The following is a 115,343-nucleotide window of genomic DNA, read 5'->3' as shown; positions in this document are numbered from 1 at the left end:
CACCAGACTGTCGAGCGGCCCGATCCACGTGACCGCGACCCCGGCGACCGTGACCAACTGCCCCGGTGTGATCTGCCCGGTGAAGGCCGGTACGGCGGCGGCGAGCACCACCACTGCGGCAAAGACGTGTGCGGTGGCCGTACTCACACCGTCGAAGCCGGCCTGCGCAGCGCGCGCCGACAAGGTGGCCCGCAGCGCCCCACGGCTCACACTCCGGTAGCGGTCCGCTGCCGAATGCTGGGCGTGCAGACCCCGGATCACCCGGTATCCCGCCACCAGGTCGGCCGCTGCCGATGCGGCATCGGCCAGACCGGCCTGCTCGGCACCGCTCCTTCTACGCAGCGGCCGGGCGACCAGATGCATGAGCAGCAGTACCAAGGGCAGTGCGATGACCACCCCGATGCCCAGGGCGGGGTGCACCCAGAACAGGATGCCGGCCGCGACCATCAGCCCGACGATCTCGCCGGGCGGGTACACGGTGACGTAGAGGACGAGGCAGGCACGGTGCACATCGGCGGTGGCCAGCGACAACAGCCCGCCCGGAGCTCGTGCGGCCCCGGCTGTGCCGCGTTCGTCGAGGATGCGCCCGAGCACGCTCTGGGACAGCTCGAACTGTGCCCGCTGAACCCCGAACCAGCCCAGCCGTCCGCCGAAGCGGTAGCCGAGGTTGATCACGACGTAGAGCCCCACCAGGGCGGCGAGCCAGCCTGCCAGTGCCGAGCGGATCGAACCGAAACCCGCTCCTGCCGCTGCGGGCGTGATCACCGTGTCGACGAACTGCCCGATGACGACCGGCAACAGCATGGTCGCGATGTTGAAGACCACCAGGAGCAGCGCTCCGGGAAACACCCATGCCCATGAGGAGCGGATGATCGCCCTGCTCAACCGAGCCGATGACCAGGCGGGATCGATACGCAGCCGGGGCTCCCGGGGAGCCGAGCCGGCTTCGAAGAGACCCCAGCGCCTTTCGTCCACCGTTGGTTCCGGTACGCGCATCCGGGTCAGCCCTGCGGGGCGAGCGTGTGAAGGGTGTAGCCCCATCCGACCGTGGTGCGCGCCACGGGCCGCAGACCCGCCGCGGCGAACAGCGCCTGGTGCTCGTCGTGGTCCCGTGCGCCCCCGCCGTGCAGGGCGAAGCCGATCAGATCCTCCTCGTAGTCGTGGTCATCCGCCACCTCCGGATTGAGGACGTCACCGAAGACCAGCACCCGGCCGCCGGGCTTCAGACTGGCCGCTGCCTGGCGCAGCACATGGGCCGCGTCCGTATCGGTGAGAGTGGGCAACACATCGGCAAGGAGCACCGCGTCGACGGGTACGGGACGGGCCCCGAGGAGACTGCCCGCCTCGTAGCCGATGCGGGCGTGCGCCGGGTACAGCCGTTGCAGGGCGTCGATCTCCGAAGGAGCGGCGACGATCGTGGTGTGCAGGTCGGGGTGCGTCTTGGTGAGGGCGGCGGCGAAACTGCCGGGCGCCGGCCCTGCGACTGCGATCGTTGCCAGCCCGGCGAACGCGGTGGCGCCGGCGACGGCACCGGCCACGTACACGGCTTCCCTGGCCTCGTGTTCGGTGCGGGCGGTGAGCAGAGCGGGGTCGTCCGCGATGTACTGGGCGTAGTCGGCGCCGAACCACCGGCTGTGGTCGCCCCGTCCGGTGCGCACGGCGGACAGCAGCGACAGGGCGCCGCCGAGTTCGCGTTGCGCGTACAGCCCATCGAGGTGGAACGCGTCGGCGATGTGGTCGCTCTCCAGTTCCCGGCCGAGACCGGTGAGCCGGTAGCGGCCGTCGTCGAGTCGTTCGGCGATGTCGACGGAGGCGAGGAAGCGCAACAGTTTGCCGAGTCCGGCAGGGGCGGCACCGGTCGCTGCGGCGAGTTCGGCCACGGTACGCGGTCGATCGTCGAACGCGGCTGCCAGCCCGATCGTCGCCGCGACCCTGAGGGCGAAGCCGGGGATGATCTCCGCGATCTCGTGGAACCGCTTCGCCTCGTCCTCGCCCGCATCGAGGTTGGACGGTACGGAGTCCCCGTCATGGACCGCGACCTGGCGGCGCCAGTACCCGGTGACGTCGATCTGCTCCCTGGTCAGGCCCTTCTCGCTCTTCAGCCACCTTCTGATCGGGGTGAGGGTGAGTGATTCGCCGGCCACCCAGGCGAGTACGGTCCCCTCCCACCAGGGGGCCTTCCGGATCGCGTCGAACAACAGGGTCGTGGTGCCCGGTGCGGCGCCGTCGCGGCTCAGCCAGGTCAGGGTCACCCCGTCAGGGACGGGGAGGTCCTGCCGGTGCTCGGGCCGACCGACCTCGATGAACACCTGGCCACGGGCGCCGGCGGGCCACTCCTCCAGCCAGCGGCCGATCGCCGGCAGCGCCGTTTCATCGCCGGCCACCAACGTCCAGTCCACCCCATCGGGGTGGAGCGAGGAGGACTTCGGGCCGGCTATCTGCACCCGCTCGCCCGGCCGTACCCGATACGCCCAACTGGATGCGGGACCGACACCGTGCTTCACGAAGTCGACGTCCAGTTCCCCGGCCACGGGGTCCCAACGACGGACCGTGTACGTGCGGGACAGCATGTGGGGGTCGTCGCGCGGCCAGTTCAGCAGTCCGTCCGCCTGCGTCGGTCCCACGGTGGTCTCGGCGTCGGGATGTTTGAGGATGAGCTTGAACTCGTCGTCGAACCCGTCCGAGCGGAATGCCGCTACCGGGAATCCGTTGGCCGCGGTGTGAGCGGCGAGTTCGGGCCCGCCCAGGGTGACCCGACGCATTCCGGGCGTCACGTCCGTCACCCGGAGAACGTCCAGCGTACGGGTGGTGATGGGGAAGACCTCGATGGATCTCAGACTCTGTGCCATGGGTATCTCACTTCTCCGGGTGGGTATCGGCTGCCAGGGCGCCGACGGACGGCACCGGGCCGTGCGCCGCGGCGGGCGTCTTGGGCGTGCCGGGCTGGGCGGGCGCCTCGGGCGCCCTGGCGGCATCTGCTGTTTCGGTTGCATCCGTCCGTACGGGTGCCGTTCGCGGATCCAACGGCACCACGGTCGGGGTGCCGGTCACAGGGTCGGGAACGACGAGGGAACGCAAACAGAAGACCTCCTCGATCAGTTCCGCGGTGATGACCTGCTGGGGACTGCCGGTGGTGACGACGCCACCGTCGCGCATGACGATGAGGTGGTCGGCGTACCGTGCTGCCTGGTTCAGATCGTGGAGCACGGCCACGATCGTCTTGCCCTGGTCGTGGAAGGTACGGAACAGCTCCATCAACTCGTACTGGTGGCCGATGTCCAAGAAGGTGGTGGGCTCGTCGAGCAGCACCATGGGCGTCTGTTGCGCCAGCAGCATCGCCACCCACACCCGCTGCCGCTGACCGCCCGACAGTTCGTCCACCAGACGTCCGGACAGTTCGGTCACGCGCGTCACGCGCATCGCCGCCGCCACTGCCTCCTCGTCCTCGGGGCGCCACTGGTGGAACAGACTCTGATACGGGGCGCGCCCGCGGGCCACGAGGTCCGCAACCCGGATTCCGTCGGGCGCCAGAGAAGTCTGCGGGAGCAAGCCCATCCGGCGGGCGATCTCCTTGGACCGGTAGGTGCTGATCGCCTTCCCGTCCAACAGCACTTGCCCCGCCGTCGGCGTCAGCACGCGGGCGAGGGCACGCAGCAGGGTGGACTTGCCGCAGCCGTTGGGGCCGATGATCGCCGTGAACGACCCGTCCGGTATCCGTACCGAGAGGCGCTCGGAGATGACGGCCCGGTCGTAGCCGATCGTCGCCGCATCGACGACGAGCCGCGACGGGGCGGCCGGCTTAGTGGCGGGATCATCGGTTCGTCGCTCATCGGACATCAGGGTCATGTGATCGTTCTCTTCGTCGGTTGTCTCGGTGGTCTTGGATGCCCCGGTGGTCTCGGCCATCTCGGTTATCCATGAGGTAGGCCGTACTGGCGCCGGGACTCATGGATCAGCAGCCAGATCAGATACAGCCCGCCCAGGCACACCGTGAGCAGCCCCACTGGGATCGGACGGTAGAACTCCGCGACGAGCAGCGCCAGGAAATGCGCCGTAGCCAGCAGCACCGCCCCCATCGCTGCTGCGGGGAGCATGGTCACCCCGGGCGAGCGGGTCAACCGCCGGGCCAGTTGCGGGGCGATGAGGGCGATGAAACCGATCGGCCCCGCCGCGGCGGTCACCAGCGCCGCCGTCGCAACTCCGACCACCATCAGTGCCAGTCGAACCGGATGGATCCTGGTGCCCTGAGTGATGGCCGCGTCATCGCCGAGCTCCAGCCGCCGCAACGAAGGCGCCAGGAACATCGCAGCCAAAACGATCACTGCTGCGATGAGCAGCGAGGGAACCATGCTGCTCCACGACACGCGGGTGATGGACCCCGCGCCCCAGAATCCGACGGTCATCGCATCACTGAGGTCGGCCCGAGTGATCAGATAGGCGTTGATGGAACCGAGCATCGCCGATACACCGATGCCCACGATGATCAAGCGAAACCCCTGCACACCGCGCCGGTAGGCCAGCATGTACACGAGGAAGGCCGTCCCCAGCCCGCCGACGATCGCCGCACCGGCGACGGACCAGTAGCCGCCCTTGCCGAAGACCAGGATGGACAGCACCACGGCCGTGTAGGAACCCGCGTCGAAACCGATCACGTCCGGCGAGCCCAGGGGGTTGCGGGTGAGCGACTGGAAGATCGCACCGCCGATGCCCAACAGCGCACCGAACACGATCGCGGCCATGGCCACCGGTAGGCGCCATTGCACCACGATCATCCGATGGAAGTCCGCGCCGGACCCGGTGAGCGCCGCGACGACGTCGCCGATTGTCAACGTGTAGTCGCCGAACCGGATCGCCACCACTGACAGCACCAGCGCCGTGCCGAACAGGACCGCAGTCACCGTCGCCTGGCGGATGTCCACCCGCACGGAGAACCAGCGGCTGCGCACGCTCCGGACCGCGTAGCCGAATTCGACTGCCCTCACGCCGTGCGCACCGGCCAACTGCACACCGGTTGACTCTCCATCGGCCGACTCTCCATCGGCCGACCGGACCCTGCCGGACGGTTCCCCCGAGATGTCTCCCTTCACAACCCGCTCGCCTTTCGACGTCGTACGAGTGCGATCAGCGCGGGTGCGCCGATCACGGCGGTCAGGATCCCGACCTCGATCTCTCCGGGGCGGGCGATCACCCTCCCGAGCACGTCTGACGCGAGTATCAGTACGGGGCCGGCCAGCGCGGAGTAGACGATGATCCACCGTTGGTCGGGTCCCACGAACCAGCGCACAATGTGCGGCACCATCAGACCGATGAACGCGATCCCACCGGTGAGAGCCGTTGCACCGCCGGCCAGCAGGGTCACAGCGATGACCCCCAGGATCCTCGTACGCAGCACCTTCGTCCCGAGCGAGACGGCGAGGTCGTCGCCGAGGGCGATCGAGTTCAAGGACCCCGAGACCACAACCGCGATCAACAGTCCGACGGCGAGAAGCGGAGCGACTACGACCGTGTCATCGAGGCTCGTCCGGGCGACGGACCCGAGCCCCCAGTTGCGGATCGAGCGGAAGGTCTCCGGGTTGATGAGGGTCAGGAAGGTGCTGAATCCGTTGAGCACCGCGCCCAGGGCCACGCCGGCGAGTACGAGTGTCACCGGTGAGGCCGTGCCGCGCGTGGCCGAACCGATGAGGTAGACCAGCACCGTCGCGATCGCCGCCCCCGCGAACGCGAACCAGATGTAGCCGGTGATCCCGGACAGACCGAAGAACCCCACTCCGAGCGTGACGGCGAACCCTGCGCCGGCGTTGACCCCGAGGATGCCAGGGTCGGCGAGCGGATTGCGGGTCAGTGCCTGGATCGAGGCGCCCGCCACCCCCAACGCCGCACCCACGGCGATGCCGACGACCGTGCGCGGGACCCTGAGGGTCCAGACGATGACCGATGCCTCCGACTTGTCCGGGTGCCAGAACCCCTGCCACACCTGGGAGAGGGGTACGTGGTTGGCCCCGACGGCCAGGCTCGCCAGCACGCTCGCCGTCAGTACGAACAGCAGCAGCGCCAGCCCGAGGAGGCGACGCGGTGCGCTGATGTCCCGACCGAGGCGGGGGACGGACGAGTGGCCGGCGACCTCACGAACGATCGTCATACGCGGACGACCGTCCCACCCGGGCCGTTGTGTCCCCTTCCGGGACGGGCCGGGAGGCCGACCGTGCCGGGTCGGCCTCGCATCGTGATGTGGTTCAACGGATCGCCTTCACACCGAATTCGGCGAGCTGCTCGATCAGCCAGGGCACGCTCAGCACGCTCTGGACGTTCAGTCCCCACGCGAAGTGGTTGGTCGATGTCTTCTTGTCCTCCGGATTGATGACCGCGCGTCCGTCCGCCACTGCCGGGACGGCCTTGACCAGCGGGGCATCGACGAAGTAGCCGGGGTTGCCGGAGGTGCTGAGCAGCAGGAAATCGGCGTCGATCAGCCCGACGAGTTCATCGCTGATGGTGCCGTCCTTGGTGAACTTCGCGGCGGCCTTCGGCAATGCGAACCCCAACTGTCGCAGCAGGAGTGCGGTGTCGGAGCCAGGGGCGCTGGCATAGTACGGGCCGTACTTCTCGTCGTACACGATGACGTGCGTCGCGGTCTTTCCCCTGAACTCGGGATGGGCGGCGCGCGTCTGCGCCACGTGCTTCTCCGCCGCTGCGACGGCCTTCCCGGCAGTGGCCGTGAGGTCGAGCGTGCTGCCCAGCTTCTGGGTGAGCTCCTGCCAGCTCAGCTCGCCCTGAGCCGCGTAGAGCACGGGAGCGATGGCACTGAGCTTGTCGAAACGAGCCTGGTCGAACGTCTCGTAGGCGGCCAGGGCGACGATGAGGTCGGGGGAGGCGGCAGCCACCGACTCGGCGGACACCTCGGTTCCCGCTTCCGCGTCCCAGAGCGTGTTGATGCCCGCGGTGTCGGCGTCGTCGAGCCAGGGGTTGCGGTCGACCGTCGAGGGCGCGAACACCGGTGTACCGCCGAGGGCGATCAATGCATCGGTGTCGAGGGTGTTGGCGGTGACGATCGCGATGCGCTGCGGGCGCTTGTTGAGCTTGGTGTCGCCGAACGGCGTCTTCAGGGTGAGCGGGTACTTCGTGGTGCCCTCGGCAGCGGGGAGGGAAGCGGAGGCACCGGCCGAGGTCTTCTGTGCGGCGGGTTCACCGGAAGTCCCACATGCTGTGATCAGTGCCAGGCCGGCTAGGACGGCGCCGACCAGGCGGCTGACGCGTTGGCGGGGAGTGTGCATGGCGTGCGTGGGCCTTCCGGTTGGTGGTGCTCTGTGCCAGCCCTGCGCGATGACCGAATGAACGGGGCGACACGGGCTGCCAACTATGGTTAGCCTTACCTATGTGATGTCTCCAGTGCGAAAAGCGACAACTTCGATGCAGATCATGACAACCGGAGTGAGCGGATGACCCCGCGCGGCAGGGAGACGAGATCGCACGCGCATCTCTCCTCGCTCGATTTCCCGCTCCACATCCCGAGCGTCGACATCCCCGAACGGGTCCATGACGATGAACACATGGCCCTCTGGCAGATCAGGGGCAGCACCCTGGTGCAGTGTGGCGAGACGGCTGTGGAGATCAACGAAGGGGAGGTCATCTGGTTGCCAGCGGGGACCAGGCACGCACTGGAGGTCCGTGCGAACTCCGTACTGTTCCCGCTCTCGATCTCGGTGGACGAGATCGCAACGGTGCTCACCGACATCACGGTCGTGTCCATCCGTAACGATGAGAAGATCTACTTCCTCGCCCTCCACCAGAGCCAGAGCACGATCATCCGACCGTCGGCGAACATCCAGCGACAGGTGTTGTCGATCCTTGAACGCCGTGTGTTGGCTCCCGACGATCTACCGCTGCCGACGAGCCCCGGTGCGGCAGCGGTGGCGGGTGCCCTCCTGTTCAACCCGGGTGATGACCGGCGCATCCTCGACTGGGCACTCGAAGTGCGAACCAGCGGTCGGAGCCTGGAGCGGGCATTCGTCGCGGAGACCGGATTGACGTTCGGGCAGTGGCGCACCAGAAGTCGTATGCATGCCGCAGCCCGGCTTCTGCGCGCGGGTTCGTCGGTGGTCTCGGTGACCCAACGAGTGGGCTACGAGGATCCCAGCAGCTTCGCCCGTGCCTTCCGTGACTTCTACGGAATGAGCCCCACTGAGTATGCGACGCCGGATCGACAGCTCTGATGGATCGTCAAAGGGCTCTACCCGTGCGGTATTTGCTTCAGTCGGTGCGATCGCTGGGTAGCACGGATCACTGAGCGCCGCCATGCCGGATGGCTCGTCACCGAAGGGGCAACACGCTTTTCGGTGACGGCCGTTGTGGCGGGAGATGAACCCTGCCCGGGTTTGTTGTCACAACAGATGACATGGCGGCGAAAGGCTGCTCGGAATCCGGTGATTAACACTCCACGACACCGCCTGCTCGCGTTCAATGGGCTCCGGCCGAAGCTCGCACGGACGTGCGAGAGGACCCGGCCTCGCGTGGAAGGGGCAGGGAATGGACCGGCAAGCGGGGGTCGGAGCACCACTCCCGAGACGGCGCGCACTGAGTGAATCCGCGTTCGAGCCTTCCCGGAACCGTCTCGTCCACGACGACTCGTCGATCGAGAGGACAATCGGAATGAAAATGCGAGGCAGGTCGCGGATATGGCTCGGCGCCGCCCTGGCGACGCTGATGTCGACGTTCGCGTTGGCGCCGGGAGCCGCACAGGCACAGTCACCTTCCGACTCCGGGAACCGTTGCTCCGGGGGCTATGTGGCACTCACGTTCGACGACGGCCCAACGGCCAGCACGCCCGCATATCTGAAGGCGTTGCGCGATGCGGGACGGGTCAGGGCCACCTGGTTCGTGACCGGCGCGTTGGCCTCTGCCGACCCGAACGGAACTCGTCGGATCGCTGCTGACGGCCACCGCATCGGCAACCACTCGTACACCCATGCAAACCTTGTGGCACTCGACGCAGCCACCGCGTTCGCGGAGTTGCGTGACACCAGCCGCGTCGTCCGGGAACAGACGGGCCGTGCGCCGACGCTCTTCCGGCCGCCGTTCGGGAGTACCGATGCCCGAACTCGACAGGACGCGGCGAGACTTGGGATGACCGAGGTGATCTGGACGGCCGACACGGTCGACTGGAGCGGTATTCCCACCGAGACCATCGTGGCGAACGCGCTCACGGTGCAGGCCGGCGGCATCGTCTTGCTCCACGACGGTATCCCGGCAACGCTCGCGGCCATCCCGAAGATCGTCGAGGGTCTGGCCGAACGCAATCTGTGCGCGGGTCGGATCGTGTACTCGGCCCAGCCGGTCCAGGCATGGCCCGGGCTGACCTTCCACGCCAAGGCCGCGCGCTGGTGATACGGGCGATCACAACGGTGAAGCCCGTGCCGACCGACGGGATTCGCCGTATCGTCCGCTGATCTCGCACTACGTCGTCGACCGTCCGCGGCCCAGAGACCCAGAGGCCGGGAACGCCGGACGGTCGACGATGCTCGCGGCGGCCACATCGCTGGCGTCCCGTCCCACGGGCGACTCGGCACCGGCACCTCGGCCGGTGTGAATCGGTGCCGTACCGGTTGTGCCAGCTACGACAAGACCCGGCAGCCCGATTCTGCCCGCAGGCGCTGAACGACAGCCTCAGACCGTCCCCCCGAGAGCGAATCGGCTGAGGAAATCCTGCACGTGCGGGGCCACTTCCCGGGCGAGGTCCTCCGTGGTGTGCAGGGACTGGGAGACGCTCACCGGTGCGAGGTGGCCGCGCGGGAGCATGCGAGCGACCTCTTCGGCCAGGGCAGTGGGGTGTCGTACGTCCGTGCCGGGGATGACGAGGACGGGGGAGCGCACCTCGCGTAGCTCCGTCACATCGCGGAAGGAGCGGTCGCGGCCGATGGCGGCGGCAGCGGCGATGCTCGCCGGGTCGGACCGGGGTATCGCATCTCGTACCGCCGCACCGACGATCGGCGGGAACATTTCCAGGATCGGGGCCCAGGCGGCCTCCAAGCCCTCGGTGGAGGCACGTTCGGCGAAGGCATCCAGGAAGGCGGTCTCCGCCTCCTTGGCGGCATCGTCCTCGATGTCCTCGACACCGATCAGGATGCCCGCGCGGACCCGTTCCGGGTGGGCGAGCGCGGCGCGCAGGGTGATCGTCGACCCCAGCCCGGTGCCGCCGACCACCGCCCTTTCGGTGCCCAGATGGTCGAGCAGGGCAATGACGTCCGACGTGTACTGGTCCCAGGTGTGGCGCAACGGGTCGGCACACCTGGAGCGGCCGTATCCGCGCAGGTCCGGGAGTACGACCGTATGCCGGTCAAGGAGTCGTTCGGCGAGGGGCAGCAGGCTGTGGTGGTCCGGACCGCCGCCATGCAGCAGCACGACGGTGCTTTCGCCGGTACCGCGAGCCACGGCGTACAAGGGGGTTCCATCGGCAGCGGTGTAGGTCAACTCTGTCATGGCGAGAAGCCTCGCCCAAGTCCCGCTGATTTGCCTACCTCCTACGCCGCGCACCCACGGGATCAAGACGCTGGTTGCGAGGGAAAACCGACCTCGAAACCCCGCGACCCTTCGCCGACGAGGCCATTCCTGCGGTCCGAGCCGCGGTCACAGCGCACTGAACCCAGGGTGGTGATGTCGTTGTCGTCTGACGAGGAGTACACCTGCCGAGGCTCGCGCCGGCCGTTTCCTTCGCTCGGCCTCGTTCTCCCTCAGTTGAGGATTCTGCGTATCAGCTCGATCATCTGGTCCGGATTGCCGATCCAGTCCATGTGGCCTTGTCCCTCGATCTCCGTCAGGGTGCTGCCGGGAATTCCGGCGTGCAATTGTCGCGAGCCCTCGATGGGAACCATCTCGTCCTGTGCGAAACCGATGACGGAAGTGGGTGCGGTGATCTTCGGAAGGATTTCTCGGATGTCGCTCCGGAGGGCCACTTCGATCTGCCGGGAGATTCCCGGCTCGGGCCAGGCGTGATTGTCGAGCGAGGCGTTCAAGCCTTCGTGGCCCCAACTGTTCACCGCGGGAGGGCTGAATCCGGTCCCGATTGGCCGGGACGATGGTCCTAGTCCCATGTGCCGAGTCGAATACGGCCTGCGGTGTACGGGAAATCTTCCGCGATAGGAGTACCGTTTTCGGCCTTGTGCGCCCCCAAGCCGTGGCGACCCAATCGGAGCGGCCGGATACGCGTCGGCGCATGCACTGTCCCGGGCGCGATGCCGTGGACGAACCGTGGGGAAGCCGTTGTGATCACGCCCGCCTCACGTTGTGCAGTGGGTCCGGTGACGGTGTTCTCGTCTGTCGATCCCCGACCACCGGGGCGTGCGGATGTCGCGCGTGTGTCGACTCACCTCTTGAGGAACGGTGCAGCGACACACGCGCGATCTTCGCCATGCGGTCTTGCCGTGTCTTGGGGAGAGGGCCGTACGGGACCCGAAGTCGGTGGGACGGTGCGGGGCGCTGGGTTCTTGCCGGCACCGGCTGCAGTCGGCCGGGGTCTGGCCGAGGAGGCGGCTACGCCCCCGCGCGGTTGCCGCACCACGCGGAGATTATTCCCTGAGTGTCCTTGCGCACGCTGTTGTCACCAGCCGGGGCGGGGCTCCCTTGACTGCTGGGGTGCGGTCCGGACGGCCTGTCAGTAGGCCCGGAGGAAGTACTTGGTGCGGAAACCGCTGACAGAGCAGTCGAGTGTGCTCTGTGTGTTCGTGTAGGTGAAGCCGGACGGAATGGTGCATGCCCACAGGCCCGTGCTGGGCGCCCGCAGGAAGTACTTGGCGCGGAAGCCGCTGACAGAGCAGTCGAGGGAGTTCTGCACACTGCTGTAGGTGTAGCCCGAGGGGATCGTGCACGCCCAGAGGCTGTCCGAGGGCGGCTGGACGAAGTACTGGGTCTGGAAGCCGGTGCCTCCACAGCTCAGTGTGCTCTGCGTGTCGCTGTAGGTGTAGCCGGGCGGGATGGAGCAGGACCAGAATCCGGCGAGGGCCCCGCTCTCCGCCTGGGTGATGGATCCGCGGCTGTCAGCGGCGGATCGCTCGGTGGGGGCTGTCGAGGCCGACGCGGTCGTCGGGACCAGCGCGGCGGCCAGCATCACAGCCGCGGAACCGCTACCGAGCAGAAGCGTACGAAGTCTCGATCTGATCATAGGGAAAGCACTCCTAGTTGGTCGTTCGTCGGACTGAACCAACGGGTGGGCCGACCGGATCTGTCCCTCGTGTCGGCCGCCGCAGTGCGTGCGTTCGAATGGTCACAGTTGCATAGGCCCCCGACAAGAGCGGTTCAGTGGGTTCAGTTTGATTCCGGTCGTTCTGAGTAATCGTCCACCTGCGTGTTCGCAGGTGGGACCCACTCCTGGCGCGCAACACCTCGGCCGAAACAACACCGCCCGCCCAAACGGCCCGGTGACAACTCGACCCAACAGTGCATTCACATCTGTCGGTCGACCGAACGGGCAGCCCTCGGTCCTGCGGAAACAGCTGGTGGCCAGGCACGATGAGTGCCGCCGGCGCCGAACTCCATTCGGGCGGCGTGGTGATGACACAACGGGCGTGTGTTGTGCGAGAGAAGTGGAGCCGGCCACTCCTGGTGCGGGGTACGGAACGGTCCTACCGTCCGGGCCGGGTCTTGTGCGCGATGAGGACGAGCGCGTCACCGCGAGTTGGTCGAAGTACTCGTCGCTGCTGAACGGAAGCAGCTCTGCTGCTGCCCGAGCGTTCGGTAGGTCCCACTCGGGATGGGCGTCGAGCAGCGGCGCGGGAACGGGTTGGCGGATGAATAAGCGTTCGGTCTCGTCACTGCCCGGCGTGACGCGTTCGTCGAGGGAGATGAGGGTGGCCCGGGGTGCGGCGCGGTACTGCTCTCGTGCTCCCTGGTAGACCCGGCGCATGGTTGCCCGCCAGTCGCCGGGGTGTGTCATGCCCGGCGATGCTCGGGGCGTGGGGGCGGTCCGTAGGCCAGGGCGAGGGCGTTCCGTACCGCGACGCGTCCGACCGCGCGAAAGGCTCCCGGGTGGGAGTCCACTTCGTGGACACGCATCGCGCGCAGCACGACCGCGACCGCCGCGGTGGTTCCCGAGGCCAAATCCGCCAACTCTTCGCGGATACCGGTGTCAAGTGCAGTGTGATAGGCGGATCGATCCTCCGTGCTGACGAATCCCCGGGTGTCCAGATGTGCGGATACCTCGAAGACGACGCCTTCCTCCCATGGCTCGAAGTCCACGGTGACCTCGGCGAAATCCGAGGGACAGCTCCGCTGGCGCGCGTACACAGCCCGGACCGATCGGATGGGGCAGGGCGGGAACACTCGGGCCTCTGAGTCCATGCGGTCACCGTAGTCCGACGGGGGTGGAAGACTGTCGGCCGGCGCCGGATCGTCGCCGCGCAGGGCCCAAGGGGAACGATTCGCCGTTCCTTCGCCGTGGGCGCCGCGGGGTGACTCACCGCCGATGCCCGATTCCCGATGGCCATGGCCAACCTGCGGCGACACGGAAGGCGTCGGGCACGCACGCGGTCGATATGTGTTCGACAGTTGAGTATGTGTGCGGATGTCGTTGAGCCCTTGCGGTGGAAGGGTGAAGGGCGCGGAGGGGTACCCCACCGCGGACAGTTCGAGTACTACGTAACGGAGGCAGATCATGCGACAGTTAGGAACGGTTGGCACGGTCCTCGTGCTGGCGGGTGCCGCACTCATGGGGACGACCGGAACGGCGGGTGCTGTGACGGGTCAGGCGGACAAGGCCCCCTCGGCGACGGTGTGTTCCACGCCTTGGGGAAGCGGCACCGAATCAGCGACCTCCTCGGTCGTCGAGACGCTGAAGAACATCCGGACGGGTCAGCACACGTGCTACGACCGCATGGTCTTCGACATAACCGGCGCCACCGGCAAGGTCGGCTACCACGTCAGCTACGTGAACGCCTTCCACCAGGACGGCACCGGCAACCAGATCCCGGTCAAGGGTGGCGCCATCCTCCAGATCTATGTGAACGCCCCGAGCTACGACCCGGAGACCGGCAGTGTCGTCTACCCGGGTAGGGGCGGGCAGCCGTTGCCCGGGGTGAACATCACCGGCTACCGGACCTTCAAGGACACCAAGTTCGGTGCGAGCTTCGAAGGGCAGACCCAGGTGGGCCTGGGCGTGCGCGCCAAACTTCCGTTCCGCGTCCTCCAGTCCGGCGACAAGCTGATCGTGGACGTCGCGCACACCTGGTAGGCGAACGAACACCAGGCCGCCCGGCCGCACTCTGGATGCCCCGGGCGGCCTGGCTCCGTCGAGCGGGCGTCTCGGGGCACCCGCCGGGCAGACTTCAGGCGATCATCTGTCCGATCGAGGCTGCGGCGCGGCGCAGGGTCTGAGCCAGAGGGGAGACGGAGTCCATCTGGTCACCGAGGTCGACCCCGGACACACTGATGGCCGCGACCGGCGCCTGGCGGCGGGAGAGGATCACCGCGGCGACTGCCTCGACACCGGGCACGGCCTCCCCCCGGGACAGGCCGACGCCGCCTGCCGCACGAACGCTGGCGAAGGTGTCGGCCAACTCGGCGGCCCGCTCCGCGCCGACCGTGTCGATAAGTCGGTCCGGCTCGTAGTAGGCCAGAATACTGCGGCCGGTCGCCGTGCTGTCGATGGGGAATGTGTCCCCCACGCTGAGTACGAGATCGAGGGGCGTACTGGGAGTCCAGATCCGCTCGATCACTGCGGACACATCGCCGACGGCGACGGACAGGTTCGCCGTCCAGGGCTGATCGGCGATGTCGTTCGCCTGGAGTTCGACCATGTACGGCAGGGCCAGTCTGCGCACCAGGAGATCGTCCAGGTAGCGGTTCGCCAGCAGGATGGACGCCGGGCCGACCCCGAAGAGGCCGCGCTCTTCGACCACCATGCCTTGGGGGAGCAGGGACCGCAGCAGCCGGTGGACCACGGTGCGGTCCAGGCCGGCGCTGCGGGCGATCTCCTGTACGGACATCGGCGCCGTGCTGTCCCGCAGGAGGTTGAGCAGGTCGAAGGCCCGGGTCACCGACTGGACCACTGACCGCCTGGCCACCGGTGCCTCGGGGACCTCGGGGGCCTGGGTCTGCTTCGTTGTCACGGGGCCTCCACGGCAAGGTGATGTCCGGGTCGGAGCAATGTGCGGAATGTGATGGCTCTGTGCGCAATACGTCAACACTATGCGTATTGCGCTGTCAATCTTGTCATGTCTGGTCCACCGGTTTCCAGCCGGTGGATTTGAGGGCCTCCTCCGCGAACCGCATGTCGAGGACTTCGTCGTAGGCGAACGCCTTGCCGTCGGTGTCGGCGACGAGCCGGTTGTCGAACCAGGCGGCCAGCGAGTCGCGGGGGACGATCGGGGACCGCCAGGAGAGCTGGACGAGTTTCCACGCGTACTCCCAGATGGGTTGTTCCAACTGGCTGAAGCGCGTCTTGCGGAGCAGCTTGCCCGCTTCCTCGGGGTTGTCTATGAGGGCACGCATGGCCTTGACGTCGGCACGGACCAGCGCGCGGTACAGATCGGGGTTGGCTTCGACGTCCTCGGTGCGCGCCTGGAGGGTCATGCCCTGGACACGTTCGGCGCCCTCGATCTCACCGGTCTGGTTGACCAGCAACTGCACGGCGCCGAATTCGAGGACGGCCTTCTCCGCGGCGGGCGGGACCCCGACGAAGCCGTCGATCTGCCCGTTCGCCAGTGCGGCCAGGGAGTTGGCGGCGGTCTGGAGGGGGACGATCCTGGCGTCCTTCGCCGGGTCGAGACCGGCTTGTCTGAGTGCGAGTCTGGTGAAGCCGTCGGTGATGCTGCCGGGTGCGGTGATGCCGAAGCGTCCGTTGCGGACCTTGCCGATGGCCGCCCGGCGCTCGGCGAGCGGGCTGTCCGCGGTGACGCCGACGCGATCGGCGAACTTCTTGCTGAGCACGAGGATCGACGGCATCGTGTTGGTGTGGGCGAGGAGGACCTTGAGCCGCCGTCCCTTGGCGACCGCGGACAGGAGTTCACCCGGTGCCGAGAGATTGGCGTGGCCTTCTCCCGAGAGCAGTCCCGTCATCGCGGCCGGGCCGCCACCGAGGGGTACCCGCTTCACGGTGAGCCCCTCCTTCTTGTAGTACCCGTCGTCCTCGGCGAGGTAGCTCACCGACCACAGCAACAGGGAGTCCTTGGCGGCGTGTACGAGTTCCACCGTGCCGGAGCCGGCACCGGCGGGAGCCGGTGGCTTTGAGCACGAGGCAAGGAGCGGCACGGTGGCTGCTCCGGCCGCCCAGCTGAGGACCTTGCGGCGGGAGGGGCTGGGGAGTGAGGGGCGTATGTCGGTGCGTCTGGGCAGCATGAGATGACCTTTCGTACACGAGGGGGTGCGATTTCGGCCGTCGTCGGCGCGGGGCGCCGGGGGTTCCGGTGGCGCCCCGGAAGCAAGGGGCAGCCGTCGGGTGGTGGCGGTTCGGAAGCGAGCGGTGGTGCTCAGGCGGTGGCGGGGCGCCAGCGCAAGGTGCGGCGTTCCAGCAGCCCCACCGCCCCGGTGAGGGCGAGGCCGAGCACGGTGGTCACCAGCAGCGCGGCGAACGAGCCCGCGGTGTCGTACTGGTTGGCGGTGACCGAGATGAGGTAGCCGAGACCCTCGTTGGAGGTGAACATTTCGGCGACCACGGCGCCGATGAGGGCGAACGGCACCGACATCCGCAGTCCGGCGAAGACCCAGACGAGGGCCGATGGGATGAGGACCTGTCGTACTGCGTCGAACCGGGAGGCGCCCATCACCCGGATCACGTCGATCAGATCACGGTCGACGTCACGCGCTCCGGCGAAGGTGTTCATGAAGACCGGGAAGAACACCAGGGTGGCCGCGAAGAGCACCTTGGTCTCCAGGCCGATGCCGAACCAGAGAATGAACAGCGGGATGAGCGCGACACGCGGGATGGAGTTGAACGCCACCAGGAAGGGATCGAGGGTCCGGGCCACCAGCGAGCTGACGCCGAAGAGCAGCCCGACGGCGATTCCGGCGGCGGCTCCGGCGACGAAGCCGAGTGCGGTCTCCACCAGCGTGGCCCAGACGGCGGGCAGGAGTTGTCCCTCCCCGGCGAAGTCGACCAGCGCCGACCATACGGCGCCAGGACTGCTGATCCAGAACTCCGACACCAACCGACCCGATGCCAACTCCCAGGAGCCGAGGGCCAGCAGGGTGAGCGCCACCCGGGCGACGGTGACGACGAGGGTCCTCCTGCGCCGCTCACGGATGCTGGGGTCGACGAGGAAGACCTCGTCGACCGGGTCCGCAGTGCCGATGCGCTTGCCGCCGGTGGAACTGAGGGTCGTTTCGGTCATGGCCTATGCCTCGCTTCCCTGATGGATGTCCTCGCGGAGCGCCGCCCACAGACGGTCGAAGTACTCCCCGAAGCCGGGTTCGAATCGAATGCTGAAGGGGTCGCGCGGTCGGGGCAGGTCGATGCGTTCGACGGCTTTGATCCGGCCGGGTCGGGCGGACATCACGATCACCCGGTCGGCGAGCGATATCGCCTCGGTGAGGTCGTGGGTGACGAACACGAGCGTCTTGCCGGTGCCTTCCCAGGTACGCAGCAACTCCGCTTGCAGCACCAACTTGAGCTGGGCGTCGAGTGCTCCGAACGGCTCGTCCATGAGGAGGACGTCGGGCTCGTAGACCAGGGAGCGGGCCAGTTGGGCCCGCTTGCGCATGCCGCCGGAGAGTTCGCTGGGGTAGTGCTTCTCGAATCCGGTCAGTCCGACCAGCTCGATCTGGCGAGCGATGCGTTCCTGCCGCTCCTGCTTGGTGAGGCGGGCTCGTCCACCGAGGCTGAGGGGGAGGGCGATGTTGTCCTCGACCGTGCGCCAGGGGAGCAGATTGTCCTTCTGGGTGATGTAGGCGACCTCGGTGTTGACTCCCGTGAGGGGGTTGCCGCGGTACAGCAGCCGTCCGGTGCCGGGTTTCATCAGTCCTGCGGCGAGGTTGAGGAGGGTGGATTTGCCGCAGCCGCTGGGGCCGACGATGGCGAGCAGCTCCCCGTCGCCCACTTCCGCGGTGACCTGGGACAGCGCGTGTACCTGCTGGCTGCCCTTGAAGAAGACCTTGGATACGTCGTGGAATTCCAGGATCGGGTTCATATGCACCGTCCGTATAGTTTTGCGAAGCGGATCAGGGTGGAATCAATAACTCCTTGAGCGCATTGCGCCTACCGCGTGCGTAAAAGTGCCTCAGTATCAGTACTAACGCAGGGGGTGTCAACGCTTCCCCGCAGCCGCCCGCTCGATCTCGTCGAGCAGTTCATGCAGGTCGACAGCGGCCCCGAAGTCCGGGAGCAGGGGGTCACGCCGTCCGTCGCGTACCGCTGCGCCCAGTGCCGCGTACGCGGAGGCGACGTTGTGGCCGGGGTGCGAGGCGGGCAGCGGTGACGGATGCGCCAGTGCGGCGTGCGGTGCGATCTCCGCACTCGGAGACCCACCGAGCGGGGTCACGGTGAGGGACAGTCCGCCGAACTGCGGCTGACTCGTCCCCGTGAGGGCCAACGAGCCCTCCGTGCCCAGGATCTCCACGGCGAAGGTCTCGCGCGGTCCGGTCTGCGAGACATGGGCCACGGTGATGACACCCGCATGGTCGAGGACCGTGACGAGGGTGTCCGGCGCGTCCCGGGGCAGCCGTTCCCCCGTGTCCACGAGGAACTCAGGCACCGCCGACCAGAGCCGCGCACTGTCCACCCGAGGCCGTCCGAGGACCACCCCGAGCATGTCGAGTGCGTGCCCGGCAGGGATGGTGAGCACGTTGGCGCCTACCGACTGGTGACGCAGATGCGCCCGGTGCGCGGGCCGCGGCAGCAGACCGTGCGGCAGGTACAGTCGCAGATTCGCCGACAGCGGTCTGCCGATGCGCCCGGACGCCAGCAGCGCGGCGGCCGTCCTCAGCTGTGGTGAGTAGCGCCCCTGGAGGCCGGTGACATGGACTTGCTCCGGGTGGGCGGCCGAGAGCTCCGCCAGTTCACGGGCCTGGTCCGAACCGGTGGCGAGCGGCCACTCGCAGTAGATGTGCTTGCCCGCGGCGATGGCGGCCCTGACGATCTCCGCGTGCCGGGGCACCCGGACGGTGACGACCACGATGTCCACCGCATCGTCGACCAGGACATGATCGAGTTCGTGTGTCGCCGGTACGCCCCACCGTTCGGCGGCGGCCGATGCGGACTCGGGCGAGGACGTCACCAACCGCTCCAGTCGCAGGTCGTCCAGTGCGGCGATCGCGGGGAGGTGTGCGGCGCTGCTCCAGTGGTCGGCGCCGGCGCCGACCACCGCGACGCCCAGGGTGTCAGTTTTCACGAGGGTCTCCGATTTAGGTGTAGTGGTGTGGGGAACGGCGCAGTGTCGACTGCTGTGCGTGGTCGTGCTGCACCCAGAGGACGGCGTCCTCTTCGTCGAGCACCTCGGCGGCGCGATCCATGCTGCGCAGGGATTCGTCGACATCCGCGTTGAAGGTGGGGACCACGCGCCGCGTCCAGTTCTCCAGACTGTGCGCGAGGTCGCCCGAGATGAGCACGGGCCCGGTGTCCGGCAGCCGCACCAGCAGTGACTGGCTGCCGACGGTGTGTCCGGGCAGGCGCAGGATCACGACCGATCCGTCGCCGAACACATCGTGGTCGCCGTCCAGAGGGGTCACGGCCCGTTCCCGCAGCGAGGCGTAGGTGCCGGGATCGAAGCCGTGGTCACCGGGCGAGGCACCGAAAGCGGCTGTGTACTCGTCGCGTTGGACCAGCAGGGTCGCGCGGGAGAACAGTGTCGCGTTGCCGACGTGGTCGGGGTGGAAGTGCGACAGCGCCAGGAAATCGACGGTGTCGGCCGGGCACCCGGCCTCGGCGAGTTGGCGTTCCAACGAACCGTTCACATGAAACACCGCGATGTCCCCGACTCGGTGCCCGTCCGGTTCCTCGGCCAAGGCGTCGGGCAGCCCCGCGTCCCACACCAGGGTGCCGCGCGTCGGATGGACGACGAGGTAGCAGGAGTCGGCGAGGGTGCGCCGAACCCCCTGCCCCGCGTCCGGCTGGAACAGAGCCCAGTCCAGGATCTCGATGGTGCCTCCGTCGAGGACGTGCAGTCTCATCCCTCACTCATCCCTTCCGTACGCCGGCGACCTGGTCGTACGCCAGTCGGTTCAACGACTCTCGATCGTCGGGGTGTGCGATCCGGATCATGCGCCGCACCCGTTCGCTGATGGACATTCCGCGTAGTTCAGCGACGCCGTACTCGGTCACGATCGCGTCTGCGTCCGCGCGACCGGTGGTCACGATTCCGGAGGAGAGCCGTGGAACGATTCTGGTCTTTCCGGACCTGGTGCGGGAGGGGAGGGCGATGATCGAACGGCCCCCGGGGGAGGCGAGGGCGCCTCGTACGAAGTCCACCTGACCGCCGATCGTGCCCACGTAGGTCGAGCCGGCGACCTCGGCGGATACCTGCCCGCTGAGATCCACTTCGAGCGCGGAGTTGATCGCGGTGAAACGGGGCAGCCGGCGCAGGACATCCGGTGCATGGGTGTGATCGACCGGGTCCACCCGCAGTCCTTCGTTGCGGTGTGCGAAGTCGAAGAGTCGCCGGGTGCCCAGCAGGCCACCGGTCACGCTCACCCCGCGGTCCACGGGTTTGGCGGTGTTGGTGACGGCCCCGGATTCGATGAGATCCACCACCGCATCGCCGATCACCCCGCTGTGCAGCCCCAGGTCCCGGTGGCCGGTGAGCAGACCGGCAACAGCTGCCGGCACCGCGCCGATCCCCAGTTGCAGGGTGGCGCCGTCGGGGACGAGGCCCGCCACCTGGGCGGCGATCGCCGAATCCACTGCGGAAGGGGGGCGACCGGGAATCTCCACCAGAGGGCGGGAGGTGCGCACCGCGAGGTCGATGAGTCCCGCGTCGAAGGTGTGCCGGGAGAAGGTCCACGGTGCCTGTTCATTGACCTCGGCGATCACCGTACGCGCCGCGGAGACCGCCGCCGCCGCGCAGCCACCGGCCGCCGAGAGGCTCAGCTCACCCCCCGGACCCTCGCTGACCTGGGCGAGTACGACATCGATCCGGAGCGTACGCGAGGTGATGAGCCGAGACAGCTCCGACAGATGGATGGGCAGCACCTCCATCACCCCGGCACGGCACAGCGCCCGCTGGCAACCCACCGCACCCAGACCGGTGAAGGAGATCGCATCGGCGTGTTCGGGGCGGACCACATCCGTGAACCCCGCCCCGCCGAACACGACGTCGAACCCACCGATCGCATGGCGCTGGGCGAGCAGCCTTTCGATGAGCGGCAGCGGCTCACCGGCGCCCTGCGTCCAGAGCACGGTGTCTCCGGGCCGCACGATCCTGGTGAAGTCGATGTCGTCGAGCGCGGTGATGCGTGCGGGCTCCAACCGGGCGGTGCTACGGGTACGGTCCGACGACGTCATGATGTGCCCACCACCCGGCCGTGCACGGGCACACCACCCGCGAGTACCGCGCGTACGTTCTCGAAGATCTGCGCCACCTCGTCGAGCACTCCCAGCCGGGATCCGCCGGCTATGTGAGGGGTCAGCACGACACTGTCGAGCGCGCACAGCGGGTCGGTGCGCGGACGGGGCTCCACCCGGTGGACATCCAGGCCCGCCCCGCCGAGCCGTCCTTCGACCAGTGCCTCGTAGAGGGCGTGTTCATCGACGAGCCGACCGCGACCGGTGTTGACGAGCAGCGAGCCCGGACGCATCGCAGCGAACTCGGCCGGTCCCAGCAGCGGCGCCCCGCGACCGGCCCCGGGCACATGGAGGGAGACGACATGGGATTCGGCGAGGAGATCGGGCAGCGAGCGGTAGTCGACGCCGAGCTCCCGTTCCTGGGCCGGGGAGCGTCGGGTGCGCCCCGTGTAGAGCAGTCGCATCCCGAAGGCGCGGGCCCGTTCGGCGACGAGCGAACCGACCTCGCCCAGACCGACGATGCCCAGGGTGCGGCCCTCCAATCCCCCGAGCCCGGTCAGTCCGGCCCAGTTGTAGGTGACGTCCCGGCCCGGACACCCGCTGCCCGCCCGTACGGAGCGATCTGCGGCCGGGAGCCGTTTGACCAGGGCGAGCATCAGCAGCAGGGCGTGCTCGGCCGTGCGCACCAGGCTCGGCCTGGGCAGACACGACACCTCGATTCCGCGCTCGCGGGCTGCTTCGAGATCGATCGCGGTGGGGCGTGCGCCCAACCGTTGCACCAACCGCAGCCGGGGAGCCGCTTCGATGACGCCGCGGTCCGCTGTTCCGCGGCGCAGTACGAGGACGGTGGCCTCGTCGGGACGGGAGGTGAGGGCGACACCACCGTGCGGGCTGAGCTCCGAGCGCAACGTCCGTACGGCGGCCAGATCGGGGAGGTCCGGTGCGAAGAAGTCGGCCACCGCCTGCCAGTCGGGCGCGGTACGCGCGGTGAGCAGCCTTTGGACCAGGGTCAGGACGTGGTCGTCGTCGAGGAACGCGATGCGTACGGGATCCGCCGTGTTGTGTTGGGCCGACCTCCGCCGTGGGCCGGGCCGGGCCGGGGCCGCGGCGGGATCCCCTCGGCGGGGTGGTGTGAGGGCAGTCATCCCATTGCCCCGCGGAAGTCGGGGGTGCGCTTGGCGCGCAACGCCTCGCCACCCTCCTTGGACTCGTCCGTAGCGAAGTACAGGGCGAGGGCCTGGAAACCGAGGTGACCGATGCCCCTGATGCTCTCGCTGTCGGCGTTGAAGGAGCGTTTGGCGATGGCGAGGGCCGTGGGGCTGAGCGCATTGATCTCGCGGCACCACCGGTCGACTTCGTCGTCGAGTTCAGCATCGGGCACGACCTGGTTGATGAGCCCCATCCGCAGCGCCTCGGCCGCCGGATACTTGCGGCAGGTGAACCACATCTCGCGGGCCTTCTTCTCCCCGATGGTCCTGGCCAACAATGCGGTTCCGAAGCCCGGGTCGACCGAGCCCATCTTCGGCCCAGCCTGCCCGAACACGGCGTTCTCGGCGGCTATCGCCAGGTCGCACAGGGTGACGAGCACATTGCCGCTGCCGATCGCATAGCCGCGCACCTTGGCGATGACGGGCTTGGGCACGTCCCTGATCGCGCTCTGCACCTCCTCCACCGGGACCCCGAGGATGCCTCGCCCCCGTCCCACCCGGTCGGACTTCTTCTCCGTGGAGTCCCCGCCGACGGCGAAGGCACGGTCCCCCGCGCCGGTGAGCACGATGACGCCGATGTCGCGGTTCCAACCTGCGCGTTGGAGGGCGTCCGCCACCTCGGTATAGGTGTGTCCGCGGAAGGCGTTCAGCTTCGCCGGGCGGTTGAAGGTGATCGTTGCGACATGGTCCTTCTCCTCGTAGAGGATGTCCTCGTAGCCGGGGTCACCAGGGTCGTTGGGAGTGTTGGGGTCATCGTGCGGGTTCTGGGGCATGGCCTTCTCCGGTGTCGGTGTGATGCGGGGTGGGAGGGGGTCACGGCGCTGTGGCGGTCGTGTGCAGCGCCTTCTTGTCGACCTTGCCGTAGGCGTTTTTGGGCAGTTCGGGGACCAGGTGATAGCGGCGGGGGCGCTTGAACCGGGCGATCAGGCCGCGGCAGTGCGCGTCCAGGGCTGTCGTGTCGGTGTGTTCAGGATCGGTCGGTACGACGAACGCGACGACGAGTTCGCCCCACTCGGGGTCCGCGACGCCGACGACGGCGGCCTCGGCGACGCCGGGATGGCTGACCAGCGCTTCCTCGACCTCGCGAGGGTGGATGTTGGTGCCACCGGAGACGATCAGTTCCTTGGACCGGCCGGCCAGGGTGAGATAGCCGTCCTCGTCGAAGACTCCGAGGTCGCCGGTGCGCAGCCAGCCGTCGCGCAGCGCCGCCGCCGTGGCCTCGGGATCGCGCCAGTAGCCGGCCATGACCGTGGCGCCCATGACCTCGATCTCACCGATGCGGCCGGGTGGCAGCGGTCTGCCCTCGCGGTCGCAGACCCGTACGCGGACGGCGCTGTGCGCGGTGCCCACACCGGCCAGCCGCGCTGTGTGTCGGGGGTGTTCGGTGTTTCGGTGGTCGGCCCTGGACAGGGTCGTGATGGTCATGGGCGATTCGCCCTGGCCGTAGATCTGGACGAAGCGCTGCCCGAGGACCGAGACCGCGTCCTGGATGTCGGCCAGGTACATGGGCCCACCGCCGTAGATCACGGTCTTGATCCCGTTGCCGTCCGTGCCCCGCTGGCGGGCGGCTTTGACCAGCCGTCGCACCATGGTGGGCGCGGCGAAGAGGGACATCTGGCCCACCCGCTCGGCCAGTGTGAGCACCTCGTCCGCGTCGAACCGTCCGGTGGACGGGAAGACATGACGTGAGCCCGCACGGACGTGGACCAGCCCGGACAGGCCGGCGCCGTGGGACAGCGGGGCCGCGTACAGCACTGCCTCGCCCGGCCCGATTGGATCGACATCCGCGATCTGACACAGGGCCATGGCCAACAGATTGCCGTGGGTGAGCATGACGCCCTTGGGGCGACCGGTGGTGCCCGAGGTGTAGAACAGCCAGGCGAGATCTCCGGGACTCCGCTCGGCCGGTTCGCGCGCTCCTCGTACCTCGCGCCAGGGGGCATCGTCCACCGGGACGTGGGTCGCGCGGTTCATCGCCTCGGACGTGTCCGTTCCACCACCCGTGGCCTTGGCGTCGATGAAGACGACGGTGGCGCCCGCGTCCTCGATGACGGCCGCTCTCTCCCCGGGCGTGAGTTTGCGGTTCACGGGTACGGCTACCGCGCCGCACCACCAGATGCCGTACAGGCACTCCAGGTACCGGGCCGAGTTGGTGAGGTGGAGCGCTACCCGGTCACCGGGAGTGACACCGTGCTCGGCGGCCAGCCAGGCCCCCACCGATGCCGAGGAGGCCGCGAAGGCCGCGTAGTCGGAATCCACGTGTTCGCCGGTGAGCAGGGCCGGAGCTCCGGGGCTGCGCAGGGCAGTGGTGGCGAGCCAGTGTGCGATGTTCATCTGCGTACCCTCCTCACCGCAGCAGGATCTGGACGGTCTTGAGCTCCTGGAACTCCTCCAGACCGATGTGTCCGAACTCGCGGCCGGTGCCGCTGTCCTTGTAGCCCCCGTGCGGCATGTCGTCGATGCCCGCCGTGTTGTAGCTGTTCACGAAGACCTTGCCGGTGCGGATGCCCTTCGCCACCCGGATCGCCGTGTCCAAGGAGCGCGTCCAGACGCCTCCGGCGAGTCCGTAGGCGCTGTCGTTGGCGAGCGCGACGGCTTCTTCCTCGGTCTCGAACGGGATCACCGCGAGGACCGGTCCGAAGACCTCCTCCTGCGCGAGGCGCGAGGAGTTGTCCACCTGGTCGAACACGGTCGGTTCCACGAAGTGCCCCTGCTTGAGGGCCGGGTCGTTGGGAATCCCGCCACCGGTGACGAGATGGGCCTCGGAGCGTCCGAGATCGATGTAGCCGAGTACGCGCTCACGCTGCTGTTCACTCACCAGCGGACCCATGGTGGTCGCGGGGTCCCGCGGATCGCCGAGCACCTGGGCGCGGGCGTGTTGGGTGAGCGCCGCGAGGAACTCGTCGTGGATGTCGCGGTGGAGCAACAGCCTGCTGCCGGCGGAGCACTGCTGGCCGCTGTTGAACGTGAAGGCGGTGAGCGCGGTCAGTGCCGCATCCTCGAAGGGCGCGTCGGGGAACACGATGTTCGCCGACTTGCCCCCGAGTTCGAGGGCGACCCGCTTGGTGTTGACGGCCGCTGACCGCATCACGTCCCGACCGCTGGCGGTCGAACCGGTGAACGCGATCTTGTCGATCTTCGGCGATGCGGAGAAGTGCCGGCCCACGACCGCACCGCGCTCCCGCTGTGAGGTGACGACGTTGAAGACCCCGTCGGGCAGTCCCGCCTCGGTGAGGAAGCGGGCGAGGAGCAGTGCGGGCCCGGGGCAGAGGTGCGAGGGCTTGGCGACGACGGTGCACCCCGCGGCCAGTGCCGGAGCCAGCTTGCACACCACACCGAGCAGCGGGAAGTTCCAGGCCGTGATGAGTGCGGCGACACCGACCGGTTCGCGCAGGACGAGTCCGAGCGCATCCGGGTTGCGGTCGCTGACCGCCGAACCCTCGGCTGACAGGGCGAGCCCGGCATAGTAGTCCAGACACCGTGCGGCGGCGGCCACTTCACCGAGCGCCAGGGTGACCGGCTTACCGGACTCCAGGACCATGCGCTCGGCCACCGCGGCGGAGTGTTCGGTCAGCAGCCTGGCTGTTGCGCTCAGTACCTGGAAGCGGACGCGGGCGGGAGCGGTGGGCCAGGGTCCTTCGTCGAAGGCGTCGCGGGCGAGGCCCACGGCTCGGGCCGCATCCGCTTCGTCACCGTCCGCGAAGACACCGGCGAGGGTGCCGTCGAAGGGGCTGAACCGTTCGAAAACGGCGCCGGACGCGGCGGGGCGGTCGGCGCCGCCGAGCCAGAGTTCGTGGTGAGGGGGTTGGGGCAGGGACGTCATGGGAGATCCTCCGGGATCGAGTGTTCGGGGTGCGCAGGCCGGGTCAGGTGTGGGTGAGGCCGCCGTCGCAGGCGATGGTCTGCCCGGTGATGAAGGCGGCTGCTGGGGTGCTCAGGAACAGCACCAGGCCGACGAGGTCCATCGGCACTTCCTCGCGCTGGATGCACTGGGCGGCGATGAGCCGTGCTTTGCCCTCCTCGGTGACCGTCTCGCGCGGTACCTCGGTGAACGTCCCACCGGGCTGTACCGCGTTGACCGTGATGCCGTGGCTGCCCAACTCCCTGGCGAGGGAGTTGGTCATACCGACGAGGGCGGCCTTCGACGTCACGTAGTGGAGGTAGTTCTTGACTCCCAGGGGCACTGCGCCCGAGACGATGTTCACGATCCGTCCCCAGCCCGCCTGCCGCATATGCGGGGCGACGGCGCGGGCACAGAGGAAGGCGCCGGTCACATTGACACCGAGCACCGCGTCCCACTCGTCGAGGGGAATCTCATCGAACGGGCGCATCGCGAGACTGGAGAAGATGGCCGCATTGTTGATCAGCACATCGACACGTCCGTACTCCCGGACGACCGACTCGACGAGCGCCTCCACGGATTCGGGATCGGAGACATCCGTCTCCACCGCGAGGGCTGTGCCACCTGCACGGGCTATCTCCGCGGCGACCTTGCGGGCGGAGTCCCCGTTGATCTCCGCGATCACCGTGATGGCCCCTGCCGCGGCGAACTCCCGTGCGTACTCGCGGCCTATGCCCTGGCCGCCGCCGGTGATGACGACGACCCGGTCGCGTACGGCGAAGTCACGTCCGCGCGAGACGCTGTCATAGGTGGTGGACTCCGGTGCGCTGACTGCGTTCATGCCTGCTCCTCGTGGTGTGAATGGGTGGGCGACGGGGTCCACTGGCACAGGCGCCATGTTCCGTCGGGGGATTGGTCGGGGGCCTTCGCGACCGCCGTGGCCGGAAGGCCGGTGTCGGTGGGTGTGACGGGTTCGAAGACGGCCCGCAGGGGCATGTCGTGGATCAGCCCGGTCGCGTCGATGCCGACCAGGTTGCCGATGAGGATCGGACCCTCCGTCGTACGGACCGCGCCCACGAGATAGGGGGCCGGAATCCAGGGGAAGTACTGCCGGTGGAACACCGTCCAGGCCAGCAGTGTGCCGGTGCCGGACAGACGTTCCCAGGACGCCTCCTCCGCCAGGCAATCGGGACAGACCGGTCCCGGTGGATAGCGGAAGCGTCCGCATCCGCCGCACCGCTGCAACCGCAACTCGCCCGCTGCCGCGTACTTCCAGTACGGAGCGTCGTAGCGGCCCGAAGGGGGTGCCGGCCTCGGTGTCTGGTTCATGCGTCAACCCCTCGATGGGCCCGATAGATCAGCGAGGTCACCTTGCCCGCGACATCGGAGATGTACTGGGCGGTCCTGGCCTGCGGGATCTGTCGCTCACCGGCCTCCCCGCGCAGTTGGCGTACGCATTCGACCTGGTGGCCCCAGCCCTGCATATAGCTGCCTGAGAGATGCCCGCCCGCGGTGTTCACCGGCAGTCGCCCGCCCGGCCCCAGACCGCCGTCGGCGAGCAGGCTCCCCGCGTCCCCCTCCGCACAGAAGCCGAAGCCCTCCAGGGCGAGTGGCACGTGCACACTGAAGCTGTCGTACACCTGGAGGACGTCCACATCGGACGGCCCCGCCCCCGCCATGGCATAGACCTGCTCGGCGGCCTTGCGCTGCGCCGGGCGGTAGAAGTCGACCAGTCGTGGCCGCAGGCTTGTTGCGTCCCGGTTGTGGTCGGCGCGCCCGATGCCGCTCAGCAGCACTGCGGGGCGGCCGAGCCGGCGTGCCCGTTCGGCAGTCGTCACGATCAGGGCCACACCGCCGTCGTTGATCAGGCAGTAGTCGAACAGCCGTAGCGGTTCGCAGATGTACCGGGCGGACAGATAGTCGTCGATGTTCAGTGGGCCGCGCATGACGGCGTTCGGATTGAGCTGTGCGAAGGCGCGTTGTGCGACGGCCACCTGGCCGAGTTCCCGCGCGGTGAGCCCGGTGACGGCCTGGTAGCGGTTGGCGAGCAGCGCATAGAGCGCTCCTTGCGAGGTCAGGCCCCAGGGCGCGTAGTAGGTGTACGCGAGGTGGCGCTCCCCACCCATAGCGTTGTGGCCACCGTACGCGGTGCCGGCAGTGCGTTGGTCGTTGCCGTAGACCAGGGCCACGCACTCCGCCACACCCGTGTGGATGGCGAGGGCGGCCTTGAGGACGGCTTGGACCGCGTCCGCCTGGTCGGCCCAGCGCACATCCATGCCGAGCACTTCGCCGAGCCGTTCGCTCGCGGTGGCCGGTCCGGCGATCAGTCCGTCGATGTCGTCGCGGGTCAGTCCGCAGTCGTCGAGCGCCCTGCGGAACGCGGTGGCGGCGTATCCGTACGCGTCGTGGGGGCGCTCCCCGCGTCGGGCCAGGGCGTAGTCACCGGGATAGTCGGTCTCGCCGATGCCCACGATGGCGATGTCGTCCCGCAGCGCGGTGAGTCGATCGAGGTCGGGCATGGTCAGTGCTCCCTTGCCACGAGTACGTCCGGTGCGGTGTCGCCCCGGGCGCCGAACTCGGCGGTGAGACCGGGATCGGGGAAACCGAGCCTGGGCATCACGCTGTGGACGTCGGTGGGTGTGGACTCCAACCGGAACGGCGGCCCGAGTACGGTCCAGCGGTCACCGTCGGACGTCGGGCGTTCAACGATCAGGCCGCGGGCAAAGGTCTGCTCCTGGGCGAGCACTTCGTCGACCGTGGCGACCGGAGTGCGTCGGCCGTTCTCGTCGAGGGCAGGGCCGGTCAAACCGGCCACGATTGCTGCCCGCGGGGCGGGCGTGCCGTTCCAGTTGCGGTGTGTCGCCCATGCGGAGCCGTCCTGCATGGCCAGGTCCAGGGTGGCGCCGGGCCCGCCGTGCATCTCGCGCTGTTCGACGGCTGCCAGCACACCGAGCAGCCCGAACAGCCCGCCGAGCTGGTCTGATACGGAGATCCCCGCCTTGGTGGGAACCCCATCCACGAGGGTCGTGCTCATCACACCGGACATGGCCTGCACCACGGTGTCCAGTGCGGGGCGGCCCGGGTACACGGTGTGGTGGCCGAAGCCGTTGATCGAGCAGTAGACGAGGTGCGGCAGGGTGGACTTCACTTGATTCGGCCCGAATCCGAGTCGTTCCAGCGAGCCCGGTTTGAGGTTCTCGATGAGGACGTCGGCGGAGGCGAGCAGATCCCACAACACCTTGCGGTCGGGCTCCTCGCGCAGATCGAGAACCAGCCCCCTCTTGTCCGTGTTGAGCAGGGCGAACACATATGACTGACCGTCCGGGCGCAACGGGGCGTTGTGACGGTTGGAGTCCCCACGGGGTGGTTCCACCTTGATGACGTCGGCACCGAGCGCACCCAACTGCTTGCCGGCGAGTGGACCGACCGTGTTCATTCCGATCTCGACCACCCGGATTCCTTCGAGCGGTCTCGTCGGCAGCGGGGTGTCAGGAGATGAGGGCTCGGGGGAGGCGGATTCGCCTCGGTGACCAGGTCCCGGTGCAGGAACCGGTGCAGGAACCGGTGCTCCCAGAAGAGGGCGTAGGTCGTTGCGTTCGTGGTTCACCATTCGGCTCAGGATGTGTTCGCGGTCGGCATCGCGCCCCGGGATGCGCTGAGGCGGGGCATCTGGCCCCCATCGCACCGGACAGCCGGGGAGCAACACCCTTCGGCCGGTACCGGGTTCGAGTGCGGTCCGTACCATCGAGCGGTGCCGAAGATTCGGCTCGTCCGCCAGTTCTGCCACGGGAACCACCGGGCCGCTCGGAACCACCGCCCTGGTGAGGGCGTCGACACACTCCTGGACCGGGCGTCCTGCGGTCCAGACACCGACTACCTCGTCGATGGCGTCGACGTTCTCCATTCGTCGGGTCGTGGTCGCGAACAGATCGTCGTCCACCAGTTCCGGACGGCCCATCACCGTGCACAACCGGGCCCACTGGTCGTCCGTCGGTGCGCAGATCACCACCCATCCGTCGTTCGCGGGGTAGGCGTTCCAGGGGGAGAGCGTGGGATGCCGATTGCCGTTGCGGGTGGCGACACGTCCGGTGAACGGCAGCGGAAGGAATGCAGCGAGGGCGTTCACCGCGACGTCGTACAGCGCGATGTCGATGTGCTGCCCGAATCCATTGAGGCGTCGGGCGCGCAGTGCCGCGATGGCGGCCGAAGCTGCGTAGACGGCTGCCTCCATCTCCAGGAGCGGAGCACCGAGGAGTACGGGCAGCCCGTCCCGCCGCCCCGTGGTTTCGGCGACCCCGGCGACGGCCTCGACCAGCGCCTCGGATCCGCCGACACCGGAGAGCGGGCCGCTGTGTCCGAACGCTGTGATGTCGCAGACGATCTGCCGTTCGGGGCGCTGGAAGGGTCTCCCGTTCAAACCGTCCGCAGATTCCGCTTCTCTGTGAAGACCGGTTGCTCGCTGACGATCTCGTTCGCCATCGCCATCGCCATCGCCATCGAGATCGCTGGAGAGCAGAACGATGTCGGCGGCGCGCATCAGCCCCGCATAGGTCTCGCTGCCCGCGGGCGTTCCGTGGTCTATGACGACGCTCCGCTTGCCGGCCGCCGTCACCGCTCTGTCCGTCCACTTGTGGTCCGTCCGGGGCCGTGTCGGTTCGACGAGCACGACCTCCGCTCCGAGCTGTGCAAGGAGCCCCCCGCATGCCGCAACGGCGGTACGGGCGCCGATTTCGACGACCAGGACATGCCTCAGGAGCCCGGTGTTCTCTAGAGCCTCAGCCATGTTCCACACCTCTATGTGCGCAGTGCGCACATTCCGTGCGCGTTGCGGTGAGATTACGGCAGGAAATAGGGGCTCGTCTAGAGAAAACACCCACGAATGCCAGATGTGCTGACGAGCCGCCCATGACGAGGCCGCCCGGGGGAACGGATGAACATGCGAAGGCGGACGCCGTTGTACCGACCGCCCGAACCGCGCCTAACCACGCGCGACAGTGATGGGTGCGGTTGCCGGCTGCCGACCGCGTGCCTCTGGATTGCTGAGACCTTTCGCCGGGCCTCGCGATCCCATGCCTGGCGCCGTCCGGTCGCAGCACTCACCGCGGGACAGCGGCCACCAGGGCCGTACGCCATGTCTCGGCGAGGCCCTGAGGACTCGTCGATCGAACCCCTGCGGTGCGGTGGTACGCGGTGTTCGGGCTCAGGCATACGGGTGCAGAGCATGGCGGCCGAAGGCGACTTGGTGGGCGCCTGGTTCACCGTGCACGTCGCCATTCGGGCGACTACGTCCTGGCACGGTGGGAAGCACCAGGCAGACGCGTCCAGGTCACGTCATCCCGTACGGGAGGAAGGCGCGCCGATCAGTTTCGCGAGCCTGGTCCGTTCGGCGGTCGTCGAGCAGACCAGGCCAGGTGAGGCGCCATCATCAGGCGTCCGACCTCAGAGGGGACGGCACCTTACGGCAGCACGGGTCCGACAGGTTTCTGGGCGAGGAAGGTGACCATGGACCTGTGGGACCCGCGGTCGGATGCCCCCACCAAGCGGGCGGTGACGATCAGCCCGGCCTGGTCGAGAAGCTCGGCGATCCGATCCGGTGGCAGCAGGTAGCACTCGAAGGACACCGGATGGCCGCCGTACGCCTCGGTGGGACGGAGGTGCTCACCGGCGCCCGCATGGCCGGCGAGCATGATCTGACCACCGGGTGCGAGCGTGCGATGGAACTCGCCGAACACGAGCGGCAGCAACGCCGGTGGAGTGTGGTGGGTGGAGTAGTAGGCGAGGATGCCGCCGAGTTAGTCGTCCTCGATCGCCAGTGCCGGCATGGAGCCGACGGCGAAGCGCAGGTCCGGGTAGGCCCGACGGGCCAGCGTGATCATCGTGGGCGAAAGGTCCATGCCGAACGCGGAAACCCCCTGCGCGGCCAGGTACGCCGTGACCTTGCCAGGCCCGCACCCCACATCGGCGACCGGCCCGAGGTCGGCCGTCCGTACGATCTCGGCGAAGGCGTTCAGCATGCCGCGGGACAGCGGATCGAGCTCCGCCGGTGATCTGACCTGTTCGACGTAGTCGAGCGCGACCGTGTCGTACGAATCCCGGACGGCGGCGAGGTAGGAGAGATCAGACACGCGGACGACTATAGGCCGTCCGCCCAGGACGGTTCAGGGATTCCCGACGGTGCTCGGTGGGAGTGCTCCGCATGCGATCCTCTTGCGCGGTGCGGAGGTGGGATCCGGGCAGCTCGCCACCAATGCCGCCGTTCTGTCGGCCCCAACGACGCTGATCGCAGCCGGTGTTGTCCACCGTGCCGCCGCTAGTGGGTTCGGGCGAGAAAGAGGTCGCTCAGGTGGTGCAGGTCGATTCCGCCGCCCCGGGAGTCCAGCAGGTGTGCCGTGTCGGCGAGAGCTTGTGCGCGACGGTCCGCGGGCAAGATGCGATAGGCGGAGACCGAGGCGAGGTGTGCCAGATAGCGATCGGTGTCGAAGCGCACCTCCTGACGGAAGCGGACCGACCGCGCATCAGTGAAACGGCCGTCCCGAAGGCACTCGGCCTCGGGCCAGTTGTCGTCGGTGCCCCCGCTGCCGGGCTCATCGCCATAGGAGGAGGCCAACCGACCGTGCGGTGAGTCGACGACACCGTGGCGGCGGTCGATCTCGGCGAGTTCGGTGTGCAACCCGGCCTCCACAACACCGAGCGGATTCCAGAACAGCGCCACCGCGCCACCCGGTTCCAGCGCCGAATGAACCAGGTCCCAACGTCGATCCGGTGCCATCCAGTGCCAGCACGTGGCTGCGAAGAGCAGCCCGAATCGCCGGGGACCCGGCTGCCACTCCTCGAAGCCACAGACCTCGATGTCCACCCTGGGGTATCCGGCGGTGTTGCGTCGTAGCACCTCGGCCATGCGCGGATCGGGCTCCACGCACATCAATGGGATGCCGTGCGAGGCGAAGGGGACCGTGGCCTTCCCGGTCCCGGCTCCCACCTCCACCGCTGCGCGGTCGCCCAGCCGGGCGTACGCCAGCACGTCCCGCACCAGGGCGTCCGAGTAGCCGGGACGGGCGGCGTCGTACAACTCCGCCACCTCACCGAACACCCTGCTTCGAACCGTGTCGGCGCGTCCGTCCGCACTCATGCAGGTCCCTCGCTCCCTGGTTGATAGACGAACACCCTATCGACCGGGCCGATCAGCAGACCATCGCCCGTGGGCCGGCGGTTTCCCACGCGCTCCGGGTACCGGAAGGCCGGCCCCTCGGCGTTTCCGCGCCGTCGACGGAAGCACCATGAGTCGAAAGCACCGACGGAAGCCTCGTACGCTTCCCGCCATGACCATCACACCTGCCCGCAGACCGGGTCTCGCCGAACATCTCAAGGACAAGGGCGCGGCCATGCGTGCAGCTGCCGACCGTCGTCCGCACGACACCGACTGGGACGAGGAGATCGGGGCCGTATGCGTCGCCGACGATGCGACCGGTGTACGCAAAGTCCGCATCGGAGACTGGTCGTTCATCGGGGACGGGGGTCCCGACATCGGAGGATTCGGCCTCGGGCCGTCCTCGCCGGAACTGCTCTGTGCGGTGATCAGCACCTGCCTGACGCACACGCTGTTGTGCATAGCGGCACTGGACGACATCCCGATCGACCGGGTCGAAGTCCACGTCCGGGCCCGCAACAACGACGCACGGTTCTTCGAGGTCCCCTCCGATGCACCGGACGTGCCCTATGACCTGAGGGCGACCGTCTCCCTGACGGGCCCGAGTTCCGCACAGCAGTACGCCACCCTCCGCGCTGCCGCCGACGAGCGCTGCCCGATGCTGAAGATGGTGCGATCCCAGCACACCATCGAACTGGACACCGACACTTCGGACAGCGCCGACTGAACCGAACCCCCGGATGATCAGGGGCGCTATCACCGGCGCACGCCGCCGGGCGGGCGGGAGACGCCGCTGTTGTCGCTCCCGTCCGCCCAACTCCGGCCGCGGGCCCCTGGCTTCTTCCGTGCGTGTGGCCAGCGGGATCTGGACGGCCGCCTTGACTGCGGGCGTCGTCCAAGCCAGCCTCGCTCCCGGGTGATGGCGCGATGCGCGCGGTCCGCATTCCGGCGAAGGAGGCACGATGGAGTGGTGGCACATGGTCGACGGCGCGAGGCCCGTGCCCGACCCCGTGGCCACTTCCTTCGTCTGGACAGCGGCGTACGCGGGCGCTTTCGGACTGGTGAGCGTGTTCGACCTGCTCGGCGTCCTGGACCACACCAGACTCGCGCTGGCCGCTCTCGCCGTGTTCGCCGCCTTGCTCGGGGTCCGTGGCCGATTCGCCGCTGCCCCGGGGACGGCACTCGTCTGTTGGGGAATTCTGAACGTCTTCGCGACCCACCCCATCGGTGAGATCTCCTGGGCCGGCCATCGCGATCCCGAGTGGATCGCATGTCTGTTGGCCGCCGCTCTCATCGGTACGGTGGTGGGCCGGATCCGGCACGCGCGGGCTGCCTACCGCCGCATCACCCCGTTCACGGACGTCGACTGAGGCTTCGGGCCAGGTGACTTGTCGGCCAATTTCTGATGGTGACCGCGGGCGAGTGTCCTCCAAGGCCGGATCCAACCGCTCCGACCGTGCGGTTGGATCCGTTGGCTTCAGGACGGGGGCGGACGCAGTGCATTCTCGATGGTGCGCCCGGTGAGACGGTGGGGGCGAACGGCCACCCAGAGATCACGGTGCCCACCCGCCCAGGCGAGGTCGCTCACCTGTGCGTCCAGGGCCTGGATGCGGTCCGTGTCGGTGATCTCCTGCCCCTTGCCGACCGCGAGCACGCTCCAGCCCGTGCGGAACGCATCGTCGATCCGGTCCACCTCGAAGGCGACCTCCGCTCCGACAGCCGCGGCGGGCACGCTCCCCGCCTTCGTCCGGTAGACGATGTCCTCCCCGCTCATCACATAGTTGACCGGGACGATCGCCGGTCCCTCGCGGGTGGTGACGGCGATGCGTCCCACTCCGGTGCGGCCAAGCAGGGAGTGACATTCGGTCTGGTTCAACTCCCGCAACCGGGCGTCTGCCCCCGCACGTCCGCCGCCCGGTGGCTGATCGGAAGTGGCGCCGGTGAGTTCGGGAACCGTCGTGCCCAGCGCGTCCGCGAGCCGCAGCAGCACACCCATACCCGGAGCCGCGGCGTTCTCCTCGATGTACTGAACGAAACCGGGTACGGACCCGGTCGCCTCGGCCAGTTCCTCACGGGACAGGCCCAGTTCACGCCGGCGGGCGGCCACCCTGCGCCCCAGATCCGGGACGGACCTGGGTGAACCGGTGGATACATCAGGCTGGGGCGCTCCCGAAGTCACGGCGTCCTCCTTCGCTGGGCCGAGGTGCGTCGGCCGGCCGGTCAGATGGGCTGGGCGCCGTCGAGTGCACCGTGCGGATTGAGGACGTACTTGCGGCTGGCCCCCTGGTCGAACTCGGCGTAGCCGCGCGGGGCGTCGTCCAACCCGATCACAGTCGCGTTGACCGCGCGGGCGATGTGGACGCGTTCATTGAGGATGGCCTGCATCAGGCCACGGTGATAGCGCATGACGGGGCACTGACCGGTGGCGAAGGTGTGACTCTTGGCCCAACCCAGGCCGAGCCGTACCTTCAGGGTGCCCGTCCGGGCGTCCTGGTCGACGCCGCCGGGGTCGTCGGTCACATACAGCCCGGGGATGCCGAGTGCCCCGCCCGCCCGGGTCAGACCCATCAGGGAGTTGAGGACGGTGGCGGGCGCCTCCTCCGAGTCCTTGCCGTGCGCCCGGGCTTCAAAGCCGACGGCGTCGACGGCCGCGTCGACCTCCGGCTCGCCGAGTATCTGCTCGATCTGCTCCTCGGCGGTGCCCCGGGTCAGATCGACGGTCTCACAACCGAAGCTACGGGCCTGCGCCAGACGTTCGGCGTTGAGATCTCCTACGATCACCACTGCAGCGCCCAGGAGTTGAGCGGAGGCAGCCGCGGCGAGCCCTACCGGCCCAGCCCCGGCCACGTACACCGTGGACCCCACCCCGGTGCCCGCGGTGACCGCGCCGTGGAATCCGGTGGGGAAGATGTCGGACAGCATGGTCAGATCGAGTAGTTTCGCCCGTGCCTGTTCGGGATCGGGGAAGCGCAGCAGGTTGAAGTCCGCGTAGGGGATCATCACGTACTCGGCCTGCCCGCCGACCCAGCCGCCCATGTCGACATAGCCGTACGCGGCTCCAGGACGGGCCGGGTTCACGTTCAGACAGATGCCGGTCTGCCGCTCCTTGCAGTTGCGGCATCGGCCGCAGGCGATGTTGAACGGCACCGACACCACGTCGCCGACCTGGACGAACTCTGCGTCCGGCCCACGCTCCACTACTTCGCCGGTGATCTCGTGCCCCAGTACCAGCCCGGCCGGTGCGGTGGTTCGCCCGCGCACCATGTGTTGGTCGCTACCGCAGATGTTGGTCGCCAGGACCTTGAGGATGACGCCGTGGGGACATTTGCGGCCGATGTTCTCGCGTGCCACCCCTGGCCCGTCCCGGAGCTCCAGTCCCGGATAGTCGATGTTCTCGATCTCCACCGTCCCCGGCTTCATATAGGCCACTGCCCTGTTCCCGGTCACGCCACATCACCTCCGTGTCCCCCCGGGGAGTCGCGCGAGCCATCGCCCCCGGGGGCTCCGCGTACTGTTCGAGTCTCCTCCTCAACCGACAGGGACGCAGCCCGGGACCCAGGAACCGAAGCCACAGCCACCCTGTGCAGCCCCCGGCCCTCCACATCACCCACGGTCACGCACGGTTATCCGTTCGTACGGTCATGAGCGGCATACACCCTGGGTCTGATCAATGCAGGGTCGCCCGGCACGGCCTGGTGGCATCACCAGGACGGCATCATCGACTCCGGATAGCGGGAGCCGGCGGCACCGAACGGCAGGATCCTCCGGATCTCCGTCAGGTCCTGAGATGTGAGGTTCACCCGGGCAGCCGCGGTGTTCTCCGCCACCCGTTGCGGGCTACGCGTGCCGGGGATGGGCACGATGTCCTCGCCCTGGGCCAGCAACCAGGCCAGCGCCAACTGGGTGACCGCGATCCCCTTGGCGTTCGCGAGTGCCGTCAACTGACGTACGGCGGTCAGGTTCTTCTCGTAGTTGCCGGGTTGCCAACGGTCGTCCCAACTGCGCATGTCGTCCTCGGGGTAACCGGCCGCGGGTTTCACCGCACCCGTGAGGAACCCACGACCGAGCGGTGAGTACGGGACGAATCCGATACCGAGTTCGCGCACCACCGGCAACACATCGCTCTCCACGGTGCGCTCGAACAACGAGTACTCCGTTTGCAGCACCGAAACGGGCTGGACGGCGTGGGCGCGGCGGATGGTGTCGGGTCCCGCCTCGCTCAATCCGAAGTAGCGCACCTTGCCTTCGGCGATCAGCTCGCCCACCGTGCCCGCCACGTCCTCGATGGGTACGTCCGGGTCGACACGGTGCTGGTACAGCACATCGATGTGGTCGGTGCCCAGGTGGCGCAGGCTGTTCTCGGTGACCTCGCGGATGTGTTCCGGCCGGCTGTTCAATGCGACGCCGGCTTTGCTCGGATCACTCAGATCGAAACCGAACTTCGTGGCGATGGAGACGTCGTCACGGAAGCCCTGTACGGCGCGTCCGAGTAGTTGCTCATTGCTGCCCGTGCCCAGACCGTACAGTTCCGCCGTGTCGAAGAGGGTGACGCCCAGGTCGTACGCCCGGCGAATGGTCGCGACACCGCCGTCTTCGTCGGCAGCGCCGTACGCCAGTGTCATCCCCATCGTGCCGAGGCCGATCGCACCGGTCCGCAGACCCTGTGTGCCGAGTTTTCGTTCTGGCAGTCGTTTGTCATGTGTCATGTGTTCAACGCTAGGAGCGCGTCGGGCGGGAGTCATGGGGCCAAGGCCGCATAGGATTGCCCGATCCTCTCAGCAAGGGAGTCCCTAAATGCCGGACCGTCTCTCCGCGGCGATCGCCCGGCACAGCGTGGGACTGTGGTCCGACAGCGCGGTGCCGCATCTCACCCTGGTCACGCTCGACGAGCCCGTCCCCACCGTCGATCTCCTCTATCTGCCCATGGTCTGTTTCACCATCGGCGGTGCGAAACGCATGGTGGCGGGCGACCGCAGTTGGGTCACAGGCGAGGGCGAGATGCTGCTCAACTCCGTCGTGGCTCCGGTCACCGCCACCTTCGAGCAGGTGCCCTACCGGTCGGTGGTACTCCGGCTCGACGGCCGGCTGCTCGCCGATCTGCTGCTGGAACTCGATGCAGCGGGCCCGCCCGCGGGCCCTGGCCCCGGTGAACAGATCGGTGCGCCGATCACCCCGGAACTCCTTGACGCGGTCACCCGGTGGGTCGGCCTGCTCGACACCCCTGACGACATTCGTCCGCTGGCCGCGCGCATCGAGGGCGAGATCCTTTACCGATTGCTCGGCACTCCGCTCGGTCCAGCCCTGCGCCAGTTCGCGGTGGCGGACTCCGGAGCGGCCCGGGTACGCGCCGCCGCCATATGGATCTCCGAGTACTTCGCCGAACCGCTCAGTGTCGACACCATTGCGAAGGTGGCGCATATGAGCACCGCAACCCTGCACCGGCGCTTCAAGGCGGCCACCGGTATGAGCCCGTTGCGATTTCAGAAGCAGTTGCGCCTCCAGGAGGCAAGGCGGCTCCTGGTCGCCGGCAACACCACGGCGGCGCTCGTCGCGGAATCCGTCGGATATGTGAGCGCCACCCAGTTCAACCGCGAGTACCGGCGCGCCTATGGGCTGCCGCCCGCTCAGGACGCGGCCCGACTGCGTCGCCGGCTTGCGGACGGCGGGAGGAATTCAGTCGCCATCCGTCCGGCCAGCCGCTAACGTCCGGCTCGGTGAGGTCTGGGACAGGACCAGGATGGGGAGCAGGGCATGGAGATCGAGGGCATTCGGACCGACCGTCTGGGCCTGTTGCTCGACCAATTCGACCAGGCCAGGGCGATGGCCGAGGTACGGCTCAGGGGGCTCACCGACGAGGAGTACCTATGGGAGCCGGTGGCTGGTTGCTGGTCGATCCGGCGTCGGGACGAGGCGGTGACCCCTCGGGCGTACGGGCCGGGCGACTGGGTGCTCGACAAGGGCGCGGCGGACATTCCGGCGAACGAGTACGCCGAGGTCGCTCGGCAAGCTGCTGGTGGTATGACCATCGCCAAGATCGCCGAGGACTGGAGCGTGAGCGTCGAACGCGTCGAACAGGTCCTTGCCCACACAGGTGAGCCGGCGCCTGACGAAGTACCGGTCACGACGATCGCATGGCGGCTGGGGCATCTGCACTCCTGCTTGGCCGGCCAGTGGGAATGGACCTTCGGCGGGCGGAGGCTGGAGCCGAACCTGCTGGTCGACTTCACCCCTTCCGCGGACTTGGCGCTCAAGCGGTTCTGGGCGCTGATCGACCGCTGGCGCGAAGGCATCGACGCCGTCACCGAAGAGCAACTCGACACGGTCGGCTACTCCCAGTACCCGTACGGCTCCGATGCTGACGACCCCTTCATCGCCGTGCTGGCGGGGGCCAATCTGGAGTTCATCCACCACATGGCCGAGATCGCGTTGCTGCGCGATCTACGACGGGCCCGGTTCGCCAACTCCGTCTAGGGCGCGGGCCACCAGGGCTTCTCGGGAACTCGCCCCGCCTGTCGGCACCTGGTCTGTCAGCTGCCGAAAGCGATGTCGGCGGCTCGGCTTCCGGTCGATGCACGGACGGAAATTCCCCACCGCGGCGGGGAAGGAAGGCGGAGACTTCACCCATGGCTGATCTGGCGAAGTTCCGGGAAGCGGTCGATGTGTGGGCGGCCGGCGGTCCCGGTGACCTTGCACGCGAGCTCGCCGTGCGGCTGACCGTCCGGACGGTGGTCCTGCTCGAAGGACCCAGCGATGCCGCAGCGGTCAATGCGCTGGCCGCGAGCCGCGGTAGGGACCTGGAGGCCGAAGGGATCTGCGTGCTGTCCATGGGCGGTGCGATGAGCGTTGCACGCTATGCCGCCCTCCTCGGACCATCTGGTTTGGGCCTGCGGCTCACAGGGCTGTGCGACGAGGCGGAGCGCCGCTACTACGCCAGCGGCTGGGAACGGGCCGGCGCTGCTCCAGAAGGGTTCTTCGTCTGCGAGGCCGATCTGGAGGACGAACTCATCCGGGCGTTGGGCGTCACACGAGTGGAGGAGCTCGTCCGGGCAGAAGGCGATGTGCGCGCGTTGCAAACCTTCCTGCGCCAGCCCGCACAACACGGTCGGCCCCGCCATCGGCAGTTGCGGCGCTTCCTCGGCACCAAGAAGGGCCGCAAGATCCGCTACGGCCAGGTCCTCGTCGAGGCCCTCGACCCCGACCGCGTACCGACCCCGCTCGACGACCTGCTCACCAGTCTCTGACGGCTGACCGACCGCAGACTCGGCAGGAGAACTCGGACGCGGGCCGGCTTCATCGCCGCCCGGCGTCGAAACGGATCATCGCCGTTTCATCACACCGGGGAAGATCCACCGGGATTCCATCACAACTCGCTGTGTCCTCCTGATGTCGTGGACCACATGAGCGGCCGAAGTCGGCGCTGGAGACGGATCCCCTTGCCCGATGGTGTGCCCACGGGTCGAGCCTGCCCAGGCACATCAACGAGCCCACCGCCAGGGACGCGAGGGTGAACCCCGCCGTGCTTCCCGCAGGGAGCCCGCATGTTGACGCCCCCCTCTAGTTGACATCAAGTCGACTTGAGAAGACAGGATTCTCAGCAGGCGCAGCCTCAGAATCGATCTGCTCCTGCGACCATCGGCTCCCGCTTCTCACGGGTCGTCTCACGCGAACGGTGGGCGTACGGACGGTGGACGACTGGCTGATACGTGCAGGGCAATGGGATCTGAGGCGGCCGTGCTGGTCCGTGGACCGGGCGCGGTCAGCGATAGCAGACAACTCAGCGCGACCATGGGGAAGAGGGGTTCGATCGTGGCAGAACTCGAATACGCGGAGACCGTCGTCATCGGCGCTGGCCAGCAAGGATGTGGAGTAGCCGCGGCCTTGCAGGAGCTCGGCCGGGAATCCCTGGTCCTGGAACGGGGAGAGATAGGTCAGGCTTGGAAGTACGAGCGGTGGGACAGTCTGGTTGTGGGCAGTGGGAATCGATCGGTTCGGTTCCCCGGTTGGGACTACGACGGTGATGACCCCGACGGTGCCATGTCGGGACGGGAACTCGCCCGGCATCTGCGCCGCTACGCGGAGGAGCGCGACCTCCCGGTGCGGCAGCACACGACCGTCCGGGAGGTCGAGTGCCCTCCGGGCGCTTCCGACAGCGACAACGTACGGTTCAGGACCCATCTGACCACGGGTGATGTCATCGAGTCCCGCAACCTGGTCGCGGCGGTGGGTGGTTACGCGGCTCCTCGGGTGCCCGAGTTGGCGTCCGACATCGATCCGTCCATCAAGCAACTGCACTCGCGCGACTATCGCAACCCCGATTCCCTGCCGGATGGGGCGGTCCTCGTCGTAGGGGCGGGGATCAGCGGTCAACAGATCGCGGACGAACTCGCGAGTGCCGGACGTGCCGTCTTCCTGTCGATCGGCCGCCACCACGCATGGCCGGGGCACTACCGTGGCCGCAGTCTGTTCGAGTGGATGTTCGCCTTCTCCCTCTACGAAGACTTTGTCACCCCGGGCATCGGTGGGACAGCGACACTGCCGGGCCTGCCAGTGACCGCCCGGAAGGACGGAAGCGGCGATCTGAATCTCGGCACACTGGCGAGGAGAGGAGTTGTCCTCGTCGGCTCGACACGCGCGGCGGAGCAGCGGATGCTCTTCCTGGCGGACAACGTCACCACCATTGCGGCGGAATCCGCCCGTTCGTTTCGGCAGGTGATCGACAAGATCGATGCCGGGATACTCGACCGAGGATTCCCGGTGCCGGAACAGAAGCCGGTCCCTGAAGTCGACCTGGAGTGCATTGCGGACTTCGGAAGCAGTCTCGATCTGGCGCGCCACGACATCACAACGATCGTCTGGTGCACCGGATTCACCCCCGACTATCGAATTCTTCCGGCTGGAGTGCTCGACGAACACGGCGCACCCGTCCAGCACAAGGGCATCCTCGGAGCGGTTCCCGGCCTCTACTATGCCGGGCTCCCGGACGGGAACTCACTTGCCACGGTGGGCATTTCGGCCACCGTCGAGAACGGACGGTTCATCGCACGCCAGATACACATCGACCACGTGTTGCGATCCGGCTCCTCGGCATCCGTCATCACCGCTTAAGGCGCTGTGCCGCTCGTCCTGCTCAAGCGGCTCGGGATGCTGCTGATTTCTCGCGATGGAGCGCGACACCCAAAGGATCCAGGCCGAAGATCACGGGTACCGGAGGATTTCATGATGGACAGCGCACGGATACGTCTCGGCAGTGATGTTGCGTGGCTGGAGTTGGAACACACGGGCGGGGACAACTGGCAACTGTCCGCCGATTGGTGTTCCCGGCTGAGGGCGGACTTCGACGCTCACCTCACCGTGGAGGAAGTGTTGGACTTCGCCACGCGGATGCTCGCTCAGCTCCGTGCCCCGTCGGGGCGCCGCTTCTCAACGGCCATGACTCCGGGCCGCAACAACCCCATGACGCTGACCGCGGAATCCGTGGGGAGTGGGTTCGCCTTCCTCGTGTGTCTGACGCCCAACGGGGATGACGAGGTGTGTCAGCTACGGATGGAACTCGGTCCCATCCCTGTCACCGAACTTCGGCGCAGGTTCGACGCTTTGCACTCGGCCCTGACCCCTTAGGGACGGCCGCCCCGGATCAGTCAGGTGGCGTGGGCGCTGCACCTGTCCGGCCGTCACCCCATCTGACGTCGGGGCGGGTGGGTTGTGCACCACGGAAGTACCTCATGCAGTGGGCTCGGCGGTGGGCGGTCGGCCACCACCGAGCCCACTGCTGTTGGCCTCGTCGGGCGACGGAAGGTGCAGGAAGGGTCATGAACCCTCTCCCATCGGCACAACCGCATACCCCCTACGGGTATTTGACGTGACGATGGCTCGCTGGTTAACCTCTGGCGACAGAGAGATACCCCACCGGGGTATCCAATTAGAGGGGAACGGTCCATGAGCGAGACGAACTGGCACCTCAAGGGCGAGTGGTTCGACGTGTGCAGTTGCTCGATGCCCTGTCCTTGCACCTTTGCGCAGGCCCCGACGAACGGCTGCTGTCTGTTCACACTCGTCTGGCAGATCCACGAAGGGCACTTCGGGGACGTACGTCTGGACGGTCTGGGAGTCGTGGCCCTCGGCGAGTTCGCCGGGAACATGTGGGTGGACGATCCCGACGCCACGATGACGGCGATGTTCTACATCGATGCGAAGGGGACTCCGACACAACGGGATGCGTTGGAGGAGATCTTCCGGGGCAACGTGGGCGGCTGGCCGGGCAAGTTCGGCTCACTGATCAGTGAGGTTCGCAGTGTGGAGTACGCCCCGATCCAGTTCGATGCCGCACAGGACCTCGCGTACTGGCGTGCCACCGTATCCGACAAGGTGAGTGTGGGAGCCACGGCGCTCACCGGTCCCACTTCGGACCCCGAGCGCCGGGTGCAGTTGATCAATGCTCCCGGGGCGGAGGTGGGACCCGGCCAGGTGGCGACCTGGGGTGTGGTGAACGCGGATCGTGCCGAAGGCTTCGACTTCTCCAGTCAATACCGGGGCGGCTCCAGCAAGCACTTCCCGTTCGACTGGCAGCCGGACGCATAGCGATCCCCGCCGCCCGCCGCACAGTCGGTTCGCCCTCTGACGTCTGACTCCGCCCGGAACGAGGCCGGGAGCCGGTTCGTGCAGTGGATCCCTGTGGTCCGGGCGCGAGCCGGTTCCAGGGGGGCGTGCACGGCGCACGGGGGGCGCGATGGCGAAACCCGTCCGGATTTTGCGCGCCCTACCGACGACCGTTGGGCGCAGTAATGATGAGCAACCGCAAGTGATCCAGACGGCTCCGCACACACCTGTCCCAGGGCAGGTGTGCTTGCGGCGAAAGGGGTTCACGTTGTTGCTTCTCATCTCTCCGGACGGCGTCGAGGAGGCCCTCGACTGTGCGAAGGCGGCGCAGCACCTCGACATCGTCGACGTCAAGAAGCCGGACGAGGGCTCGCTCGGCGCGAACTACCCGTGGGTCATCAGGGAGATCCGTGAGGCGGTCCCTGCTGACAAGCCGGTCTCGGCCACTGTGGGAGATGTGCCGTACAAACCGGGCACGGTGGCTCAGGCGGCGCTCGGTGCGGCCGTCTCCGGAGCCACGTACATCAAGGTCGGCCTCTACGGATGCACCACGCCCGAGCAGGCCATCGATGTCATGCGGGGGGTTGTCCGGGCGGTGAAGGACTACCGGCCGGACGCCTTCGTCGTCGCCTCGGGCTATGCCGACGCCCATCGGATCGGCTGTGTCAACCCGCTCGCACTGCCCGACATCGCCCGCCGTTCCGGCTCCGATGCGGCCATGCTCGACACCGCGATCAAAGACGGCACCCGGCTCTTCGACCACGTTCCGCCGGACGTCTGCGCGGAGTTCGTGCGGCGGGCCCATGAGGCGGGTCTTCTCGCCGCGCTGGCGGGCAGTGTGCAGGTGGGAGATCTCGGCGAGCTGACCCGCATCGGCACGGACATCGTGGGGGTACGTGGGGCGGTCTGCGCGGGCGGCGACCGCACCACCGGGAGGATTCAGCCGGAATTGGTGGCCGCCTTCCGGGCGGAGATGGACCGGCATGCCCGGGAGCACGCGGCTGTCGTCACCGCCGCCAACTGATGGCCGGTAGGACGACAAGCCGGTCCCACTCGGTGCCCGTATCCGGCGAGTACTTCGCGGTCCTCGATCCGGCAACGGGCGAAACCTTCGCGGAAGCTCCAGACCAGCAGAACGACGAGTTGGACAGTGCCGTCGGCCGGGCCCACGATGCCTGGCGCTGCTGGCGGTCCGACCCCGAAGCCCGGGTCACCGCACTGCTCGCGGCAGCCGACGCGGTGGAGGCGGCCGGGGTGGAGATCGCGCCCCTGCTCACCCGTGAACAGGGCAAACCGCTGTCGGAGTCGTACGCGGAGATCGCTCGCACGGCGGCCCGTCTACGCTACTTCGCCGAGCTCGCCCCCGGGGCCGAGCGCATTGTGGACGGTCGGCCGGTACGCAGTGAGATCCGCTGGCGACCGCTCGGGCCCGTCGCCGCGATCGTCCCATGGAACTTTCCCCTCCAACTCGCGTCGGCGAAGTTCGCGCCCGCGCTCGCCGCTGGCAACACGGTGGTAGTCAAACCCTCGCCCTTCACACCCCTCGCCACCCGGCTGTTGGGGGCGGTCATCGCCACCGCGCTCCCCGAGGACGTACTCACGATCGTCACCGGTCGCGAACCCCTTGGCGCCCGACTGGCTTCCCATCCGGGCATTCGCCATGTGACCTTCACCGGTTCGATTCCCACCGGGCGGGCCGTTGCGGAGGCGGCGGCGGGCTCGTTGGCCAGGGTCACCCTGGAGTTGGGTGGCAACGACGCGGCCATCCTGCTGGACGACGTCGATGTGGAGCAGATCGCGGACCGGCTGTTCTGGGCCGCGTTCCGCAATTGCGGACAGGTCTGCATGGCGGTCAAACGCGTCTACGCCCCCGCCGGGCTGTACTCCGATGTCGTCGAGGCCCTCGCAGAGCGCGCGAAGGGCGCCGTGGTGGGAGCAGGTCTTGACCCCGGCACGCAGTTGGGCCCGGTCAACAACCCCCGCCAACTGGCCCGCGTCGAGCACTACACGGCCCGGGCCCTGGCGGACGGTGCCAGGGTTGTGGCCGGTGGGCATCGGCTGGATCGACCGGGCTACTTCCACGCCCCGACGATCCTGGCGGATGTCCCACCTGACAGCCCGGTGGTGACCGAGGAGCAATTCGGTCCGGTGCTGCCGGTGCTGCCGTACCGGAGTCTCGACGAGGCGGTCGAGTCGGCCAATGACACCGGCTTCGGGCTGGGCGGCTCGGTGTGGGGTACCGATCTGGATCAGGCCGAAGCGGTGGCCGACCGGCTGGAGTGCGGCACCGCATGGATCAACCACCACGCCGAACTCTCCCTCGCCCAGCCCTTCGCGGGCATCAAGGAGAGCGGTGTCGGCTTTGCGGGCGGGCCATGGGGGCTCTACGGGAATCTGCGGCCGTTCGTCGTGCACCGCCCGGAGGAAGCGTGACGATGAGGTTCGGCGCTGCGGTCCTGCGCTCGCCCGAGGGCCGATACGCCGTCGAGGAGGTGATCCTTGCTCATGGTCCTGCCGATGACGAGGTCCTGGTCAGGATCGCGGGCTGTGGGGTGTGCCGGACCGATCTTGCGGTCCGGCGTTCGGCAGGCCGCTCACCGCTACCGGCGGTGCTCGGGCACGAGGGTGCCGGGGTCGTGGTGGAGACGGGCCCGCACACCGGCCTGAACACCGGCGATCATGTCGTACTGACCTTCGACTCCTGCGGGCACTGTCGGAACTGCCAGGCCGCTGCCCCCGCCTACTGCGACTCCTTCGCCTCGCTCAACCTCTTCGGAGGGCGCAAGGAGGCACCCGCACGGTTCACCGACGCGGCCGGAATCGAACTCGCCCCCCGGTGGTTCGGTCAGTCCTCGTTCGCCGAATACGCACTGGTTGCCGCCCGCAACGCCGTCCGGGTCGACCCCTCGCTGCCCATCGAACTGCTCGGACCGCTCGGCTGCGGCTTCCTGACGGGAGCCGGATCGGTCCTCAACTCCTTCGGGGTCGGCCCCGGCGACACCATCGCGGTCTTCGGTACGGGGGCGGTGGGTCTGAGCGCGGTGATGGCGGCTGCGGCCTGCGGGGCGGTGATCGTGGCAGTTGATCGGCACGTCGAACGGCTGGCACTCGCCGAGCGGTTCGGTGCGATTCCGCTGCATGCCTCGTCGGGCGACCTGCCCGGCCGTATCCAGCAACTGACGGACGGCGGGGCGCAGTACGCGCTGGACACCACGGCCTCCGTCCCGTTGATCAACGACGCACTCCGGGCCCTGCGCCCGACCGGGCACCTCGGGCTGGTGGCACGGCTCCACACCGCACTTCCGCTCGAACCCGGGGCACTGGATCGGGGGAGGAGGATGTCCCACATCTGTGAGGGGGACGCGGTGCCCGGACTGCTGATCCCGCGGTTGATCGGACTGTGGCGGGCTGGCCGGTTTCCGTTCGACGAACTGATCCGTACGTATCCGCTCGCCGACATCAACGAGGCCGAACGGGACTTCGACGCGGGCCGTGTGGTCAAACCCGTGCTGGTACCCGAGGGGAGGATCTGATGAGTGGGCGATCCAGCACGCTGCCCGTACCAACGACCCTGAGCAAAGCCGTTGCGAGGCAGACCCGTTCACCGGGCCCACGCTGGCCGTTCCGAACAACGATCCGCTCGCTCTGAGAAACCGGTCGGGTGCCTGGGCCGCGCGCCACCGGGGCTCTCCGGGAATCACTACGCCCAGAGCCGCGGCGCGGCGCGCCCAGCGACGATCCAACATCCCCTTTCGCACTGTTCGTGGTCTCAACCCATCCTGAGGAGGACACGTGGTCGGCACAACGCCAGGGAGCATCGGAGTCGAAGGCGTGGAGGGAGGTGTCGGCCTGACCGCCCTCATGGTCGCTGCGGCACGGGCGATCGAGACCCATCGTGACGACACCCTGGCACGGGACGTCTATGCCGAGCACTTCGTGCTCGCCGCACCGGCGTCCGCCGGCTGGCCGGTCCGCATCCAACAGGTTCGGGACGGGGACGCCAATCCGTTGTGGGGTCGATTCGCGCGCTACTTCGGTCTGCGGACGCGGGTCCTCGATGACTTCCTCCTCCACGCCGTGCACACGGGCGGCGCCCGCCAAGTGGTGCTGCTCGGGGCGGGGTTAGATTCCCGGGCCTTCCGTCTCGACTGGCCTTCCGGTTCTGTGGTCTTCGAGATCGACAGGGAAGGCGTGCTGGCCTTCAAGCGCACGGTGCTCGACAGGCTTTCGGCGACCCCGAAGGCAGCGCGTGTAGAGATTCCGATCGATCTGCGAGCGGACTGGGTGGGGGCGCTGGCCGACGCCGGTTTCGACCGGGCTGCCCCGAGTGTCTGGCTGGCCGAGGGATTGTTGTTCTATCTGCCCGCCGCCGCTGAGACGTATCTCATCGACACCGTGGACCGGCTGAGTACGGAAGGCAGTGCACTGGCCTTCGAGGTCAAGCTCGAAAAGGATCTGCTGGCCTACCGCGACAGCCCGCTCTACACCTCGACGACCCGTCAGATCGGCATTGACCTACTTCATCTGTTCGACGGAGAACCACGGCCCGACTCTGCGGGCGATCTGGTGGGCAAGGGCTGGTCCACTTCCGTTCACACGCCCTTCGACTTCACCCGCCGTCATGGACGCGGCCCGCTGCCCGAACAGAACGATGCCCTCGCGGGCAACCGTTGGGTCTTTGCGAACAAGTCCCGTCTGTAGCGCCGTCCCGCCCGTAGCGCTGTCGGCAAGGCCCCTTGCGGATCTTGCCGAGCCATATTCCTCGGCATCGCACTTCTTCAGTGCCAGGCGGGGCGGAGTGCGGCTACCGCGTGGGCCTTCTGCTCCGCCTGGCGATGCACACCACCACGCGCAACCCACTGCCGGTACTCGGCCCCGGAGCGGGACGAGAGGCGGCAGGCAGCCCGTAGGCTCACTTCGGGTCGCGGTCGAACAGGGCCCTGGACCAGAGGTAGCCGAGCACGGCCAGGCCCAGGCACCAGAGCACGGCCAACCACCCATTGTGGCCGATCTCGCTGCCGAGCAGCAGGCCACGCAGGGTCTCGATGGCGGGTGTGAAGGGCTGGTACTCGGCGATGGGCCGGAACCAGTCGGGCATCGCGTCGACGGGGACGAAGGCGCTCGAAATGAGAGGGAGGACCATCAGTGGAAGGGCGTTGTTACTGGCGGCCTCGGCGGTCGGGCTTGACAGGCCCATCCCGACGGCGATCCAGGTGAGCGCCAGGGAGACGAGCGCCAACAACCCCAGTGCCAGGACCCATTCGAAGGGGGTGGCACCCGTGGACCGGAAGCCGATGGCCACGGCGATGGCGCCGACGAGGGCCACGCTCATCACACACTGGAGCACGCTTCCGATGACGTGCCCGACGAGCACGGATCCCCGGTGGATCGCCATCGTACGGAAGCGGGCGATGATGCCCTCGGTCATATCCGTGGCGACGGACACCGCGCTGCCGATCGTGGTGCCGCCAATGGTCAGCAACAGGATTCCGGGAACGAGGTAGGCGATGTACTCGGACCGGTCGGCGCCGCCGCCACCGATGCCGGCGCTCATCACATCGCCGAAGACATAGACGAAGAGCAGCAGCAGCATCACTGGCGTGAGCAGCAGGTTCAAGGTGAGGGACGGGTAGCGGCGCGCGTGGAGGAGGTTGCGTCGCAGCATGGTGGTGGAGTCGCGGAGGGTGAGGGAGAGCGAGCTCATCGGGCTTTCTCCGTGGCGTGGTCGGGCCGATCGGTTCGGCTGGGCCGACGGGGTGTGGTGTTGGTGTTGGTGGTGAGGGCGAAGAAGACGTCGTCGAGGTCGGGTGTGTGTACGGTCAGTTCGTCGGCTTCGATGCTGGTGGAGTCCAGCCAGTCGAGGATGGCGCGGAGTTCGCGTTGGGTTCCGTCGCTGGGGATGTGGAGCGAGAGGGCCTCGTCGTTGCGGGTGGTTTCGCGCAGGGTGGCGGCTGCGTTGTGGTAGGCGCCGGGGTCGGTGAATCTCAGTCGGACGTGTCCGCCGGGAACGAGGCGTTTGAGCTCGTCGGCGGTGCCCTGGGCGGCGATGACGCCGTCGCTCAGTACGGCTATGTGGTGGGCGAGTTCATCGGCCTCCTGGAGGTACTGGGTGGTGAGGAAGACGGTGGCGCCGTCGGAGACCAATTCGCGGATGATCTGCCACATGTTGTGGCGACTACGCGGGTCCAGGCCGGTGGTGGGTTCGTCGAGGAAGATGATCCGTGGGTTGCCGACCAGGGTCATGGCGATGTCGAGGCGGCGCTTCATACCGCCGGAGTAGGTGGCGGCGGGCTTCTTCGCGGCGTCGCTCAGATCGAAGCGTTCCAGCAGTTCGGTGGTGGTGCGACGGCCCTCGCGGCGGGTGAGGTGGTGCAGGTCGGCCATGAGGAGCATGTTCTCCTCGCCGGTGATGAGTCCGTCGACGGCTGAGAACTGGCCGGTGACACCGATCGCGGCCCGTACGGCTTGGGGGTCGGTCGCCAGGTCGTGGCCCGCGACCTGCGCCTGCCCGCCATCGGCGGTGATGAGCGTCGACAAGATCTTCACCGCGGTGGTCTTGCCGGCGCCGTTGGGTCCGAGCAGTGCGAACACCGACCCCGCCGGGATGCGTAGATCGATGCCGTCAAGGACGGTCCTGTCCCCGTATGACTTGCGCAGTCCCTGGGCTGCGATGGAGATGGAGGCCGGCGAAGCGTGCTCGTCGCCCCGTCTGGATGTGGGCATGACAGATGAAGGCATGGGCGCTTCCATTCGGTGGCTGAAGCGGCTGGGGGAGGTGTGGGGGTGGGGGCGAGACCTGTGCTTCCGGGGGTCAGACCCTCGCGCGGCGGACGTCGATGTTGCCCCAGCGGGTGCGAGCACGGATCTTGACGGTTCCCTCGGCGCTCTCCGGGCCCTCGGACGCAGCGAGCGTGTTGCGCACCTGACCGGAATCGGAGTGGAGGTCGAGCCAAGCGGCCGTACCCTCGCGGATGCCGACGTCAATGGTGCCGTAGTTGGTCTCCAACTGAACGGTTCCGCCGGCCACCTCGTCCACTCGAAGGGCGCCGTAGGCGGTGGTGGCGGTGACCGATGCCTCGGCACGCCGGATCTCGATGTCGCCGTTGGCGCCACTCACCCGCAGCTCGCCGGTTGCGACGCCGACGGTCGTGGTGCCGTGCGAGTTCTTCAGAACCGCTGGGCCGTCGACGAGACCGACGCGCAGGCTGCCGGAGCTGGTGGTGATCTCGGCCGTGCCCTCGATCCGGTCTACGTTGATCGAGCCGTGCGATGCGGTGAGCTGGAGCGGCCCGGTCGCATCCAGCCGGACATCGCCCGACGAGGTCTTCACACGTACATCGCCGAGCCGGCCCTCACCGAGCACCTGGACCCAGGCTCCGGTCAGGGCGATGCGCGAGCCAGAGGGCAGTTCGACCGTCACATCGACGGTGCCGGTGCGGCCGAAGAGATTGGATTTGGGCGTCCTGACAGTCAGGGCACCGCTCGCGTACGTGACCTCGGTCTGGTCGGCCGTCCGCACGTCGAGGTCCTTCTTGGGGTCGCGGGGCCGGACCTCGACGACGGTGTCGGGTCGGTCGCCCGCGGTGAACTGGATCGAACCGGACTCCACGTGCGCGGTGGTGGAGATCGGTTCGGGCGTGTCAAAAGAAGGCATGGCTGTCTCGTCCTCTTGGGTCATTGGGGCGTCCCCGCTGGTGGGACGTGGTGTTGGTGAAGGCGGCGCAGGTGGGTCCAAGTCGTGTCTTCGAAGTCCTGTCAGCGCACCCAGCCCGTGTAGCTCTGCCCGACGATCTGGGTCTTCTCGGCCGGTCGCGGCTGGGTGCCGCCTTCGACTGCTGCCGACACCGCTCGGACCAGCCAGGCGTTGACCGACAGGCCCTCGCGGGTGGCGGCCTCCTCGGCGCGGGCCTTGAGATGGGCGGGCAGACGCAGATTGACGCGGGCGGTGCCGCCCTCGTCACCGTCGGCCGGGGCAGGAGGCATGGGTGCGAACGGTTCGACGGGTGGGGTCGGCTCCCTCTGCGCGCCGCCCGTGGGGGGCGGTGTCACCACGAAGTCGGGATCGAGCCCTCGCAGCCGTACGTCGACCGACCCGGGGGCGAGTTCGCGGGTGACCTCGCCCATGGCCGCGGAGAGCACATTGAGCATGATCAACCGAGTCGCCGACTCCAGGGGCGCTGTGAGCCTGTCGGCTAGCTCGCGAGCTTCGTCGCCGCCGGCTGCGGCGGCCACGGCGAGTTCGCGGCGGAGGGTGTCGACATACGGGGTGAGGTCCATGGCGCCATAATGGCACCACGATGGCCCCATCCGCTAGTGGTCAGGTGAAATCACCGCACCGATCGGCAAAGGAGGGCCTTTGACCTGCGAAAACGTTGGAGGGCTCGCTGGGTCTGGGTGGCGCTATGCCTGGCCGTGCATGCTCAGAAGCCCGACTTGCCGCTGTTTGATGCCAACTGGCGCCAGGTGGTGCCAGGTGGCGCCAAGCCGGACCGCTTGACGCAGGGCATCGTGCGTCGGTCCCGAACGACTCCGCGAACCCGCCCTGGGTCAGTCTCGGCCATACCCGTGGCTCGGTGGGAACGGAGCACTTGTGATCGTCGACGTCCGGTGAGTGAGACGACCTGAAGGGCACGGGCTCGGCAATGCGTGGCGTACGGCGTGACCTAATGGTGTGAGTCAGGGGTTCGGTGGCAGTAGGCCGGCGCATGCCCCCGCCGGGGACCGACACATGCTCCGGACACGCCAAGGAGCCCTGCGACCACTCGGCGCTCTGGCATCGCCGTCAGCGAGCACGAAGTGGCCGCGGGCTCCCGCCATGAGGGCGGAGTTCCTAGGTCGTCGGCTTCACCTCAAGCGGGCGAACCTTGACCGGTCCTCAGGGGGTCTTGGCTCACCGGCTCGCTCCCAGTCGGGTGGAGATCTCATTCGCGGCAGCGATCACCAGGGGTGCCAACTCCGCCAGATTCTCGGCGGGGAGTCGCTCCGCGGGTGCCGAGACGCTGATGGCGGTCGTACATGCCCCCGCATGGTCGAAGACCGGCGCCGCGACGCACCGGATGCCCTCCTCGTGCTCGATGTCGTCGACCGCGTAGCCCTGTTGCCTGATCTCGCTGAGGGCGGCTCTCAGCTGCTCGGGCGTTGTGATCGTGCGCGGTGTGTGCGCCGGCATCCCATTGGCGATCACCAGCTCGATCGTCTCCGGACCGGCGTGGGCCAGCATCGCCTTGCCGACGCTGGTGCAGTAGGCGGGCGCGCTGTTCCCGATGCGCGAGAACATGCGCACCGGGTGCGGGGTGTCCACTTTGTGGATGTAGACGATGTTCGGGTAGTCGGCGACCACGAGGTGAACGGTCTCACTGGTTTGCGACGCGAGCTTCTGAAGGACGTCGTGCATTCCGCGCGGGAGGTCCAGGCCCGCGAGATAGGCCCTGCCCAACTGGGCTATGCGCCAGCCGAGGCGATAGCGCCCCGACGGGAGGTGTTCGACCAGGCGGGCTTCCAGGAGCGGCTGGAGCAGGCGGAGCGACGTGCTCTTGTTGAGGTCCAGTTCCCGGCAGAGTTCGGCGAGTGAGTACCCGCTTCCGTCGGTCGACTCTCCCAGCTGTAGAAGGATGGAGACGGCTCGCCGCAGGGAAGCCGAATTGTTGCGACGTCCCGGGGCGGGGTTCAGGTCCGGGCTCATCCTGGGTGGTCCTCTCCTCCGGGGTGCCCCCGGTGCGTGTGTCGGTGCGCCGATGTCCGCGAGCGGGCATCGCTTATGGCGTTGTGATGGATCTCCCGGGCGCGTGGTCACCGTGCGGGTCCGCCGCCGATGCACGCGCGAGTCGGTTCGGTTGTGCTGTCGGGTCCCCTCCCTGCCACCGGGCTTCGAGATCGTTGTGTGTTCGTGGCTCGTTCGCGCACCCGGAGTGATCCGATGGCGTACGCACCCCGTTGGATGCTCGACCGCTTCCCTGTACGGCGCAGAACAGCCTGGTCACCGCTCCGGCAGCGATGGCCGGAGCCATCGCAGGAGTGCTGGTGGGATCTGCCGTCGCCGGGCGGGATCGCCCTTCGGGAACGGTGCGTTGAGGCCGGGACTCCGCCCGGAACCACCCGCGCGGGAGGACGGCGGAACTCTTCGTTCCTCCCTGGGTGTCGGGGCTGCGGAGGGTGTCGTCGATACGCCTCCTTCGTGTTCGAACCGAGCCTTGACAGCACTATGAAGCGTCGGTCAGCATTCTGCAATGCATTCCGCTGGATTGCATTGCAGACCTCATGTCTTGCGATCCGTCAAAGGCTGTGCGGCCGGACCGGAAAGACGCAGACCCTTTCAGAAGAGGTTCAGATGAAGAAGCAACACGGCTATGCCTTCCGCTCAGCAGCGGCCCTCGCGGCCTGTGCGACTGCCGCGGTCGCAGCGGGCTGCTCCCCGCCGCCTAGCGGAGGGTCCTCCTCCAAGGGCATCACCGTGGCCGAGACCGCGGCACCCTCGACGCTCGACCCGCAGGGCTCGGCGCTCTACGCCGACCGGTTCGCCTGGCAGCTCTCCTACCAGTGCCTGATGACCACCACCCCCGAAGGAAAGATCGAGCCGGAGCTGGCCACCGGCTACAAGCGGTCTCCCGACGGGCTCACCTACACCTTCGACCTCAGGAAGGACGTCAAGTTCCAAAACGGCGAGAAGCTGACCAGCGCCGACGTGGCCTATACGTTCGACCGGTTGAAGAAGAGTCCTGACGGGATCGCCAAGGAACTGTTCCCCACGTTCGACAAGGCCGTCGCGTCCGGTGACTCGGCCGTCGTCTTCCACCTCACCCGTCCCGATGCCGGATTCGTCAGCAACATGGCGAACCCCTTGGTGTGGGGCTGTGCCGTGATGAGCAAGAAGGCCGCCACCTCGGACAACATGGCGACCCGCATGGTTGGCACCGGGCCGTGGAAGCAGGACTCGTACCGCCCCAACAGCGAGTTGAAGCTGAAGAGGTTCGCCGACTACTGGGGCGAGAAGACGAAGTCCGGGCAGCTCAAGGTGGTCTACGTCCCGGGTGCCTCGACGCAGGTCAACAACCTTCAGGCCGGTGCGGTCGATCTGATCTTCACCGCCGCATCGAGCGGGAAGTCCCTGGCCGGCTCCGACAAGGTGGAGGTCAAGAATGTTCCGACCGACTCCACGATCTTCCTCCAGGTCAACAACCTCACCAAGCCGCTCGACAACGTGAAGGTCCGTCAGGCACTCGCCCTGGCGCTCGACCGCAGCGCCCTCGCCGGGCAGGCGTACAGCGGTGGCGGCGCCCGACCCAGCGTGTACATACCCGAGAGCAACACCTGGGCGCCCAAGCCCGCCGAGGTGCCGAACTCGACACCGGACATCGCCAAGGCCAAGCAGCTCCTCAAGGAAGCCGGCTTCCCCAAGGGCTTCTCCACCTCACTGATGTACATCGCCGCCTACGACCCCGGCACCAACGACCTGATGGCCGCCGTCCAGGCCCAGTTGGCGAAGGTCGGCATCAAGATCAAGCTTGAGCCGCTGGAAGGCGGTTCATGGGGCGACCGGCTCGTCAAGGCCAAGTACGCCCTCAGCTGGAACGCCCAGTCCTACTACTCGAACCCGTACCAGTACGTGGCCCCGGCCGAAGGACGCCAGGGACCGGTCCCGCCGGAGCTGAAGAAGCTGCTCGACGACGCCCTGCGCGCCGCCGACCCGACCGCCTACGAGAAGGCGCTCGTCGCCGTCCAACAGTGGGAAGCTGAGAACGTCTACCCCACCGTCACACTGCTCGCCACCAACCTGCTGGTCGCCCACCAGAAGGGGCTGACCGGAGTCGATCTGCCGGCCAGTCAGAGTCGGGCGTTCCTGGCCCGGGTGAGCCGTGGCTAGCACCCCGGTAGCGGGTCGCGCCCCCGGCGGCGCGACCCGCGCGGCGGGCGCACAGGACCCGCTGCTCGTGATCGAGGGACTCACCGTGCGCTACGGCCGGACCCAACCGCCCGCGGTGAACGACGTCTCCTTCGTTCTCCGTCCCGGCGATCGTGTCGGGCTGGTGGGCGAGTCGGGGTCCGGGAAGTCGACGCTGGCGGCAGCCGTTCTGCGGCTGCTGCCGGCCTCGGCCGCGGTCACGGGTCGCGTCGACCTCGACGGCCACGATCTGACCGCCCTCAAACCCGCCGAACTCCGGGCCCTGCGCAGCACCCGGATGTCACGCGTTCCCCAGGACCCGTTGGGAAACCTCAACCCGGTCTTCACCATCGGGCGTCAGATGTCCGACGTCCTGTCCGCACACCGCTCACTCAGCCGTCAGGAGCGAACGGAGATCGTCGAGGAGGCACTGCACCGGGTCGGCATCGGTGATGCGGCGGTCAAGCGGCGCAACTACCCGCACGAGTTGTCGGGAGGCATGCGGCAGCGCGTCATGATCGCCATGGCGCTGCTCAACCGCCCCGACCTGCTGATCGCCGACGAACCCACCACCGCTCTGGACGTCACCGTCCAGGCGCAGGTCGTCGAACTGCTGCGGGAGCGGGTGGCCGAGGCGGACATGACTCTCCTGCTGATCTCGCACGACATCGGTGTGGTCGCGGAACTGTGCACCACCGTGATGGTGATGTACGGCGGCGAGATCGTCGAGAGGGGTGCGGCGTCCGAAGTGCTGACCCGCCCCACCCATCCCTACACCCGCTCCCTCATCGCCGCAGCCCGCGGCAGGGTCGCTGGTGACGGTGACGGTGACGGTGACGGTGCCAGACCGAGCGAGATGGTGACATGACCGGGAAGCAGACACTGCCCGAGGCAACGGCGGACGGGCAGGACGTGGTGCTCGAAGTCCGCGAGGTGTTCAAACACTTCCGGATGCGACGCACCAGCCTGCGGGGCGAACGCCCTCAGGTCCACGCGGTGGACGGCATCAGCGTGCGACTGCGGGCCGGACGCACCCTCGGTCTGGTCGGCGAGTCGGGGTGTGGAAAGTCCACACTCGGGCGACTGATCACCGGGCTCGACACACCGACATCGGGTTCGGTACGCGTCGGCACCGAACTCCGCGACATCACCGCTGGAGCGGACGGCAAGGTGCAGGCGGTCTTCCAGGACCCCGCGAGCGCACTGGACCCCCGTATGACCGCACGGGCCAGCGTCGCCGAGGCACTCGGCGGCGTCGCGAAGGACGAGCGGGAGCGGCGCATCGACGAAGCCTTCGCCTCGGTCGGCCTGCCACTCGAACTCGGCTCCCGCTACCCCCACCAGTTGTCCGGCGGCCAACAACAACGCGTGTGCATCGCACGTGCGCTGATCGCCCGACCCGATCTCATCCTGCTCGACGAAGCGGTGAGCTCACTGGACGCCTCCCTCCAGGCCCAGGTGCTCGACCTGCTGGAACGGCTTCAGCGCGAAACCGGCACCGCGTACGTGTTCATCTCACACGACCTGCGCGCGGTGCGACAGGTCAGCCACTCGATGGCGGTCATGTACCTCGGACAGATCGTGGAGGAAGCACCGTCCGAGGCGTTCGACCGGGGACTGCTCCATCCGTACGCCGTCGCCCTCCGCTCGACCGAACCCGGCATCTTCCAAGGCGAGGAGGGCATCGAACGCATCGTCCTGCGAGGGGAGCCGCCGAGCGCGGTCAACCCCCCGCCGGGCTGCCGCTTCGCACCGCGCTGCCCGATCGCCGACGACAGGTGCGTCGAAGTCGCCCCCGAACTGACGGAAGTGTCCAACGGCCACCGGGTGCGCTGCCACCGACCCGGCGAACTCACACTGAACCCGGCCTCACCCACCGGCGCCGTCACCACGGGCGCGGCAGAAAGCGGAGGAGAGCTGTGATCCTCTACCTGGCCAAGAAGCTCACCGGCGCCGCCGGTGTCCTGTTGGCGCTCTCGGCACTGGTGTTCTTCGCGGGGCGCGGCCTCGTACCGGGCAGCGCCGCATCGGTGATCGCCGGGGCCAAGGCATCTCCCGAGACCATCGCCGCCATCGAACGCGACCTCGGACTGGACCAGCCCATCTTCCGCCAATACCTGGACTGGCTCTGGGGCGCTCTTCGAGGCGACTTCGGAGTGTCACCCATCTCAGGTCAGAACAACCTCGACGTGATAGCCCAACAAGCGCCGATCTCCCTGGAACTGGCGCTCATCGGGCTGGTCATCGCGGTCGCCATCGGGCTCCCCGTCGGAGTCATCGCTGCCACCCACTCGGGCAAGGGCATCGACTGGGGTATCCGTATCCCCCTGCTCATCGTGTTCGCCTTCCCCGGATTCGTCTCCGGCTCAGCCGCCCTCTACCTGGCGGCGCAGTACCTGACGAACATGTACTCGGCGAGCTACATCCCGTTCTCCGAGAGCGCCGTCGGAAACCTCCAGACCATGCTGCTTCCGGCACTCGCGGTCGGCATCCCCACCGCGCCGCTCGTGGCACAGATGACCCGCTCGTCGATGATCGAGGTCCTCGCCCAGCCACACATCACCACGGCACGCACCAACGGCATCGCGGAGTGGCGCATCCGCTATATCTACGCCCTCCGTGCCGCCCTGCCCCCCGTACTCACCCTGATCGGATTCATCTTCGGGTTCCTCGTCGGCGGGTTGTTCATCGTCGAGGAGATCTTCAGCCTGCCAGGACTGGGGCGCGGAGTACTCGACTCCATCTCGAACCGGGACTTCTCCCAACTCACCGCGCAAGCGCTCGTCATCGCCGGCACCTTCATCCTCGGCAACCTGCTCGTCGACATCGCGCTGCCGTTCGTCGACCGACGCATCATCCACACCTAGGAAACGGGAGTCAGCGTGACCATCTCGGCTCATCCCCGCCCTTCCCCGACCACCACACCAACTCCCGTCCGAAAGCGCACCTTCCGCTGGCCGCTGCGCGGCATCGTCGCCAATATCGCCGTCTTCCTCATCCTCGGCTACATCTTTCTGGCGGCCTTCGGCCTGTTCCTCGTGCCGTACGGACCGAACGAGGTCAACGCCGGTCCCCGGCTGTCCTCGCCGTCGTCGGACCACTGGCTGGGGACGGATGCGTTGGGACGCGACCAGTTCTCGCGGATCATCGCCGCCACCCGGCCCGCCCTGCTGTCCGCGACCTACGCCGTGCTGTTCGCGCTGCTGATCGGCACCACGATCGGGATCGCGGCCGGCTTCCTCGGGCGCCTCTGGGACGGTGTGCTGTCCCGACTCGTCGATCTGTTGTTCGCGATCCCCGAGTACCTCCTCGCCATCCTTGTGATCGCGATGATGGGGAGCGGTCTGATCAACGCCTCGCTGGCCATAGGCATCGTGACCATCCCACGGTTCGCCCGCATCGCCCGAGGCTCGACGATCGAGATCGCACAGCGCGCCTTCGTCGATGCCGCCCGGTTGTGCGGACGCGGCAGGCTGTGGATCGTATTCCGACACATCCTGCCCAACATCGCCTCCCCGCTCGTCATCATGACCGCGATCAACCTCTCCACCGCGGAAGGGGCTTATGCGGCACTGAGCTTCCTCGGCTTCGGCGTCCGCCCGCCCGACGCCGACTACGGCAGCATGATCTCGTCCTCCCAGCAGTACCTGCTCACCGATCCCTGGGTCGTGGCGTTCCCGTCGATCGCGTTCGTGGTCCTCGTCCTCGCGTTCAACCTGCTCGGCGACGTTCTGCGCGACCGGCTCGACCCCCACACCCGTACCGCGGCCGGCGCCTGACTCCCGGCCCGCGACCAGCACCTCGCAGGAGAGACATCACCGTGTCCGACTTCACCACCCTCCTCGACGACCACGTCCCCGAAATCCTCTCCCGGCACGGGGTGCCGGGTGCCGCGGTGGGCATCCTGGCCGGCGGCGAGACCACCCTGCTCGGCTACGGCGGCACCAACACCGCACACAACCTCCCGGCGGATCCCGACACGATCTTCCAGGTCGGCTCGATCTCCAAAACCCTGCTCGGATTCATCATCGGGCGCCTCGTCGACCGCGGGCAGGTGGAACTGGACGGCCCCGTGGCGCCGCTGTTCCCCGGGGCCGGCATCGACGAGCGGATCACGCTGCGGCATCTGATCACGCACACCTCGGGTATCGACGCGCAGAACATGATCGCCGACGCCCCGAACCTGCTCGCCGACCACGCGGACGACTCCGTCCAGGCGTCACTGGTGCACTTCGTCCGCCGACCGCTGCTGTTCGCGCCGGGTACGGACTACTCCTACAGCGGTCCGGGCATCATGGTGGCCGCCGCCGTGGTGGAACGCGTCACCGGTCGGCACTACACGGACGTTCTCCAGGACGAGGTCCTCAACCCGGCCGGAATGTCGGGCACGTTCACCAGTGCCGACCAGGTGGTGACCCGTCGGGTCGCCGCACCGCACGGCCGCGATGCCCAAGGTCGCCCCACCCTGCTCCTCGACCAGGGGTGGCAGCGGCACTGGCAGCTCCCGGGCTGGGACGTGCCCGGCGGCGGTGTCCTCAGCACGGCACGCGACCTCATGCGTTACGCGTCCTACGTCACCTCACCCGCGGCACCCAGCGGACTCTTCCGGATCCAGGCCCATCGCGGGAGCGCGGGCCGTGACATCGGGCTCGCCTGGATGCTCGAAGAACGCGCGGGCAGCCCCGCCATGTCCCACGACGGGCTCACCATCGGCTATGCGTCCCGCCTGGTCCTGATCCCTTCCCATGAGCTCGCCTACACCGTTTTGACGAACTCCCTGGACGGATGGGGCGTGGCCGAGGACATCGAGCAGCTGATCCTCACCGAGGCGTTCGGGGAAACGCCCGCTCGCGCTTTGAGTCCGGTCGGTCATGAGCTGGCGGATGCCCTGGAGGGGACCTACGACTGCGGCTTCTACGGCACGATCACCCTCGTCCGGGGCCGGTTCGATGGGGAGATGAGGGTCATCGCGAACCAGGCGCCAGCGGGGCCGAACCAATACGTCATCGCGCTCGACTCCCCCGACCGGCTGGTGTTGTCCCCGCCGGACACCCTCGTTGCGCTGGGGCCCGACGGCAGCCCGCTCGGCGACGCAGCCTCGTTCGTCCGAGAGCCCGACGGCACCGTCTCGGCCCTGCGCTATCACGATCGGATCGCGCGCAGGGTTTCCTGACCCGATGCCCTGACCCTACGCACGGAGGCAGGGGAGCGACCGGCAGGGCGTCGCTACGACGCTCAGCGGGCCGCTCCGAGCCTCTGCGAGATCTCAGCTGCGGCAGCGGACACCAGTGATCCGAGTGCGGGGACCCGGTCGGAGGTGATGCGCGTGGCGGGCCCGGACACACTGACCGCGCAGACCGCCGCGCCCGCGTGGTCGAACACCGGTGCCGCGACGCAACGTACGTCCGGCTCGTTCTCCATGTCGTCCACCGCATAGCCGCGCGAGCGGATCACGGCCAAGTCGGTGTGCAGCGCATCGGGAGTGGCGAGGGTGTGCGGGGTGCGCCGGGGCATGCCGTGCGCGAGTGCCGCGTCCACCGCCTCGACGTCGGTGTGGGCCAACAGGGCCTTGCCCACCCCGGTGCAGTAGGCCGGCCTACGGCTTCCGACGGGGGAGTGCATCCGCACCGCCTGCGGACTCTCGATCTTGTCCACATAGACGATGTCCGGCAGATCGGGGATCACCAGATACGACGTCTCGCCCGTGTCGGACACCAACCGCTCCAGCACGTCATGGGCGGTGTCCCGCAGGTCCAGACCGTCCAGATACACATGGCCCAACTGCGCGGTCCGCGATCCCAGCCGGTAGCGGCCGGTCCGCATGTCCTGCTCGATCAGCCGCACCTCGCACAGGGGTGCCAGCAGACGCAGCACCGTGCTTTTGTTCATGCTCAGGCCCGAGGTGAGTTCCGTGAGCGTGGCGCCCCGCCCGCGGCCGTCCTCTCCCAGATGGAGCAGGATCGTCAGCGCCCGCCTTAGAGAGGCGGAGTTGTTGCGGGCTGTGGCAGGCTTTCCGTCAACTTCGGTCACCGGACTGCCCTCGACCCCTTCCGAACCGGGGGAGTGCCACACGAGCCCGGTCGCACTGCCACCAGGGCCTGTCCGTCCTCGCGGACGGGCCGACACCGGTATGCACCGACCGGTCGTACAGGGAGTGCACCCTGATCGCCCCGCCCCGACCGGACACCCGGTCGCATTGCAGTCGGGACGTACGCCCCGACAACCGCGGGACCGGCCCGGAACAGGGACGCCGCTACCACGTCTTCACGCGGCACCACGTCGAACAAGGCCGATACCTCCCTGCATTGCTTCACTCCGGTCATGCTCCCGCTCTTCACAGAGCCTCTACCCTGCCAGCAATCTGCTTCTGTTTGCAACGTCGGACTTTGCATAACAATATCCTCAGGGGAGGTGCTGACGGCAATTTCCGCTCGATACCGAATCGATGCCCCATCAGTACGGACAACGCCCTCAACCCTCATCACTCGACCATGGCTGCCCGAACCACCTCAAGCACCCGCGACACCCGACCCAACAACCCCCGTCGACCCATGTGAACCGGAACACTTTCTGGCGACCCCCGGGGGAGTCGGCGAAGGCCCGGGGAACGGGGACCGTGTCCGCGCCGCTCCCGTGCGGTGTCGACTGCGGATAGGTGATATGCGCGGGGCCTGGCGACCGTATGGTCGCTACCCCGACCTTGACCGTGCCCGCGTCTGTGGGCGGGACGGTTCTGAGCGACCGGTATTCGTTTGTCCGCTAGTCAGGGGATTTCTACCATCTCACCGGCGTTTCACGCCCTGCTTTCCGACGGCTCATGCATCTCTTGGACGGTCACGTGATTAGTACGACAATCATCTCGGCTTGAAGGAGCCAGCATGCCCATCCTCGCTTCCGTCCGCCCCCGCACGGGTACCGCGGTGGCCGTCGCGCTCGCCGCCGGTTTCACACTGGCCGGGGCGTCCGCCGCATTCGCAGCCCCGGGGGACAGCGGCGACCTCACCGTCCTGTCCACTCCCTCCTCCTGGGGAGCCAGCCAACGCGCCGATGCAGTCTGCAAGTTCAAAATCGTCGCGGACGACTTCGAAACACTCCCCTCGATCGCCTGGACGATCACCTCCCGCCCGCCCACGACCCCTCCGGGCGACACCCTGACGGGGAACCTGGCCCTCTCGCGGGGCGAGGCCCGCAGCGGGCAGTACACCATCCCCGACGGCACGTACCAACTGCAGTGGACGGCACCCAGCGGCGTAACCAAGCAGAAGACCTTCGTGGTCCACTGCGACGACAGCAAGAAGGCTGAGACAACCAAGTCCGAGACAACCAAGGCCGAGACAGCCCAGGCCGAGACAAGCTACGAGAAGCCGTCCGGTCCCGTACCCGCGGGTGGAGGGGGCGTACCGGCCATGGAGAAGGCCGCCTCGTCGAGCACTTCCCACACCGGAACGACCACGGCCCTGGCGGTCGGCGCGGCCGGTGTCGCCGGGCTGGTCATCGCCCGCAGGGCAGCACGCCGCCGCTCCCGTGGCGAGGCATAGCAACATCTGCCGGCCGCGGCGACGGGGACCAAGCCGCGCATGCCGTCTCACCATGACGTTGTGCGCGGTCTCCTCCCTGGTGATGGGCGTCGTCTGGGCGAGCGGAGACTCACCCGCGCCGCCGCCCCCCACCGCCGCCCGCAGCTCCGACGCTGCGGGCGGCGCGCCGCCGCCCTTCCGAAGGGCCCCGCAACCACCGCCGAAGAACGTGCCGGCGTCCCACACACCGCTGCCGTCCTCCCGACCCGTGAAGTTGGCCGTCCCCGCCATCGTGATCGAGGCGCCACTCATCGGCGTCGGGCTCGACGCCAAGCGCCGGCTCGGCGCGCCCCCGCTGAGCAAGCCCAAGCTCGCGGGCTGGTACCAGAGCGGCCCCTCCCCGGGAGAGGCGGGAACGGCTCTGATCGTCGGCCACCGGGACACCAGGACGGGACCCGCCATCTTCCTCAACCTCAACGCCCTGCGGCGTGGCGACACCGTGAACGTCGCACGCGCGGACCGGCAGACCGCGGTGTTCACCGTCGACGACGTCAAGACCTACAAGAAGAGCGAGTTTCCCAACGACAAGGTGTACGGCTCGACCGCACGTCCAGAGCTCCGACTGCTGACGTGCGGCGGCCGTTTCAACAAGAAGACCGGCTACTCCGCGAACGTCGTCGTCTTCGCCCACCTCACCTCACTCAAGAAGACGGCGTAGAACGGCAATAGAGGGGGGAAGGCACCAGCGAAACCATCTGGCACCCCGTACCGGTCTCCGCACGGCCGCGTCGATCGTGCCTGTGCCCGGGCGGGCAGCCGAGGGCTTTCACCCGCGGCCCGGCGCGGGTTGTGATGTGCGTCGGTACGTACGGTGTGAAACTCGGCCGCACGCGCGCTCGGCCCACTCGGTGGTTTCGTCAACGGCGATTACCTCTGGGGTAATCGCCACGCACGAGGCGGCGGAACAAGATGTGATCACCGCGCAGGACACCGAACGGGCGGGCTCCGGCCCCTCCCCATGCGTCGGCCGTCCCGCATGTTCGACCGAACAGGAGATCATCATGAGACGCCTCGCTTCCGCCGTCGTCGTCACCGCACTGGGCGCCGCCGCCCTCGTGGCCCCGGCGGGCGCGGCCCATGCCGGTGCCACGCTGCCGCACCTGCCGACCACCGATATGAACATCACGGGCTTTGCGCCGGACAGGGCGATCCCCGGCACCAAGGTCACCTACCGTCTGACCGTCACCAACAACGGTTCGGAGGCCGCGGCGCCGTATCTCGATGTGCGGCTGCCGGCAGGCTCTACCGATCGGACCTACAACGGCCTTCCCGTCCGGGGCTCCTTCCGCATGGACCCGATAGCGCCCGGGGAGGCAAGGCGAGTGACCGTCGAAGCGAAGGTCGGGAGCGATGGTGGTGGGGCGCTCCTCGGCTCGAACTTCGAGGTCAGCGAGGGGCCGTACGACAACCGGGTGTACCAGGACACGTTCTACTCCAACAACATCCTGAAGCTGAACACGGTGAACGAGGTGGCGGCCCCGAGCCCTGGGCCCAGCGGTAGCCTTCAGCTCACCGGCAGGGTCACGGGCGGGTCCGAGCCGGGACAACTGGTCAAGCAACGGCTGGTCATTCACAACACCGGGCAGAACCGAAGCCAAGACATCGCGCTCGTGGGACGGGTGAGCGGACCGTCCGGCGAGATCGTGAAGGTCAACGGCATCAAGGGCGGACGCGGTGTGATCACGAAGGTGGGTCTGAACTACACCCTTCCGCCGCTGGACGCCGGCACGTACCGCGTTGTGACCATCGTGTCAAAGCGCAGCCACGCTGGTGACCTCGGCGGAAGCTACTTCGCCGGTGCCGATGGTGCCGGATATCCCGAGCTGGAACTGCGGGGCTGAGCTCGCGACCCATCGGCTCGGCCGCTGTTCCTGCTGTGCGGGGCAGGATCACGTTCCTGTCGGGCCGGAGCCCAGCAGGAACGTGATCCTGTGGTCGAGGCTGCCTCGGGGTCGGGCGCCCGCCGCCCGAAGCGTCGCGCGCTTCTGAACCGTCCCGTCGGCATCGCAGGCCATGACCCAGCCGGATGGCAGCGAGGGCCGAGCCGGCCGTGAACCACGCGATGGACCAGCCCCGTTGGGGACGGTGAACCTACCTCACCTACCGGCGCTCTATGCCGAGGACTCCGCTGCGGCGAAGATCCGCTCGCGGACCCTGCGGGTTGCGGCGCCCGCCTCGACACGGTCCAGGTCCGTCAGTTTGCCGTCCCGCTTGCGGATGACCCCGCCGACGATGACCGTGTCTACATCACGGGGTTGTGTCCGCAGGACCACATGGTTGGCGGGGTCGCCCAGGGAGACCCCGTACGGCTCCGGGTTGATCAGGACGACGTCGGCGAGCTGCCGGGGGGCGAGCCGGCCGAGGTCGTCGCCGAGCCCGATGGCGCGTGCCGCGTTCACGGTGGCGTACTCCAGCATGTGACGGGGTTCGACCATCGGGGTTCCAGGGCGTCGGACCAACGGGTAGCGGCCGGCCTCGCGCTCGTCGAAGGCGTCGACGCTGCGCATCAGCATGAAGGTGAGGCGCATGGCGTTGAACAGGTCGATCGGCACCCGGGCCGGGGTGTCGACGCCGAGGCTGGAGGCCACCCCGGCTCGGTGGGCCCGGTTCAGTACGGTCATGGAACGGCCACCGGCGAACTCGCACTCGGGAGTGAAGGAGATGCCCCCGCCGCAGGACGCGATCATCTCCAGTTCCTCGTTGTCGGCGGCGTTGCCGTGTGCCGGGACGATGTCGGCGCCCAGCAGTCCGGCGTCGTGCAGGGCACGGATCTGACCGGCCGGGTTCTGGTGCACGGTCATCTGCATGCCCAGTTCTCGGGCGAGCCCGATTTCCTTGGCTATCTGATCCATGCTGCTGCGCTCGATCGAGGCCAGTGCCATACCGATGCGCAACAGCCCGTTGTCACCGGTCTCCTTGCGGAGCGCGCGGATGTGGTCGATCCGCCAGGCTTGGTCTCCGGGCGAGGCATCGAAGCTGCCGAGCATGCCGTAGGCCCACAGGGTGCGCTGTCCGGTGGCGCGGTGGGCGCGCAGGGCTGAATCGGCGTGCTCGGGGGACATCACGTTGTGACAGAAGTCGAGGACGCCGGTGATTCCTGCGTCGAGCATCTCGATGGAGCCGGCGAGGGTGGCGTCGTGGATGTCCTCGACCCCGAAGTGCTCCCGTAGGTAGAAGACACGGGCCTGGTACTCGTCGAAGGTCCAACCGGTGGCGTGCAGCCCCTTCAAGGGCGTCTGCCAGGCGTGCATATGGGTGTCGATCAGACCGGGGATGGCGATCATCCCTCGGGCATCGATCACCTCGGCGTCCGGGTCGACCAGCTCGGATTCAACGGCGGCGATGCGGTCGCCGACGATCAGGATGTCACCGGTGGTGAGATCACCGAGGGTTGGGTCCATGGTGAGGACGGTCGCGCCTTTGATGAGCAGTTTGGGCTCGTTGGCGTTGGCTTCGGACATGGCTGACTCCCTGGGAGAGAGGATGGCGGCAGGCAGACCTGCGTGTGGTCGTGCACGGGGACGAGTGGTCTGTCGACAACAGGTGTGTGGACTTCGTGGTCACACGGCTGTTGTGGAGGATGCGAGCAGGAGGCCCAGAAGGGGGCGGCGCGGGGGACACCCGGGTGGGTCCGGAGTGAACTGCGGACGCGGCGCCGAGGTCGGGCAGCCTTGGCGGGGTGGGCCTGAAGTCGGTCAGCCCTGCGGCCTGGCTTCCTTGTAGCGGAACACGGCCACGTCACCGGTGGTGGAGACGATGTTCTGGATTTTCTTTGGGTTGTAGGCCCAGAATCCGGAGTAGTCGAAGTAGGCGCAGTCCAGAGCCTCTTCGTCGATGATCTTCGACATCTTCTGCCAGGCAGCGTCCTGTGCCTGGGGAGTCTTGGCGGCCAATCCTTCCGCGGCGGCGGCTGCGACCTGCGGATAGGGAATTCTCAACGGGTTGCCCGCGGCGTCAGGAGCGAACTTGCGGTTGTAGTAGTCGTCGGCGCCGGAGCGCGAGCCGTCGGAGAGGATCGACGCCGGGTACTCACCACTCTGGAACGTGCTCAAGAACTGCGCGAAGTTGGGCAGTTCGAGCTTCACGTCGACCCCGATCTTCGCCATGTGGCTGCGGAACAGCTCTGCGACGGTCCGTTGGGAGTCATAGCTGATCAATGTGAACGAGCGCTTTCCGCCTCCGAGCTCGGACATCAGCTTCTTCGCCTTGGCCAGATCGTGGGGATAGCCCTTCAGGGACGGGTTGTGACCTGGCTGGCCCTCCGGGATCCGCTGGTTCATGATCTTGCCCTTGCCGCCGAGCGCGGCGTCCAGATAGTCCTGCGGGTTCATCGCGTGACACACGGCCTGCCGGAACTTCTTGTCCTTGAACACCGTCTTGGTGTCGTACATCTGGAGGTGCCAGAGCACGGACGGGAACGAGAGCGACTTGAAGCCTTCCTTCTCGGCACGCTCCGCCAGCGGCGGGCTTGCCCAGACGACGTCGAGCTGTCCCGCGCTGAGTGCGTTGTAGAGACTGTCGGGGTCGTTGATCTGGGTGACCTCGATGCGCGCGGGGCCGACGGACTTCTTGTCGTAGTACTTGTCGAAGGCGGTGACGACCGTGCGCAGCCCCTTGGTGGACGCCTTCGCGTCGAACTTCCAGGGACCGGTTCCGACGCCCGTGGTCTTCCAGTCACCCGCTTCCAGCGACTTCGGGGAGATCATGTACATCGCGAACCGCGCCAGATTGTTGACCAGGCTGGGTGACGGCTTGAGGAGGTCGATGCGTACGTGGGTGTCGTCGACCGCTGTGATCGACTTGATGGCCGAGAGTTGGTTCCGGTACTGGCTGGGAGTGCTCTTCACCCGCTCCAGGTTCTTGACGACGGCCTCGGCGTTGAAGGGGGTGCCGTCGTGGAAGAGGACGCCGGAGCGGAGCGTGAAATCAACCCGTAGCGGGGTCTGCTTCCACTCGGTGGCGAGTTGGGGCTTGATGGTGAATCCGTCCGGGGCGATACCGAGCAGCGACTCATAGACCAGCGAAGTGAAGGTGCTGTTCTGCTTGGTGACCGGATCCCAGTCGCTGAACTGTTGATTGGTGCCGAAGCGCAGCGTTCCGGACGGTCCGCTCCCGGCCTTCTTGGTGTTGGTCGCGCCTTCGTCGGCCGTGCCGCTGCACGCGGCGAGGGTGACGGTCAGTGCCGTTGCGAGGAGTGCACCCCCGGCTGTACGGGCCGTTCTTGACCGGGGGGAGCGGCGAGCCCGTCTCTCCCGGGCGCGCACTCTGTTGTCTGTCACAGCGAGAACCTCCACACGATTGTGTGAGCACCGAATGTGATGTGCGTTATGGTGCACGCACGTGCAGTATTCCTGTCAAGAGTTGTGCAACCTCTCTTCGTATCCTTGAACTCCACAACGGGATAAGCAGTCAAGGACGACAAAATGTGCTACGTGGCCTTCCTTGATGTCTAGTGAAGTGGTCGCCTCGGGGAAATAGCTGTGCAGCATCCTGCTCAATCGTGTGCAGTATCGTGTTGCTCTGGCATATGTCAGAGCGTGGTGATCGCATCATCGAGTGGCGGCACGCAGACCGGGCCCGCTGGTGTTCCCGCGGGCCCGCGGTCAGTTCCTGAAGCACAGATGCCGTCTGGCCGGGCTCCTTGCCCGGCCAGACGGCACATATGTGGTGAGGGTGTGACGGTCGTGGGTGGTCAGGCCGCGTCCGCCTTGGCGGGCTGCTCCTTACGGTCGGGGGCGGTGCGGAGGGTGAGCAGTGATGCGAGTGCGCCGACGGCGGCGAGGGCCGCTGCGCCGAGGAAGGCCGCGGAGAACCCGTCGGTGAGCGCGCCGGGGTCGCCGAGTTCACGGGCGCCGTACGCCGATGCCACGGCTGTCATCGCGGCCAGGCCGAGAGCGGATCCGACCTGGTAGCTGGTGTTGACGATGCCGGAGGCAAGGCCGCCTTCCTCGGGGCGCGCGCTGGACAGCGCGGTGCCGAGGGAGGGGATGAAGGCCAGTGACATGCCCACGGCGGCCAGCAGTGAGGCGGGCAGGACGTCGACCCAGAAAGTGCCGTCCGCCCGGGCGAAGGACAGCCACAGCATGCCGGCCGCGAGGGCCAGCAGGCCGGTGACGATCAGCGGCTTGGTCCCGAAGCGGGCCATCAGACGGGGTGCCAGGACAATCATCATGATCATGATGGCGACCGTCATGGGCAGCAGGGCCGCTCCGGAGGCGAAGGCGCCCAGTCCCAGCACCTGCTGGAGGTAGAGGTTGAGGAAGAACCACATCGGGATCCACGCGGCGGCCATCAGCAACTGCGCGATGTTCGCACCGGCCAGGTTGGGTGCGCGCCAGATCCCCAGACGCATCAGCGGCTCACGGCGCTTGGACTGGATGGCGATGAACGCGCCGATCAGGGCCACGCCGGCCAACAACACGAGCCAGGTCTGACCTGAGCCCCAGCCGATTTCGGGGGCGCGGACGATGGCGAAGACGGCGGTGGCCAGTCCCGCGGTGACGGTGGCCGCTCCCGCGAGGTCGATGGAGCCACGGCGTACCGGGGCCGAGGGCATGACGCTCGGGACCGCGGCCAGCACGATCAGGGCGATCGGGATGTTGATGTAGAACACCCAGGGCCAGCTGGCGTACTCGGTGATGACGCCGCCGAGGAAGACGCCGGCGGTGCCGCCGGCCGGTGCGGCGGCGCCGTACAGGGCCAGCGCCTTGGTCAGCTCCTTGGGGCGGGAGCCGAAGAGCATCATCAGCAGGGTCAGGGCGGCCGGTGCTATCAGCGCGGCGCCGACGCCCTGGAGGGCGCGGCCCGTCAGTTCGGTCCAGACCGAGGAGGCGAGACCGGCGACCAGGGAGCCCCCGGCGAGCACGGTCCAGCCGGCGATGAAGATCCGTCTGGCGCCGAACAGATCGGACAGTCGTCCGCCGAGCAGGAGCAGCCCGCCGAAGGCGATGACGTAGGCGTTGAACACCCAGGACAGGTCCTCCTGGGAGAAGCCCAGGTCAATCTGCATCTTGGGGAGTGCCACACCAATGATGGACGTGTCCATGATGACCGTGAACTGGGCCAGGGCGATGAGGGCAAGCGCCGTCCAGCGGCGCGGACTGGGTGGTGCAGCAGGGGTCGACACAGCGTTCTCCTATACCGGAGGGGGGTATGTTCGTTCGAAGAAGCAATATACCCCCCTCGGGTATTCCGGGGTTCTTCGGGTCGATCTTTCGGCGGCCCGCTCCCGGCCGGGGAATCCCCGTCCGGCATGGCACGGCGTGTCCGTCCCGTCGACGTTCGGCGACGGTGTCGACCTCGCCACCGTGCAGCCCCAAGGACTCACGGACGGCGCCCGGGCTCGCCGCCGTGCACCGGTCGCGATGGGGTGACGTGCCGCCCTGGATTCACGCAGCCCTGTTCGATTCGACGGAGGGTCCCGCGGCGCGGTGCAGTGCGCCGCACATGCCCTGGTGACCAGGAACGATCGTCTGAACACCCGGACCCGGCAGAGCTGGAACCGCGACTCCTCCGCGCGCACGCGCGAGCGGGCAGCGCGCCTTCCACCGTCGAGATGGGAGTACGGTGGCGCTACCGAGCGCACCTCGCACGCCGTCATCCGTTTCGGCGTCGCCCTCGGGGAACGGCAATGCCGGAGCGCAACGCGCCCGGCCGGAAAAGAGCCGCCCCACATGAGTTTGATGAGTCTCGGAGTGCTCGCCTCCTCGCATAAGGAGAACGAGTTCCGGTTGCCGCTGCACCCCGGCCACCTCAACAGGATCGCCCCGGACGTACGCGAGAGGATCTTCCTCGAAGAGGGCTACGGCCAGCGGTTCGGCGTCGCCGATGACGCGCTGAGACCGCTCGTGGCCGGCCTGCGTTCTCGCGAACAGCTCCTCGCCGAGTGCGACATCATGCTGCTGCCGAAGCCCATGCACGACGACATCGCCGAACTGCGCGAGGGCCAAGTGCTCTGGGGATGGCCCCACTGCGTGCAGGACGCGAAGATGACGCAGATAGCGATCGACCGACGGCTGACCCTGATCGCCTGGGAGGCCATGAACCACTGGACCTCCACAGGCGCCTTCAGTGTCCATGTCTTCCACAAGAACAATGAGCTCGCTGGTTACTGCTCGGTGTTGCACGCCCTCCAGCTCGGCGGTTTGACCGGCAGCTACGGGCGCCGCCTGCGTGCGGTGGTCATAAGCTTCGGGGCCACGGCCCGTGGAGCCGTCACGGGCCTGGGCGCCATGGGAGTTTCCGACGTCACGGTGCTGACCCAGCGCGCCGCAGCAGCAGTGGCTTCGCCGATGCCCTCGGTGGTGATGGGCCACTTCGGGGCGCAGGACGACGACCCGTCACGTCTGCGGGCCTTCACCGCGGCCGGTTCCGTGCCACTGGCGGAGTACCTGGCAGGGTTCGACGTCATCGTCAACTGCGTCATGCAGGACACGGACGCGCCCCTGATGTTCGTCAACAATGAGGAACTCGCGCTGTTCCGACCGGGCACCTTCTTCGTCGATGTCGCCTGCGACGAGGGCATGGGCTTCGAATGGGCCCGTCCGACCACCTTCAGCGAGCCGATGCACACGGTGGGGTCGGGCTGCCACTACTACGGGGTGGATCACAGCCCCTCCCACCTGTGGCACTCCGCCACCTGGGAAATCAGTGAGGCGCTCCTTCCCTACCTCCGCAAGGTCATGAGCGGCCCCGAGGCATGGGACGACGACGTCACGGTCAAGAAGGCCATCGAGATTCGGGACGGCGTCATCCAGAACCCGAAGATCCTCTCCTTCCAGCACCGGTCAGCCGTCCATCCCCATGCTCCCGAGGCTCCGGCCGTCTAGCCGACCCTCGACGCGGTCGGTCGACGTGAACGCTGGCCCTCCGGGCGAGACGTCGCTTCGGGCTGGCCAAATTGATGGTGGGCGGCCACCCCAAGTGGCCGCCCACCATCAACTGCCATGTATGCGTACGAGGTTCGAGCGGCTGGGTGCCTTGCCGTAGGGCCCTGGGCGACCCGATCCGGGCCCCTGTTCGCAGTGGTCCGGACCTATCCGGAACCGAACCCCTCTGGCCCCCCGTCATGAGGGCTGAGGACCCGGCGGGACCACCGGATACACGAGTAAGCCCCGCCATCTTCGAATGGCTGGCCTATTATCAGCCGGAATATTCGCATATCGGCCAATTTGTTATGGGAATATGTGCTTCCCATTGATTCATGCGATGTACAGGGACACTCTTCTTTTCGCCACCGGGGCAGGGACCCCGACGGCGAAGACGACGAGGGAGGGCTCAACCTCATGTCTGTTCGCAAGGTATTCGCCACCATGGCCGTCGCGGCGGCCATGGCCGGTGCCGGACTCATGACGGCTCCTACGGCCCAGGCAGCACCCCAGACCGCGTCGGCCACATCGGCGATCGGTCCCACGAGTTGGTCCCCCCGGGGCGACTACGCCACCGAGGGCGAGTGTGGATATGCCGGCTGGTGGTTCACCACGTGGGGCGGTGCGTCCCTCTACAAGTGCGATTTCAACCCGACCACCCAGCGGTTCGACCTCAGCATCTGGCGTCCCTGACCCTCGGACTGCGCCACGAGCATGAAGCGCCCGCGACCGGTGACCCGGCCGCGGGCGCCTGCCGTCGGGTCTCGACAGAAACCCGGTGGCTGTTGGGGCCGGCCATGACTACGTTCGCCGCATGGCTGACGACTGTTTTGCGCACCCACGGCTCGCTGCGATCTATGACCCCCTCCACTCCGACCGCAGCGATCTGGATGCCTACCTCCAGGTCGCGGAAGAACTTGAGGCCCGCCGGGTGCTGGACATCGGCTGCGGCACAGGAGTGTTCGCCCTTCTCCTGGCTCACCGCGGGGTGGAGGTCGTGGGTGTCGATCCCGCACTGGCGTCCATCGATGTCGCCCGGGCCAAACCGGGCGGTGAGCGAGTGCACTGGATCTGCGGCGACGCGACGGACCTTCCCCCGCTCCAGGTCGACCTCGCGACGATGACGGCGAACGTCGCACAGGCCATCAGCGACCCGCACACCTGGCAGAACACACTGAGGGGCGCCTACGAGGCACTACGCCCCGGCGGCCATCTGGTCTTCGAGACCCGGGACCCGGCCAGACGCGCCTGGGAGGAGTGGACCCGCGAGAACACCTACGAAGTGGCGGAGATCCCGGGCATCGGCGCCGTGAAGAACTGGGGCCAGGTGATCGATGTGAGCCCGCCTCTGGTGACCTTTCGCTGGACCTACCGGTTCGCAGTGGACGGACACGTCCTGACATCGGATTCGACGCTGCGCTTCCGGGAGCGAGAGGAAGTCGAGCGGGACCTGCTCGCAGAGGGCTATGTCGTGGAGGAGATCCGCGATGCACCCGACCGTCCAGGCAAGGAGTTCGTCTTCCTGGCACGTCGTCCGGTGGCCTGACGAGTCCTTCGACGCGGGCCACTCCGGAGATACCGAGGCAAGGGCCCACGTACCCAAGGAGACATGGATCCGTCCGCGGACGTCCGCCGGCTCATGGCCCGTGCCGCGGTCCCACGATCGGCCCCACAACGGGCCGACCCGCGGTCGGGACGATGCTGTTCCGAGTAAGGGGACTCGTCAGGAAGCAGCGACCGGAACGAGGCGGTCGCCGGCGATGCCGGCCTTTTCGGGACGGTAGTAGTCCCGGATGCCCTCCTCCCAGGTGGCGACCGGGATGCGGTCGCCGTCCACCGGACCGAAGACATCGAACAGTTCGCCGATGTTGTGCTGTTCAAACCCGATGGCAGTCATCAGAGCGAGGAAGTCGGGCCGGGTGACGAACCCGTCGCCGTCCGGATCGCCCATCGCCGCGAGGGCTTTCGCGAACTCGTCGACGGCTGCGTCGAATCGCTGCGGATCGAGCACGACCGCAGTGAACTCCTCCGGGCTGATCCGCCCATCACCGTTGGCGTCCAACTCGACCACGAGCGTGTCACCGTACCGTCGGAACGCGGAGAGCAGTGCCTGCCCGGGCTCCTCATCGGCGGCAGGAAGAGCCGCGACCGTCCGGCGGGCCATCAGTTCGAAGTCGGCGGGCTCAAGAAAGCCGTTGCCGTCGGCGTCGAAGAGGGAGAACACGAGCTGTGCACGGGCGATGGCCTCGTTGGTGGGCATGGGGGTGACACCTCTACTTCCCGGGAGTGTGCGGTTTGCCGAGGACATGCCCTCGGCGGTCGACCCCACTATCCGGGCGGCCTTCGGCTCCCGGCAGACAAAGACCCCAAGTGCACACCATCGAAGTCAAAGCGCAGGCTCAGCGCATGGCGCGACCACGACTGGGCAAGGCGTGGTACACCAAGACGCCAAGACGCCCAGCCGGGCGGGCCGGCCGGCCTAAGGCCACCGCGCCGGTCGAGCGCAGGTCCGTGATCCGCGTCACGTGTCGGCATCGAAAACACCGCTGACGACACTCCCCATCGGACGCTCCGAGTCCGGAACCTGCCGGCAGCGGACCTGTATCTCGGACCTGTACCGCTCTGGGGCTGCGGGGTGGCTGGACCGCCCGGCAATCGGCAGCCCCCGTGGCCCAACGGCCTTGCGGACAGCGGACGAAGAGGGAAAGGGACGTTGCCGCAGCGGCCGGTGCGGGCCCGATGGGACCGGTCTCCCGCCGCTTTCCCCTGGTCGATGATCCAAGCCGGTGTAGTCGGCTGCCGCACCCCGCAGGATGGCTTCGAGGTCCGCGACCAGCACTTCCATGCCCTGGGTGACGGTCGGGGTGCAGTGCCCCGCTCGTGGCGTCCGTCCTCCTGTGGCCGGATCGAACCGGCACCCGTCATCCCCGCTCAGAAGGTGCCGCGGCAGACGGATGTCTTCCGGTGGCACGGCCGGTTGATCCGCGAACCCGGGCGGGGCCGGAGGCGAGCACGGGTGACTCGTTTCAGCTCCAGGCAACCGTTCCGGGCCACACCAGTGCGCCGTCGTCCATCGACAAGGGTGCCTCGCGGCGCTGTCGCGCGACTTTCGGCGCCGCCGCGCAGTTCAAAAAATCCTCTGCCAACCCTCTTGCGTGATCGCGGGACGCCAGGGTTATGCTCCCGCCATGATTAAAGAGCTTAACTACTTTCGAGTAGGGGAGAAGTGGCCGCCCTATGAGCGAACCATCTGAGTTTGACGCGCTGGGTCAGGCAGAGTTGATCCGTACCGGACAAATATCGCCGAAGGATCTTCTGGAAGCCGCTATCGAGCGTATCGAGCAGGTCAATCCAGAAATCAACGCGGTCATTCACACCATGTATGACGAAGCGCGTTCGACCGCTTCCGGAGTGCTACCCGAAGGTCCGTTCACCGGAGTTCCCTTTCTCCTGAAGGACGGCGGCGGAGTCGGATACGCCGGGGTCCCGATGACCTCCGCGAGCAGATTCCTCGCGGACTACGTGCCCACCGACGACGGCGAACTCACCCGACGCTACAAAGCCGCCGGTCTCGTGGTGTGCGGCAAGACGAATCTGCCCGAGTTCGGACTGCTGCCCACCACCGAACCCGAACTGCACGGGCCCACCCGCAACCCCTGGGACACCGGTCTGTCGGCGGGCGGGTCGAGCGGTGGTGCGGCGGCGGCCGTCGCCGCGCGGATGGTGCCCATGGCCAACGCGAGTGACAGCGGCGGGTCGATCCGCGTTCCGGCCGGGAACTGCGGGGTGTTCGGGATGAAGCCGACCCGGCTCCGGATCTCCTCGGCCCGCCGCAAGGCCGGACTCTCCCCCCGGATCGCCATACTCAGCGAGCACGCGGTGACCCTGAGCGTGCGGGACTGCGCCGCCCTGCTCGATGCCACCGCCGGACCGCTGCGCGGCGACCCCTACACGGCGCCGCGGCCCGAGCGCCCGTATCTGGAGGAGACCCGACGCGACCCGGGGCGGCTGCGGATCGTCTTCAGCCGCCAGTCGCCCACCGGTTCACCGCTCCATCCCGACTGTCTGGCGGCGGTCGAGGACGCGGCCCGTCTCTGCGAGGGCCTCGGACACCATGTCGAGGAGGGCACGCCCCGACTGGACGCCGCCGGGATCGCCAAGGCGTTCAGCGCGGTGTCGTCGGCCGGGTTCGCCTGGGATGTGGCGCGGATGGAGCAGACCCTCGGCCGGCAGGCCCGTGAGCAGGACTTCGAGGCCGGCACCTGGGCGATGATCCAGGGCGGACGGTCCGTGACCACCGGGCTGGGAGAGTACTTCGACGCCCTCGCCGAGTTGCAGACGCTCTGCGACGGACTGGCCGCCTTCCAGGAGCCGTACGACGTCTGGTTGACGCCCACTGCGGGCGCGCCCGCGCCGCCGCTCGGCTCCTTCACCTCGACACCCGAGGACCCGACGCGTGGACTGCGCGCCTCTGCCGCCTTTCTCCCGTTCACGATGCTGATCAACATCACGGGACAGCCCGCGATGTCCGTTCCCCTCTACTGGAATTCCGCCGGTATCCCCATCGGAACCCATTTCATCGGACCCTACGGTGACGAAGGGCTGTTGTACCGGCTGGCCGCGCAATTGGAAGCCGCGCGCCCCTGGGCCGGACGCATCCCGCCCGTGCTGAATCCTCGTTGATTCGGCAGATCATTCACCGACAGCTCATTCAGGAGTCTGACCAAAAGGCCCTCGCGGTCCTGACGGGACCCGTATCAATGAGGAGAACTGCTTTGTCCACGAATACCGAAGCATGGCCCAACCCGCTGATTGCCGGGCCTCGATGGACTTCACACCAGTTCATCGCCAGCGAAGTGATGGACGACCAGATCAAGCACCAGTTGAGCATGATGTTCTTCGGCATGTCAGATCTGGGCGAATGTCTTGAGGTCGCCCGTCAGATACGTGTCGACGACGAGGAAAGCTGGGTCGCGGCATGGAGCGAACGCGCCCATGCGCTCCAGCAGCGCGCCGAAGCCGCGGAAAAGCGCGGCCGGAACGTCACGGCGGGCGACGCCTATCTGCGTGCCTCCACCTACTGGCGTGCTTCGCTGATGCATTTCAGCCACCCGGAGGATCCCCGTACCCGCGCGAACGCCATCAGCAGCTACGACCGCTATCTGACGCTGTCGGGGTATCCCGGGGAGCCCGTGCGAATACCGTACGAGGGAAGCTTTCTGCACTCCTACCTCTACCGCAGTCCGGTCGCCAAGGGCCCTGCGCCGCTACTGATCTTCTTCCAGGGTCGGGACGCCTGGCCGGAGGACACCCGCTGGGTCTACGACGGAGCCATCCGACGCGGATACCACTGTCTGTCCGTGCAGTGTCCTGGCCAGGGGCTGACCCTACGGCTCAACAATCTGCCGTTCCGGTACGACTGGGAGAAGGTCGTCACCCCGATCGTGGATGTCGCCGTCACCCTCGACGGAGTGGCGCCGGACCGTATCGGTCTGATGGGGCTGAGCTTCGGCGGCTATCTGGCCCCCCGCGCCGCCGCCTTCGAGAAGCGGCTCAAGGTGTGCGTCGCCAACCCGGGTGTTCTGCACTGGGGTGACTCCATCCGGTCCGGGCTCCCCGAGTCGCTCGGCGACGCGCTGGCTGCCGGGCCCGAGGTGTTCAACGGGGCCGTCGCGTCGATGGCCGCCCACTCACCGCTGGCCGAATGGTTCCTGCGCGACTCCGCGTGGAAGCACGGGACCTCGACGCCGTACGAGCTCTTCCAGGAGTTCGATGCCTGCGATCTCACCGATGTCGCGGCCGGGATCGAGTGCGAGACCCTGGTGATGGACGGTGCGGAGGAACGATTCTCCACCGGTCAGGCGGAGTTGTTGTACGACGCTCTGGCCTGCCCCAAGGAGTTCATGCTCTTCGACGAGGACAGCACCGCACAGTTGCACTGCCAAAACGGTGGAACCGCAACTGCCGCCGAGTACACCTTCGACTGGCTCGACGGGCGGCTCTAAGAGGAGCTAACACAATGCCTGGACTCGTCTGTAGGTGATCACGCAGCAGGCGAGTTTCAGGAACGCTTCGTGGATGTCGTCGCGGATGTCCCAGCGGATCCGTAGCCGTCGGAAGCCATGAATCCAAGCGTTCGTGCGCTCGACGACCCACCGAACAGTGCCTAGGCCGGAGCCGTGGGGCACGCCCCGGCGAGCGATGACTGGTTTGATGCCGCGCTTCCACAGCAGTCGGCGGTACTTGTCGTAGTCGTAGCCTCGGTCGGCGAACAGCTGCCGGGGACGGTGGCGTGGCCGGCCGGTGGTCCCGCGGATGCGGGGGATCGCGTCGAGTAGGGGCAGTAGCTGGGTGACGTCGTGGCGGTTTCCGCCGGTCAGGGTGATGGCAAGCGGTGTGCCGACGGCATCGGTGATGATGTGGTGCTTCGAGCCGGGCCGGGCGCGGTCGACCGGGCTCGGCCCGGTTTTGGGCCGCCCCGACGGGCTTGGCGGTGCGAGCCGTCGATCACCGCCCGGGACCAGTCCAGCTTCCCCGCGCGATGCAGTTCGGTGAGAAGCAGCTGGTGCAGCCGGTCCCAGACACCGGCCTCGTGCCAGTCCCGCAGCCTCCGCCAGCACGTCATTCCGGAGCCGAACCCGAGCTCCTGCGGCAGCCACTCCCACTGGATCCCGGTGTGCAGCACGAACAAGATGCCCTGCAGGCAACCGCGGTCATCAAGCGGCAGCCGCCCCGGGTTGCACGACCGGCGCTGCCTGACCGGCAGCAGCGGCTCGACCCGCATCCACAGGTCGTCCGACACCACCCACGGCGGACCATTCCCCTTCCCCATACCCCGCCCAACGATCCGCCAGGGGAAGAGGACATGGCTTCCACCACAGCTTTCTGTTAGCTCCTCTAAGACCTCCCGGCCCCGGGCCGCCCCCGCGGATTGCGGGATCTTCACCGCAGAACCCTCCGGTATCCGTCCAGCCTCCTCCGTACCCGAACAACCCTTTAGGTGCCTGCCCGTCGGCTCCAGTACCGGCGGTTCCAGGACCTGTTCCGTGCGCCCCCTCCGCCGGAACCGTGCATTCCCCCCACTCCCCGCGTCCCCGCCTCACCCCCTCCCTCCCCCAGGGACCCTTCAGGGAGTACGCCCATGTCCAATCCCCTTCCCCGGGTCGCCGCACCCGGGGTCCCTCCTGCGCAACCACCCGGAGAGCCACCCGGGCCCGCCAAGAGCCTCCACGATGTGACCGGCTCCCCGGTCGACGACATCACGGCCCCCGGCCTCATCGCCCCCGGCCCCTTCGACTCCACCGGTCTGAGACTGCGTGACACCCTCCGGCGCGGTGGGTGGAGCATCTGTCTGCTCGCCGTACCCCTCGTCGTGATGGAGCAACTGAGTCGCGAGGCGACCAGCACCCTCGCCCCCGACATCCGCAACACCTTCGGCATCTCCGACGCCGCGTTCGTCGCCACCGCCGGGTTCACCGGTGTCGCACTGGTCCTCGGTGGGATACCCATGGCCTGGTTGGCCGTCCGGGTCAACCGTAAGAAGCTCGTCGTGGTCTCGGCCGTCGTCGGGACCATGTCCCTGATCGGTGCCGGGCTCGCCCAGAACGTCTGGCACCTCTTCACCGCCTACGCCTTCATCGGACTGGCGGCGGCATACTCCAACCCCGTCTTCGGTTCCCTGATCGCCGACGCCTACCCCGTCGAGGGACGCGGCCGGATCTACGCCCTCCATGCGACGGCCACCCCGATCGGCCAGGCCGTCGGGCCCGCGCTCGCCGGGTCGCTGGCCGGTCTTGCGGGCGAAGGCGGCGAGTCCTGGCGCTGGGCCTACATCGGCCTTGCGGTGCCGTACGCACTGCTCGCCATCGCAGCGGCCGTCTTTTTGAAGGAACCGCAGCGCGGTGGGGCCGATCTGCCCGCGACCCAGGGCGATACGGCCGGTCCAGCCGCCGAGGAGCGCCCCGTCGGGATCTTCCACGGCTTCCGGCAGATGATGCAGGTCAAGACGTTCCTCTTTATGTGCCTCGGCATCGGCGTCCTCGGGCTGGCCCTGTTCACCGTGCCGGTCCAGATGTCGCTCCTGCTGGGCGACGAGTACCACTTGGACGCCTTCGACCGCGGACTGATCTTCTCACTGACCCAACTACCCGTGATCGGCGCCATGGTGGCCGGCGGCCAGTACTTCGACCGGGTGTTTCGGCAACGGCCGGAGATGACCGTGCTGATCGCCGGCGGCTCGATCCTCGTGTACGGGGTCATCATCTCGGGCGGCATCTGGTTCCGGCCCGTCTGGCTGCTGCTCGCCGCCTACGTCCTGGCCTCGATGTGCGTTGGGATCGCGCTGGTGTGTGTGGGTCCGCTGGTCGCGGCGGTCTCACCGCACCGGCTGCGGGCGCAGGCGTTCGCCTTCCTCCCCGTCTTCACCTTCCTGATGGGCGGCTTCTTCGGCTCCATCTTCGCCGGATTCATCTCCGACTCCTTCGGGCCCCGCACCGCGATCACCTCCGCCGTGGCCTTCTCGGCCTTCACCGCAGGGCTCCTCTTCCTCCGCGGTCGCAGCCATCTGCGGCACGACATTGCGGTGGCGGCCAGGGAGCCGGACCCCGTACCCGTCTGAAAGGACTGGCCATGTCTTCGTCATCGCAACCCGCGGGGGCTCCGACGTCGGCGCCCCACCCGTTCGATCTGCACGGCAGAACGGCGATCGTCACGGGCGCGAGTTCCGGCATCGGCGCCGAGATCGCACGGGCCCTCGGGGCTGCGGGCTGTGACGTCGTCCTCGTCGGCCGCTCGGCGGACCGGCTGACCGCCGCCGCGGACGAGGTCGCCGCGACCGGGGCCGCGCAACTGGCGGTCGCCGCCGATCTGCGCGAGGACGATGCCCCACGCCAGGTCATCGAGGCGGCGATCGAACGATTCGGTCGACTCGACGTCCTGGTGCACTCCGCGGGCATCTACGCCCAGGCATCGCTGACGGACACCTCGGACGAGATGTTCGACGGACAGTGGGCGATCAATGTCCGCGCCCCGTTCCGCCTCACCCGGGCCGCCCGCCCCCATCTGACCCGGGGCGCATCGATCGTCTTCGTCTCCTCCATGTCCGGCCGCGTCGGCTCGCCCGACGACTGTGCCTACTGCGCATCGAAGGGCGCTGTCGAGCTGATGGTGAAGGCGCTCGCCACCGAACTGGCGCCGGCGGGTATCCGAGTCAACGCGGTGGCCCCCGGCAATGTGCACACCCCGATCAACGCCGAACTCATCACCCCGGAGTTGGAGAAGGAGATCGTGGCGACGACCCCCGCGGGCCGGGTGGGCGAAGTCGCCGACATCAGCCCGGCGGTGGTCTATCTCGCCTCGGACGCCTCGTCGTACGTGTACGGGGCCAGCCTCGCCGTCGACGGCGGGTTCACCGCCCAATAGCACCCTGCCGCCCGTGAGTCGTCAGCCGTGGGCCGACGACTCACGGCCCCCAGACGCCCGCCGCCGCGGCCCCGGCACACCCCCCGCCCACCGGGCCGCGGCGGCGGGCCCCACCCCCCGAGACCGGAGGCACGGCACCGGCGCAGACCACCGCACACCAGGCACCCATCCGAGATTCGCGATTCGAGTACGAGGACACGACATGACCACATTTCCCAGCGGCGTCGACCTGGACTGGTTCGAAGCCGAACTCCACCGTCTGGAAGAGGTCTCCCGCTTTCCGGAGATGCCGCGCAACCTCTTCGACGAGGGCCCCCATCTGATCACCACTCCGGAACTTCCCTGGGGCAACGCCGTACGCGAGGAGTCGGTCGCGGCCTACCTCCGCTTCATCCACGGCGAGACCTGGATCACCGGCGGCGGCGCGCGGGAGATGGAGGCGGAGGTCGTCGGGTGGTTGGGCGGGCTCATGGGCGCCGCGGCGCCGGCCGGGTTCATCACCTCGGGCGGCTCCGAGTCCAACATGTGCGCGATCCTCACCGCGAAGCAGCGGGCCGGACGCCGCGGCGGCAGTGTGGTCTTCCCGGACAACGGCCACTACTCGCTCCACAAGCTCTGCCGGATGTTCGACCTCGACCCCATCGTCGTGCCCGCCCCCGGGGGCCGGCTGGACCAGGTGGACCCGGAGGCCGTCGAGGCCGCCGTCCGGTCCGACACCATCGCCCTCATCGCCACGGCCGGGACCTGGGCGTACGGCAGTGTGGACCCGATCGTGGAGATGGGCGCGATCGCACAGCGCCACGGGCTCTATCTGCACGTCGACGGTGCCTTCGGCGGCTTCATCCTGCCGTTCCTGGAGCGCTCCGGTTATGACACCACCATCCCCGCCTGGGACTTCCGGGTCCCCGGGGTGTGTTCGATCAGCGCCGATCTGCACAAGAACGGCATGGCCCCGCCGCCCGCCGGCACCCTGCTCTTCCGGGACGACTCACTGCTCAAAGCGGCGAAGGAGATCTGCCCGCCCAACGGCACCATGTCCGGCACCCGGGGTGCGGGGCCGATCGCGGGCGCCTGGGCGATGGTGAAGCTGCTCGGCGAGCCGGGCTATACCGCGGTGTCGCTGAAGTCGATGGCGATGCGCGACGAACTCGCAGCCGGGGTCGCGGGGATCGACGGTCTCGACGTCCACCCGGGCTCACGGATCAATATGACCCTCATCCACTCCCGGACCCTCGATCTCCGGCCCGCAGCTGAGCAACTGCGCCGCAGGGGATGGATGTTCGCGGCCCGAGCCGTACCGGGGCCGGTGAGCCTCGTCGTCGTTCCCATGCCGCACAACGACGGCCAGACCACGGACTTCCTGCGGGACTTGCGCGAGTGCGTCGAGTCCGCGCCCCGGCTGGAGGGGACGGCCGCCGAGAAGTCCCTCGAACCCGTGTCCAGTTACGGCTTCTGAGCGTGCGCACCGAGAAGCGGAGACCCACCATGTCCGACCATCACCCCGCCCGGATCCACCACCAGGGGACCGACCACTCGAAGACCGACTCAGCCCGCTCAGCAGACTGTCCGGGCCCGGCGGCCTCCTTCGGATCCGTACCCGTGACCGCCCCCGCGAACAGGCACCGGCCGTGAGCGCCCCCGACCCGGCAACCCGCCAACCCTCCGACTCGGCCACTCGGGTGTCCGTCGACATCGGTGGAACCTTCACCGACCTCGTCGTCGAGCAGAACGGCGAACTGCGGCTGTTCAAGTCGGCGACCGTGCCCGACGATCCGGTACGCGGCATCCTGGACGTCCTCACGGCGGCGGCCGAGGCCGACGGGCTGACGCTGGAGCGATTCCTCGCCGACGTCGGGACGTTCGTCCACGCCACGACCCGCGGGCTCAACGCCGTGCTCACCGGCACCACCGCGAGGACCGCGTTCCTCACCACCGAGGGCCACCCCGATGTGCTCCTGCTCCGGGAGGGCGGGCGGCCGGACCCCTTCGACTTCACCGTCCCGTTCCCCGAGCCGTACGTGCCACGCTCCCTCACCTTCGAGGTACCGGAGCGCATCACCGCCTCGGGGGAGATCCTGCGCCCGCTCGACCATGAGGGGCTCGGTCGGATCTGCGACCGACTGGCCGCTGCGGAGGTCGAGGCCGTGGCCGTGTGCCTGCTGTGGGCCACGGTGAACCCGGCGCACGAACTGGCGGTCGCCGAGGTGCTGCGGGAGCGGCTGCCCGGTGTTCCCCACACCCTCTCCCATGCGCTGAACCCATCGCTGCGCGAGTACCGTCGGGCCTCGTCGGCAGCGATCGATGCCTCGCTCAAGCCGCTGATGTCCCGGTACACCGAGAGTCTGACCGGGCGGCTGCGCGGTGCCGGTCTCACCGGCCGGATTCTGATGGTCACCTCCATCGGTGGGGTGATGGACGTACAGGACGCGGCCGAGAAGCCGGTGCTGACCATCAACTCGGGGCCCTCGATGGCCCCCGTCGCGGGCCGTGCGTATGCCGCCGCGGATCTCGGCGCGGGCACGGTGATCGTCGCTGACGCGGGTGGGACCACCTACGACGTCACCCTCGTCCGCGACGGCGAAATCCCCTCCACCCGGTCGGCGTGGGTCGGGGGCGAGATCACCGGACATATGACCGGGCTGCCGTCGATCGACGTCAAGAGCGTCGGCGCGGGCGGCGGCAGCATCGCCTGGGTGGATCCCGGTGGGCTGTTGCACGTCGGTCCGATGAGCGCAGGTTCGGTGCCGGGTCCGGCGTGTTACGGGCGCGGCGGTGTCCGGGCCACGGTGACCGACGCCGCCCTGGTGCTGGGGTACCTCGATCCGGCCTCCTTCTCCAGCGGCGCCATGGCGCTCGACCCGGACGCGGCGCTCGCGGCGATCACCGACGATGTCGCCCGACCGCTCGGTGTCGATCCGGTCGCCGCCGCCCACGCCGTACTCGAACTCACCACCGAGCACATGGTCCGGGCGATCGAGGAGATCACCCTCCAACAGGGCATCGATCCGTCCAGGGCCGTCCTCGTCGGCGGCGGTGGCGCAGCCGGGCTCAATGCGGCGGCGGTCGCGCAGCGGTTGGGCTGCCGCACTCTGGTGGTGCCGGCCGTCGGCGCGGCGCTGGCCGCATCCGGGGCGCTGATGTCCGATCTGCGGGCGGTGTACACCGCGACGGTCCCGGCGGTGACGAGCGGTTTCGAGGCGGACCGGGTGAACGCGGCCCTTGCCGGACTGCTCCTGCGGTGCGGCGAGTTCGCCGGGCATGTGGGAGCGGATCCGGCCGGTATGACCGTCACACTCTTCGCGGAGGCACGGTACCCACAACAGATCTGGGAACTGGTGGTGCCCCTGCGCAGCGAGTCATTCGCCACGGCGGATGCCGTCAGGGAGTTCGAGGCCGACTTCCACGCCGTCCACCAGCGCATCCTCGGCATCACGGACGAGGACTCACCGGTCGAGGTGGTCAGCTGGGGTGCCCGGGCCCGGGTGCCGCTGGCCGGCCGTACCGGTGTTCTGACCGCCCGGCCGGGCCAGGCCGCCCCCGCCGGGGTGCGGCGGGCCTATGTCCCGGGTCGGGGCATGACCGACATCCCGGTACGGCCCCTGTCGGGCATCGCCCCCGGTGAGGTGCTCCAGGGCCCCGTGCTCATCGAGTCGCCCTTCACCACGGTGGTCGTCGCCGACCACGGCACCGGCGAGGTCAGCGACTCCGGCTCCCTCGTCATCCATCCGGCAAAGGACGCCTCACAACGAACCGGTCCCGACCGGCAGAAGGAGACGAGATGACCACGGAGCGAAGCGCCCCACCTGCCAGGGGCGGTGCCCGGGACGGCGACGGGGGAGCCGTACGGGACGGGGCCGGACTCGCGGTCCTCGCCCATCGATTCGAGGCGATCGTCCGCCGGATGTCCAACACCCTTGCTCGCAGCGGCCGTTCGGGAGTGCTCAACACGGCACGGGACTTCTCCTGCTGTGTGCTGACCGCCGAAGGCGGGGTGTTGATGACCGGCCAGAGCCCGCCGATCCATGTGATGGGCGGACCCGACCTCCAGGCGCGTTCGCTGCTGGAGTTCCATCCCGAACTCCGCGCGGGGGATGCCTTCCTCCATAACTCCCCGTACCACGGCAACACCCACGCCGCCGATCACTCCATCCTGGTGCCGGTGGTGGACGACGCGGGCGTGCACCGGTTCACCGTGCTCGCCAAGGCCCACCAGGCGGACTGCGGCAACTCCGTACCGACGACGTACATGGCGAGCGCCCGGGACGTGTACGAGGAGGGCGCGTTGATCTTCCCGGTCGTCCGCGTCCAGGAGGACTACACCGACCGCGCGGACATCCTGCGCATGTGCGAGATGCGCATCCGCGTCCCGCACCAATGGCGCGGCGACTACCTCGCCATCCTGGGCAGCGCCCGGATCGGGGAGCAGTCGCTGCTGCGGCTCGCCGAGGAGGTCGGCTGGGACGCCCTCGACTCCTTCGCCCATGACTGGCTCGACTACGGCGAGTCCCGGATGGCGGCGGCGATCGCCGGGCTGCCCGCGGGCGAGACAACCGTGACGACCCGGCACGATCCTTTCCCCGGGGTCCCGGACGGCGTCCCGATCAGCGCGAAGGTCGCCGTCGATCCCGCCCGCGGGATGATCGACATCGATCTGAGGGACAACCCCGACTGCGTGCCCAGCGGACTGAACCTCAGCGAGGCTTCCTCCCGCACGGCCGCGCTGATCGGTGTGTTCAACAGCATCGACCACACGGTTCCGCACAACCAGGGCAGCTTCCGCAGGGTGCGCGTGCACCTGCGGGAGAACTGTGTGGTGGGCATCCCACGGCACCCGGTGAGCTGCTCGGTCGCGACGACCAATCTCGCCAACCGGCTCGGCAACATCGTGCAGCGCGCCTTCGCCGATCTCGGCGATGGAATCGGGATGGCCGAGGTCGGCACCGGAATGTCCCCATCGGAGGCGGTCGTCTCGGGTGTCGATCGGCGCGGTGGCGGCGCCGAACCGTTCGTCAACCAGATCTTCACCGGCACGAACGGGGGCGCGGCCGGGCCCTTCAACGACGGCTGGCTGACGATGGACGACCTTGGCAGCGGCGGCACACTGCTGCTCGACAGCGTTGAGATCGACGAGTTGAAGCAGCCGCTGGTGATCCATGAGCGCAGGCTCGCCCGGGACACCGAGGGCGCCGGACGGATGCGCGGTGCCCCCGGGTTGACCGTCGAGTACGGCCCGGTCGGCGGCGACCTGGAGGCGGTGTACGCCAACGACGGGTCCGTCCATCCGATGAGCGGTGCGCGCGGCGGACTGGCCGGGGCACGCTCGGCCCAACAGTTGCGGCACCGGGACGGACACCTCAGCGATCTCGACATCTGCGGCCCGGTACGGGTGGCGGAGGGTGAGCGGCTGGTGGCCCGCACCAGCGGCGGCGGGGGATACGGCCCACCCGACACCCGCGATCCCTGGGCCGTGGCCCTGGACGTCCGGGAGGGCTGGATCAGTATGGACCGCGCCCGGCGGATCTACCGGGTGGTGCTGGATGACGCCGGTGCGGTGGACACGGCGGAAACCGACCGTATCCGCGCCCCCTTCGCCCGTGCCAGCGACAGCGGATATGACCCTGCGGACCCGGCTCGGGATCCGTCCGTCGGCCCGGGGGAGTGCCCAGGACCGGCACCGACGGAAGACACACCATGACCCGGCCGGGTGTCCGGTCGCCGGCGAGCGCGCTGCGATGTGCGGCGGACGCCCCGCCCGTACCGACGAGCCCTTCAGCCCCCTATGCACAGCCCTGGACGAGGTGAACGAGATGAATCCGGTGGACCGTACCCGGCTGTCCGCCCTGCTCGCGGGGGAACGTCTGACCTATCGGGAGCGCAACCCCCGATCGCGTACCGCGCATGAAAAGGCGGACCATCTGCTCGGCGGTGTGCCGATGACCTGGATGGCGAAGAGCGCGGCTGGCTTCCCGCTCTATCTGCAACGCGCCTCCGGGGCGACGGTGGTCGACCTCGACGGACATGAACTGATCGACTTCTGCCTCGGTGACACCGGGGCGATGGCCGGGCACTCCCCGGCACCGACCGTTGCCGCGGTCGCCCGCAGATTCGGCGAACTCGGTGGCGCGACGACGATGATGCCCACCGAGGACGCGGCGGTCGTCGCGGCGGAACTGGCCCGCCGATTCGGGGTGTCCCGCTGGAGCTTCGCCCTTTCCGCGACCGATGCCAACCGCTGGGCGCTGCGGCTCTCCCGTGCGTTCACCGGCCGCTCCCGGATCCTGTTCAACAGCTACAGCTACCACGGCAGTGTGGACGAGTCGTTCATCGTCACCGGCCCGGACGGTCCGCGCTCCCGGCCCGGCAACGTGGGTGCGCCGGTCGATCCCACCACGACCAGCCGGGTGGTCGAGTTTAACGACCTCGAAGCGCTGGAGCGGGAACTCTCGTACGGGGATGTCGCGGCCCTCCTGATGGAGCCGGCGCTCACCAACATGGGCATCGTCCTGCCCAGACCGGGCTACCTCGACGGCGTACGCGAACTGACGCGCCGTGCCGGTGTGCTGCTCATCAACGACGAGACCCACACCGTCTCGGCCGGACCCGGCGGCTGCACCGGTGCCTGGGGTCTCGACCCGGACATCGTGACCGTCGGCAAGGCGATCGGCGGTGGCATCCCGATCGGCGCCTACGGGCTGAGCGAGCCGCTCGCCGAGGAGTTGTGGGCCAGGCCCGATCTGGATCTGGTGGACACGGGCGGTGTCGGCGGCACACTCGCGGGCAACGCGCTCTCCCTCGCTGCTGCCCGGGCCACCCTGACCGAGGTACTGACTCCGGCCGCCTACGAGCACATGTTCGGGCTCGCCACCCGGTACACAACCGGTGTCGAGCGGATCATCCTCGCCCATGGGCTGCCCTGGTCGGTGACCCGGTTGGGCGCCCGTGCCGAGTACCGCTTCATGACACCGGCACCGATGAACGGCACCTCCTCGCAGCGGGCGACCGACGGTGAACTGGAGGACTATCTGCATCTCTTCTTGATCAACCGGGGCGTCCTGCTGACACCGTTCCACAACATGGCACTGATGTGCCCGCAGACCTCGGAGGCCGACGTCCGAACCCATCTGTCCCTGCTCGATGCGGCGGTGCGCGCCCTGGTCGCCTGATCACGCCCGGCTCTCCGGTGATCCGCTCCGGACCGGAACGGATCACCGGGAGGGTTCACCCACGACCACAGGGTCAAGGCATGGAATCCAACTCCGCAACACCCGAATCACCCGGCACGGGCACCATGGCGACGGCAGAGGCTGTGACCTCCCACCGGACGATCATGCGCATCATCGCGGGACTGCTGCTCGCGCTGTTCTCCGCCGTACTCAGCACGATGGTCGTGACCAACGCACTGCCGGCGATACTCCATGAACTCGGCGGCAGTCAGGCCCAGTACACCTGGGTGGTGGTGGCCTCCCTGCTCACCATGACGGTCAGCACCCCGATCTGGGGGCGCCTGTCCGACCAGCACAGCAAGCGACTGCTGGTCCAACTCGCACTCGTGGTCTTCGTCGCCGGCTCGGCGGGCGCGGCGCTCGCCCAGTCGATGGGGCCACTGATCGCGATGCGGGCGGTCCAGGGCATCGCCATGGGAGGTCTGATGGCCACCAGCCAGGCGGTCATCGGCACACTGGTCTCGCCCCGGGAGCGGGGGCGGTACTCCGGATACATCGGCGCCGTCATGGCCGGGGCGACGGTGTGCGGCCCGCTCGTCGGCGGGGTCGTGGTGGACACCGAATGGCTCGGCTGGCGCTGGTGCTTCCTGGTCGTCCTACCGTTCTCGCTGGTCAGTCTGGTCCTTCTGCAACGCCATCTGCACTTGCCCGAAACCCCCCGCCGAAAGGTCCGGGCGGACTGGACCGGGGCAGCGCTCATCGCCGTCACCGCCTCGCTGCCGCTCCTCTGGGTGACGTTCGCGGGCGATGCGTTCGCCTGGGTCTCCTGGCAGACGGCCTCCTTCCTGGGCGGCACACTGGTCGCCGGGGCGATGACCGTCAGGGTGGAGCGACACCATCCCGCACCCGTCGTCTCACGGTCCGTCTTCGGGGACCGGAACACCCGCCTGGTGGTGCTGGGGAGCATCTCCGTCGGTGTGGTCATGTTCGGGGTCATCCTGTTCCTGAGCCAGTACTTCCAACTCGCCCTGGGGTACTCACCGACCGTCGCCGGACTCCTGGGCATGCCGATGATGGTCGGCACCCTCGTCGGCACCATGGGATCGGGGACCCTGATCACCCGCGCGGGGCGCTGGAAGGTGTTCCTCGTCGGCGGCTCCGCCCTGCTGGTCACCGGGTTGGCGCTGCTCGGTCTGCCCACGCTGACCGGCACCGGTCCACTGCCGCTGTGGCTGCTGCTGGCGGCGACGGTTCTGGTGGGGCTGGGCATCGGCGCGGTGATGCAGAACTACGTCCTGGTGGCACAGAACTCCGTGGACGTCGACCGGGTGGGCGCTGCCAGCGCCACGGTGACCTTCTTCCGATCGCTGGCGGGCGCGATCGGTGTCTCCTTGCTCGGCGCCGTCGTCACCCACCGCGTGGCCGGGGTCGGCAATCTGCCCACAGGGGGGTCGGGCGGCGAACGCGTCCCGGACTTCGGTGCACTCTCCCCCGTACTACGGGAAGCGGGCCGGACCGCTTACGGGGACGCCCTCACCGTTGTCTTCCTGGTGTCCGCCGTGGTCGCCCTGGGCAGTCTGGCCGCCTCCTTGGCGGTCCGTGAGACTCCGTTGCGCACCACCGTGCACCAGAGCCGGCAGACGGAGCCCGCAGCGCCGGAGGGCCCGGGGGTACCGCCGGCCAAGGGGGAACAGGGGCGGGAGGTGTCCCCGCGGTCCGGGGAGCGGGCGGACTCCGAGCGGATCGTCCATGCAGAACACCACGGACCGAAACGCCATGGACCGAAACGCCATGGACCGAAACGCCATGGACCGGAACACCCGGGATCGGAACACCCGGGATCGGAACACCCGGGATCGGAACGTCGAGGGCAGGAGGGCCCGGGCACCGATGTTGCTTCGTCCGACGACTGACACACTCCTCCCCTCCGTTCGCTGGCCCCGGACGGAGGGGAGTGCATCGTGTGGCCCGGATGTCCTGAGCGGCGGGTGTCGCGCGGCCCGGACGGCTATGACGGGACGGCCATGGCGGACGGTCTTGTGACGGACGGTCTGCGGGAAGAGACGGTGTCCAGGCCCGCCCGGGGCAGGAGGCGCGGTCCCGAACTCAGCCGTTCTTCGCCCGCCCGGCCCAGGCGCGGCGCCCGGCCGGCCCGAAGTCCTTGTCGGCCTGCGCGTCGAGCGCGGCTTCGATCTCATCCACCCGCAGCGCCCTGAACGCGCCCAGGGCGTCCCCGGTCTCCCCGAGTACGTCCTTGATCCGCTCCACCAGCAGGTCTTCCGCACCACGCAGGGTGTCCACGCCGTGCTGGGTGATCGAGAAGAGCACCCCGCGCCCATCGCGCGCCGCATCGCTGCGCTCGATCAGACCGGCTCGCACCATGCCATTGGTGAGTGCCGACACCGCGGGCCTGCTCACCGCGGTGTAGCGGGCCAGCTCGTACGCCCGCTGCTCGCCGTTCACGGCACTGTTCAGCGCGCGGTACTGGGCCAGGGTCAGCCCGGCCTCCTCGCACGCTTGCTGGACGATACGGGCAAGGCGGATCACGGTCCTGATGGATCCGAGCAGCTCGGCGTCCGGACTCTTCTCCATGTGTCTCTCCCGGCCCATCGGCCCACCGTCCCGCCAGCTCGGCGCGGGTTTCCACAGCTTCGCCCCGCTGTCCGACATGCCACCCTAGTCCGTACCGGCCCGCCGTGCCGTTGGCGCCCCCGAAGAGGCCGTGCAGGGCCGGAAACCGCCCCCGACCGGCTGGAACCTTTTCCAGTACGACGAACGACCGACTGCTTGAACCTTCCGGAGCCGGGGCAGTGTCCGGTACGCACTCGTCAGCGCCCGGCGCTCGTGCTGCGCTGCTCGTCAGGTGAGCTCCATCAGTCGAGACCGACCGCGAACAGCAGCGAGACGGTCGCCAGAAGGAGGGAGAGCGCCGCCACCACCACGGTCCGAGGGGCCCGCCTCAGGAATCTCACGAGGGCCACGAAGACGAGGAACGACCAGGACGCATTGAAAACGATCACCATGACATGCGGACCGGAGTCCACGACAAAACAGAGAAGTGATCCGACGACGGATGCGAGCACGACGATTCCCGCGGATGCCCATGGAATCGGAGATATCCCCGCCTCCTGGGAGGCTGCGCCTTCTTTCCGTGTTTTCTGTGCGTTCCGGTCGCGAAATACCGAAGCAGCCAGCAATATCGCACTCAAGATAAACGGCAACACATAGACAAAGGTATGCGCACCCACTGAAATCCTCGCTTCATACTCGATCCGCCACTCTCTTCACGGCGAACCCTGGCGAACCCTGCTGAACTCTCGGTGCCCCTGACAGTGGCGCCCCGCGATGGCCATCGCAGCCGCGCATCAACCCAGTTCGAGGGCTTATGGGGAAGCCGGGAGCTCTCCGGTGAAACCCGAACAAGAGAGCCGCTCCCGGCCGAAGAGGGGTGTTCCCCCTTCGGCCGGGAGCAGATCAGAATGCTTGGCTACTGACGACTGATCGATATCCTCCCATAGACATACACCGTGAGTTTGACGCCGCGGTTGGGGAAGGAACTGAGCACTCGCTGGATATTGACCGCAACCCAGGTTGCAACTCCCGCGAGAATTCCCATCACTGCCGCCAGGATTCCGGCGGATGCGACGCCGAACAGAGCGGCCGAGACTCCCCAGGCCGTCGCTCCGCCGATGATGTCCCACGAAGCCTTCCAGGCACGTGCCCGGCTCAGCTTGATGACGCACCGGCCCTTCCAGACAGAGCAGCTCCTGGAGTTCTTGTTGTACTTGGCCAGGACCTTCCTACCGTCGAGGTCGTACCTGTTGACCGGGTCTGCGGGATAGCCGTAGGCGTTCGCGCCGCCGCCGTAGAGGGGGTCGGGGCTCAGGAAGCGCCCGATCCTCGGGTCGTAGAGGCGGACGCCCATGAGCGTGGCGCGGCTGGGAGTCTCCGCGGACCGCTGCTTGGAGCCGAGCCAGCCGTATCGGGCGGGGTCCGTGCCGGGCAGGGGGTTGCCGTAGTCGTCGTAGGTGTTCACGACGGGGGTGGTGGCGTCGACCAGGGGGATGCGCGTCCCGATCGCGCCGTGGAGGTTGGCGAGTTGCAGCACCACATCACCGCCGGCGCTGGTGGTGGCGATGAGGTTGTCGGCGAGGTCCTTCACCAGACGGGTGATGGTGCCGTTGCCCTCCGCCGTCCAGTCGGGGCTGTCTCCTTCCGTGCCGTAGTGGTTGGTCTTGGTGGCGGTGGTGGTCCAGGCGCCGTTCTCGGCCTGGTCCTCCTCCATCCAGGAGGCCAGCCGGCCGGCCGCGTCGAGGGCCCAGGTGGTGCGCTCGGAGTTCGCAGTGATCTGGCGGACGAGATCGTTGGCGTAGTAGGCGTTCTGGGCGCCGTTCGACTGTGTGGTGGTGCGGCCGAAGGCGTCGTAGACGTTTCCGGCGGTGGTGAGGCGGTCGGCGCTGTCGTAGGTGTGGTCGGTGGTCGTGACGTTGGGTGCGCCGCCGTCGACGTCGTCCCCGGTGGTGGTCAGTCTGGTGCGGTTGCTGTTGTCGTCGAAGACATAGGCGCGGTGGGTGGTGGCGCCGATCTGGGTGTCGTCCGTCTTCGTGAGACGTCCGGCGGCGTCGTAGGTGTGCTCCTGGTAGGCGCCGCCGCCGGTGTAGGTCGTGCGGGTGGCGACCTGGTCGTGGACGGTCAGCCCGGTGGTCTCGCCCTGGATGGTCCAGCCGGACTCCCAGTGCCAGTAGCGGGAGGTCTCGCTACCGGTCGGGTCGAGGTTGAACTCCACGTTGATGTTCCACGGCAGGGTCTGCCGGTAGAGGCGGCCGTCGGAGTCATAGTGTCCGGTGACCTCGCCGATGGTGCCCATGACGGAGTCGTGGACCCGGGTCGGCAGACCGGCGGGGTTGTCGTAGGAGTAGCTGGTGGTGGACGGTGCGGAGTCCGTGACACGGGTCTTGCGGTTGCGGTTGTCGTACTCGGTGCGGGTGACGTTGCCGGTGCCGTCGTCGTAGGACATCACCCGGCCGAGCATGTCGTTGGCGCGTCGGATGGTCGCGGCGCTGTCGGCGACGGTGGACGCCGCGCCGTTGACGGTGTCGTAGGTGACGGTGCGTGCCGGTACCGCAGTGCCGGTGCCGCCGGTGATCTGGGTCTGGGTCAGACGTCCCGCGGCGTCGTAGGTGCTCTCGGTGGTACGGGTGGTGCCGTTGGCGGTCTCACTGACGACGGTGGGCTTGCCCCATCTGTCGTACTGGGTGGTCGTGGTCGGGATCTCGTCGGGCAGGGTGCCGCCAGCGGTGATCTTGCCGGCCGGACCGGTGGTGCAGGCGAGGTCGGCCCACTCGGGGCGGCCCTTGCAGGTGCCGGTGCCCGTGGCGGACCAGTAGGTGGTCACACGGGCGCCGGCGTCGGTGCCGTTCGACTTGGGCAGGGTGGTCTTGATGACGCGGCCCTGGGCGTCGTACTGCGTGGTGTTGCGCAGATTGAGACCGGTGGGATCGGTGATCGTGTTGGTGGGGAGTCCCTTCACCCAGTCGTACTCGGTGCCGGTGGTGCGTACGTCCGCGTCGGCGGGGTAGCCGTCGACCGTGGCCCCGACCCGGGTGCTGGTGAGCTGGTCGCTGACGGTGGCGGTGCCGTCGGTGGGACGGTTCTCGTCGTAGCGGTTGACGGTGTGGGTACGAGCGGCGACCTGGGTACCCGCGGGAACGTCGGGACTGTCCGTGTCTCCGTTGAGCACCTTGGCCAGGGTGACGAGGTGCAGCGGACCGTACTCGTCCAGCAGTCGCTGGCCGTCGTCGGAGTAGACCGACACGGTCCCGAGACGGCGGGCGCGCTCAGCGGGTGAGTCGGCCAGGATCCCGAGTTCGGTCTGGGTGTTGACCTGGTAGGGGGCGTTCCCCAGGGCCAGTTCGAGGTTGGTCGCGTTGATGGTGAAGACGGTGTTGCCGAAGCGGTCGTACTGGCTGGCGGTCAGGTGTCGGCCGGGCAGGCCGATGTTGACGGCGCGGCCCGAGGCATTGGTGTAGGTGAGGGTCGCCTTCTCGTAGCCGTTGGCGGTGAGGCCGTTGCCCGAGTGCGTTGTGGGCACCTGGTCGGCCGGGAAGACCGCGGTCGCGTCGGTGGGTGCGTCCGCCTGTCCCCAGGCCGCGGTGTCGGAGGCCGCCAGTTGGTGGGGTGCGTTGACGCCCGTCAGCGGTACGTCGTAGACGAGGGAGGTGACCGACCGGCCACCGTCCTCCTGGTCCTTGGTGCCGGCGCGCAGCGTCGGACGGGAGGCGGCGAGCAACATGCCAGCGCCCGCGGTGGCCGCGGATCCGGCCGTGCCGTAGGTGAACGTCCAGGGCAGTTCACCGGGCGGGGTGAGGGTCACCACACGGCCTGCGGAGTCATAGGTGTAGGCCGTCTTCAGCGCCGGACTGATGCGCGGGTCCCACTGCTCGCGCAGTCGGCCCTGGCTGTCGTACGCGTACTGGGAGACGGCCGTCGCCGTGGCGTTGGCGGCGCCGGGGTTGGTGCTCCACAGTTGGATCCGGGTGACCTGGCCGCTGAAGTCGCCGAGAGTGGTCCCGGCCGCAGTGGTGGCGGTGGCGTACTGGTACTCCAGTACGCGGCAGCCCTTGGTCGACGGCGCGCCGGCGCAAGTGGCCGCGGTGATCGCCGAGGTGGGGGCGATGAGGTACTTGGGCCGGGCCAGGACCTGGCCGCCGACGGTGACCTTCTCGGAGATCACGGTTGTGGTGGACTGCTCGGTCGGCAGGGAGGTCTTGGAGACCTGCCAGGTGGTGGCCGCCGTGTCGACCTTGGCGAACTCCGTCGTGGCGCCCTCGGTGTCCTTCAGGGTGAGGGCACCGGTCAGGCTGCCGGTCAAGGTCAGCTCCTCGGCTCCCGTCTCCGCCTTCCAGCCGCTGCCGGTGGCGGTGAAGCCGGTCTCCTCGCCGGCGATGTCGACGACGGCGACCGAGGTGGGGGAGGTGTTGCGGATGAACGACCAGACACTGTCGGAGAGTTCGGCGAGCGCGCCGGAGGTCCACTGCGGTCCGAAGATCGCGACACGGCCCTCCTGGTCGGCGCCGTTCGTGGGACGGCGGGAGGAGAAGGAGCGGCTCGCGGTCAGGTCGAAGGCGGTCGCGTCGCTCGCTGAGAGGCCGAAGTCGCCGGTCAACAGGTTCACACTGCCCGGGCCGATCTTCTCACTGGGCGCGGCGCCGGCGTTGCGGTCGACGGTCACGGTGCTGGCCGGCGATGTGTCACTGGTGGTTCCGTCGGTGAAGACGACTCGGATGTCCACCGAACCGTCCTCGGCGAGTGAATCGGTGATGTTCCACACCAGTGCCTCGGCGGCCCCCGCGGTGACCTGGGCCGGCCATGCCGTCAGGACGGAGTTGTCGGCCTTGCGACGTACGTTCGCAACCGGTACGTCCTTCCAGGTGTCCGTGGCACCGCGCCGGTACTGGTACCGAGCGCCGGTGTCACCGGTCTTGCCCTGTCCGGTCAGTTCGACCCGTCGAGCCGTCCGCTCGCCGTTGCCGGGGGTGAGCACGGCCGCACCCGAGCCGGCGTGGAAGGTGTGGTTCGTCTGGGCCGACACATTTCCGGCGGCGTCCTTGGTCCGCGCGGACACGGTGTGCTTGCCGGCACGGAACGTCACCGCACGTGTCACGGCGGACCCGGCGGAGGGCGCTGACTGCCAAGCCTCGGAGTCCAGCTTCCACTGGACCTCCTTCACATCGCCGGTCGGCGGCGTGAAGGTGAAGTCCCCGCTGAAGTCGCCGTTGGCGTTCGGCGTTCCCGACCAGGCACCGGCCGGGAAGGCGCTCGACGCGATGGCCGTGGTCCCCGGTACGGTCGTGTCGACGGTCAGGGCGCGGAACCCTGACCAGGCGCTCTTGCCGAGCGCGTCGCCCGATCGGGCCCGCCACTTGTAGGCGCCCGCCGCGAGCGCGGTCGGCGTCCACACGGCCTGGGCGCCCGATGCGACGGCCCCGCTGGAGCCCGCCCGCGCCGCCGCGCTACCGCTCGTGGTCCACACCTCGTAGTCGAGGGTGACCTGGTCGCCGTCACCGTCCAGTGCCTTCGCTGACAACGTTGGCGTCGTGTCGTTCGTGGCACCCGAGTTCGCCGGTGCGACCAGTGTCGGCACTCCGGGAAGCGAGTTGTACGTCACCGACAGATACGGCGTATTGGCCGCCGCGTTGCCTGAGTTGAACCGCTTCCAGCCGTAGGGGTCGTTCTCGTCGGTCGCCCGCACCCCGAGGTGGTTCGAGGTCGCGCCGCTGCCCGCCCACGTGCTCACCAAGGTCTTGACGTCCGCGCTCACCCAGCCGTCGTTGCACGCGCTGGAGAAGCCCTTGGTCTGGGTGCTCGTCGCCTGCTTGGTCGTCCAAGCCGGCTGTGCCGTCCAGCGGGTGGCCGCGGTCGCCTGCCCTGTCGACCACACCTCCCACGCCCTGGGCGAACAGGACCAGGAATGGTGGGCGAACAGGTTCAGCTTCGCGGAGGTGACCTGCTTCCCGGTGATGTTCTTCATCGGGAACGACAGGAACGACCGGGCGATCTGGTTCGAACCGTTGTTGCCCACCTTCAGCTCCGTGGAGGCTGATTGATCGGTGGTGAAGCCCTGCTGGACGAAGGTGTCGAAGCTCGGCCCAATGTTGATCGCCGGGTCGATGGTCACCGGGAACTGGGTCGTGCTGTCGGCCAGGAACTCCGCGTCCGGTGACAGGGTCAAGGTGACCTTGTCACCGTCCTGCGCCACCTGGACCTTCACCGGAGCGGTACGCACACGCTCGCCCGATCGCTTGTCGACCCTGGCGTCCCACATCACCGGCGCCGGCAGCACACCGGCCGTCTTGCCCTTGGCGTCGGTGAAGGTCACCGACCCGTCCTTGCCGGCCTTCGCCTTCAAGCCCTTCACGGTCAGGCTGTAGGCGACCGCGCCGTTCGCATCGACGGCGGAACGATCCTTCAGCTCAAGGAACTGCTCGTACCCCGTCCGCGTCGATTCGATGAGCAGATCCGTTGCGGGCAGCGCGTTCTGGTAGCGCAGGACGTTGTCCGCCGTGCCTTCGATGACCGGTTCGGGCAGCGCCCCGTACCAGCCGAGTTCCATACGGTTGCCGAACTTGTCGTCGAGTGAGATCAGTGGCACGGCGTCAGCCGCGACCTTCCGGCCCGCCGCCCTGAGCCCCTTCGGCGCCTTGCTCTTGCCTGCGAGGGTGAGTCCCTGCGGATGCCCCTGCGCCTGGACCGATCCGTTCGACGCCCGCCGCAACGAGACGTCGACGTCCTGCCACTTGCCCGCCGCGTCACGGAAGCGGACCGGTCCTGCGTACGCCTGTGTGGTCAGCGTGCCGTTGCGGTTCACCCATGTCGTGGATGTGTCCGTGCGTGCGTCCAGCACTTCGATGCGTCGCTTTTGGATCTTGGCTTTCAGCCGCGCCTCGGCCTCCGAACCGGCCGAGGCCGGGCCGAGATCCTTCTTCTTGGCCGCGACGGGCAGTTGGCGTTCAATCGCGAACGTCTGGCCGGAGCCTGCGACCAGAGCCGCTTGGCACGCCAGGGTCAGTCCCAACACCACCGCAACCGGTCGCCATCGTCCCACCGAGGGCGGCGAGATGAAGGGACGTACCGACAGGGCGGCCCCGGGCCGTCTATGTCGTGGGGGAAATCTCAACACACCAACTCCTGGAATATCACTAAGTGATCACTCACATGATCACCTCAGGAGCTTCACACATCACGCACGGAACGTCACCGGCCTCCATCGCAACGTCACGAAGATCGAGATGGCCGTGTTGGGTATCAGTTGCCCGAATCGAGGTAGGTGCTAGGTGAACTCACTTCGTTCGAGGTCGAGCGGTTTGATGTGTTTCATCAACTTTGGGGAACCGGGAGTTGTGATCAATTCTTGATCAAATTCACGACGTTGTGGGTTGGCGGAATGAATCGCTGATCCCTGACTGCGGTGATTCGTCCCCCTGGGTGCAACGGAGAGCGATGGCCACAGCAAGGGCTGCCTGAGTGGGCTGAGGAGTCTGTCGTCGGAGGTGGATTCCACGGCCGCGTACGGTGATTGATGTTCTGTCACATTGCCTGTTCGGGCTGGCCATAGGCGGTGCGAACGAAGCCCCGCGGATTCCGCCAGAACGGTTCGGAGGGCCAGTTGCCCCCGCGATCCGGCACGGACGCGAGTGGGAAGGCCCTCCGTGCGCACGAGCCGGCACCCACTCGGAGCCGCCCCTGAGCGGAGGCGGCGCTTCCTCTGTTGCGGCCCCTGTCGGGCTCCTACGCTCGCGGAGGTTCGGCAGGGCCCACGGGCCATCACCTCGGCACAGGAGGAGACTCATGCGGATCCGTACCGCACTCGCCGGCGTCGCCCTTGCGGGTGCGTTGTTCGCCGGTGTCACGAGTCCAGTGCACGCCTCGGAATCCTTACGCGCGCCCGCTACCGCATCCGCACCCGCCTCGTCGGAGAAGCCGGTTGAGGTGCTGGGTCGTTGGTACGACCACGACTGGTACTTCTTCTACGACCGTTGCATGGCCCAGGGCAAGGACCTCTACGGCCGGAACAACGTCCAGTACCGCTGTCTGGACATCGGCTTCGGCAGGTACATGTTGCAGTACTACGTCTAAGCGCGGGCGCAGGGAGATTGGGCAGGCACGAATCGTAGCAAAAGCCTCGAATGCCAGCTGGGCTGTTCGTGTGTCTCGTGCCGGGGGCGGGTCGGCGAGGGTCCGTGCCGCCGCGGACGTGCCGTAGTAGTCCTGGAGTGCGCGGAGACCCGCTTGTTCTCGTACCGTACGCAGACGATTGCCGAAGATATCCGGCCATGGCGGCCGATGGTTGACGGGGCACATACCGGCCGATCAAGTGTCCACTGGCAGGCCCTTCGTGGCGATGAAATACTGAGAGGGGGAATGCACTGCCCGGCTGGGTTCCATAGATCACGGGAGCTGGTGCCGATGTGCGCCGCAGCCTCGGGGACGCCCATGGACGGGACCACCGTCACCTTCCTCCGCCGTGAGGACATGCTCGTTCTGGACTTCACCTTCTCCAACATCTCCCGCTCGGGCGCGGCGGGCGCCGTCGTCCTCGGTCCCAGTACGCCCGGAACCGCGGGAACGATCACGGCACACTTCCCGCCGCAGTCCGCCCTGGAGGAGTCCACGTCCTTGGCGGCGGCTTCCACCGGCACCAAACGGGTGCGGTACTCCGGCGAGAGCACCGTCGCCCTGCGCGTACCCCCGGGCACATCCGTGCCCTTCACCGCCGACGGGCTGCTGTCCTGGGCCGCGCTCCAGGCAGCCCAGGCCGGCACCGTCCTCGAATGCGTCTGGGGCCTCTTCTTCGGCCCCGCCTCCGCGGACCTGGTGTGGCGGCATGTGACCGCCCCTGTCACGGGCAGCTCCGGGGCCACGGGCATCTGGCACACCCGGATCGCCCCCGCGTCCGCGACCCCGTACGAGGGCGGCCCGGTGGGCCTGGTGGGAGTGGCGCCGCCCCGCGGCTGGCAACCCTTCTCCAGCTCGCTCTCCGCTTTCCACCGGCAGCAGATCCACAACGCCACCGGCGCCCGCCCGGTGACTGCCAACGGGGTCGTGCTGTCCGCGCTCGGCGCCAACGCCGACCTCGCAGGGGACTGGAAGGACTTTCCTGCGCTCGGCATCACCGGCTACCGCCACCGCTCGGCGGGCGGCCGTGACATCGTCGTCCAGGTCGACGAACGCGGCTTCCTGCTGCCGTTCGGATTTCCCGTCCAGGTCACCACCCGCACCGAGCGACGGCTCGACCTCGGACTCGTTCAGTCGATCCGGCTGACCGTACTCAAGCCCGAGATCACCTACGAAGGCGTCGCCGCCCTCCCCAACGGCGGCCGGGCCTTCCCCTTCTCCCGGGTCCGGGTCGACCAGCCGATGGACACCGAGATCTCCATCGGGACCCCGCTCGAACGGGTCGGCTACTGGGTGCACCGTGCCGACGCGCCCGCCACGGCGTTGCCCTTCGCCCTCAGCGCCGACGATTGGCGCGGCCATCGCGTCCACTTCACAGCCCCCCTCGTCTTCATCCGGGGCGACTTTGCCTACGGCGGGCTGAGCGGCCCCCTCACCACGTACGAGAACATCACCAAGAACCTTCCGCTGCCCGCCACCGGCCGCCTCGAACTCGCCCCCGACGACGGCACGAGCGCGGAGAAATCCACGGTCGACATCGCCGAACTGCGGATCGGAGCCGAGCCGTCGCAGGCCACCTCCGCCCAGCTCATGGCCGCCGGGCGGTTGGCGGCACACCCCCGGCTGCTCTCCGTCGGCGCCCGGATCCCGGCCCTGGACGCCCTTGCGCCACCGCCCACCGCCACCAGTCTCAGCGCCGCCGTGCCGCCCGCAGTCACCGGTACCGTCCACCAGCTCAAGCTGTACGACAAGTACGTGACCAATGGCCTGGCCGCCGCCCGTCAGGTCTACGCGAGCCTGCCGCAAGCCGCCGACTTTGAGCCACCGCCCGCCGCCTCCGGCGCCGTTGCTGCCCTTGGGCTGCCGGTGAGTGGGCTTTCCGCCGCCACGGGGCTCGTCGGCGGCAAGTTGGACACCGTCGCCGCCGGACAGTTCGACCCGGCCGCGTACTTCAAACCGCCGGCGAGCCCGGGCGATCTGCCCACCCGGCTGCTCGGGGTGATCGACCTGACGCAATTGATCGAGCCCGGACCCATCGGTGCGGGCGACGGCACCACCACCCCGAAGATCATCACCACCGTCGAACACCAACCAGGGACACTCAAGCCGCCGACCGCCGTCCGGACCGAGATGAGCTGGCGTCCCCAGATCAAGGCCACCAGCATCGGGCCGTTGACCACGACCCGGTCCGACAGCCTCGACATCAAGTCCACCAGCATCGCCCGGTTCGACGGCTCCCCGCCGACCGTCGAAGTCCGTGGCGAACTCCGGGACTTCAAGCTCAGTTTCGCGAGCATCCTCTCCATCGAGTTCCGGCGGATGGCCTTCACCGGCAGGCCGGGCACCACCCCCGACCTCGACGTCAAGATCGGCAACGTCGGCTTCGACGGAGACCTCCGCTTCCTCGACAAGCTTCGCGAGTATCTGCCGTCACCCGCCAACGGGCCCCGCATCGACGTGGACCTCCAGGGGGTCGAGGTCGGCTACGGACTCGCCGTCCCGACCGTGGGCGCCGGGGTGTTCCTGCTCCAGAACCTGGTCCTGTCCATCACCGTACGGCTCCCGTTCGACGGCACACCGGTCCGCACCACCTTCGGTGTCTCCTCCCGTGACCATCCCTTCCTGGTCACCGTCTCCCTCCTCGGCGGCGGCGGATTCTTCTCGATCACCGTCGAATCCGGCGAGGTCACCACCCTGGAAGCCCAACTGGAGTTCGGCGCGGCTGCCGCCCTCGACCTGGGAGTCGCCAGTGGCTCGGTCTCCATCACCGCCGGGGTGTATCTCAAGCTGGACCACGGCGCGAGCCTGCTGGAGGGCTTCCTGCGGGCCGTCGGCGCCCTCGACGTCCTTGGCATCATCAGCGTCTCCGTCGAGTTCTACCTCTCCCTGAAGAGCACCGAAGTCCCCAAGAACCCGGCGAACCCGAGTGGCCCGAAACGTACGGAGATCGTTGGTACCGCCAGAGTGACCGTCCGCGTACGCGTCGCCTTCTTCTCCCAGTCCGTCAGCATGTCGATGGAGCGCCGGTTCGGCGGCGGGGGAGACCCCTCGTACAGCGATGCCTTCCCCACCCAGAACGCGTGGAGCAAGAGGTGCGCCGCCTTCGCCGCCCTGGAGGACGCGTCATGATCAAACAGACCCTGGTGTGGACCCTGCTGCCCGACCCGGCGGCCCCCCAGACGGCCGCCGGGACGACCCAACTGTCCCTCGTCCTCAGCATCCGGCTCTCGAACGACGAGGGCAGCCCACCCGGCACCGCCGTCCTACCCCTCTCCCGATACCTCCAGGTCGCCGCCTTCCCCACCCTCGGCTTCCAACCGCTGACGGTGATCGTCAAGAAGGCGAACAACACCTCCATCACCCCCGTCGCCACCCTCGTCGACGATCCACCGGACCCCGCGCTCTGGCAGGCGCTCTTCCCCGGGTCGCTGCTCGTTGAACCCTTCGTCTTCGCCCAGCACGCGATGCGGGACCCCATCGAGTCCTATCCCGCCGCGGCGGTGGGGACGGCGCTGTCCGACATCTACACCCGCCTCCTCGCCGGTGCCGTCGACGCCGCCCGAGACGACGCGAATCAGTACGACGACGCGAATCAGTACGACGACGCGAATCAGTACGACGACGCGAATCAGTACGACGACGCGAATCAGTACGGCAACGACGAGAATCCGTACGGCACCACCGGCGGGTCCCGGGACGGCCCGGACTGGGCGGCGGTCGAACGGCTCGTCCGACGTGTCGGCGCACCCGACGGCTCGGACCCCGACATCGAGTCGCTCCGCCGCGAACTGCTGCGCACCGGAGCCGTCGAGGACGACGACGTGCGCGACGCCGAAGGCTGGGCCCGACTCGCAGAGTTCCACCGCCCCATGGCGCCCACGACCCGGGAACTCACCCGCATGGGCCCCAGCACGCCGAGCCCGTACGAGTTCCACGCCCTACTCGCCGCCCTCGCCGACCACCCGACGCTGATGGTCCCCCTCGGGCTCGTCCGTCGCTTCACCATCCCGCTCCCGACGGACCTGAATGAGCCCGTCACCATCCAGGCCGTACCGCACCAGCTCCAGTTCATCCAGAACTACCGACCACGGACCCGGTGCTTCACCCGCAATGGGAAACTCACACTCGCCCGTCCCGACGGCACCTCGGGCTCCCTCTTCCTGCCGCTGAACGACAGCAGCGTCTACACCCCGATCGACGTCGACCTCGACGCGGGTGGACTCGCCCTCCAGAACTACGCCGTGGCCTTGAGGTCCCTGCCCCGTGATGAATCCCCACCCGAGATCAGGCCCCCCGCGCTGCGTTCCGCGGGCATCTTCGTCGCCGAGGCGAACCGCCAGGTCACCTTTCAGAACATCCTCGACGTCGTCGCCGCCATCGACGAGGACCTCAAGAACGGTGGCGAGGGTGACGCGAAGACCCTGGACGCGTCCACCGTCCAACAGGGCATCCGGGTCGATGTCCACGACGCGGGCTCGAACCGCTGGTATCCCCTGTGCCGACGCGAGGGCAAGTACACCGTCGACGACTACGGCACCCTGCCCATCCAGGACGAGGGCTGTGTCACCGATGCCATCACCCGCGGCGCCGACCAGGAGGGCAATGACACAGGGCGCCTCACCCAGGCCGTCTTCCGCTGGAACAACTGGAGCCTGGTCACCGAACCCCACGGCAGGACCATCGGCGTCGACGGCCAAGTGACCGACCCAGGGCCCGATACCGACCCCGCCCTGCCCTTCGCCGCCGCCGTCGACTGTCCCGACAACACCTTGCCGGCCCTCCGCTTCGGCCGCACCTACCGCTTCCGCGCCCGCCTGGTCGACCTCGCGGGCCGCAGCACCCCCTTCACCGCCGCCCCCACATCGGGCGAACCGGCCAGCGTGCCCCTGCGGTTCTCCCGCTACGACCCGGTGCCCGCGCCCGTCATGGTGCTCCGCCGTCCCGTCACTTCGGGCGAATCCCCGGTCGACCTCGTCGTCCGTACCGACAACGCCGATTCCGCCGCCCCCGTCGCCGGGCCCACCTGCGAGCGGCATCTGCTCGCACCGAAGGCATCCGTGGAACTGGCGGAACGGCACGGAGTGCTCGACCTCGCGGCCGGACACCGACCCGACCCGGCCGTCCACGCCCTGTTGACCAAGTACGACGGCGGGAAGATCACCGGCACCCCGGACCCGGGCGGGGGCGGCAGCCCCTACCAGGACACCGACACGATCGAACTGCCGTGGCTGCCCGACCCGCTGTGCCGGGGCGCGGCCCTGCGCGGCGTACCCGACACCCCCGAACTGCTCACGCCCTGGCCCACCGCGGGCGCCGGCTGGCACCAGCGGCTGCCGATGCGGTTGATCGTCGAGGCCGGACCGATCGGGAGCACCCGGTCCACGGCCGTCGCCGACGCCGCCACCCGGACGATCCGTGTGAAGCTGCATCCGGCGGCGTCCTTCCCCGCCGTGCTCAGCTCGATGTTGGCGCCGGGTGACGAGGACCTGTTGGGCCAGTGGCGTTGGTACGCCGAGCGAGTGAAAGCGGGTGAGGAGCCGGACTCTGACGACGCCCGAGGCACCGGGAGGGACACCGGGACCGGACCGGCCGTCAGCACCCGCACCGAAGGTGCCGAATCCGATGTCCACGAACTCCTCGCGGACGCCGCGAGCACCGCACCCCAGCAGTTCGGGCCCGCCGGGAGCAGCGAGCCCGAAGACGGGATCCCCACCCTGCCCGCCGCTGACCACGAAGCCGCCCTCCGGGCCGTCCTCGCGGGCCGGATCGGACAGCTCACCCCGACGACCGGGCTGACGATGGTCCACGCGGTCCGTTGCCCCGTCACCCCACCGGCCTTCGCGGGTCCGCGCGTCCTGCGGGAGCCCGCACAGACCGTGTACGCCCTCGATGAGGCCGCGATGTCCGTCCACGGCGCCTCCACCCTCACCGTGCACACCCTGGCGTCGTGGACCGAGTACTCCGACCTGACCGGCGATGGACTCGTGACGTCCGCGGCGTCGGCCCTGCTTCGCCCGGAGATTGACTCCCTCGGCGCCTCCGGTGGTCCGGCGCTGAAGAACATGCCGTTCCGGAGCCGTCATGACCCCGGGGACACCCGTCACCGGGTCATCACCTACACCCCTGTCGGCGCGTCGCGCTTCGTGCCGTACTTCACCGAGCGTCGTGCGGTTGTCCTCAACGGCAGCACGCCCGCGCAGATCGCCCGGGCCTTCGTCCCGGGCACGGTCGTCGTACGGGCAGCCGTCCCGGCGCTCCATGCCGACGGCACCCCGGCGGCGCCCGGGGCCACGTACCGCGTCGGTACGGATGTGACCGTGAACGAGAACGAGGGCGAGGTCACCCGGATTGCCAACGGGGCGATCACCGACGGCGCGTCGGTGGAGGTCTCTTACGTCGTGCCCCCCGTCACCCGCACCGGGCCGTCGGTCACGCTCCATGTGCCGTCGACCGTACGGCCTCCGGCGCCCGTGGTGCACTCGGTGGTGCCCGCCTTCGCCTGGCAGCGGAGCACCGCGGGCAACGCCACCACCAGCATCCGCAACGAGGGCACGGTCCGGGTCCATCTCAAGCGGCCCTGGTACCTCACCGGGGAGGGCGAACTCCTCGGCGTCAGGGTCGTCGACGCCACGACCTCGATCGACCCGTCCGTACAGAAATGGGCCACTGCCTGGGGCCGTGATCCGATCCGGGACAAGGGGGATGCGCCCACCATGGCGTACCCCACCCCGGCGAACCTGGACGAGCGCGCGTTCGACGTACGCCTCGACCAGGGTCATGCCCTTGGCTTCCCCGTCGACTACGACGAGCAGCGGCAGCTCTGGTACGCGGACGTACGGTTCAAGGGGAACACCCTCTACCAGCCCTTCGTCCATCTGATGGTGGTCCGGCTCCAGCCCGACTCGCTGACGGCCCCTGAGGACCTGCGGGCGTCGCCCGTGGTCGACGCCGGCTGGGTCCAACTCCCCGCCTACCGGCGAGCGAAGATCGTCGTGGGTGGGACGGCGGCGGGATCGACGGTGAAGGTGTCGGTGGTGGCTCCGGAGCCACCGGGCGGACTGGACGGCCTGACGTCCGAGTTCACCGTGGGCGTGCAGTTCCGCAGCCCGCTGCTGCCCGACGACGCCGGCTGGATGGACCTCGACAGCGCGCCGCCCGTGCGGATGAACCGCGAGCCGGGTGCTGGGCACATCGGGGTGTGGACCCGGGACGTCACGCTGCCAGCGGCCGTGGGGTCCCGGCCGATGCGCGTGGTGGTGCGGGAGTACGACGTCCTCCCCGACAGCCCGGAGCCGGGCCGGACGACGCGCCGGATCTCCTACCTCGACACGATCCCCATCTGATCCCCGCTCTCTTCTCCCGGCTCTCTTCGGGCCGACTCGCTGATGCCCCGACAGGCGCTGAAACTTCGCCGAAGATCTGTATCTGTGAGGGTCCTTGAGGGCTACGAGGGTTACGTCGATATGGCGCGCAGCATGTCGTACGCGTACGCCGCGTCGAGCAGCGGGGGCACCACGGACATACGGCGTGCCGGGGGCCGGGTCTGCGTGATCGCATCCCGTACCGCATGGGCGCAGGCGCCAGGGAAGAGGGACCACAGCAGGGCCACGGCCCCCGTGACGACGGGTGCGGCGGCACTGGTGCCGGAGAGCCCGCGCCCGGACAGCGTGCGGGGGAGCGCTGGTGCGGTCAGACCGTGGCGGCCGATCGCCCGCCCCAACGTCGATGTGGGCAACGGCCGACCCCCGTCGTCACATGCCACCACCGGGATCACCCAGGGGTGGCGGACGAGCGGGGAGCCGCCGAACTCCCCGTCATTGCCCGCCGCCGCTACCACCAGAACCCCGTGACGGCGGGCCAGTTCGACGGCGTCGAGCAGTACGTCGATACCGAGGTCGTCGGCAGTGCCCTCGGCCGGGAGGCGTTCGAGCGCCAGGCTCAGATTGACCACCCGGGCACCGGCGGCGACGACATCCGCCAGCGCGTCCGCCAACTCGGCCGGTGTGGCAGGTGGGATGTCGACCCCGGGGACGGAACGTACGACGAAGGAACAGCTCGGACAGATACCGGGGTTCTGGGCGGTGGGCCGGGCGGCGAGCGACGAGACGACGAGCGTCCCATGGCCCGGGGGAGCGCTCGGGCCCGGGGCGGGGACCGCGGCGCCGGCGAACCGGACGGACTGGCGCGCCAGATCCGGGTGGTCGGGGTCGATGGTTCCGTCGACCACACCGACCACGACATCGGGGCGACCAGCGGTGCGTGCCGTGAGAGCAGACAGACGGACCGATTCCAGGGCGCCGGTCAGTCGCACGTGGGCTTGACCCTCACGGGCTGAGACTTCGTCTCGTTCCCCTCGCAGTCCATGCAGGACTCGACCGCCACGGTTGTTCCGAAGTCGTCGCAGTAGGTCTCGGTGGTGCACCACGGCACGCAGAGGCAGTTGGTGATGCAACGGTCCCGGCACTTCTGCCAACACTGGGGCTTGTTCCAGGAGTTCTTGCAGGTCCTGGTGCACTCGTGTCCGCACTCGTCCGAGCAGGTGCCGTAAGAGACTTGGGCGGGGAAGACGCCGTAGGCGCCGCGCACACTCGATTCGGCGGTGAATCCGGGGATGGTCACCGCGATCACCTCACCTCAGAGGCTTGGCCCGAGACGGGTCAGCAGATAGGGGTTCATATACCGGGTGGAGACCAGTACGGAGTAGTTCTCCGTGAGGTCGGTGGTGCGACTGGTGTAGGAGACAGTGAAGCTCATGACGCCCTGGTCGCCGCCGACCGCCGCCGGACGGAGCTTGATTGAGGTCAGCGCGTAATCGTCGGCGAACGCCTCGAAGGTCTTCAGATACACGGCCTCGTACCGGCAGGCCACGAAGTTCGCGGCGCGGTCCTCGGGCGTCGCGCCCGCATTCTCCGTGATCTGGAGGATCTTGGTCAGCACTTCGTCGGCGGTCGCCCGGAAGCGCTTGGCCGACATGCCGTCGGGCTTCTCGATCGCCTTGAACAGCGACGGGCGGTCGAACGAGTAGAGCTGGTGGAACTCCAGCACCGGCAGGGTGAGCCCGGCGCAGGAGTCGACTGCCGAGAGGGGACCGCGCACCCCGACCACCACATCGAGATCGAGTGGGGTGGGAGCCGGTCGGACGGCCGCTATCAGCTTCTCGTAGTCGTCCGAGTAGCGCGGCACCACGTCATACGTGTCCACGCCCTGGATCGTGAGGACGTACTGCATCTGCCGGGCCAGATAGCGGTTCTCGGGCCGGGCGAGCACCTCCCGCAGAACCTCGTCCGTGGTCAGCCCCTTGGTATTCGTCGCCCCCACCACCTGGGTGAACTCCTTCTCGACCCCGGGATCGCGGAATCGGGCGCGGACCTGCCCGATAGCGAAGACGTAAGGATGGTGGTGCTCATGGGGCTCTTCGGCGACCGGAGGCGGAGCAGTTGCTTCCGGCATGACGTTGTCGTCGCTCATGAGTGGCTCCCGGTGTCCCGTCGGCCGACCGCGTGCGTCAGCGGCGCCGCTTGGAGAAGGTGACCCATTCGTTCATCCGCCGGGCCCGGCGGGCACAGCCCCCGCAGGGGCGTACACCCACGGCGCTCGTCGCCCGACCCACCACATCGCCGAGGCCGATCTCGTCCTCCCGGACGAATCCGGGGAGACGGACGTCGTGACGCGCGGGGTCGTGACGCTTTCGGTGTTCGTCGTGCTCCCGGCCCATGTCGGGTGCTCCTGACGTCGACCCCCTCGCTCTTCCATTGTCCGCCGCGCCACAACGCCCCGCATCCGGAGGGAGGCGGGGCGTCGTGGATGTTCTGTGGGGCTGTCGGGATTCTGTCGGGCCAGGGCGGTCCGTCAGGGGGCGTAGCCGACGAAGTCGAACGAGTAGTACTTGGTGTTCGGGTCGTTCCACGAGTAGCCCGGGTCGAGATAGGCGTCGGGCGCCCCTTCGCACGCGGTGCTGTACTTGTAGAGCCAGACCCTCTCGCCCGTGTGGTTGTAGCCCTTCACCGCGGCGTCGGGCGTCGGGTAGCAGTAGTACGTGTCCGGGTTGGGGATCACGTACTCCCTGTTGTTCTGGTCCCAGTACATGACGTAACAGGTCTCGCCGGGGTTGCAGGTGGGTGCCGCCTGCGCGGTACCGGCCAGCCCGGGGATTCCCAGTGCCGTTCCGACGGCGATCGCGATGGTGAATGCTGCCTTTCGGTGCCACATGACAGAACTCCTCTCACCGGAACACCCCCGCCATGTCTCGGTCAGGATGGCACCGGGCAGCCGCGCTCGCGCTCGCCGGAAGCCGTGACCGCCCGGTCACGTGACCGGGCGGAATCCATGCCCCGACCGGGCTCGGACGGCCGGGGTGGGCGGGTCACGACTGTCGGCCAGCGGAGTGATGGTCAGCCGTCGGCGCGACGCCCTCGTGAGTGGGCGGCAGGAGCGGTGGGGAAATGGACGACCTGGTCGTCACACGGGCCGCGATCGCGGTCGGCGCATCTCCCGTTCCGCAAAGGCACGGAAGTCGCGTGGTGGGTGGCCGGTGAGGCGTTGGACAGTGTCGGTGGTGCGGTCCTCGGCGCCCTTGGCGATGGCCCGGTCCAGGTCGGCGAGCATCGTTGCGAACTCGATGGGCAGGTCCGCGGCCAGGCGGTCGCGCAACGACTCGTGGGTCAGTCTGCGGTGGGTGACGGTATGGCCGGTGACCTCGGTGAGGACGGCAGCGATATCGCCGTAGCTCACGGCTTGCGGTCCGGTGATGATCAGGTCGGTGTTCGGGGCCTGCGCATCGGTCAGCGCATGCACGGCGACGGCGGCGATGTCTTCGGCGTCGACGAATCCGACGCGGCCCTCGCCCGTTGCCGTGCGGATGGTTCCGTCCGCTCGAATGGTTCGGGCGTGGACATGATTGCCGCTGAAGTTCTGCATGAACCAGGAGGGCCGCAGTACCGCCCACTGGGGGACCAGGTCGGGCAGGGCTTTGTGGACCTGCCCGATGGCGGGGCCGCCGAGGGGGATCGCGGACGCACTGAGCAGGACAGCGCGACGGATTCCCGCGGCGCGCGCCTGCCGGAGGAACGGCAGCATGACCGCCGCCGGGTCCGGGGAACCGGGCGGGGGGACGAGATAGATTCGATCGGTGCCTTCGAGAGCGTTGTCGAACGACGAGGGGTCGTTCCAGTCGAACCGCACGGGCCGGGCCCCGTCCACAGGGGTGGCGTGTCGGCTGGTGGCTTTGACGCGCAGGCCCGCTGCGGACAGCCGGGCGACGACTCGGCTGCCGGTGGTGCCGGTTGCCCCGACGACCAAGATGAACTTTCCCGATTCGTTGCCCGGCAGGAGTCGTAAGCCAGGGCGGTGTAGGTCAACTGGTGTGCTGTGCGGGTACATTGTCGTTCCCTCCGCTACGATACGGACCCAGGGTCCGGTTAGTGTTGACGATACGGACCGAGGGTCCGCTTTGTAAACGGAGGAGCGAACCCCATGTCCGAACGCAAGCGACGCGCGGACGCCGCTCGCAATCGGGAGGCTGTGCTCGCGGCGGCCGATGCGCTCTTCGCCCGTTGTGAGAGCCCTCGGGCGGTCACCATGGCCGACATCGCGGCGGCGGCCGGAGTGGGCAAGGCGACGCTCTTCCGTGGTTTCGGCGACCGAACCGGACTGATTCACGCGCTGTACGAGATGCGGCTCGCGCCGATCAGGCTCGCCGCCGAAGGGGGAGAACCCCCTCTGGCGCCCGGCACCTCGCCAATCCGGCGCGTATCCGCCCTTCTTGACGCTGTGCTGTGCTTCAAGCTCGACAACCGCCACCTTGCGCTGGCCCTGGAGGGAACCGGTGGCGACAGCCCCTACGAGGTAGGGCACTACGCAGAGTGGCACAGCACGCTCCAGTCCGCGCTGGAGCAGATTCCCGGACTCACCGATGCCGGTTTCACGGCTCATGCCCTACTCGCTGCCACCCGCGCCGACCTCGTCGAACACCTCGTCGGCCAACAGCGAATGACGCGAGAGCAGATGCGCGTTCACTTGGCAGATTTCACCACCAGAGTCCTGGCATCCCCGCGACCGTTGGAATGAAGGCTCCTCGACCGAGTTCGGAGGCCCCCGCAGCGAACTCGCCGAGAGCCGTCCGCCGCCCAACGCCCCACAGGCCCGAAGACCGGCGCATGCCTACTTGAAACCCACTGAGAACTCGTCGCACTCATCGCGGCGAGTTGGTTCAGCGTGAGGATCTGCGTGACAGCGTTGGCGAATTCGGTGCACGGGATGCGTTCATTGGGGGCGGGATAGTCTCCCTTCATGGGTTCAGGTATAGGTGCCGCAGGCGGCGATGCGGATGCTGACGGTCGGGGCTGGGACGCCACGCGTTCCTGGGTGGAGAAGGGCCTGTCCGAGGCCGAACACATCGATAAGGTCGTCCGGCTGCGCGGTGGCTGGACATCGGAGATGCGTCGACTGGACGTCAGTGGCCCGGGTGGCGGGCGCTCGCTCGTCCTGCGGTCCTTCGTCAAACCCTTCTTCGTTCGGCACGCGGAGGGCTTGCTCACCCGCGAGGCGACCGTCCTGCGTCTGCTCGGTGACACGGACGTACCCGCCGCCACGCTCGCCGCGGTGGACGCAACGGCGCAGTACTGCGATCACCCTTCCCTGCTGATGTCCCTGCTGCCGGGGACCGTGCGCCTCGGAGATCAGGGCGCTGCTGACCGCGCTGAACTCCTGGCCCGGCAACTGGTGGGTATCCATCGACTTCCGGTGACCGCGCAACAACGACCTCGGACCTACCAGGCATGGGCTTCTCCCGAGCGAGTGACCCGGCCGGCAGTCACCGAGCGTCCTGAGCTCTGGGAGCGGGCCGTCGACGTCATTCGCCGGGAACCCCCCGCCCATCAGGGGTGCTTTCTGCACCGGGACTTCCACCCGGGCAACGTCCTCTTCACCGGTGCCGGCGATGGCCTGGAGATCAGTGGTGTCGTCGACTGGGTGGAGACCTCCTGGGGGCCGGCCGATCTGGATGTGGCCCATTGCTCGACTGCCCTGGCCCTGCTGCATGGGATTTCTGAAGGCATGCGCTTCGCCGATCGCTATGTCGCCGCGGGAGGAGCCCTTGCCGACGACGACACCGACCATCTCCACTGGCGGCTGTTGGACGCGTTGGGTTTTGCTCCGGATGCGGAGAAGGTCGCCGTCCCTTGGCGCGAACTGGGCCGTGTCGATCTGACGAGCGGTGTTCTGACGCAACGGCTGGAAACATACATCGAAGCCCTGCTCATGCGCTATGCCTGAGAGGCGTTGGGGGAACGCCTACGAGCTGGCTCCAGCACAGGGGGCAGTGGGACGCCAGTGTGAGAAACGTACCCAGGGCCCGGTGGGGTGTCGATCCACCAGGCGCTGAGGGAGCCGCGATACCTGGTAGGGGATCCGGCACGCGAACGGACGGGGAGGAATCGGAGAGCCGGGATCATCGCGCTGACTGTGGTGACCGCTGGAACACCATGACACTGCGCCCCCGTTCGCTGGTCTCGGAGGTACGGACGAAGTACGCGTCCAGGATGCGCTGTTTGGCCCGGTCGCGCTCCGTGGCGGCGGGCGATGCGCGTTCATCACGGACGACCACGATGCGGCGCACCTCCAGCATGGCCCTGGCAATCCGCTCCGGAGTGTCCTCCAAGCCTTTTAGGGTGCCGGACTCCAGCGGGTCCCGGGTCAGTGCGATGTCTTCGATCCCGGTGAACTCGGCCGGGGAGACGAGTGCGGTGTCGCGGCGTGCTGCCGGGATGAACAGCACCGCATCACCCGCTCGGCTGACCGCGGCGACATTCTCGGCCGTGGACAGCACATCGTCGACCCGGCTGCTCGCGCAGCGCAGTGACAGCTGGACGGGAAGCAGCCCGACGAAAGCGACTGCCATCACCACGGCGGTCGTCCGCCGAGGCGGTGTGCGCAGACGGCACGCGAGTGCGTGGCATGCCGCACCGATGAGGAGGGCGAGTCCGAGATGGCTGAACAGGACGTATCGCGCCAAGTAGACGGGACGGAACAGTGAGACGCCGAGCAAGGCGAGCGGAGGCAGGGCGAGCAACGGCAGGGCGAGTGAGACGAGCGGCAGCCGCTCGCCGGGGGGAGTGCGCCAGCCTTTCCCCGACCGGGCGAGCCATGCACACACCGCGCCCGTGAGTAGTGCCAGGAGCAGACCGAGGAGTGTGCTTCCGCTGATCGAGGGTATCCAGGCGGCCTGACCGGATTGGGCCTCGCTCGCCACCACGAGGGGCAGTGTGCCGAGCACCGCGGCGGTCGAGGCCGCTCCCCAGGACAGAACGGTGGTGCGGGGCGGGCGGGCGAGGGTGATTGTCGCCGCGTGCGCGAGTAACACCAGGAGAGAGAACCAGTTGAGCAGCGCTGCCACCAGTAGCGCCATGCTGTACGCCGCCCACGGGCCTGCGCCTGGCCTGTCGACGGCGAAGACCAGCAACCAGCATGCCAACGCCACACAGGCGGTCACCAGGGCGTAGGGGCGTCCCTCCTGTGCGTACTGTTGAACTGCGGGGATCAAGGTGAATGCCAACCCTGCTGCCACGCCCGCAGATCGATTGGCCAGCCGGCTGCCGAGAAGGGTGACCAGGGCGGCTGCACCGGACATGGCCAGTACGGAGGGCAGTCGCAGCGTGAGCAGGCTGTCCCCGACGAGAGCGAACGCGCCGTGCATGAAAAGGTAGTAGAGGCCGTGGACGACATCAACGCGCTCCAGCAGGTGCCAGATCTCGGGCACGGTCCTGTGGGCCACCTGCCAAGTCGCCGCCTCATCGCGCCACATGCTGTCTTCACGCGCTATTCCCCACAGCCCGAGAACGAGTGAGAACAGGGCCGGTCCGGCCGTTGTTAAGGCAGCTTTGGGCACGGCGGATCTCCGGATCGGTGTGTGGGATCGATCGGATCTCCGGGCAGTCGCCGAGCGCCACCGATCATGTGCGACACGCTAGGTGGTGGTCGCTGATGAAGTCGTCACCTGCGATGACGACGCCCGACATCCCCCTCTGGAGCTACGGCGGGCGCGGTTTCGGGCAAGGGGCGTAGTCCTCAAGTGCCCTTGCTGGTCGCCAAGTTGGGCCCTTCGCTGATCGGCGTCATCGCCCCCGGGGCATGGCGCGCACCGCGGAACAGCGGGTGGGCATGGGCTGGGGCGGGCCGCTGCAACAAACTGACGATGCATAAGCCATGCTCGCCGGCCCTTCGCTGCTGGCTCCTGAAGCCCGGGGCGTAGGAGTTGGGGGACGCGTTGCATCCGCTCGGCTGGCGATCAGCTGTCGATCTCGGACCCACCCATCACGCTGTCATAACACCGGCGAGGTTCCCGATGGTTGGTGATAGGTGGTGTTCTTCGGACACCCTTGGATGCCATCGAAATGCTGCCATCAGTGCCCCGATTCAGGTCTTCAGCGGATTCTGCCGGTATTCAGGGCCCGAGAACCTTGGCCAGAACTTGTCTGTATGTGGCATCAATTGAGGGGAAGGGGCGGTGGAGCTGTGAAGACGCTGTGACAGCGTGTGCTGCTCCAGTGACCACAGAGGTCGCT

General features: G+C 68.1%; 91 protein-coding genes and 1 pseudogene (1 of these 92 running past the window's edge). 41 read left to right on the top strand and 51 right to left on the bottom strand.

Features of this window, described 5'->3' with window-relative positions; all coding sequences use genetic code 11:
* The 6 genes from OID54_RS04780 to OID54_RS04755 all read right to left on the bottom strand — a co-directional run.
* A protein-coding gene (locus tag OID54_RS04780; protein WP_329014378.1) for an ABC transporter ATP-binding protein crosses the window boundary here: on the bottom strand, positions 1–975 show its 5' portion. The gene continues 753 nt to the left of window position 1, outside the view; 975 of the gene's 1,728 nt are visible here — the first part of the coding sequence; its start codon is at positions 973–975; its stop codon lies off the left edge, out of view.
* Between the two features lie 26 nt (positions 976–1,001).
* Positions 1,002–2,849, bottom strand: coding sequence for a siderophore-interacting protein (locus tag OID54_RS04775; protein WP_329014376.1), 1,848 nt, complete (start codon positions 2,847–2,849; stop codon positions 1,002–1,004).
* Positions 2,850–2,856: 7 nt separating this feature from the next.
* The gene (locus OID54_RS04770) at positions 2,857–3,837 is read right to left on the bottom strand and encodes an ABC transporter ATP-binding protein (RefSeq protein ID WP_329027262.1); all 981 of its coding nucleotides are present in this window, start codon (positions 3,835–3,837) and stop codon (positions 2,857–2,859) included.
* A gap of 74 nt (positions 3,838–3,911) precedes the next feature.
* Positions 3,912–4,982, bottom strand: coding sequence for a FecCD family ABC transporter permease (locus OID54_RS04765; RefSeq protein WP_329014375.1), 1,071 nt, complete (start codon positions 4,980–4,982; stop codon positions 3,912–3,914).
* A 101-nt stretch (positions 4,983–5,083) separates the two neighbouring features.
* Positions 5,084–6,139, bottom strand: a complete 1,056-nt coding sequence (locus OID54_RS04760; RefSeq protein WP_329014372.1) for a FecCD family ABC transporter permease — start codon at positions 6,137–6,139, stop codon at positions 5,084–5,086.
* A 94-nt stretch (positions 6,140–6,233) separates the two neighbouring features.
* Positions 6,234–7,268, bottom strand: a complete 1,035-nt coding sequence (locus tag OID54_RS04755) for an ABC transporter substrate-binding protein (RefSeq protein ID WP_329014370.1) — start codon at positions 7,266–7,268, stop codon at positions 6,234–6,236.
* Between the two features lie 165 nt (positions 7,269–7,433).
* On the opposite strand from OID54_RS04755, the gene OID54_RS04750 reads away from it, so the two are divergent.
* Positions 7,434–8,207 carry a helix-turn-helix transcriptional regulator gene (locus OID54_RS04750; protein ID WP_329014368.1) on the top strand — a complete coding sequence of 258 codons (774 nt, stop codon included), beginning with the start codon at positions 7,434–7,436 and terminating at the stop codon, positions 8,205–8,207.
* A 436-nt stretch (positions 8,208–8,643) separates the two neighbouring features.
* On the top strand, positions 8,644–9,378 hold the full coding sequence (locus OID54_RS04745; protein WP_329014365.1) for a polysaccharide deacetylase family protein: 735 nt from the start codon (positions 8,644–8,646) through the stop codon (positions 9,376–9,378).
* A 279-nt stretch (positions 9,379–9,657) separates the two neighbouring features.
* Here OID54_RS04745 and OID54_RS04740 read toward each other — a convergent pair whose 3' ends face one another.
* The 4 genes from OID54_RS04740 to OID54_RS04725 form a co-directional block, all read right to left on the bottom strand.
* Complete coding sequence (locus OID54_RS04740) at positions 9,658–10,470, bottom strand: alpha/beta fold hydrolase (RefSeq protein ID WP_329014363.1); 813 nt, start codon at positions 10,468–10,470, stop codon at positions 9,658–9,660.
* A 251-nt stretch (positions 10,471–10,721) separates the two neighbouring features.
* Complete coding sequence (locus tag OID54_RS04735) at positions 10,722–11,027, bottom strand: alpha/beta fold hydrolase (protein WP_329014360.1); 306 nt, start codon at positions 11,025–11,027, stop codon at positions 10,722–10,724.
* Between the two features lie 614 nt (positions 11,028–11,641).
* On the bottom strand, positions 11,642–12,148 hold the full coding sequence (locus OID54_RS04730; protein ID WP_329014357.1) for a hypothetical protein: 507 nt from the start codon (positions 12,146–12,148) through the stop codon (positions 11,642–11,644).
* Positions 12,149–12,915: 767 nt separating this feature from the next.
* Positions 12,916–13,323 (bottom strand): hypothetical protein, encoded by a 408-nt coding sequence (locus OID54_RS04725; protein WP_329014354.1) that lies wholly within the window; start codon positions 13,321–13,323, stop codon positions 12,916–12,918.
* A gap of 313 nt (positions 13,324–13,636) precedes the next feature.
* Between OID54_RS04725 and OID54_RS04720 the strand changes: the two genes are divergently transcribed.
* On the top strand, positions 13,637–14,212 hold the full coding sequence (locus OID54_RS04720; protein ID WP_329014351.1) for an AMIN-like domain-containing (lipo)protein: 576 nt from the start codon (positions 13,637–13,639) through the stop codon (positions 14,210–14,212).
* A gap of 94 nt (positions 14,213–14,306) precedes the next feature.
* Here OID54_RS04720 and OID54_RS04715 read toward each other — a convergent pair whose 3' ends face one another.
* From OID54_RS04715 to OID54_RS04635, 17 genes and pseudogenes are all read right to left on the bottom strand, one after another.
* Positions 14,307–15,089, bottom strand: coding sequence for an IclR family transcriptional regulator (locus tag OID54_RS04715; protein WP_329014348.1), 783 nt, complete (start codon positions 15,087–15,089; stop codon positions 14,307–14,309).
* A gap of 103 nt (positions 15,090–15,192) precedes the next feature.
* Positions 15,193–16,317, bottom strand: coding sequence for an ABC transporter substrate-binding protein (locus OID54_RS04710; protein WP_329014344.1), 1,125 nt, complete (start codon positions 16,315–16,317; stop codon positions 15,193–15,195).
* Between the two features lie 131 nt (positions 16,318–16,448).
* Positions 16,449–17,309: an ABC transporter permease gene (locus tag OID54_RS04705; protein ID WP_329014342.1), complete on the bottom strand. Its 861-nt coding sequence runs from the start codon at positions 17,307–17,309 to the stop codon at positions 16,449–16,451.
* Positions 17,310–17,312: 3 nt separating this feature from the next.
* On the bottom strand, positions 17,313–18,104 hold the full coding sequence (locus tag OID54_RS04700; RefSeq protein WP_329014339.1) for an ABC transporter ATP-binding protein: 792 nt from the start codon (positions 18,102–18,104) through the stop codon (positions 17,313–17,315).
* Between the two features lie 117 nt (positions 18,105–18,221).
* On the bottom strand, positions 18,222–19,304 hold the full coding sequence (locus OID54_RS04695) for a Gfo/Idh/MocA family protein (protein ID WP_329014337.1): 1,083 nt from the start codon (positions 19,302–19,304) through the stop codon (positions 18,222–18,224).
* Between the two features lie 13 nt (positions 19,305–19,317).
* Entirely contained in the window at positions 19,318–20,082 is a 765-nt protein-coding gene (locus OID54_RS04690) for an N-acyl homoserine lactonase family protein (protein WP_329014335.1), read from the bottom strand.
* A 7-nt stretch (positions 20,083–20,089) separates the two neighbouring features.
* A complete protein-coding gene (locus OID54_RS04685; RefSeq protein WP_329014332.1) occupies positions 20,090–21,412 on the bottom strand; it encodes an acetyl-CoA hydrolase/transferase family protein in 1,323 nt (440 codons plus the stop codon).
* A complete protein-coding gene (locus OID54_RS04680; RefSeq protein ID WP_329014328.1) occupies positions 21,409–22,557 on the bottom strand; it encodes a 2-hydroxyacid dehydrogenase in 1,149 nt (382 codons plus the stop codon). The genes OID54_RS04685 and OID54_RS04680 overlap by 4 nt, the downstream gene beginning before the upstream one ends.
* The gene (locus tag OID54_RS04675; protein WP_329014325.1) at positions 22,554–23,393 is read right to left on the bottom strand and encodes an enoyl-CoA hydratase-related protein; all 840 of its coding nucleotides are present in this window, start codon (positions 23,391–23,393) and stop codon (positions 22,554–22,556) included. The genes OID54_RS04680 and OID54_RS04675 overlap by 4 nt, the downstream gene beginning before the upstream one ends.
* A 40-nt stretch (positions 23,394–23,433) precedes the next feature.
* Complete coding sequence (locus tag OID54_RS04670) at positions 23,434–24,954, bottom strand: class I adenylate-forming enzyme family protein (protein WP_329014322.1); 1,521 nt, start codon at positions 24,952–24,954, stop codon at positions 23,434–23,436.
* 13 nt (positions 24,955–24,967) lie between these two features.
* Complete coding sequence (locus tag OID54_RS04665) at positions 24,968–26,443, bottom strand: aldehyde dehydrogenase family protein (protein WP_329014319.1); 1,476 nt, start codon at positions 26,441–26,443, stop codon at positions 24,968–24,970.
* Positions 26,444–26,486: 43 nt separating this feature from the next.
* Complete coding sequence (locus OID54_RS04660) at positions 26,487–27,302, bottom strand: SDR family NAD(P)-dependent oxidoreductase (RefSeq protein WP_329014316.1); 816 nt, start codon at positions 27,300–27,302, stop codon at positions 26,487–26,489.
* Positions 27,299–27,790 (bottom strand): Zn-ribbon domain-containing OB-fold protein, encoded by a 492-nt coding sequence (locus OID54_RS04655; protein ID WP_329014313.1) that lies wholly within the window; start codon positions 27,788–27,790, stop codon positions 27,299–27,301. The genes OID54_RS04660 and OID54_RS04655 overlap by 4 nt, the downstream gene beginning before the upstream one ends.
* On the bottom strand, positions 27,787–28,980 hold the full coding sequence (locus OID54_RS04650) for a thiolase family protein (protein ID WP_329014310.1): 1,194 nt from the start codon (positions 28,978–28,980) through the stop codon (positions 27,787–27,789). The genes OID54_RS04655 and OID54_RS04650 overlap by 4 nt, the downstream gene beginning before the upstream one ends.
* A gap of 2 nt (positions 28,981–28,982) precedes the next feature.
* Positions 28,983–31,244, bottom strand: coding sequence for a CoA transferase (locus OID54_RS04645; protein ID WP_329014307.1), 2,262 nt, complete (start codon positions 31,242–31,244; stop codon positions 28,983–28,985).
* A gap of 673 nt (positions 31,245–31,917) precedes the next feature.
* A pseudogene (locus tag OID54_RS04640) lies at positions 31,918–32,586 on the bottom strand (class I SAM-dependent methyltransferase).
* Positions 32,587–32,771: 185 nt separating this feature from the next.
* Positions 32,772–33,590: a class I SAM-dependent methyltransferase gene (locus tag OID54_RS04635; protein ID WP_329014304.1), complete on the bottom strand. Its 819-nt coding sequence runs from the start codon at positions 33,588–33,590 to the stop codon at positions 32,772–32,774.
* A gap of 190 nt (positions 33,591–33,780) precedes the next feature.
* Here OID54_RS04635 and OID54_RS04630 point away from each other — a divergent pair, with 190 nt between their 5' ends.
* Together OID54_RS04630 and OID54_RS04625 are read left to right on the top strand one after the other, a co-directional pair.
* The gene (locus tag OID54_RS04630; RefSeq protein WP_329014301.1) at positions 33,781–34,335 is read left to right on the top strand and encodes an OsmC family protein; all 555 of its coding nucleotides are present in this window, start codon (positions 33,781–33,783) and stop codon (positions 34,333–34,335) included.
* A gap of 235 nt (positions 34,336–34,570) precedes the next feature.
* Positions 34,571–34,978, top strand: coding sequence for a hypothetical protein (locus tag OID54_RS04625; protein WP_329014298.1), 408 nt, complete (start codon positions 34,571–34,573; stop codon positions 34,976–34,978).
* A 107-nt stretch (positions 34,979–35,085) separates the two neighbouring features.
* On the opposite strand, the gene OID54_RS04620 is transcribed toward OID54_RS04625, so the two are convergent.
* The 3 genes from OID54_RS04620 to OID54_RS04610 form a co-directional block, all read right to left on the bottom strand.
* Complete coding sequence (locus OID54_RS04620) at positions 35,086–35,787, bottom strand: helix-turn-helix domain-containing protein (RefSeq protein ID WP_329014295.1); 702 nt, start codon at positions 35,785–35,787, stop codon at positions 35,086–35,088.
* 41 nt (positions 35,788–35,828) lie between these two features.
* Entirely contained in the window at positions 35,829–37,055 is a 1,227-nt protein-coding gene (gene fdhA, locus OID54_RS04615; protein WP_329014292.1) for a formaldehyde dehydrogenase, glutathione-independent, read from the bottom strand.
* 254 nt (positions 37,056–37,309) lie between these two features.
* Positions 37,310–38,314 carry an aldo/keto reductase gene (locus OID54_RS04610; protein WP_329014289.1) on the bottom strand — a complete coding sequence of 335 codons (1,005 nt, stop codon included), beginning with the start codon at positions 38,312–38,314 and terminating at the stop codon, positions 37,310–37,312.
* Between the two features lie 88 nt (positions 38,315–38,402).
* On the opposite strand from OID54_RS04610, the gene OID54_RS04605 reads away from it, so the two are divergent.
* The 10 genes from OID54_RS04605 (at position 38,403) to OID54_RS04560 (ending at position 48,905) form a co-directional block, all read left to right on the top strand.
* The gene (locus tag OID54_RS04605; RefSeq protein WP_329014286.1) at positions 38,403–39,311 is read left to right on the top strand and encodes an AraC family transcriptional regulator; all 909 of its coding nucleotides are present in this window, start codon (positions 38,403–38,405) and stop codon (positions 39,309–39,311) included.
* A 48-nt stretch (positions 39,312–39,359) separates the two neighbouring features.
* Positions 39,360–40,079, top strand: a complete 720-nt coding sequence (locus OID54_RS04600) for a DinB family protein (RefSeq protein ID WP_329014283.1) — start codon at positions 39,360–39,362, stop codon at positions 40,077–40,079.
* Between the two features lie 152 nt (positions 40,080–40,231).
* Positions 40,232–40,849: a TOPRIM nucleotidyl transferase/hydrolase domain-containing protein gene (locus OID54_RS04595; RefSeq protein WP_329014281.1), complete on the top strand. Its 618-nt coding sequence runs from the start codon at positions 40,232–40,234 to the stop codon at positions 40,847–40,849.
* 565 nt (positions 40,850–41,414) lie between these two features.
* Positions 41,415–42,713 carry a flavin-containing monooxygenase gene (locus OID54_RS04590; protein ID WP_329014278.1) on the top strand — a complete coding sequence of 433 codons (1,299 nt, stop codon included), beginning with the start codon at positions 41,415–41,417 and terminating at the stop codon, positions 42,711–42,713.
* A gap of 111 nt (positions 42,714–42,824) precedes the next feature.
* Positions 42,825–43,226 carry a hypothetical protein gene (locus OID54_RS04585; protein WP_329014276.1) on the top strand — a complete coding sequence of 134 codons (402 nt, stop codon included), beginning with the start codon at positions 42,825–42,827 and terminating at the stop codon, positions 43,224–43,226.
* A 318-nt stretch (positions 43,227–43,544) separates the two neighbouring features.
* Positions 43,545–44,186: a DUF1326 domain-containing protein gene (locus OID54_RS04580; protein ID WP_329014274.1), complete on the top strand. Its 642-nt coding sequence runs from the start codon at positions 43,545–43,547 to the stop codon at positions 44,184–44,186.
* A gap of 286 nt (positions 44,187–44,472) precedes the next feature.
* Positions 44,473–45,228, top strand: a complete 756-nt coding sequence (locus OID54_RS04575; RefSeq protein WP_329014271.1) for a (5-formylfuran-3-yl)methyl phosphate synthase — start codon at positions 44,473–44,475, stop codon at positions 45,226–45,228.
* A 32-nt stretch (positions 45,229–45,260) separates the two neighbouring features.
* Positions 45,261–46,637, top strand: coding sequence for an aldehyde dehydrogenase family protein (locus OID54_RS04570; protein ID WP_329014267.1), 1,377 nt, complete (start codon positions 45,261–45,263; stop codon positions 46,635–46,637).
* 2 nt (positions 46,638–46,639) lie between these two features.
* On the top strand, positions 46,640–47,737 hold the full coding sequence (locus OID54_RS04565; RefSeq protein WP_329027261.1) for an NAD(P)-dependent alcohol dehydrogenase: 1,098 nt from the start codon (positions 46,640–46,642) through the stop codon (positions 47,735–47,737).
* Between the two features lie 259 nt (positions 47,738–47,996).
* Positions 47,997–48,905: a class I SAM-dependent methyltransferase gene (locus OID54_RS04560; RefSeq protein ID WP_329014264.1), complete on the top strand. Its 909-nt coding sequence runs from the start codon at positions 47,997–47,999 to the stop codon at positions 48,903–48,905.
* 211 nt (positions 48,906–49,116) lie between these two features.
* Here the strand turns inward: OID54_RS04560 and OID54_RS04555 are convergent, their stop codons facing one another.
* From OID54_RS04555 to OID54_RS04535, 5 genes are all read right to left on the bottom strand, one after another.
* Positions 49,117–49,908 carry an ABC transporter permease gene (locus OID54_RS04555; protein WP_329014262.1) on the bottom strand — a complete coding sequence of 264 codons (792 nt, stop codon included), beginning with the start codon at positions 49,906–49,908 and terminating at the stop codon, positions 49,117–49,119.
* Positions 49,905–50,942: an ATP-binding cassette domain-containing protein gene (locus tag OID54_RS04550; RefSeq protein WP_329014259.1), complete on the bottom strand. Its 1,038-nt coding sequence runs from the start codon at positions 50,940–50,942 to the stop codon at positions 49,905–49,907. The genes OID54_RS04555 and OID54_RS04550 overlap by 4 nt, the downstream gene beginning before the upstream one ends.
* A 73-nt stretch (positions 50,943–51,015) precedes the next feature.
* Positions 51,016–51,858: a DUF4097 family beta strand repeat-containing protein gene (locus tag OID54_RS04545; protein WP_329014256.1), complete on the bottom strand. Its 843-nt coding sequence runs from the start codon at positions 51,856–51,858 to the stop codon at positions 51,016–51,018.
* 101 nt (positions 51,859–51,959) lie between these two features.
* Positions 51,960–52,481, bottom strand: coding sequence for a toxin-antitoxin system HicB family antitoxin (locus tag OID54_RS04540; RefSeq protein WP_329014253.1), 522 nt, complete (start codon positions 52,479–52,481; stop codon positions 51,960–51,962).
* A 613-nt stretch (positions 52,482–53,094) separates the two neighbouring features.
* The gene (locus tag OID54_RS04535) at positions 53,095–53,886 is read right to left on the bottom strand and encodes an IclR family transcriptional regulator (RefSeq protein ID WP_329014250.1); all 792 of its coding nucleotides are present in this window, start codon (positions 53,884–53,886) and stop codon (positions 53,095–53,097) included.
* Positions 53,887–54,531: 645 nt separating this feature from the next.
* On the opposite strand from OID54_RS04535, the gene OID54_RS04530 reads away from it, so the two are divergent.
* The 6 genes from OID54_RS04530 to OID54_RS04505 are packed head-to-tail and all read left to right on the top strand — an operon-like array spanning position 54,532 to position 61,255.
* Positions 54,532–56,064, top strand: a complete 1,533-nt coding sequence (locus OID54_RS04530; protein ID WP_329014248.1) for an ABC transporter substrate-binding protein — start codon at positions 54,532–54,534, stop codon at positions 56,062–56,064.
* Positions 56,057–56,950: an ABC transporter ATP-binding protein gene (locus tag OID54_RS04525; protein WP_329014246.1), complete on the top strand. Its 894-nt coding sequence runs from the start codon at positions 56,057–56,059 to the stop codon at positions 56,948–56,950. The genes OID54_RS04530 and OID54_RS04525 overlap by 8 nt, the downstream gene beginning before the upstream one ends.
* On the top strand, positions 56,947–58,005 hold the full coding sequence (locus OID54_RS04520; RefSeq protein ID WP_329014244.1) for an ABC transporter ATP-binding protein: 1,059 nt from the start codon (positions 56,947–56,949) through the stop codon (positions 58,003–58,005). The genes OID54_RS04525 and OID54_RS04520 overlap by 4 nt, the downstream gene beginning before the upstream one ends.
* The gene (locus OID54_RS04515) at positions 58,002–58,949 is read left to right on the top strand and encodes an ABC transporter permease (protein ID WP_329014242.1); all 948 of its coding nucleotides are present in this window, start codon (positions 58,002–58,004) and stop codon (positions 58,947–58,949) included. Before OID54_RS04520 ends, OID54_RS04515 begins: the two co-directional genes overlap by 4 nt.
* A 15-nt stretch (positions 58,950–58,964) precedes the next feature.
* Positions 58,965–59,861 carry an ABC transporter permease gene (locus tag OID54_RS04510; protein ID WP_329014238.1) on the top strand — a complete coding sequence of 299 codons (897 nt, stop codon included), beginning with the start codon at positions 58,965–58,967 and terminating at the stop codon, positions 59,859–59,861.
* A gap of 41 nt (positions 59,862–59,902) precedes the next feature.
* Positions 59,903–61,255 carry a serine hydrolase domain-containing protein gene (locus OID54_RS04505; RefSeq protein ID WP_329014235.1) on the top strand — a complete coding sequence of 451 codons (1,353 nt, stop codon included), beginning with the start codon at positions 59,903–59,905 and terminating at the stop codon, positions 61,253–61,255.
* A 62-nt stretch (positions 61,256–61,317) separates the two neighbouring features.
* On the opposite strand, the gene OID54_RS04500 is transcribed toward OID54_RS04505, so the two are convergent.
* On the bottom strand, positions 61,318–62,112 hold the full coding sequence (locus tag OID54_RS04500; RefSeq protein ID WP_329014233.1) for an IclR family transcriptional regulator: 795 nt from the start codon (positions 62,110–62,112) through the stop codon (positions 61,318–61,320).
* An 848-nt stretch (positions 62,113–62,960) separates the two neighbouring features.
* On the opposite strand from OID54_RS04500, the gene OID54_RS04495 reads away from it, so the two are divergent.
* The 3 genes from OID54_RS04495 to OID54_RS04485 all read left to right on the top strand — a co-directional run bounded on the left by OID54_RS04495 (position 62,961) and on the right by OID54_RS04485 (position 65,500).
* Positions 62,961–63,620: a hypothetical protein gene (locus OID54_RS04495; protein WP_329014230.1), complete on the top strand. Its 660-nt coding sequence runs from the start codon at positions 62,961–62,963 to the stop codon at positions 63,618–63,620.
* Between the two features lie 52 nt (positions 63,621–63,672).
* Entirely contained in the window at positions 63,673–64,317 is a 645-nt protein-coding gene (locus OID54_RS04490; protein WP_329014228.1) for a class F sortase, read from the top strand.
* 343 nt (positions 64,318–64,660) lie between these two features.
* Positions 64,661–65,500, top strand: coding sequence for a hypothetical protein (locus tag OID54_RS04485; RefSeq protein ID WP_329014225.1), 840 nt, complete (start codon positions 64,661–64,663; stop codon positions 65,498–65,500).
* A gap of 270 nt (positions 65,501–65,770) precedes the next feature.
* Here OID54_RS04485 and OID54_RS04480 read toward each other — a convergent pair whose 3' ends face one another.
* The 3 genes from OID54_RS04480 to OID54_RS04470 form a co-directional block, all read right to left on the bottom strand.
* A complete protein-coding gene (locus OID54_RS04480; protein WP_329014222.1) occupies positions 65,771–67,120 on the bottom strand; it encodes an amidohydrolase family protein in 1,350 nt (449 codons plus the stop codon).
* A gap of 234 nt (positions 67,121–67,354) precedes the next feature.
* Positions 67,355–68,938: an ABC transporter substrate-binding protein gene (locus OID54_RS04475; RefSeq protein ID WP_329014218.1), complete on the bottom strand. Its 1,584-nt coding sequence runs from the start codon at positions 68,936–68,938 to the stop codon at positions 67,355–67,357.
* Positions 68,939–69,351: 413 nt separating this feature from the next.
* Positions 69,352–70,785: an MFS transporter gene (locus OID54_RS04470; protein ID WP_329014215.1), complete on the bottom strand. Its 1,434-nt coding sequence runs from the start codon at positions 70,783–70,785 to the stop codon at positions 69,352–69,354.
* A 547-nt stretch (positions 70,786–71,332) separates the two neighbouring features.
* Here OID54_RS04470 and OID54_RS04465 point away from each other — a divergent pair.
* The 3 genes from OID54_RS04465 (at position 71,333) to OID54_RS04455 (ending at position 74,072) form a co-directional block, all read left to right on the top strand.
* On the top strand, positions 71,333–72,487 hold the full coding sequence (locus OID54_RS04465; RefSeq protein WP_329014212.1) for a N(5)-(carboxyethyl)ornithine synthase: 1,155 nt from the start codon (positions 71,333–71,335) through the stop codon (positions 72,485–72,487).
* Positions 72,488–72,943: 456 nt separating this feature from the next.
* Positions 72,944–73,219, top strand: coding sequence for a hypothetical protein (locus OID54_RS04460; RefSeq protein ID WP_329014209.1), 276 nt, complete (start codon positions 72,944–72,946; stop codon positions 73,217–73,219).
* 121 nt (positions 73,220–73,340) lie between these two features.
* Positions 73,341–74,072, top strand: a complete 732-nt coding sequence (locus OID54_RS04455) for a class I SAM-dependent methyltransferase (protein ID WP_329014206.1) — start codon at positions 73,341–73,343, stop codon at positions 74,070–74,072.
* A 177-nt stretch (positions 74,073–74,249) separates the two neighbouring features.
* Here OID54_RS04455 and OID54_RS04450 read toward each other — a convergent pair whose 3' ends face one another.
* Complete coding sequence (locus tag OID54_RS04450) at positions 74,250–74,786, bottom strand: EF-hand domain-containing protein (RefSeq protein ID WP_329014203.1); 537 nt, start codon at positions 74,784–74,786, stop codon at positions 74,250–74,252.
* Positions 74,787–75,763: 977 nt separating this feature from the next.
* Here OID54_RS04450 and OID54_RS04445 point away from each other — a divergent pair.
* Together OID54_RS04445 and OID54_RS04440 are read left to right on the top strand one after the other, a co-directional pair.
* Entirely contained in the window at positions 75,764–77,209 is a 1,446-nt protein-coding gene (locus OID54_RS04445) for an amidase (protein ID WP_329014201.1), read from the top strand.
* Positions 77,210–77,301: 92 nt separating this feature from the next.
* Positions 77,302–78,531 (top strand): alpha/beta hydrolase family protein, encoded by a 1,230-nt coding sequence (locus tag OID54_RS04440; protein ID WP_329014199.1) that lies wholly within the window; start codon positions 77,302–77,304, stop codon positions 78,529–78,531.
* 6 nt (positions 78,532–78,537) lie between these two features.
* On the opposite strand, the gene OID54_RS04435 is transcribed toward OID54_RS04440, so the two are convergent.
* Positions 78,538–79,358, bottom strand: a protein-coding gene (locus tag OID54_RS04435; RefSeq protein WP_329013717.1) for an IS5 family transposase whose coding sequence is annotated in 2 segments (ribosomal slippage) — positions 78,538–78,998 and positions 78,998–79,358 — 822 coding nt in all. Because the reading frame shifts where the segments join, the coding sequence is not laid out codon by codon here.
* A gap of 309 nt (positions 79,359–79,667) precedes the next feature.
* On the opposite strand from OID54_RS04435, the gene OID54_RS04430 reads away from it, so the two are divergent.
* The 7 genes from OID54_RS04430 to OID54_RS04400 all read left to right on the top strand — a co-directional run bounded on the left by OID54_RS04430 (position 79,668) and on the right by OID54_RS04400 (position 91,022).
* On the top strand, positions 79,668–81,143 hold the full coding sequence (locus OID54_RS04430) for an MFS transporter (RefSeq protein ID WP_329014196.1): 1,476 nt from the start codon (positions 79,668–79,670) through the stop codon (positions 81,141–81,143).
* Positions 81,144–81,154: 11 nt separating this feature from the next.
* Complete coding sequence (locus tag OID54_RS04425) at positions 81,155–81,946, top strand: SDR family NAD(P)-dependent oxidoreductase (protein ID WP_329014193.1); 792 nt, start codon at positions 81,155–81,157, stop codon at positions 81,944–81,946.
* A 202-nt stretch (positions 81,947–82,148) separates the two neighbouring features.
* Complete coding sequence (locus OID54_RS04420) at positions 82,149–83,402, top strand: aminotransferase class V-fold PLP-dependent enzyme (protein ID WP_329014190.1); 1,254 nt, start codon at positions 82,149–82,151, stop codon at positions 83,400–83,402.
* Positions 83,403–83,574: 172 nt separating this feature from the next.
* Positions 83,575–85,728 (top strand): hydantoinase/oxoprolinase family protein, encoded by a 2,154-nt coding sequence (locus tag OID54_RS04415; RefSeq protein ID WP_329014187.1) that lies wholly within the window; start codon positions 83,575–83,577, stop codon positions 85,726–85,728.
* Complete coding sequence (locus OID54_RS04410) at positions 85,725–87,641, top strand: hydantoinase B/oxoprolinase family protein (protein ID WP_329014184.1); 1,917 nt, start codon at positions 85,725–85,727, stop codon at positions 87,639–87,641. Before OID54_RS04415 ends, OID54_RS04410 begins: the two co-directional genes overlap by 4 nt.
* Positions 87,541–89,109, top strand: coding sequence for a transaminase (locus OID54_RS04405; RefSeq protein ID WP_329014181.1), 1,569 nt, complete (start codon positions 87,541–87,543; stop codon positions 89,107–89,109). Before OID54_RS04410 ends, OID54_RS04405 begins: the two co-directional genes overlap by 101 nt.
* A gap of 80 nt (positions 89,110–89,189) precedes the next feature.
* Positions 89,190–91,022: an MDR family MFS transporter gene (locus tag OID54_RS04400; RefSeq protein WP_329014178.1), complete on the top strand. Its 1,833-nt coding sequence runs from the start codon at positions 89,190–89,192 to the stop codon at positions 91,020–91,022.
* A gap of 193 nt (positions 91,023–91,215) precedes the next feature.
* On the opposite strand, the gene OID54_RS04395 is transcribed toward OID54_RS04400, so the two are convergent.
* The 3 genes from OID54_RS04395 to OID54_RS04385 form a co-directional block, all read right to left on the bottom strand.
* Positions 91,216–91,701, bottom strand: a complete 486-nt coding sequence (locus OID54_RS04395) for a MarR family winged helix-turn-helix transcriptional regulator (RefSeq protein ID WP_329014175.1) — start codon at positions 91,699–91,701, stop codon at positions 91,216–91,218.
* A gap of 281 nt (positions 91,702–91,982) precedes the next feature.
* Complete coding sequence (locus tag OID54_RS04390; protein WP_329014172.1) at positions 91,983–92,192, bottom strand: hypothetical protein; 210 nt, start codon at positions 92,190–92,192, stop codon at positions 91,983–91,985.
* A 404-nt stretch (positions 92,193–92,596) separates the two neighbouring features.
* A complete protein-coding gene (locus tag OID54_RS04385) occupies positions 92,597–98,686 on the bottom strand; it encodes a DNRLRE domain-containing protein (protein WP_329014169.1) in 6,090 nt (2,029 codons plus the stop codon).
* Positions 98,687–99,456: 770 nt separating this feature from the next.
* Here OID54_RS04385 and OID54_RS04380 point away from each other — a divergent pair.
* The 3 genes from OID54_RS04380 (at position 99,457) to OID54_RS04370 (ending at position 107,126) form a co-directional block, all read left to right on the top strand.
* A complete protein-coding gene (locus OID54_RS04380; protein WP_329014166.1) occupies positions 99,457–99,744 on the top strand; it encodes a hypothetical protein in 288 nt (95 codons plus the stop codon).
* Between the two features lie 357 nt (positions 99,745–100,101).
* Positions 100,102–102,912 (top strand): hypothetical protein, encoded by a 2,811-nt coding sequence (locus tag OID54_RS04375; RefSeq protein ID WP_329014163.1) that lies wholly within the window; start codon positions 100,102–100,104, stop codon positions 102,910–102,912.
* Positions 102,909–107,126, top strand: coding sequence for a hypothetical protein (locus OID54_RS04370; protein WP_329014161.1), 4,218 nt, complete (start codon positions 102,909–102,911; stop codon positions 107,124–107,126). The genes OID54_RS04375 and OID54_RS04370 overlap by 4 nt, the downstream gene beginning before the upstream one ends.
* A gap of 110 nt (positions 107,127–107,236) precedes the next feature.
* Here the strand turns inward: OID54_RS04370 and OID54_RS04365 are convergent, their stop codons facing one another.
* The 6 genes from OID54_RS04365 to OID54_RS04340 all read right to left on the bottom strand — a co-directional run bounded on the left by OID54_RS04365 (position 107,237) and on the right by OID54_RS04340 (position 111,081).
* Positions 107,237–108,094, bottom strand: a complete 858-nt coding sequence (locus OID54_RS04365) for a S8 family serine peptidase (protein WP_329014158.1) — start codon at positions 108,092–108,094, stop codon at positions 107,237–107,239.
* Entirely contained in the window at positions 108,085–108,402 is a 318-nt protein-coding gene (locus OID54_RS04360; RefSeq protein ID WP_329014155.1) for a hypothetical protein, read from the bottom strand. The genes OID54_RS04365 and OID54_RS04360 overlap by 10 nt, the downstream gene beginning before the upstream one ends.
* Before the next feature lie 15 nt (positions 108,403–108,417).
* A complete protein-coding gene (locus OID54_RS04355; protein ID WP_329014152.1) occupies positions 108,418–109,251 on the bottom strand; it encodes a hypothetical protein in 834 nt (277 codons plus the stop codon).
* Between the two features lie 37 nt (positions 109,252–109,288).
* Complete coding sequence (locus tag OID54_RS04350) at positions 109,289–109,498, bottom strand: hypothetical protein (protein WP_329014150.1); 210 nt, start codon at positions 109,496–109,498, stop codon at positions 109,289–109,291.
* Between the two features lie 134 nt (positions 109,499–109,632).
* A complete protein-coding gene (locus OID54_RS04345; RefSeq protein WP_329014147.1) occupies positions 109,633–109,992 on the bottom strand; it encodes a hypothetical protein in 360 nt (119 codons plus the stop codon).
* A 249-nt stretch (positions 109,993–110,241) separates the two neighbouring features.
* Entirely contained in the window at positions 110,242–111,081 is an 840-nt protein-coding gene (locus OID54_RS04340) for an NAD(P)H-binding protein (protein ID WP_329014143.1), read from the bottom strand.
* A gap of 174 nt (positions 111,082–111,255) precedes the next feature.
* On the opposite strand from OID54_RS04340, the gene OID54_RS04335 reads away from it, so the two are divergent.
* The gene (locus tag OID54_RS04335; protein WP_329014140.1) at positions 111,256–111,849 is read left to right on the top strand and encodes a TetR/AcrR family transcriptional regulator; all 594 of its coding nucleotides are present in this window, start codon (positions 111,256–111,258) and stop codon (positions 111,847–111,849) included.
* Between the two features lie 222 nt (positions 111,850–112,071).
* A complete protein-coding gene (locus OID54_RS04330; protein ID WP_329014137.1) occupies positions 112,072–113,055 on the top strand; it encodes a phosphotransferase family protein in 984 nt (327 codons plus the stop codon).
* Between the two features lie 175 nt (positions 113,056–113,230).
* Here OID54_RS04330 and OID54_RS04325 read toward each other — a convergent pair whose 3' ends face one another.
* Positions 113,231–114,583, bottom strand: a complete 1,353-nt coding sequence (locus OID54_RS04325) for a glycosyltransferase family 39 protein (RefSeq protein ID WP_329014134.1) — start codon at positions 114,581–114,583, stop codon at positions 113,231–113,233.
* Positions 114,584–115,343 lie beyond the last annotated feature (760 nt).

This window comes from Streptomyces sp. NBC_00690, assembly GCF_036226685.1.
Taxonomy (GTDB): Bacteria; Actinomycetota; Actinomycetes; order Streptomycetales; family Streptomycetaceae; genus Streptomyces.
The sequence above is the reverse complement of the archived record's forward strand: the minus strand, read 5'-3'. Positions and strand labels throughout refer to the sequence as shown.

Excerpts from the sequence above, each read along its gene's own strand:
- OID54_RS04465 (WP_329014212.1), top strand. The coding sequence starts at position 71,333 with ATGAGTTTGATGAGTCTCGGAGTGCTCGCCTCCTCGCATAAGGAGAAC.
- OID54_RS04585 (WP_329014276.1), top strand. The coding sequence starts at position 42,825 with ATGATGGACAGCGCACGGATACGTCTCGGCAGTGATGTTGCGTGGCTG.
- OID54_RS04425 (WP_329014193.1), top strand. The coding sequence starts at position 81,155 with ATGTCTTCGTCATCGCAACCCGCGGGGGCTCCGACGTCGGCGCCCCAC.
- OID54_RS04535 (WP_329014250.1), bottom strand. The coding sequence starts at position 53,886 with ATGAGCCCGGACCTGAACCCCGCCCCGGGACGTCGCAACAATTCGGCT.
- OID54_RS04750 (WP_329014368.1), top strand. The coding sequence starts at position 7,434 with ATGACCCCGCGCGGCAGGGAGACGAGATCGCACGCGCATCTCTCCTCG.
- OID54_RS04655 (WP_329014313.1), bottom strand. The coding sequence starts at position 27,790 with ATGAACCAGACACCGAGGCCGGCACCCCCTTCGGGCCGCTACGACGCT.
- OID54_RS04630 (WP_329014301.1), top strand. The coding sequence starts at position 33,781 with ATGACCATCACACCTGCCCGCAGACCGGGTCTCGCCGAACATCTCAAG.
- OID54_RS04380 (WP_329014166.1), top strand. The coding sequence starts at position 99,457 with ATGCGGATCCGTACCGCACTCGCCGGCGTCGCCCTTGCGGGTGCGTTG.
- OID54_RS04460 (WP_329014209.1), top strand. The coding sequence starts at position 72,944 with ATGTCTGTTCGCAAGGTATTCGCCACCATGGCCGTCGCGGCGGCCATG.
- OID54_RS04550 (WP_329014259.1), bottom strand. The coding sequence starts at position 50,942 with ATGCCTTCATCTGTCATGCCCACATCCAGACGGGGCGACGAGCACGCT.
- OID54_RS04400 (WP_329014178.1), top strand. The coding sequence starts at position 89,190 with ATGGAATCCAACTCCGCAACACCCGAATCACCCGGCACGGGCACCATG.
- OID54_RS04660 (WP_329014316.1), bottom strand. The coding sequence starts at position 27,302 with ATGAACGCAGTCAGCGCACCGGAGTCCACCACCTATGACAGCGTCTCG.
- OID54_RS04345 (WP_329014147.1), bottom strand. The coding sequence starts at position 109,992 with ATGTGGCACCGAAAGGCAGCATTCACCATCGCGATCGCCGTCGGAACG.
- OID54_RS04625 (WP_329014298.1), top strand. The coding sequence starts at position 34,571 with ATGGAGTGGTGGCACATGGTCGACGGCGCGAGGCCCGTGCCCGACCCC.
- OID54_RS04410 (WP_329014184.1), top strand. The coding sequence starts at position 85,725 with ATGACCACGGAGCGAAGCGCCCCACCTGCCAGGGGCGGTGCCCGGGAC.
- OID54_RS04645 (WP_329014307.1), bottom strand. The coding sequence starts at position 31,244 with ATGGCTGAGGCTCTAGAGAACACCGGGCTCCTGAGGCATGTCCTGGTC.
- OID54_RS04445 (WP_329014201.1), top strand. The coding sequence starts at position 75,764 with ATGAGCGAACCATCTGAGTTTGACGCGCTGGGTCAGGCAGAGTTGATC.
- OID54_RS04600 (WP_329014283.1), top strand. The coding sequence starts at position 39,360 with ATGGAGATCGAGGGCATTCGGACCGACCGTCTGGGCCTGTTGCTCGAC.
- OID54_RS04370 (WP_329014161.1), top strand. The coding sequence starts at position 102,909 with ATGATCAAACAGACCCTGGTGTGGACCCTGCTGCCCGACCCGGCGGCC.
- OID54_RS04495 (WP_329014230.1), top strand. The coding sequence starts at position 62,961 with ATGCCCATCCTCGCTTCCGTCCGCCCCCGCACGGGTACCGCGGTGGCC.
- OID54_RS04720 (WP_329014351.1), top strand. The coding sequence starts at position 13,637 with ATGCGACAGTTAGGAACGGTTGGCACGGTCCTCGTGCTGGCGGGTGCC.
- OID54_RS04350 (WP_329014150.1), bottom strand. The coding sequence starts at position 109,498 with ATGGGCCGGGAGCACGACGAACACCGAAAGCGTCACGACCCCGCGCGT.
- OID54_RS04675 (WP_329014325.1), bottom strand. The coding sequence starts at position 23,393 with ATGCCCCAGAACCCGCACGATGACCCCAACACTCCCAACGACCCTGGT.
- OID54_RS04680 (WP_329014328.1), bottom strand. The coding sequence starts at position 22,557 with ATGACTGCCCTCACACCACCCCGCCGAGGGGATCCCGCCGCGGCCCCG.
- OID54_RS04530 (WP_329014248.1), top strand. The coding sequence starts at position 54,532 with ATGAAGAAGCAACACGGCTATGCCTTCCGCTCAGCAGCGGCCCTCGCG.
- OID54_RS04725 (WP_329014354.1), bottom strand. The coding sequence starts at position 13,323 with ATGGACTCAGAGGCCCGAGTGTTCCCGCCCTGCCCCATCCGATCGGTC.
- OID54_RS04330 (WP_329014137.1), top strand. The coding sequence starts at position 112,072 with ATGGGTTCAGGTATAGGTGCCGCAGGCGGCGATGCGGATGCTGACGGT.
- OID54_RS04430 (WP_329014196.1), top strand. The coding sequence starts at position 79,668 with ATGTCCAATCCCCTTCCCCGGGTCGCCGCACCCGGGGTCCCTCCTGCG.
- OID54_RS04355 (WP_329014152.1), bottom strand. The coding sequence starts at position 109,251 with ATGAGCGACGACAACGTCATGCCGGAAGCAACTGCTCCGCCTCCGGTC.
- OID54_RS04555 (WP_329014262.1), bottom strand. The coding sequence starts at position 49,908 with ATGAGCTCGCTCTCCCTCACCCTCCGCGACTCCACCACCATGCTGCGA.
- OID54_RS04700 (WP_329014339.1), bottom strand. The coding sequence starts at position 18,104 with ATGAACCCGATCCTGGAATTCCACGACGTATCCAAGGTCTTCTTCAAG.
- OID54_RS04520 (WP_329014244.1), top strand. The coding sequence starts at position 56,947 with ATGACCGGGAAGCAGACACTGCCCGAGGCAACGGCGGACGGGCAGGAC.
- OID54_RS04485 (WP_329014225.1), top strand. The coding sequence starts at position 64,661 with ATGAGACGCCTCGCTTCCGCCGTCGTCGTCACCGCACTGGGCGCCGCC.
- OID54_RS04395 (WP_329014175.1), bottom strand. The coding sequence starts at position 91,701 with ATGGAGAAGAGTCCGGACGCCGAGCTGCTCGGATCCATCAGGACCGTG.
- OID54_RS04450 (WP_329014203.1), bottom strand. The coding sequence starts at position 74,786 with ATGCCCACCAACGAGGCCATCGCCCGTGCACAGCTCGTGTTCTCCCTC.
- OID54_RS04610 (WP_329014289.1), bottom strand. The coding sequence starts at position 38,314 with ATGACACATGACAAACGACTGCCAGAACGAAAACTCGGCACACAGGGT.
- OID54_RS04670 (WP_329014322.1), bottom strand. The coding sequence starts at position 24,954 with ATGAACATCGCACACTGGCTCGCCACCACTGCCCTGCGCAGCCCCGGA.
- OID54_RS04635 (WP_329014304.1), bottom strand. The coding sequence starts at position 33,590 with ATGAGTGCGGACGGACGCGCCGACACGGTTCGAAGCAGGGTGTTCGGT.
- OID54_RS04685 (WP_329014332.1), bottom strand. The coding sequence starts at position 21,412 with ATGACGTCGTCGGACCGTACCCGTAGCACCGCCCGGTTGGAGCCCGCA.
- OID54_RS04755 (WP_329014370.1), bottom strand. The coding sequence starts at position 7,268 with ATGCACACTCCCCGCCAACGCGTCAGCCGCCTGGTCGGCGCCGTCCTA.
- OID54_RS04490 (WP_329014228.1), top strand. The coding sequence starts at position 63,673 with ATGACGTTGTGCGCGGTCTCCTCCCTGGTGATGGGCGTCGTCTGGGCG.
- OID54_RS04605 (WP_329014286.1), top strand. The coding sequence starts at position 38,403 with ATGCCGGACCGTCTCTCCGCGGCGATCGCCCGGCACAGCGTGGGACTG.
- OID54_RS04690 (WP_329014335.1), bottom strand. The coding sequence starts at position 20,082 with ATGAGACTGCACGTCCTCGACGGAGGCACCATCGAGATCCTGGACTGG.
- OID54_RS04710 (WP_329014344.1), bottom strand. The coding sequence starts at position 16,317 with ATGCTGCCCAGACGCACCGACATACGCCCCTCACTCCCCAGCCCCTCC.
- OID54_RS04760 (WP_329014372.1), bottom strand. The coding sequence starts at position 6,139 with ATGACGATCGTTCGTGAGGTCGCCGGCCACTCGTCCGTCCCCCGCCTC.
- OID54_RS04545 (WP_329014256.1), bottom strand. The coding sequence starts at position 51,858 with ATGCCTTCTTTTGACACGCCCGAACCGATCTCCACCACCGCGCACGTG.
- OID54_RS04745 (WP_329014365.1), top strand. The coding sequence starts at position 8,644 with ATGAAAATGCGAGGCAGGTCGCGGATATGGCTCGGCGCCGCCCTGGCG.
- OID54_RS04420 (WP_329014190.1), top strand. The coding sequence starts at position 82,149 with ATGACCACATTTCCCAGCGGCGTCGACCTGGACTGGTTCGAAGCCGAA.
- OID54_RS04595 (WP_329014281.1), top strand. The coding sequence starts at position 40,232 with ATGGCTGATCTGGCGAAGTTCCGGGAAGCGGTCGATGTGTGGGCGGCC.
- OID54_RS04665 (WP_329014319.1), bottom strand. The coding sequence starts at position 26,443 with ATGACGTCCCTGCCCCAACCCCCTCACCACGAACTCTGGCTCGGCGGC.
- OID54_RS04325 (WP_329014134.1), bottom strand. The coding sequence starts at position 114,583 with ATGTGGCGCGATGAGGCGGCGACTTGGCAGGTGGCCCACAGGACCGTG.
- OID54_RS04730 (WP_329014357.1), bottom strand. The coding sequence starts at position 12,148 with ATGATCAGATCGAGACTTCGTACGCTTCTGCTCGGTAGCGGTTCCGCG.
- OID54_RS04705 (WP_329014342.1), bottom strand. The coding sequence starts at position 17,309 with ATGACCGAAACGACCCTCAGTTCCACCGGCGGCAAGCGCATCGGCACT.
- OID54_RS04375 (WP_329014163.1), top strand. The coding sequence starts at position 100,102 with ATGGACGGGACCACCGTCACCTTCCTCCGCCGTGAGGACATGCTCGTT.
- OID54_RS04540 (WP_329014253.1), bottom strand. The coding sequence starts at position 52,481 with ATGGACCTCACCCCGTATGTCGACACCCTCCGCCGCGAACTCGCCGTG.
- OID54_RS04580 (WP_329014274.1), top strand. The coding sequence starts at position 43,545 with ATGAGCGAGACGAACTGGCACCTCAAGGGCGAGTGGTTCGACGTGTGC.
- OID54_RS04335 (WP_329014140.1), top strand. The coding sequence starts at position 111,256 with ATGTCCGAACGCAAGCGACGCGCGGACGCCGCTCGCAATCGGGAGGCT.
- OID54_RS04650 (WP_329014310.1), bottom strand. The coding sequence starts at position 28,980 with ATGCCCGACCTCGATCGACTCACCGCGCTGCGGGACGACATCGCCATC.
- OID54_RS04740 (WP_329014363.1), bottom strand. The coding sequence starts at position 10,470 with ATGACAGAGTTGACCTACACCGCTGCCGATGGAACCCCCTTGTACGCC.
- OID54_RS04455 (WP_329014206.1), top strand. The coding sequence starts at position 73,341 with ATGGCTGACGACTGTTTTGCGCACCCACGGCTCGCTGCGATCTATGAC.
- OID54_RS04565 (WP_329027261.1), top strand. The coding sequence starts at position 46,640 with ATGAGGTTCGGCGCTGCGGTCCTGCGCTCGCCCGAGGGCCGATACGCC.
- OID54_RS04770 (WP_329027262.1), bottom strand. The coding sequence starts at position 3,837 with ATGTCCGATGAGCGACGAACCGATGATCCCGCCACTAAGCCGGCCGCC.
- OID54_RS04480 (WP_329014222.1), bottom strand. The coding sequence starts at position 67,120 with ATGTCCGAAGCCAACGCCAACGAGCCCAAACTGCTCATCAAAGGCGCG.
- OID54_RS04775 (WP_329014376.1), bottom strand. The coding sequence starts at position 2,849 with ATGGCACAGAGTCTGAGATCCATCGAGGTCTTCCCCATCACCACCCGT.